Source organism: uncultured Collinsella sp., from assembly GCF_959026545.1.
Taxonomy (GTDB): domain Bacteria; phylum Actinomycetota; class Coriobacteriia; order Coriobacteriales; family Coriobacteriaceae; genus Collinsella.
Genome location: NZ_CAUFLV010000007.1, coordinates 1 through 108,527, shown reverse-complemented (window position 1 = coordinate 108,527; position 108,527 = coordinate 1). Strand labels below are relative to the sequence as shown.

Genomic DNA, 108,527 nt, shown 5'->3' with positions numbered 1-108,527 from the left:
GGCCTGATCCTCTCGTAGATTTGTTCAAGAAGGTGTTGCCACATCAGCCACATCACGAGTACGTCCAGTTGGCCCTCGAGGGCCGCGAGCACGAGGCGGTGCAGTAGGTTGAGGTTCCTGGTACTCGGCGCCTCCGGCATGGCGGGGCACCTCATCTCCCTCCACCTCGAGGAGCGGGGGCACGACGTGACCGGCTTCTCCCGGCGCGGCGTGCCGTTCCTGGACAGCCAGGTCCTCGGCGATGCGCGGGACGAGGCGCTCCTGTCCGAGACGGTCGCCTCGGGGGGCTACGACGTCGTCATCAACTGCGTGGGGGTCCTGAACAGGGCCGCCGAGACCAACCCCGACGCCGCGTGGCTCAACGGCGAGCTGCCGCACGCGCTCGCGCGCATGACCGAGGACGTCCCGACCCGCGTGTTCCACATGAGCACCGACTGCGTATTCGCCGGGAACACCGGCCCCTACACCGAGGTCAGCGTCCCCGACGGGACGAGCGCCTACGACCGCACCAAGGCCGCGGGCGAGCTGAACGACGGCAAGGACCTCACCTTCCGCAACTCCATCGTGGGCCCGGACATGAGCCCGAGGGGCATCGGCCTTCTGAACTGGTTCATGCAGCAGCCCGGCCCCGTCAAGGGCTACACCGGGGCGATCTGGACGGGCCTCACGACGCTGGAGCTCGCCAAGGCCATGGAGCACGAGGCGGGCGAGGACGCGGCGGGCCTCGTGAACATGGTCCCCGAGGGCTCCATCAGCAAATACGACCTGCTAGGGCTGTTCAACCGCGAGCTGCGCGGCGGCTCCGTGGAGATAGTGCCCGACGCGGGCCTTCAACTGGACAAGACGCTCGTGCGCACCAACTTCGAGCCGACCTATCGTCCCAAGCCCTATCCGGAGCAGGTCCGTGAGATGGCCGAGTGGGTCCGCTCCCACCGGGACCTGTACCCCCACTACGAGGTGATGTAGATGAGCAAGCTCAAACTCATGGTCGTCATGGGCACGCGCCCGGAGATCATCAAGCTCTCGGAGGTGGTCCGCAAGGCCGACGGGTACTTCGACCTCTCCATCGTCCACACCGGCCAGAACTACGACTACGAGCTCAACAGGGTCTTCTTCGACGACCTGGGCATCCGCGAGCCGGACCGCTACCTGGGCGTGGTGGGGGACGACCTGGGGCAGACGATGGGGAACGTGGTCTCCAAGTCCTACGCGCTCTTCGCCGCCGAGCGGCCCGACGCGGTGCTCGTGCTGGGTGACACGAACTCGTGCCTGTGCGTCATCTCCGCGAAGCGCCTCAAGATCCCCGTCTTCCATATGGAGGCGGGCAACCGCTGCAAGGACGAGAACCTTCCCGAGGAGGTCATCCGCCGCATCGTCGACGTGACGAGCGACGTGAACCTGTGCTACTCGGAGCACGCGCGCCGCTACATCCTGGACAGCGGCGTGAGGCCCGAGAACACCTACGTGGTGGGCAGCCCCATGGCCGAGGTGCTCGACCGCGTCATGCCGAGCATCGAGGAATCGACCGTCCTGTCCGACCTCGGCCTGGAGGCCGGTCGCTACATCCTGCTCTCCGCCCACCGCGAGGAGAACATCGACATCGAGGCGAACTTCATGAGTCTCATGAACGCCGTGAACGCGATGGCGGAGGCCTACGGCGTGCCGGTGCTCTACAGCTGCCACCCGCGCAGCGCGAAGATGATCGAGCGGAGGGGCTTCGAGTTCGACCCGCGCGTGATCCGGCACAAGCCCCTGGGCTTCTTCGACTACAACCAGCTGCAGCGCAACGCCCTGTGCGTCGTCTCGGATTCGGGGACCCTCCCCGAGGAGGCCTCGTACCTCAAGTTCCCCGCGGTCTCGGTGCGCACCTCGACCGAGCGCCCCGAGGCCATGGACGCCGGCGTGTTCTGCGTGGGCTCCATCACGACCGAGCAGGTGCTCCAGGCCGTGGACCTTGCCGTCGCCATGCACGCCAACGGCGACGACGGGATCGAGGTGCCCGCCTACGCGGACCGCAACGTTTCCGCGAAGGTCATCAAGCTCATCCAGAGCTACACCGGCATCGTGAACAAGATGGTGTGGAGGAAAGCTTAGCTTGAAATACGTCCAGATAAACGCGTATTCGGGCGGCTGGGCCGACTCGATCATTTTTAAGAAGCACCGCGAGCTTGTCGCTGCCGGCAACGAGTCGTGGGTTTTCTGGGCTCGCGGAAAGCACGAGCAGGACGACCATCTGCAACGCATCGCCAGCTACCCCGAGGTGTGCTTGGACGCGGCCTTGACTCGCTTGGACGGTAGGCCCGGATTCCACTCCAAGGCGATTACCCGTAGGATGCTGAAGAAGCTCGACGAGATAGATCCGGACGTCGTGCATTTGCACTTGCTTTTGGGTTACTACATAAACGCCGAGATGCTGTTTGAGTGGCTTGCAGCGCATCGCTGCAAGGTTGTATGGACGTTGCATGATTGCTGGGCGTTTACGGGACACTGCATCTACTTCACATACGCGAAGTGCGCGCAGTGGCGTTCCGGGTGCGCTGCATCTACTTCATGCCCGCAGAAGCGGACCTACCCTGAGACCCTTGCGGGCGATTCATCCGTTCGTTGGTCATATGAGCGAAAAAAACGCCTGTTCACCATGCTGCCTGCGGAGCGCGTACAGCTGATTACGCCCTCGCAATGGCTCGCCGACCTGGTAAAGCAGAGCTTCCTCGGTAAGTACGACGTGAAGGTCGTCCACGATACCGTGAATACAGATGTGTTCAAGCCGACGCCGAGTGACTTCCGCGAGCGCCAGGGTCTGGAAGGTCGCTTCTTGGTTTTGGGCGTTGCTGCTTCGTGGAGCGAGCGCAAGGGTCTTCCTGTGTTCGTTCAGCTGGCGAAGGAGCTTGACCCTGCGCGGTTCGCTGTCGTGGTCGTGGGGCTCTCGAAAAAACAAATTAAGCAGGTCAAGGCGGAGGCGCCCCCTATTATCGCGCTGCCCAGGACCAACTCCATGAGGGAGCTCGCCGAGATTTACACGGCTTGTGACGTGTTACTGAATCCTAGCGCCGAGGAGACTTTCGGTATGAATGTGGCCGAAGCCGTCGCTTGCGGTACGGGTGCGATTGTGGTGGAAGGCTCCGCTTGCGCCGAGGTGGCTGATCCTGAAAAGACGGCAATGGTGCCCGCGGGTCTTGAGGGGCTTCGTGAGGTTGTTGAGGACTTGAATCTGGAGTGCAGAGGTGGAAGGATAGAATGCGCGCAGTAGACAAGGTGAAAAGTACCGTTCTAAATGCTTCCGCTTCTAGTGTCGGAACGATGCTAACTCTGATTGCGTTTTCCCTGATTATGCTGGTTGTGGGCGCTCCAACGAATGACTATCAGGTGTGCAACCAGCTTGTAATTATCGCTGCCATATGCTCTTATGCGGGCATGCTTTACCATGCCTTTAAGCTCACCGATAGCATCAGTTTCTATCTTCTTGTCCTGCTTGTGTCGTTTCCATTTTATTTCGGTAAGCAATTACTTGTCGCTTTTGGACTCAAGCCTGCCCGTATATATATATCGTCTGCTGCGCTAACCGTTTCATCCACTTGGGAATCCAGTTTTTTCATCCTTCTGTCACTCTCGATTTTGCAGCTAGGTTATTGTTTGTTTGCCAAGCGGCGTTCTCCAGACTTGAGGGCGCAGGCGGAGCAAGCGAGATGTTCAAAGTCGTATTATGCGCTTCGCAAGGCAAGTGTGTTTCTTATAATCGTTCTTGCGATACCCACACTTTTCTATCTATTTGAAAACATTCAACTTACCAACTCGGTTGGTTATGGTGCTCGTGTTTCTGACGCTGCATATCGACGGTCTGGAATAGCCAATGCCTTCGGTATCCTTGCGACGATAATGCCTTATGCGCTTCTAGCTGCATTCTTGACGAGGGAGAAGGGTGAAAAGTGGCAGATACTTGCCACGTGCCTTTATTCGGGGCTTTATATGATGCAGGGTAGTAGAACTGACGTTTTCGTTCTGGCTCTAGCCTTTGCCTACGTCTGGTTTCTCTGCTATTCGAACAAAAGGGCGGTAGAATCGCTACTTCAAATGGCTGCAGCCTTGGCCTTGCTTGCCGCACTCTTTTCTTTTGGTTCATTTGCGCGTGCTGGCTTCTCAGATACCGGTACGGTCTCCAATGCAGATGATAGTAATATTCTTGTTGAAGCGGTTGGAGAGGCGGCATCTACCTATTCCGTTACCGCAAAGGTAATTGAGATGGTGCCCGAAAAGATCAAGACCGTTGACGGTGAAACCTACCTCGCCGGCCTTCTTTACGTCCTTCCAAATGGACTCACGGGCAATGCGTATCTTCAGTCTAAGTCTGTCGATGAAGTCTTCTCTCCTTATCTTACCTATTACGGTGGGGTGGGATCGTCTTTTATAGCGGAAGCCTACTTTAATTTCGGGCCATACTCTGTTGTCCTGTTTTTTCTATACGGGGTGTGTATTGCAATGCTCCAGAACGCAGTCGAAAGAAGTTACGAGAAAGGTTCCTACGGTACGCTATTCGCCTGCTGTGCCTCGTTCATGCTCATGTCCTTCTATATACGCAGCGACGTTAGGACATTTCCGCGATACTTTATCTGGAATGCACTCCCCATCATTATCGTTCAACAGGTGATATTGCCTAGGATTAAGGCTCATAAAGACGTGAGAAAGCACCCCGCTATTGATTTGTCAGATAGTCAGCTTTGGTTTGGGGGGTCAAGATGAAAGTTTTGGTTGCCCATCCGCAACAGCAACATTCTTATATGCTGGCACGGGCGCTATTGGCAGGGGGACATGACGTCACGTATATGACGACCGTCTACGGCGGCCCGGGTAGCCTCACTAGAATTGCGACACATTTTCTGGGTGGAAACGACCGAAGCAAGGCTGAGGGGCGCTACATGGCTGGCTTCCCGGATGCGCGCGTGCTTCAGCGATATGAGGTGCTGGGGCTTTTGAGTCTTCTTTTGCTTCGCGTGGACAAGAGCAAGAGGTTTTATAGCGCGCTCAATCGCTGGATCGACAGACATTTCGGAATGAAGGTCGCGAAGAATGCCAAGCGGGGCGGCTTTGAGGCTGTTGTTTGCTACAACGAGCATGCCCTCGCCGCCTTCGAAGAGCTCGGCCGCACAGCGCCGGAGATTGCACGCGTCTTGGACGTGTCTGCCTCTATGAAGCCGTACCACGCCAAGTTGTTCCTTGAAGATATCGAGGCAAATCCCCGGCTCCCCGCCACGCGTAAGCGCGAGTTTATCGATTACTTCAAGGACGGACTGGGAGAGGCCTTCGACGAAGTCGCCGCATCGGATTGGTTTTTGTCGCCTTCAGCGCATGTCGACAAGTCGCTTCAATTCTGCGGTGCGATTGACGACGCTATCATTCGCTGTCCCTACGGTTCTAACTTCGAGGCCGATAAGGATAACTCAGCTACGCATTCACCCGTGCGCTTCGTCTATTGCGGTCGTGCTTCCATGTCAAAGGGCATCCATCATCTACTGCGTGCCACTGATACTCTTGAACCTGGGAGCTTCGAACTTACGATTATCGGAGCTTATGACAACGCCGACGGTTTTCTCACGCCTTACCTGAACAAATACGAGTTTACTGGCAACGTATTGAAGTCTCGGGTCAAGGAAATCATGTCCGAGCAGGACGTAATGGTGTTTCCGAGCTTGACGGATGGTATGTCGCTTGCCTGCCTGGAGGCGCTCGCCTGTGGCTTGCCCTTATTGACGACTTCTGCCAATGGTGCCTCGGATTATGTCGTAGAAGGGTCTAACGGCTTTGTGCTGGAGCCTGGAGACGAGATTGCCATGGCCGAACGTATGCGCTGGTGCATCAATCACCCCCGCGAGCTGGCCGCGATGAAGATCGCGGCGGTCAAGAGCGCTCGTGAGATAACGTGGGACGCTTACAACGAGCGCGTTGCTGCCGCGTTCGTGCGAATTGGCGGTGGGCGACCTCTTGAGCGCTAGGCTTTCTAAAACCAAGGCGAATTTCGCCTTGGCTCTGGGTGCCCAGCTCATCGTGCTTGGCACCGGAATTGTTAAATCCCTGCTGTTGCCGCACGTGATGAGTGTCGAGAGCTTTGCGTACTGGCAGCAATACGTGCTCTACTCCGGCTTCGTTGGAATTTTTGCGCTGGGATTCAATGATGGCGTCTACCTCCTCTACGGTGGCAGCTCCTATGACGAACTTCCGTTCAAGAGGCTGAGGGCAGCATTCAGGTTCTACTGCGGCATGCTGCTCCTCTTCGCGGGGGCGATCGCCCTTTACGCGCTTTCACAGGATGCAGAGCGCGGATTTGGGTTCTTCTTCGTCGCTCTCGATACTTTCGTTCTGTGCGTTTCAGGGCTTATGACCTACGTGCTACAGATTACGGATCAGTTTAAGTGGTATGCGCTGTGCACTGTCATCGACAAGTTTGTATTCCTAGCCGCTGCTGCATTCATGTCGCTTCTGGGCTTCACAGACCATAGGCTGTTCGTTGTCGCTGATTTTTTCTCGAAGGTTCTTGCCTTTTCTGTTTTCATATGGCGCTGCAGTCGCTTAGCGTTCGGACCCGTGTCCAGCGTGAGGGAGGGCTGGCAGGAGTTCTCTCGCGACATCAAAATCGGCATCAATCTCATGTTCGCGAACTTCGCAGGCATGCTTGTTGCCAATTTGGGGCGATTTATTGTTGAGTGGTTTGGTGGACTGGATGGTTATGCATACTATTCGTTCGGAACCAGCGTTACGAATCTTGTGCTTACTCTTGTAACTGCCGTATCATCGGTGCTCTATCCAGCACTCAAGCGGCTGCCCGATGATGCTTACAGGTCATACTACGAGCGTATCGATCGCGTTGTGTTCTTGCTCGCATGTGTGGGTCTTGCCGTGTATTTTCCTGCTTACCTCGGAGTCGAGGCCTTTTACGCCAAGTACACTCCGATGCTCGCGTACTTGAACCTGCTTTTTGTTGCCGCTGTTTACCAGTCGAAGATGTCCGTTCTTGTTAATACTTTCTATAACGCGCTTCGTAAGGAGCGAAGGCTTTTGATAGTGAATCTGCAGAGTGTCGTAGGATTCTGTGTCATCGCATTTGTCTCCTATTCGCTTACGCGAGACATTTGGTGGATTGCCGCTTCCACCGCGATAGTTGGAGCTGGGCGTTGTTTGATGTCTGAGTTTGAGCTGAGACGTGAGCTGGGAATTGAGGGAATGCTGGGGGCGATTGCCCCCTTTGTGCTCACGATCGTTTTCTTCCTTTCCACACAGCTCTGTGATTTTGCTATTTCCGCCGTTGTCTACGCTATTGCTGTTGTCATTGCGGCCGGAGCCTGCACGGTTGTTACTGAAAGAAAGAAAGTAAGGGGTGCCCGATGAGAGTTGTTTTCGTTGTGGATGCCTACTTTCCGCGCTATGCGGCTGTTGAGAAATGTGCCAAAAACCTTGTTGATGTCCTGCTTCGCGAAGGGCATGAGGTTACCGTTATAGCAAAGCGGTATTGGGATTCTCCCGCGAATCATACAGACGAGTTGCCCGAGGACGCGATCTTCGTCTCAACCAAGCTTTCGACAGTGAGAGCGCGTGTTGACGGTCACCTTGCTGAGGTTCCCGGAGCCTTTGGTTGGCGTTTGGCAGACAGGGCGTGCGCCTTGGTGAACTATGCGGGAACGCTTACGGGCCGCAGCTGTGCGCACTGGGATCTGGTCGATGCTTACAGAGAGGCTATAGAAGGACTGGGATTTGTGCCGGATCAGCTTGTGCCATGTTCCTCGCCTTTCGAAGGGGTTATCGCGTGTGCTGAGTATGCAAAGCAGCACCCCAATGTTAAGCTTACGCCTGTCATCTTCGACCAGTTTGCAGACTCGGGCACGCTTTGCAAGACCTGTTTCACGCGCGAGCTCAAGCGAAAGGCAAACATCGCCGTTGAACGTGAGGTGCTCGAGGCTTCCGAGCTCGTGCTCAACGTCACCTGGGAAGAGCACGTCCGCAAGTACCACCCGAATTGTTTGGACAAGCTCGTGCATATCGAGCACCCATTGCTTGTGAGGCCAAAAGAGAATACATGCCCTCCCAGTAGGGAGGAGAGGAGCCGCTCCCGTGTCATCTTTGCCGGTTCGCTCAGCGCTGGTGTCCGAGACCCGGAGTTCGCGCTTAATCTTTTCTGCCGGCTTGGGGATGTGGCTCACTTGGACATGTACGTCATGGGATCGGGTCGTGATTTGGTGCAACCGACGTCTTTGGAGAATCCCGATGCGGTGAGCTTGCTTGACGCTGTGCCTGCCAGCGAGATGGCGTCACTGCTTGCAAAGGCGGACTGCTTGCTATCGATCGGCAATACAACAAACGACCAGAAGCCAAGCAAAGTAGTCGAGTACATGGCGATGGGCAAGCCCATACTGCACATCTGTTCCATCGCTGGCGACCCCGTGCGCGGCGATGTGGCGGCATACCCGCTTGGTTGCGTAATCGAGGCTGGCGAGGATAGTGTGCGTGCATGCGAGACGGTGCGGGCGTTTTTGGAGCGGACTCGCGGTGAAGAAATGACGTTCGATGAAGTTGAAGATCTGTTCCGCGACGAGAACCCCGAGGCTGCCGCTGAAAGGCTTCTGAGATGTGGAGGAGGGAATCTCATCATAGCCGGGACCTTCTCCAAGACGGTGCCCCCAACGTATCTAATCAGCGTGCTCAAAGAAGCGCGCGGTTCGATTAGGGCGGACGTTTACACGTCTACTGCATGGGTGCGCCGGTTGGCCAACGATCCCGTATTTACCAAAGATGGGAGCACTGTGACGAGTTGGGTGCCGGCGGACAGGCTGCCAGCGCTTTACGAAGACCATGACTGCTTGTTCTCGATTGGTGAGCTACCGGGCAAGCAGCTTTCGAGCAAGATCTTCGGTTACATGGCGAGCGGCAAGCCTATTGTTCACATCTTTCATACGGACGAGGACGCGAATCTTCCGCATCTTGCTAAGTATCCGTTGGTGCTGGCCATAAAGGACGACATGGTCAAACTTCCCGAGAACACGGCGAGGCTTTGTCGTTTTCTAATGTGGTCGAGAGGCAAGAAGCTCGATTTCGAAGCTGTAAGCACGGCAATGCGCGAATGCACGCCCGAGGCGGTCTGTCAAGAGTTGGTACGGTAGCTTTTTATATCGTCGTCGGTGTGGTCCTGGTCGGTTTTCTCATGAGGAGTTGATTCATGTCTAAGAGGCTATACGGACTCGACCTTTTGAAGACCATCGCGATGGTCTTCATTATTGGCTTGCACTTCAATTACCGGACTGGTGCGCTTTCAGATTTCGCTTTCACTGACGGTCGGTTCTATCCTGTGGGTATCTCCGAGGCAATCTTCTACGTCTCTGTAGACTGCTTTGTTTTGATTACTGGGTATTTTGGTATCGCGAAAGGAGAAGCGAGCATCAAGCGACTTGTGTCTTTGGTGCTTGTGGTGTGGTTCTACTCTTGGATGGGACTTGCGATTGGGCTTGCGGGAGGAGCCAGACCGACCCTCAGCCAAGTCATCATGTGCGTTCTGCCGTTCACTGCGGAACACTACTGGTTCATTGATGTCTATTTGATTCTCAGCCTGCTAATACCTTTCATTAACAAAGTTATCGCTGGTATTGATCGAAAGCACTATCGCGATATCTTGCTAGTCTGCCTCATCGGGTTTTCGGTGTTGCCATCGTTTGCACCGTTCGCCTCGGAGATTTTCTCGCTTGGCGGTGGGGCGAATATCGTCTGGTTCATTGTGCTCTACCTAATCGGAGGGTACCTGCGACTCTACAGTCCCTTTGAAAGGGTGTCAAACCATAGGCTCAGCGTTTGTTTCATTGGGTTATCACTTTTTACATTTTTCGTTAAGCTTGCTGCACAGATTGCTGTTGCCTTCGCGTTTCCTGGAAAGCACATCGGGGGGGGGGGCAACTGTATCACCACAATTCCATTACTGTTATCGCTGCGGCGTTGCTGCTCTTTACCATGATGCAACGGCTTAATATTGGCGATAAAGCCGGGAGAAAGATCAGTGCCACCGCTGCCTGCACATTCGGCATATACCTAGGTCATGAACACGAGTTGTTCAGGACGACTTTCTGGCAAGGTTTGGTTTCCTATCTTCCCACGTCGCCAGTTCTTTGGGTTATTGCGATGATCGGAGTAATAATCTGCGTATTCTGGTTTTTTCTCGCCATTGAAGCGGTCAGAAAAAAGCTATTTTCGGTTTTGAAAATCGGCGGGATGGAAAATAAGATAGCCGACTTTATTGAAAGGCGTGGACTGATGGTTTAGGTGGGCTTGCAGATAGTCTTGCCCCATGAGCTAGAAGACGTTCATGTCTAATGAGGATCTTCGATGGGGACGTTGCCGAAAAAGCTGGCGTAGATCTTCTTTCGGGATGGCTCATCGTTCGATTCTGTCTGCACGATAGAGGAATCCGCTTACTTCCTGTGTCGGCAAGTCTCACCTGGCCGCTTGAGTCCATTAGGCTGATGCTGGCCGATACTTCATTCTGATAGCTAAGGTGCACGTGGGGAATGTGATGCCGATCGCCCCCCGCTGTTCATTGCGTCATCCGCACCTCCACCGAGCGCCCCGAGGCGCTCGACAAGGCGTGCTTCACGCTCGCCGGCATCGACGAGCGCTGCCTGGTGAACGCCGTGCGCACCGCCGTGGCGCTGGACGCGGAGGGGTCGCTTCCCCAGGCGCCCGTGCCCGACTACTCCGACGAGAACGTGTCCACCAAGGTCGTGAAGATCATCCAGTCCTACACGGGCATCGTGGACAAGATGGTGTGGAGGAAGCGCTAGCAATTTCGGTAACTGCATGCTGCGTGCGACCGCCTTCGGACGGCTTGCCTTTGGTTGGGGATGACTGGAGGCGGGCCATCCGAAGGCGGTTCGTGTTTTGGTGGGGGTATGCGAGCGATACCTGCTTTGGGCAAGCTTTATTGGATGGGCACGCTGTGTTGCCAATACAAACCAGGTGCAGCGCTCACTCTCTTTCTATCATGGGTATCAAGCAGCCGTTCTCCACCTCATCGATCGTTTTGTATGCCGCATTCTTCTTGTCAAATTGATTAGTCCATCGTAGGGCGGCAACCGCGTCAATGAGCTCATCGATGCGGTTCTCGTCATCGACCATGCTCTGATAATCGCCAGGTTTGATGCAGTGGCGAAAAATTCCCACAAAGCAGTCCTTAATTCCTTTTGACCCTTTCACCTCTTTCGTGAAAACGGAATAGTCGCCTTTGTTTATGAGTCGATCGTAGGCAGCTGGATCGGACACTTGTATCCCGGCCACAACGGTGTCCATGAAGCTGACCCGAAAGACAGCCCCGTTCGTGCTCCGCGCATCGTCGAGGCGCTCCAATTTCGGCTTACATATGTCGATGAGGCGATTCGTTTCTCGTAGCGACATTTCGTGTGCCTCAACAATTGATTTGATGACCAAGCTTGATTGGAAGGTCGGATTCATATCCATATGTGTCAGATAGTCGTCCATATCTACCGTGCGGATTGGGAGCGTAATGTCGTAGAACTTGGATAGATAACGACTGCCGTTAAAGCCCGCCCCATATTGTCCTTCGATTACATGTGCAAGCTGTTTAGTGTTGAGAGAATACAGTACAACCACGTTATCCAGATCGAACAAGGCCTTGAGCTCCTCCAAGAGCCTGCAAGCGAATTTTGGCTCGCATCTGTCGAGCTCGTCGACGATGAGGAGCAACTTGCCTGCCCGTTCTTTGAGTACGAGATTTACGGCTTTGGCCACTGCGTCTCGTAAGCTTGATCGCTTTTTGAATGCGTCGAGTAGGTCCTCTGCTTTCATGGTCTGCGCTGCTTTATCAATCGCGGAGCCGAGTCCGGAGAAGCAATGATTGAATACTAACTCTATAAGTGCCTCAAGCGCCGTCTTTATCACTTTACGGTCCGACGGCTCGCACTCGAGGCGAACCTCGTCGGCTTCCGCTGCGAGCGTGCATGCAATTGACGCTAAGGGATCGTCCCAGTAGTCATAGCTCCAAGCGTTGTAGTAAACAGGCAGATAGTCACAATGCCACGAGGTATCGCCTTTGAATGCATTATCGGCAATCATATCAATCCCGGCTGGCAGTACGTCTGGGTAGGTATTTAGGGTATCTATGACGACCTTGAGAGATCTGACGAAGTATGTTTTCCCTGAACCCCAATCCCCATCGAGAAAGATTGAGAGCCCCTTGTCTATGTTCATCAGCAGGCGCAACATGTCCGTTATGTCCTGATTGCGTTTAAGCGAGTTACTCGATATGAGTCCAAGAAGTTCATCGTCGCCGGGATTGTAATTGGTTCGTTGCAACATTTTGGCCTCCTATTTATTTGGACGTTGTTGACTCATTTCTTCCCAGGAACAGAGGGTGTTAATCAAAAACAATGGTTGATATTCTCGTCTTGCATGCGATCACGCCTGAGTTTCTGATGTTGTCTTCAGTCGGGGACAATCGCACTTCCGATTTTCAAGCTCGTTGAGCTGATTCATGGATGAAGCTCTCGGACCTCTTGCCTCTTCGTTAGTGCGGCGTGCAAGCGGGTTCGGAAGTCATTGTGCGACCTGCACTCGCAACGCGAAATGAACAGGCATTCGGCCGCTTTGATTAATCTCCGTTGCTGAGCAGGCGCATGGGTAAAGGGGTATTATTGAAAGCCATCTCAGTGGCATCGGGCTGTCCGATCCCCCCATTCGTTCGTTTCCAAGGTAGTGATCGCATGGAAATAAAAACTCCCAAACCTTGGTTAACTGCCGAACAGCAGGTTGCGCATCTCGAGGCGGAAGGGGTTCGGTTCGAGATGGCCGATCGTTTCGAAGCGGAATCATATCTGAAGACAAACAACAACTTCTTTCGTATCAACCAATTCAAAAAGGGCTTTCCCCGGTATTGTGGGGGATTGCACAATGGGGAGTATATTCATCTTGATTTTGCGATGCTCAAGAACCTTGCAATCATCGACTATGAGTTTCGTCAAGTGCTCCTCTTGACAACGATGGATGTCGAGCATTTTGCAAAGATCAAGCTACTTAGTTATCTGGAGAAAAAGGGAGAAGACGGATATTCAATAGTTGCAGATTTTTTAGCTTCCAGGGATCGTGTTGGAAAAGATGGGGCAACTGTCATCAACCCCGTAAAGGTGGAAATAGATCGAGCAAAAGAAGGGTGCTACACAGGCGCGTTTGTTGACGGCTATCCAGGCTACGAATTTCCGGTCTGGGTGTTTGTTGAACTAATCCCCTTTGGCGTGTTTAATCAGTTTCTTCTCTTCGTGGCAAATAAGCATGATGACAAGAAATTGCGCAGCGCATTCTATCGGCTTCAGAGTGTCAAGTCGCTTCGTAACGCATGCGGACACAATAATTGCGTTCTAGATGATTTGAAAAGCGGTGAGCCGAAGTATCAGGTGGGCCATGAAGTTAAGAACGCGCTGCGCGCTGTTGGTTTTTCCGACCCAACGTTAAGAACGAAGATGAGTAACGATAGATTGCAGCAGATATCAACAGCGTTATATATGCATCATCGCATGGCGTCTTCTGGCGTGATTGCTGCAAAGGGGGAGCAGCTTCGTCATATCACGGATCGAATGTATAGGAATATTGATTACTACGAGAAAAACGATGTTGTTAGAAGCTCGTTCCAGTACTTTAAGAAGCTAGTTGACGCGTGGTATCCAGACGCATCGTGAAATGTGCGCTTTACGGCTCATGGTGATTTTCAAACTTGAGGCATGCGTTCAAGGGACGATGTTTTCGTGAAGGATATGAGGCGTAGTTTACTCCCCCTTTTAAGGTGGCATAGACTACGCAGTACTATACAAAAGCTCTTCGGGAGCTTTAAGGGTGATGCTTTCTCCGAGAGTGTTGCCCTTTTTTATGGTAGGAGATTCAGCGGCTCATTCGACGGTGGCGGAAATGGTTGATGGCCATCTATTTCACGCTCGGAACGTCGAGTTCGCCGTCATCGGGTGGCGGGATCTCATGCGTGCGGTTGGCTCGGTTCTACGTCTTGATCGGCATCGCCCCAAAATGGCGTCAGTGTGTATAGAACAGCCTCGATTCGCCTCTGCGCACATCGATATCCACTCGGATGCTGTCGGTCAGGTCGTTCCAGCGCTCAAGGAGATGCTGCTGATTGTCTTTCTCCCAGTGGCAAGCAGTTCTGGGCCGCTTTTTTGGGCGATTATTTCGCGTCGCGGGTACAGATCGTTTCGCGGTTTTCGTATCGGTGCGAGCGGTGCTTCCGTAGCGCTTGCCCCGGTCGCCGCGGTCGCTGGAGTTGAGCGGAAAGAGCGTCCTATCCGCGCCGCTGGCCCCAGGGGGTGCGGCCCTCATTGCGATTTCTACTCAATTATCAGTGACCATGATGCCCAAGAGGCGGTGACCATTTGGACCAGTAGGCCGATCCTTCATCCTTCAGAACGAGGGCAAGTGTAAGGTGCCGACTGATTCGTCGCTGCTGCTCGCAATAGGAGCGATGCCTTGGCCCGATGACGTTCGAGGTATACAGAGGGTCACTCGGTGAGGCAGTCCGAAGTGGCGGATGACTGAATATCGCCTTCGAGTTTCACCCCCCCTGTGTTCTATCCGATTCCTGTCTATGGTTCAGTCGTCATTTGCTGATGTCGCCGTTTCGCCACTCAAGAATTCTGGGCGTCTCGACAAACAGTCCGCGATTTCTGCATCGAATATTTCTCGTGCCCATTCGTATGCGGGCAGGCTGACAGAGCGAATGAGCTCAAGGGCATCTTGATAACGACCCTTGACGTTAACAAGTCTCAGATTATCCCGGTGGCATACCCTGTTTCGCAAAGACCTCATTCTCGAGAGTCTCAAGCCGATGTATGCGCGTGGGGATAGTTTTCAGCGTTCCTTTTTGGTCTTCGTATATTGGGGAACGCTTGGTACAAGACGTTCTTCCAGAGTCTCGCGCATTGGGCATCGCGTTTCCGAGCAGCTTCCCATGACTCCCGTTTTTCTGATTCTATGGGGGGCTGGGGGCTGAGTCCCGCAGGATTGCCAACCATATTTTTCCATGTTCCCAAGGTTGCATGGGAAATCATGTCATCGTGAGAAGCGACTTCCTGCCCTTCGTGGAGATACTGCTTGGCCCTCTTCTCCCATTCGGTGCGATGGACAAACGGAGCGAGCACGGGGGCACTTGAATATATATCGGAGCACGTAGTCCATGTATTCTCAAGGTCCTGGGCCATCCACCACTGGTTAATTGCGTTGCCCATGGAGTTGCGAACGATGATTTCCGCCAAACCGATAGGCTTTAATAATGCCTGCCCTAAATCGAGCTCCCATGCGCAAGCTTCCAGAGTCTCTCCAGCGTTATCGGCGGCATTGAGGACGATGGCGACACGAGCGCTTCCGAACAGGGGCTGTGCGTCTTTTGGCGAATAGGCGTCTGTGCGTTTGTCTTTCCGATAGCGTAAAGTTAGAATGCAGGCAAGACGGTCTTTAGACCGCGTTTCTTATACCGCACCCAGTGTTTACACTGGGTGCGGTTGGTTTATCAAAATATATGTCATACCTAATCTATTGGATACTCAAACCCGACTTTTGTTTAGGATGCCTTCGGCAAGAACGATCCGGTATATGTCCGTCTCCCTATGCAACATCGGGAACAGAGGCATAATTTCGAGAGAGCTTTAGATATGAGGATCGAGGGCTTCGGGGGACACAATGGAACGCTACCGTCTCGTCAAGGGCTTTGGTCGCCGGGAGTACAGAGAGGAATTCCTCAACGGCAGGCTCTACATGAACTCCCTGGGGTATTTTTGGAGTAATGGGAACGAAGCCCAGAGGGACGCCGCCGAAGGTTTGAGCCTCGAGATCGATCCGATGACTCTTGACGCATTGCCCATAGAGTTCAGAAGGGTGCAGATGCATTGCGCCCAAGTGTGCCCATCTGGTTTTGCCTCGTGCAATATCCTCTGCTTTGCCATGGATACCGTCAAGAACATCAATGGACTGCCGTGTATCGAGACCCTAGGGAACCCCCGCGAGCTCGGCGAGTATTTCATCGCAATCGATGATATCGATCAGTTTCTCAAACGGGTGATGTACGCGGCGGTTGCCCAAGGGGCGGAATACGCTTTCTCACCTGTGGCCTATGGGCCTCCCGCCCTGGCTGCCGGTCGGGATCTGGGCAATCATGTTCTGCTTGAAATGGAGGAAGCTCCGGGGGACGCCTTCTTTCCCGATGGGCTCCCGGGGACTTGTTTCGGGCCGTTCAAAAAGGCGGTGCAATACGCGTCGCAAAGAGAGTGGAGAATTGCGCTTTATCGTGAGTCAGCGGTTGCGGCCCCCTACGTTTTGGATATCGGGGACATAAGGGACATTGCTCACGAACTGCCATACGATGGCCTGTACATAGACGCCGAGATCGCCGCGCATAGCACGGCAGCGTGGGCATTTGCCCAAACCGGCGGAAACATTTCAAAGGAAGAGCTGACCCGGCGCTTTTACGAGTTGGGGAACCGGAAGGTTAAGATGTTCTGTACCGTGGGGTGAGGCACATGGGGCCGCTGCCGTGCCCCATGTGCATGAAGCCTGGTTCCAGGTCGATAATCATGTCCGCACGGCGTGCGAGAATTCTCACAACATGAATTGCTTGCAGGTACAGTTTGGGATCTGACTGAATGAGGGGTGTAAAATGGCTATATCGCAAATATCTAGAAAGGGGGCAAGAAGGCCCGGATTTGGCAAACGATTTATCTTTTCAATTCATGACCAATAACGCTTATCTCTATTCCATTGGTCCGTCTATTGCGCATGTGCTTGAGCAAGATTACCAGCAGCTTCTTCTGTGTAAGTTGGCAGAGTTGCAGGATTTAGCCCTTGAAGCGAAATTTGTATTCAAGGGCGACTTGGGTAAATCGTTGTCGTCGTTTATCGATAGCTATCACTCCCTTTTGTTTTCCATGTATCAGTACCAGATTGCATTAAAGCTGGAAAGCCCTTCGACAAGATTGAGCCGCTCGTGTAGGAGGTAGCATGTACATCATCGACGGCATCGCATATGCTGGGGAGCCCGTTGAGGGCATCGAGGTCTCCCATGCGCGGTATGTCGGCGAGCGCATCCTGCTCGTCACGTTCTCGACGGGGGAGACACGCCTGTTCGATGCCAGCTGCCTTTTATCCATGCCCGCCTTCGAGCCGCTTGAGGACGAGGACGTCCTCAAGGATTTCCGGCTCGAGCACGGCATCATGACATGGTGTGATGGCGACATAGACATTGCCCCCGAGGCGCTTTACGAGCGGAGTTTTGAATATCAGCAGGTCGCCTGACCGTTGCCATGTTTTATGTTCGCAAAGGGCAGCCGGCCTTCGATAATGGCGTCGCCCGCGTGCGCGCACCCTTCGCTCAGCGCTCTTCTTGCTCCAACGGCATCGTCATATGCCAATGCGTCTTACTCAGCCCGAGCCGCTCATAGAGCCGATGCGCATCGGTGCGGGACCTGTTTGAGCTCAATTCGAGCACTTCGCACCCGGCTTCGCGCGCGATGCGGAGGGCGCGCTGGACGAGTTTCGTGTCTATGCCGCCTCCGCGTGCCCGAGCGTCGACGACTAGTTCGCAGATCTCGGCAGTCGGGCACTCGTGGTGCAGATGCGCTTCGATTTTTAAGTTGATCACACCGGCGGGCAATCCCCCGGATTCGGCTATCAAGCAGGTATAGTTTGGATTATGGAGTTGTCTAGAGAAGCGTTGGAGGAACGAGGGGTAATCGAATTCCATCGCTTCGAGCTGGCACATCATGTTGTGGACAAACGCGGCGTCCGCTTCGGTTGCGGGGCGAATGATCACGTTGCCGCAGGCGGAGCCCGATTGCAGACGTTCCAAATTGTTCTGTGGTTTCAACCCATCTTCCATTGGCCCTCCAAATAGACGTACACTAAAGTAGTACATGCCGAGCATATGTGACGCGCTCTTGCGTATGCCGCCGAATGCGCTACGCGAGCCCCTTCTCGCGTCTGAACAGCTCCATCACGCGTTCGCCGACCTCCTCGACCAAGATCGAACGCGCGCCCACGGCTTCCGCCCCGCATCAAGGCACGCGGAGACTCGCCCCCACTTAATCCTCGCTTAATGTAGCCGCATGCCGATTGATGCGGGGCTGCATTGGTCATAATGGATGCAGGAATGTAATCATGGTCGCGCGCGATCATGCCACCTCGGGCGAGAGCGAGTGGCTATGTGGAACGACAAGCAGGCATCGAGGCGAGGGGGCCATTTGCCCGTGAACCCCATGACGGGTGCTCCGAATACGCGGACAGCCAACGTGGCGGACGCCGCCGCATCGCTTGACGCGACTCCAACGGGTTCTTCCGCTCCATCTCCCAAAGACGGAGCCAGAGTGGATGGATGCGGCTTTGGCACACCAGCCGCCAGCGCGCCACTCGCATCTGGCACCCGTGATCCGGCTTCCTCGCTTGCGGGGGACCGCACGTTCACCACGTCGAACGACTCCATGGACGAGCTCCTTGCCAAGATGCGCAACATTCTCGATAGCCGCCTGCTCTCCATCGTGGTACTCGTGCTGATATCGTTCTCGGTGGTGGCGGGCGAGAACTTCCCCGCCTTCCTTATCGTGGTCGTGGTGGGGTACATGCTCATCGACCGCTTTATCACGGCCCGCCGCGCAGTTACGCTCGGCGGCCTTGCGTGGTTCCTTGTCCTGTTCTTGGGCCGCCTGTTCACGATGGGCGCCGGCAGGCTTTTCATTGACCTCGACTACCTGTTCATGTTCTGTGGCTTCTTGCTCGCGCTCGCGGTGTGCGGCGTCTTTTTCGCCGGGCGCGCGATGTATTACATGGGGTACGACCGCGGCCAGGCGTTGGCAGATCGCGCGATCGCCGCGCATCTGGTCGACCGTCTCATTGAGCACCCCGAGAACGTGGCGAATCTTGACGGTACGTTTCTCGAGGTGGAGGGCGCTATCAACCGCGTGCGTAACCGCGAACGTCAGGTGGCGGATGCCCTGCGCGACGAGGCCCGCCGCAAAGACGACCTCGTTACCTATCTCGCGCACGACCTCAAAACGCCGCTGGCGAGCGTGGTGGGCTATCTCTCGCTTCTCGAGGAAGCACCCGACCTGCCCGTTGAGCAGCGCGCTCGCTTTACGGGCATCGCGCTCGACAAGGCGCACCGCCTGGATGCACTCATCGAGGAATTCTTCGACATCACGCGCTTCGACTTCCACGACATCGTGCTTACCCGCGGCTATGTTGACTTGGCGCTGCTGCTCGCGCAGGTCGCCGACGAATTCTATCCCATCCTCACCGAGCAAGGAAAATCAGTTGAGGTGGAGGCAACCGCGAGTCTCATCGTACTCATCGATGGCGACAAGATGGCGCGCGTGTTCAACAACGTGATGAAGAACGCGATTGCGTACAGCTACGAGGGGTCGACCATTCGGATCTTTGCCGAGCAGACGCCCGACAGCGTGGTCGTGCGCTTCGAAAACCAGGGTGACCCGATTCCCGCTCCCAAGCTCGGCATGATCTTCGAGAAGTTCTACCGGCTGGATGCCGCGCGCGCGACCAACCGCGGCGGCGCGGGGCTTGGCCTGGCGATCGCCAAGGAGATCGTCGCCGCGCATGGGGGCACCATTTCCTGCGCTTCCACGCCCGAGGCGACGGTTTTCACCATCGAGCTGCCTAACGAGTCGCGTGGTTAGCGTAGGTTAGATGAGCTTTTTCGTACAGAAATTGGATTTTGCGAAGTAGACAGATGCGGCACGCTGCGGCGAACTGCGGTTTTGTTGCCGCATCGCGCCCGTTGAGGCTGCTCTACTTTGCAAAATCGAAAAACAATACGAAAAAGCTCAAGAAGCTCCCGATCACAACTTCAATGCGGCGCCCGTTTCCAGATTGAGGTCCCCAGATTGAGGTTCAGAACCTTCCGATCGCGGCTCCTGCGGGTTCTTAACATCCACGCGTATCGCGAGGATGTTCCTTACAGGCTCCTTACATATGCCTTTCCGGCCTTTGAGGTGGACTCCGTATCATTCTGTGCGCTATGACGCTCATGTTGAGGAGGACCCAGGTGGATCGAACGTCTGAGGAAAGCGCCCTTGCCATGGCCCGCGCGGCCGAGGCGGCGGCATTGCGCGAGGTCGGCGCGCCCAAGATCGACCTGGGCGCTACCGTGCCCGTCCACCACGCCACGCGCCTTTCCGTGAGCCACGTCGACTTGTTTTACGGCGACCATCATGCGCTCAAGGACGTGTCCATCGATATTCCTGAGCGCGAGATCACCTCGTTTATCGGCCCGTCCGGCTGCGGAAAGTCCACGCTCCTGCGCTGCTTCAATCGCATGAACGACTACGTCAAGGATTGCCGCGTTGAGGGCTCCATCAAGCTCGATGGGCAAGACATCTACGACGGCTTCGACACCACCTTGTTGCGTCAGCGCGTGGGTATGGTCTTCCAGCATCCCAATCCGTTCCCCATGAGCATCTACGATAACGTGGCGTATGGTCCGCGCGGCATGGGTGTCAAGAGCCGTTCGGAGCTGGATGGCATAGTCGAGGAGTCCCTGCGTCGCGCCGCGCTGTGGGATGAGGTCAAGGACAAGCTGAAGTCGTCGGGCCTTGGTCTGTCTGGTGGACAGCAGCAGCGTCTGTGCATCGCGCGCGCGATCGCGGTCAAGCCGCAGGTTCTGCTTATGGACGAGCCCACGAGCGCACTCGACCCCATTTCCACGGTGCAGGTTGAGCAGCTGGCGATGGAACTTAAGCAGGATTACACCTTGGTAGTGGTGACGCACAACATGCAGCAGGCATCGCGCATCTCCGACTCTGTGGCGTTCTTCCTGTTGGGTGAGCTGGTTGAGCATGGCACCACCGCGCAGATCTTTAAAGCTCCGCGCGATCAACGCACGGCGGACTACCTCACCGGCCGATTTGGGTAAAATCCACCAATAGGCGAGAGGAGCCGTTCCTATGATTTACTACGTCGAGGACGATGACAATATTCGGGGGCTCACCCTCTATGCGCTGCGCCAGCAGGGGATAGAGGCTGAGGGGTTCGCATCGGACAGCGAGTTCAAGGCTGCCGTTGCGCGTCGCGTCCCCGATGCGGTTCTGCTCGACATCATGCTGCCCGACACCGATGGCCTCGAGATCATGCGGCGCCTGCGCGCCGACCAGGCCACCGCGACGGTTCCCATCATGATGCTCACCGCCAAAGATTCCGAACTCGACAAGGTCGTGGCGCTCGATGGCGGCGCGGATGACTACCTCACCAAACCGTTCTCCCTCATGGAGCTCACGAGCCGCTGCCGCGCCCTGTTGCGCCGCGGCGGCATGTCCAATCGTCCCGCGCCCGAGACGCTCTCCGTGGGCGGCATCGAGCTTTCCCCCAGCCATCGCGTGGTGCGCGTTGAGGGACAGGAACTCAAGCTCACGTTGCGCGAGTTCGACCTGCTCGAGTACCTTATGCGCAAGCCCGGCGTGGTCTTTACGCGCGAGTCTCTTTTGCGCAGCGTGTGGGGCTGGGACTTTGACGGCGGCTCGCGCACGGTCGACGTGCATGTGCAGACGCTCCGTCAAAAGCTGGGCGATTACGCCGATCGCATCGAGACGGTGCGCGGCGTGGGCTATCGTTTGGCAGACCTGTAAATGATGCCTCGATGTGGTCGCGTGAGTTCGCGCGTGACCAAACGTTCGCTTTCCAAGCGCGTGTTCGCCACGATGCTCACCATGTCCCTCATCACGATCGCGGTGTTTGCCCTGGCGCTCACCTTGTTCATGCAAAAGCGCCTGGTTGATTCGACATCCGAGGAGCTGGCCAGCGAGGCGCGCGTTGTGGCGGCCTCCCTCAACAGCTCTCCAAGCTATGTCGGCATGCTTAGGCGTCTGCAGCAGGACGATACGCGCATCACGCTCGTGGGGCGGGACGGCGACGTGCTGTACGACACCGATATCGACGAGAGCAAGATGGGGGATCACGGGGATCGCCCCGAGATCGAGGCGGCGTTTGAGACCGGCAGCGGTTCGGCCGACCGTTCCAGCTCGACTTTGGGCGAGGTCATGCTGTATGAGGCGGTTCGTTTGGCGGACGGCAGCGTGGTGCGCTTGGCAAAGGGCGAGGCGGGCTACCTGTCTGTTCTCTGGTCGCTTGCCGGACCCGTGGCGATTTTGACCGCCGTCGGCATCGTAGTCTCCGTCGCCGTGGCGCGCCGTGAATCCAGGCGCATCATCGATCCGCTGCTCGAGGTGGACCTCGATCACCCCCAACGCAATGCACAAAACGCCTACGCCGAAATGGAGCCCATGTTGGAGCGTATTGAGACCCAGCGCCAAGAGCTCAAGCGCCAGGTGCGTGTGCTCGCCAACAATGATCGCATGCGCCGCGAGTTCACGGCGAACATCACTCACGAACTCAAGACGCCCCTCACCACGGTTTCTGGCTACGCGGAACTTATCGCCAACGGCATGGTGACCGATGAGGCGGATCTGCTCGACTTTGGACGTCGTATTTACAACGAGGCGGGAAGGCTCACTTCCCTTGTGAATGACATCCTCACCTTGTCCAACCTGGACGAGGCGGAGCGCTCCGAGGACGGTGCCGCGTCGGCGACGCTGGGCACGCGCGAGCCCATCGACGTGCCGCGCACGCTTGACGGCATCGCCCAGCGCTTGGAGCAAGTCGCCCAGCGCGCGGACGTGCGGATTGAGCTGGCGTGCGAGCCTGCCATGGTGGTGGGTGTTCCGCGGCTCATCGACGAGCTTGCGTACAATTTGGCGAGCAATGCCATACGCTACAACCGTCCCGGCGGCGTTGTGACGCTCTCGTGCGGCGTTGAGCAAGTCGGCGGATCGGATGCAGATGAGGCCTCGGGGCTCTTTGCGCCGTACATCTGCGTTGCCGACACGGGTATTGGTATCGCCGCTGAGGAGCAGGGCAAGATCTTTGAACGGTTCTACCGCGTGGACAAAAGCCGTTCCAAGGCTCGCGGCGGCACGGGATTGGGTCTCGCCATTGTCAAGCACGCCGCGGCGTATCACGGCGCGCGCATCGAATTGGATAGCGAGCTTGGCCGCGGCACCAGCATATCCGTGCACTTTCCGGTGCAGGAGCTGCCGGAGCTGTAAAGCAACCGCCCGTGCGGGAGCCCGCTGGCGGGCCGGCTATGTAAATTCTCGACCGCTTGTCGATGCCAAAACGCTTTAGCCTCAAAACGCTTGCGACGCAGCTTTTATACTGTGCTTTGTGTCGCACGATGCCGCGAGAAGGGTTTGAGATGAAGTTCTTTATCGACACGGCAGATCTCGAGGAAATCGCCGAGGCCAAAAGTTGGGGCTGCTTGGCGGGCGTGACCACCAACCCCAGTCTCTATGCCAAAACGGGTGGTAAGCTCGAGGACTTCGAGCCGCACATGCTCAAGATCGCCGAGCTGTGTGAGGGCTTGCCCGTCTCGGCAGAGGCGACGGCGAACACTGCGGAGGGCATGGTCGAGCAGGGCCGCCGCCTTTCTGCGCTCGCACCGAACATCGTGGTCAAGCTCCCCATTTGCGAAGCGGGCCTGGCTGCATGCCGTACCCTTGCGGACGAGGGCGTGCGCGTGAACATGACGCTCATCTTCTCCGCGACGCAGGCGCTTTTGGCTGCCAACGCCGGCGCCCGCTACGTGTCGCCGTTCGTTGGCCGTTACGACGACATCGCGCTCGACGGCCTTGCTCAGCTCGGGGACATCGTGACGTGCATCAAGAATTACGATTGGTCGGGCAAGAATCCGGACAGTCGAGTTGAGATCATCACCGCTTCCGTGCGCACGCCCAACCACGTGACGCAGGCGGCGCTCATGGGAGCGGATATTGCCACCGTGCCCATGAAAGCCCTCAAAAAATGCCTGCATCACCCGCTTACCGACGCCGGGCTTGCCGCTTTTGAAGCGGATTGGGAGCGGGTTGCATCTGCTCGCTAGGTCCTTTCGCTTGATTCTCAAAACGTCTTGTGGTCAAGCGTTTTATCGCAGGTAGATGTCTCAATTTCACATTGTAAGGTTTTGAATTTACCGTTTGCTTTCGACCCTCCGCCACGTCCTGCCGCTATGATTACCCTGGTAACGCGCCACCGCTCACATGCAAGGAGGCATTGTCCATGAGCGATGAGGAACTCATCCAGATTGCCAATGAAGTTAGAAAGGGGGTCGTGGTCGGAACGCATGCCGCCAAGTCCGGCCATCCCGGCGGCTCCCTCGGCTCAGCCGATATCATCACGTATCTGTATTTTGAGGAGATGAACATCGACCCGAGCGACCCGCGCCGCGCGGATCGCGACCGGTTCGTCCTCTCCAAGGGTCACTGCGCCCCTGCCCTGTATTCCGTGCTCGCCGAGCGCGGGTTCTTCCCCAAAGATGATCTTGAGACCCTGCGCCATGTTGGTAGCCACTTGCAGGGCCATCCCAACATGAACGACACTCCCGGCGTCGACATGTCCACTGGCTCGCTGGGTCAGGGCATCTCCGCCGCGGTGGGCATGGCGCTCGCCGCCAAGCACTGGGGCGATGCGTATCGTACGTTCTGCCTGCTGGGCGATGGCGAGATCGAGGAAGGCCAGGTGTGGGAGGCTGCGATGTTCGCCGGCAACCACCATCTCGACAACCTCGTGCTCATCGTCGACCACAACGGCCTGCAGATCGACGGCAGCATCGAGGAGGTCAACTCCGCGATGCCCATTGCCAACAAGTTCGAGGCCTTTGGCTTCCACGTCATCGAACTCGCCGACGGCAACGACATGGCGCAGGTGCGCGCTGCGTTCCAGGCTGCTCGCGAGGTGAGCGGCAAACCCGTGTGCATCGTCGCCGAGACGGTCAAGGGCAAGGGCGTCTCCTTCATGGAGGGCCAGGTGGGCTGGCATGGCAAGGCCCCCAACGACGAGCAGTTCGAGCAGGCAATGGCCGAGCTTGATGCCCGCGCGGCCGAGCTCGCGAAGGAGGCGTAAGGCAATGGCAGACGTTAAGAGGATCGCCACGCGTATGAGCTACGGCGAGGCGCTGGTCGAGCTCGGTGCGGAGCACGATGACTTCGTGGTGTTTGACGCCGACCTTGCCGCGGCGACGCAGACGGGCAAGTTCAAGGCCGCCTACCCCGACCGTTTCTACAATGCCGGCATCGCCGAGGGCAACATGATGGGCCTCGCCGCGGGTGTTGCCACCACGGGCCGCGTTGCGTTCGCGAGCTCGTTTGCGATGTTCGCCGCAGGCCGTGCGTTCGAGCAGATTCGCAACTCGATCGGCTATCCGCATCTCAACGTGAAGATCGGCGCCACGCATGCCGGCATCTCGGTGGGCGAGGACGGAGCCACGCACCAGTGCAACGAGGACATCGCCCTCATGCGCACCATTCCCGGCATGACGGTCGTGGTTCCCGCCGACGACGTGGAGGCCCGTGCCGCCACGCGTTGCGCCTATGCGACGGACGGCCCCTTCTACCTGCGCTTTGGCCGTCTTGCTGCGCCGGTGATCAACGACCCTGATACCTACGAGTTCGAGCTCGGCCGTGCCGTCGTCATGCACGAGGGCACCGATGTGTCCATCGTCGCCTGCGGCCTCATGGTGTCCGCCGCGCTTGAGGCCGCAGAGGCCCTTGCGGCGGAGGGAATCTCCGCCGAGGTCGTCAACATGCACACCATCAAGCCGCTCGACTCGGAGGCACTCGTCGCTTCCGCTTCCAAGACCGGCCACGTGGTGACGGTTGAGGAGCACTCCATTATGGGTGGCCTTGGTGAGGCGTGCGCGGCCGTTTTGGGCGAGCAGTGCCCGGTGCCCATGCGCCGTGTTGGCGTTCGCGACACGTTCGGCGAGTCCGGCCCGGCGCTGGAGCTTTTGGACAAGTACGGCCTCAACGCCGAGGGTGTTGCCGCCACTGTGCGCGAGGTGCTTGCGTAGAGGGTCCGCTCCCGCCTTCACGCCGACATGCGATGAAACGCGGTGCCGCTTGACGCGGTGCCGCGTTTTTCATTGGTGCGAAATCGCATGCTCGATTGGCTGGGATTCTCATGCTCGATCGGTGGGGCTCGCATCTTCGATTGGCGCGGCGCCGCACTTTCGACAGCAAAGCTCGCGGTGCCGCGCATCCGCGACCCCCGTCAGAATTCGTTGCCTCCATATCTGGTTACGGTCGGCATGAGCTGCATTCGCAAAATCTTTTGGAGCGTATGGAATCCGCTGGTGCGAATGCGCTTGCGAGAGCCCAGGGCGCGGAACAGATCGTCGGTGAACTGCTGGAATAGGTGCTCATCGACAAGATCCTCGTACCACACGTTCAAGATGGTGAATCCGGAGCCGACGATTTTGTTTTGTCGCCGCGCATCCCGCCCTGCCGCCTCTATGGAGTGGAACTCCTTTCCTTGGTATTCAAGGCCGACGCGCTGCCGGGTGAACCCGATGTCGACGCGCCGCCTCCCGACGGGCGTCGCGACGGGATGGTTCATCGAGATGGGACCGAGACCTAGACCGCCCATCGTGGTGGGCAGCGAGACAAGCATGGCCAGGACGGTCTCCATAGGGGAGTTTGACAGGCCGTTCACGTATTTGAGCAAATTACGCGCCCGCTTGATGCCGGTGACCCTGTGGATGGAGTCGGTGAGCCTGCCGATTTTCTCGGTTGATGTAAGCGGTTTCTCGGTGCACGTGAGGCCGTCCCACGAATCATCGAGAACATAGGTGCCGCAAAGCTCATATCCCAAGCTGATGATATCGAAGTTGCTCCAGGTGTTGTCGCCCGCAATCTGGATGAAGGAGAGTTCGGGACTCACCGTCCAGAACGATCGGTCGATTTTTATGAGCGACCGAGGAGGAAGAGGGCGGTAGCATGCCGTGACTTGGGTATCTTGACGTTGGTTGTATCCGCGGTTTCCATCGACGAGAACGTGATATGGCTTGCTCACGATGCCGTGGACGGTCATGTCATCAGCCAGGAGCTGCCGCGGCGGAACTGACAGGCCGGTGACCTGGCCGGTCCTCGGCTTGTCGAGCAGCGTCGGGATGAGGCGTTTGCTCGATCGGTAGAGTTCGAGTGCGGAGGCGCCGCACGCGCAGACAACTTTCTCCATGCATAGACGATACGCTCTTTTCTGCATTTCGGCGCATTTTTGCCAAAGTGGTCAAAAAACTACTTCATACAGTATTTCTTGTCTCTTTTTGTCGTTGGCTGGGCGTCGAGTGCATCACGGTTGATGCATGGGCGGCACACTGCTGTGCATTTCTTCATAAGTGACGGGTTTTACGGCCATTTCGATTTAGAGACGCGATGCAACGTAATTACAAATACTGTATGAATATAAATCGTGACCGCAATTGGCCGCAGCGAGCATCGAACGGTGAGGCCTGCTCTCCACGGGGTGCCAATAGCCCGCAGGTGACGGGCTGAGACTTCAGGATGCCAATTGTGTCATCTGAATCTAAGTGGTAAACGCTTAGGTTTTATGAGTTCAATTGTGGGTACCATGGAGGCGTTCAGTAGATGTGCGCCGCTTGCCGGCGCACAAGCCGGCGAAAGCCGGCTAGACGACAGCAGAAAGGGCGTTGCGCGTATGCAGCAATTTAAAACCGAGAGCAAGAAGCTCCTCGACCTCATGATCAACTCGATCTATACCAACAAGGAGATCTTCCTGCGTGAGCTTATCTCCAACGCGTCGGATGCGGTGGACAAGCTCAACTTCAAGAGTCTCTCCGACTCGAGTATTCAGCTCGGCAACGATGACCTTGCCATCCGCGTCTCGTTTGACAAGGACGCGCGCACGCTTACCGTCTCCGACAACGGCATCGGCATGACCGCTGAGGACCTCGAGGAGAACCTCGGCACCATCGCCCATTCCGGCAGCCAGGAGTTCAAGCGGGAAAACGCCGAGCACCAGGGCGGGGATGTCGACATCATCGGTCAGTTTGGCGTGGGCTTCTACTCTGCGTTCATGGTTGCCTCCAAGGTCCGTGTGGTCAGCCGCGCCTTCGGCGAGGACACGGCGCACGTATGGGAGTCCGACGGCCTTGAGGGCTACACCATCGAGCCCGGCGAGCGCGCCGAGCACGGCACCGACGTCATCCTCACCATCCGCGAGAACGTCGCCGGCGAGAATGGCGAGCCCGGCGAGAACTACGACACGTATCTGTCCGAGTGGGGGCTCAAGGACCTCATCAAGCGCTACAGCAACTACGTGCGCTATCCCGTCCAGATGATGGTCACCAAGAGCCGCGAGAAGGAGCGCCCCGCCGACGCCGGCGACGACTACAAGCCGGAGTACGAGGACTGCGAGGAGCTCGAGACCATCAACTCGATGACTCCCATCTGGAAGAAACGCAGCTCGGACGTGTCGGAGGAGGACTACAACGAGTTTTATAAGAGCACGTTCCACGATTTTGAGGACCCGGCGCGTACGGTGAGCTTCCACGCCGAGGGCACCCTCGAGTACGACGCGCTGCTCTATATCCCGAGCCGCGCACCGTTCGACCTTTACAGCAAGGATTACGAGAAGGGCTTAGCGCTCTATAGCTCCAATGTGCTGATTATGGAGAAGTGCGCCGACCTGCTGCCGGATTACTACAACTTCGTGCGCGGCGTGGTGGACTCCCAGGACATCTCGCTCAACATCTCGCGTGAGACCCTGCAGCACGACCGCCAGCTCAAAGCCATCGCCAAGCGCGTGGAGAAGCGCGTGACGAGCGAGCTCGAGAAGATGCGCGACGACGACCGTGAGACGTACGAGAAGTTCTTTGAGAACTTCGGCCGTGGGCTCAAGTTTGGCATTTACTCCAGCTATGGGATGAAGGCCGATGAACTTGCCGACCTGCTGCTGTTCTGGAGCGCGCGCGAGAACAAGATGGTGACGCTTGCCGAGTACGCCGCCGCCATGCCCGAGGGCCAGAAGGCGATCTACTACGCGGCGGGCGATGATCGCGAGCGCCTGGCCAAGATGCCCGTGGTAAAGGGCGTGCTTGACCGCGGCTATGACGTGCTGCTGCTCACGGCCGATGTCGACGAGTTCACCTTCCAGGCCATGCGCGGCTACACCGCCAAGCACATGCCCAAGGTTTACGAGGACGACGCCGCGCGCGAGGCGGCCGCAAAGGCCGTCGCCGACGGCGCGGAGCCCGAGACCGAGGACCGCTTCCTCGATCTCAAGAACGTGGCGACCGGCGATCTCGACCTCGCGACCGAGGACGAGAAGAAGGATGCCGAGGAGGCTACGAAGGAGCACGGCGACCTGTTCGAGGCCATGAAGGAGGCCCTCGGCGATAAGGTGGAGAAGGTTGCGGTCTCCGCGCGTCTGACCGATGCCCCCGCCTGTATCACCACCGAGGGTCCGCTGTCGCTCGAGATGGAGAAGGTGCTTGCGCGCGGCCCCGAGGCCGATCGCGGCGAGATGCCCAAGAGCCAGCGCGTGCTTGAGCTCAACGCCAAGCATCCGGTGTTCGACAAGCTCGTGGCTGCTCAGGAGGCGGGCGACCAGGATAAGCTCTCCCTGTATGCCGGTCTGCTCTACGACCAGGCGCTGCTCGTCGAGGGCATCCTGCCCGCCGACCCGGTGGCGTTTGCCCAGAGCGTCTGCGAGCTCATGTAGATTGCTCGCTCGCACATTTACCGGGAATTCATAGCTAAGCAATAGACCGGGGCGCCCTGTAGAGCGCCCCGGTCTATTGCTCGGAGGGGGGATGATGCGCCGCAAATACGCAAATGTTGGGTTAAAAGTGGGGGTATGCGAGTAAAGGCGAGATTGACCGCAATATAACCGCAGGTCAAGCCTTTGTTGCACAAATGGCTACACGGCGGATGCGGACTTTATCTCAACATTTGCGTATTTGCACGTTCCGCACGCTGGAGAAGAGGCTCTTTTCGCCCTTTCATGTGCACAGGTGTGTCGCCCTATTGCGAGTATTCTGCAGAAAGTATTGATAGTTACCAGTACACGTGTTGTTTTTCTCACGACCGTAGTATAGTTCTGCTCCAACAAAGGCAATAGTAAGGTCAAAGGGTGGTTCGAGCGTGAAGAAGGCCTTCCAGATCTTTAAACGAGACCTCAAGCGGTTACTGCACAATCCTGTGGCGATGGTCATCACCATTGGTGTGTGCATCATTCCGTCATTGTATGCTTGGTACAACATCGAGGCGAACTGGGATCCGTACAGTAACACCTCCGGTGTGAAAATCGCCGTCGCCAACGAGGACGAGGGCGTTGAAAGTGAGTTGACGGGGTCGCTCAACGCCGGTGAGCAGACGGTCGAGCAGCTCAAGGAAAACGACGACCTGGGCTGGGTCTTCACCGATGCGGAAAGCGCGAAAGAGAGCGTGTACAGCGGTGAGTACTACGCCGCGATCGTCATTCCTAAGGACTTCAGCGAAAAGCTCACGAGCATGCTCACGGGCGACTTTGAGCAGCCCGAGCTCACGTACTACGTGAATGAGAAGAAGAACGCCATTGCCCCCAAGGTGACCGATACGGGTGCCGAGACCATCGAGGAGCAGCTGAACGAGACCTTTGTCGCAACGGTCAGCAGCACGCTTGTCGAGCAGGCGCAAAAGCTCGGGGTCGACGTGGACGCGGCGGGGGAGCGCGCGGAGCAGGGCGTGCTCGCGAATGTCTCCGATTCCGTCGACGCCCTGAAGCGTGTGCGCGAGGGCCTTGGCGGCATGGCGACTACCATCGACGACGCCAAGGTTGCCGCAACGAGTGCCAAGAGCTCGCTGGCCGGCATGAACGCCGAGACGCCTGCGCTTGTCGATGCGCTCGACAAGGGACACCAGCTCCTGGGCACAACACGTTCGGCCGCGGGCGAGTTCCACACCGCGCTGTCGACCGCCCTCGCCAACGGAGCGACCCAGCTGGGCACGGCTTCGTCGAAGGCGGACGCCGCCGTTGGTTCAATGGCGGGCGCCGTCTCGGCTGCTAAGACCAAGATCGACATATCGCTCTCCAACTTCCAAGCCGTGATCGATTCCAATTCGCGCGCCCTCGAGGCCCTGCGCAACCTCAACAACTCGGCTTTGGGCTCAAACGGCGATATCGAGGCCTTCATCCACGACCTTGAGAACCAAAATGCCGGTCTGCAGTCTGCCAAAGACGCGCTGCAGACGCAGAGCGATGCACTCGGCCAAGACGTCGATGCCGCGACCACCGCGACGGACGCTATCAACACCGCCGTGCAGGGCAGCGTCGAGAACCTGGGCAAGACCCAGCAGACCCTCAACTCCAGCGTCATTCCCCAACTGAGCGCGGGCCTCGATGCGTTCTCGAACGTCTCGGGCGACCTGTCGGGCGTCGTGACGAGCCTCACCCCCACCATCGCGCAGTCCATGGGCCTACTTGACCAGCTGAACGCCATGCTCGACCAGACCAAGAGCGCGTTGGCGAGCAGCGATGAAACGCTGGCCGACCTGCAGGCTACGCTTGAGACGGTCAAGACCGACATCGTCGCGCTGCGCAGCTCCGAGGCAACACGCGAGCTCGCGAACCTGCTCGATATGGACCCCGCTAACATCGCGGATTTCATGTCCGCCCCGGTGACCCTCACCACTAAGGCCGTGTATCCGGTCGAGAACTACGGTTCGGGCGTCACGCCGTTCTACACGAACCTGGCTCTGTGGGTGGGTGGCTTTGTGCTCATCGCCATCTTCAAGCTTGAGGTTGACACCGAGGGTGTGGGCCAAATCACGGCCAACCAAGGGTATTTTGGCCGCTGGATGCTCATGGTCCTGCTCGGCTTCGTGCAGTCGATCATCGTGTGCGTGGGCGACTTGGTGCTAGGGATCCAGTGCAGCCATCCCGTGTTGTTCGTGATTGCGGGCGTGTTCACCTCGTTCGTCTACGTGAACATCATTTACGCGCTGTCGATCGCGTTCAAGCATATCGGCAAAGCCATCGGCGTCATCCTCGTCATTGTGCAGATCCCGGGTTCCTCAGGCATGTACCCCATCGAGATGATGCCCGACTTCTTCCAGGCTCTGCACCCGCTGTTGCCCTTCACCTACGGCATTAACACGATGCGCGAGACCATCGGCGGCATGTACGGCATGAACTACCTGTTCAACCTGGGCATCCTTGCGGTGTTTTTGGCCGTGGCGCTCGTGGTGGGCGTATGGCTGAGGCCTAAGCTCCTCAACCTCAACCTGCTGTTCGACCGCCAGCTCTCCGGCACGGGCGTGATGATCTGCGAGCGCGACGACATGCCGCGCGAGCGGTTCTCCGTGCGCAACGCCGTGCGGGCGCTGTTTGACACGGAGGCGTATCGTCGCGAGATCCTCGAGCGCGGCGCGCGCTTCGAGCACCGGTACCCGCGGCTTATCAAAGCGGGCTTCTGCCTGGTGCTTGGTCTGCCCGTGCTGCTGTTCGTGCTCACGGCAACGCTTGACCTCGACATCGACGGCAAACTCGTGATGCTCGTGCTGTGGATCGTTGCCATCATCGTGGCGGATGCCTACATGATCTTTATCGAGTACCTGCGCGAAAGCCTGAATTCACAGGCGCGTATGACCTCGCTGCCCGATGACGAGCTGCGCGAGGAGCTGGGCCGCAGCATCGCGCGCGGGGTGCCGGCGCGCGCCGCAGGGGCGAGCCCGGATCGCGGCCTCACCGGCAGAACTCCTGCACACATCACCAACGGAGACGCCCCGAAGGGAGGCGAGGAGTAGATGAAGAAGATCATTGCCCTGCTCAAGCAGGATCTCTCGAGGGTGCGCGGCAGCGTGGTCGCATGCATCGTCGCAGTGGGTCTCGTGATTGTGCCTACCCTTTACGCCTGGTTTAACATTGCGGGCAGCTGGGATCCTTACGGAAACACGGGCAATCTCAAAGTCGCGGTGGCGAACTCGGACGAGGGCTACCTGAGCGATCTTATCCCCGTGCGCGTGAACATCGGCGACACGGTCGTCTCGTCGCTACGTGAGAACGACAACATCGACTGGGTCTTCGTCAAGGAGGACGAGGCGGTCGAGGGCGTGCGTTCGGGTGAGTACTACGCTGCCGTCGTAATTCCCGAGGATTTCAGCTCCCGCATGATGACGGTCTTTTCGAGCGATGCCGAGCACGCCGAGATCGTGTACTACGAGAACCAAAAGGCCAACGCCATCGCGCCCCGCGTGACCGACAAGGCCGCGAGCACGGTGCGCAAGCAGATCGACGAGACGTTCGCCGAGACTATCAGCGAGGTGGGACTGGCCACCACGTCGAGCCTGCTCGATTACCTGGACGGCGATCAAATCGCCAACTACGCGGCGAACCTGGGCAGCACTCTTACGGCGGGCATCGAGACGTTGCGCGATGCGTCCAAGACGGCGACCGAGTTCACGGGGGTCCTGGGCTCCTCCACAGGCCTTTTGGATTCTGCGGGCGACCTGTTGTCTCAGACGGGCGAGGCCAGTTCGAGCGCCGAGGCACTGGTGAGCGATGCCAAGACGGGCCTTGCCAACATGGATGCCGCTCTCGATGGCGCGGTTGACGCCATCAACGGGGCGCTGGCCGACAGCGCGGGTGACTACGAAGCCGCCGCCACGGCCATAGGGAACGCGTTCGCCACCGTGGATGAACACGTGTCGACTACCTGTACGCAGCTGCGTAGCGCCTCGTCGAAGATAGCGGGACAGGCGGCAGATGCCCGTGCCGTGCAGAAGAAGATCGCCGCCCTTGAGGACAAGGTCGACAGTCTGCCGATATCAGATGCGGCAAAGGCCGAGCTCATTCAGCAAATCGACATCGTGGCCAACACGGTGGGCAACGTCGCTAACCAGCAGGAACTGCTCGCGCAGCACCTCTCGGATGCCGCCGATTCCCTCGAGGCGGGTGCCACCGATGCTCGCGAGCAGGCAGAAGCCGTCAAGGAAAACCTCGCTTCTGCCAAAAACGACATCTCATCGATCAAGGATTCCTACAAGGAGACGCTCGAGCAGGAGATCGCGTCGCTCGCCGATGCGGTGGGGAGCGTCGCCAAGAGCAGCGAGGACATGGCGAGCAGTCTGAGCACGACCGCCTCCGATCTCTCGACGGCATCCAAGGACCTTTCGAGCGACCTTTCCGATGCGCAAGGCGTGCTTGCCAGCGCCGCAACCGACCTGAGTACCTCCGCCGACGGCCTGCAGGAGCTCAAGGACGGTATCGATGCCGCCGTGGCGTCGGGCGACCTGCAGAAGGTACGGGACCTCATTGGATCGGACCCGACATCGCTTGCCGAGGCCCTCGCCGCCCCGGTGGCCCTCGACCGCCAGGCCGTGTACCACATCGAGAACTACGGCAGCGCCATGGCGCCGTTCTACACTACGCTGTCCATCTGGGTCGCGGGCATCGTGCTTGCCGCAATGCTCAAGGCGAACGTGGATGAGCGCGATATCCAAGCACTCGCGCCGATTCACCTGCACGAGCTCTATCTGGGACGCTACGCGTTCTTCGCGTTGCTCGCCTTTGCGCAGGCGACGCTCGTGTGTGCCGGCGACCTGATGTTCTTTGGGATCCAGTGTGCCCATCCGCTGCAGTTCCTCCTCGTGGGCTGGGTTGCCGGGTTCGTGTTCAGCAACATCATCTACACCCTTACGGTGAGCTTTGGCGATATTGGTAAGGCGATCGCCGTTGTGCTGTTGGTCATGCAGGTGGCCGGCTCGGGCGGCACATTCCCCATCGAGATGACGGCCGACTTTTTCCAAGGTGTCTATCCGTTCCTACCGTTCACGCATGCCATCAACGCGATGCACGCCGCCATGGCCGGAGCCTATGGGATGGAGTATTGGCGTGAACTCGGTATCTTGGCGTGCTACCTGCTTCCGTCGCTCGCGCTCGGTCTGGTATTCCGCCGTCCCGTGATTCGCGCGAACCAGTGGATCATCGAGAAGCTCGAGGAGACCAAGCTCATGTAGGAGCCTGCGGCGAGCGCACGGCGGCGCGGTCTCAGCCGTTGATTGCCGCGAATCGGGCGTTTTTGTAACGAGTTTCCAGAGGGGTCGAGTAGACAGGTGTTTTGGGCTATCGCCAACTGGGGCTTTGATGCCCAAACCGACCGTCTACTCGGGGCGTCTCGATCTTCGTTACAAAAACGCCCGATTCGCGGCATTGCACCTTCTGCCCATGCCCTCATTTCCAAGGTGCTTTTCTGCGGGGGAGTGCCGGAAACTCGGACGAAACATAACTATGAGAACATGGAGACAATCTGGCATCATCGCATGTGAAAGGGCTCGTATATGGACCAGCAGCAGAACATCGATTTCGTCCTGCGCACCGTCGAGGAGCGCGACATCCGCTTCATCCGCCTGTGGTTCACCGACGTGCTCGGCAGGCTCAAGAGCTTCGCTATCAGCCCTGAGGACCTCGAGGTCGCGTTTGAAGAGGGCATTGGTTTCGACGGTTCCGCCATTGAGGGCTTCACCTCTCCCGACGAGGCGGACATGCTGGCCTTCCCGGATGCCTCCACGTTCCAGATCCTGCCCTGGCGCCCCAAGCACGACGGCGCCGCGCGCATCTTCTGCGATGTCTGCACGCCCGACCGCCAGCTGTTCGCTGGCGATTCGCGCGAGTGCCTGCGCCGCATGTTCTATCGTGCGGAGAAGCTCGGCTACATCATGAATGTGGGCGCCGAGCTCGAGTTCTACTATTTCCCCGACGAGCGCACACCCGAGCCCATGGACAAGGTTGGCTACTTTGACCTCACGCCGTCGGATTCCGCGCGCGACCTGCGCCGTTCCACCGTGCTCATGCTCGAGAAGATGAGCATCCCGGTGGAGTACACCTTCCATAGCTCCGGTCGCTCGCAGCACGGCATTTCCATGCGTCACGCCGAGGCGCTCACCATGTCCGATGCCATCATGACGGCCAAGCACGTCATTCGCACCTGCGCCTACGAGTCGGGCATCCACGCCTCTTTCATGCCCAAGCCCATCGCCAAGGGCTCGTCTTCGGCAATGTTGCTTCACCAGTCCCTGTTCGACCGTGAAGGCAACAACGTCTTCTGGGGTGACGACGCCAAGAACCACCTGTCGCCCATTGCCAAGAGCTACATGGCCGGCATCTTGGCGCATGCCTCCGAAATCAGCGCCATCACCAACCCCACGGTGAATTCCTACAAGCGCCTCTCCGCCGGCGTGGGTAACGGCCCGCGGTATGCAACGTGGGGCATGCGCAACCGCTCCGCTATGATCCGCGTGCCCATCTACAAGCCGGGCAAGCAGGTTGCGGCCCGCATTGAGCTTCGCAGCCCCGATCCGATGGCCAATCCGTACTTGGTGAACACCGTCACGCTGGCAGCCGGACTCGACGGCATCAAGCGCGGACTCGAACTGCCCGAGGAGGCGACCTCCGATCTGTTGCGTCTGCCCGAGAGCGAGCTGCGCGCCCGCGGCATCGAGCCGCTGCCGAGAAACCTCGACGAGGCGCTCGACGTCTTTGAAAGCTCCGATTTCATGAAAGACGCCCTCGGCGAGCACATCCATGCATTCTTCCTCAAGAAGAAGCGCGACGAGTGGAATCGCTTCAACGCCACAGTGACCGAGTGGGAGCTCGATCACTATCTCGCCAATTCATAGGGAGTGGGGCCTCGGTCGGTGATCCTTGCCCGAATATCACCGCCATGTACGTGCTCGACCTGCCTATTTGTTATGATGATGCCGTCGGAGGTGTGAATATGTCCGAAAAGTCTGTGCTATTCATGGCGCGTACCACGCGACTTCATGATTTCGTCCGAACACTCGCCTCGTCCTTAGGTGTCGAGGTGCATATTGCGACCCCAGATTCGCCTGCCGTGGCGCATGATTTCGACCTCCTTATTCTCGATGGCGATGGGGTGCGTTCCGATCGCGTCGATGCCATGGCAAAGTGGCTCGAGCAGCGCGGCGGTGTGCCCATGCTTCTCATGATGGATGAGGAGAACCTCTCCGACCTGCATCTTCCCTCTCATGTCCGCTCCGATTTCATTTGCTCGGGTGCAAGTGACGCCGAGCTTGAAGCGCGCGCCCGCCAGCTTTTGGGCGATGGCGAGACCGTCGCGGTCGACGAAGTCCTCACCGTGGACAACCTCATGATCAACCTTGCCACCTACCAGGTATCGCTCGACGGCGAGCCGGTTGACCTCACGCTTATGGAATACTCGTTGCTCAGCTTTCTGGCAACGCATCCCAACCGTGCGTACAGCCGCGAAGTGCTGCTGCATCGCGTGTGGGGCTTCGAGTATTGCGGAGGAACGCGTACGGTCGATGTCCATATCCGTCGAATCCGCAGCAAGGTGGGTCCGCAGATCGCCGGTCACATCTCCACGGTTCGTGGTGTGGGCTACCTGTTTAAGGAATAACGTGTGCGCCGGGGCGCGTGCCGAAGGGCGCGCGCCCCTTTTCATGCGCGTTGCCTTTTCGCGCTGTGGGTTGCGTATAGTGCCTGAGTGCCTTTCGAAAGACTTAATGGTACTTACAACTTGATTAAAGTCCGCGACTCTCGGGGGGTTGAACCTCGTATTTGGGGTACAACGGTTGAGATTGAAAGCGTTGAAAGGAACCTCCATGATTGACGACAAGACCCCGCAGCGCCCGGACGGCCTTGCGGGGGATGAGCCGCATTTCGCTTCGAACTCCGAGCCAACGGTGGAGACCACCGTCATGCCCGCGATGCATACCGAAACGCGTACCGTGGTGAAGACCAAGAGCCGCAAGCTTCCGATCTTCCTTGCATCCCTGCTCGGTCTTGCCGTAGGATCCGTGCTCGTGATCGCGCTCGTGATGTCCGGCGCATTCCGCATTACGGGCACCAATGTGGAGTCTGCTGTCAGTGGTGCCACGCAGACCATCGAGATCGATCCCGAGGACACCACGCTTTCGGAGGCCGTTGCCGCCAAGGCTCTGCCATCTGTGGTGTCGATCACCGCTCAGGGCGAGACCGAGGACTCCGGCGGCATCGGTAGCGGCGTCATCCTCGACACCGATGGCAACATTCTCACGAACTACCACGTAATTGAGGGTGCTTCCGCGTTGGTGGTGCGCACGGACAGCGGCGACAGCTATGAGGCCGAGGTCGTGGGCACGGATGAGTCGAGCGACCTCGCCGTGATCCGCCTCCAGGACGCCGAGGACGCCGATCTCACGCCCATTGACCTCGCCGACTCCGATGATCTCACCGTGGGTGAGTGGGTTATGGCAATCGGTAGCCCCTTTGGCAACGAGCAGTCCGTCTCGACGGGTATCGTCTCCGCTTTGTACCGTTCCACCGCACTTCAGAGTACGAGCGGCACCTCCATTTACGCGAACATGATCCAGACCGACGCCGCCATCAACCCCGGTAACTCCGGTGGCGCTCTCGTGAACGACGAGGGCAAGCTCATCGGCATCAATTCCGTGATTGAGTCGTACTCGGGTTCGAGCTCGGGCGTGGGTTTTGCCATTCCGGTGAATTACGCCATCAATATCGCGGATCAGATCATCGCCGGCGAAACGCCTGTTCATCCGTACCTGGGCGCCTCGCTTATGAGTGTGAACGCCTATAACGCGCGTCAGAACAACCTTGCAGTCGATAGCGGCGCCTATGTTGCCGAGGTCACTGCTGATGGTCCTGCCGCAACTGCGGGGATCGAAGCAGGCGACATCGTGACGGCGGTGGACGGCGAGCCCATCTCTTCCGCCGACGGCCTGATTATCGCCTTGCGTGAGCACGAGGTGGGAGACAAGGTCACTCTCACCGTGATGCATGGTAAGGACGAGAAGGAGATCGAGGTTGAACTCGGATCTGACGAGGCATTGCAGGCCGAGCAGCAGGACGCTTCCGACGGCAACGGTTCGAGCGGCGGCATGACCGAGGAGGAGTTCCTCCGGTATCTCGAGCAGTACATGGGTGGCCGCGGAGGGTTCTAGCGCCTGCCCCCCGGTATGGCCCTCGTGGCGATGCGATACTGTAGTGCCACAATGGCGGGTACGCTCCAACTGGGGGCGCGCCCGCTTTTGCATAGAGGGCGATGGCAGAACGGGGAACGGCAACGGGGGACGCCGACGGCGTTCGCGGCGAGCTGGTTTGGCGCACATCGACGCATCTGCGAATCTGCGTAGGCTGGCCCTCTACGGCTGAGTGCGGAGCGGCACATGGGGGAGCGTGGTATAGTGTCTCCACATGCGGGCGCGATGCCCATTATCAACGAATGACGCGCGGCGGCGGAGTGCGCAGCTGCGTTTGGAGAAGGGACTGCACATGGCGGTGAACGAACAGCTGCTGCTTGAAGTGCTCGAGCAGATTCGACCCAACTTGCAGGCCGATGGCGGTGACATGGCATATGTGGGCGTAACTGAGGACGGCGTGGTGCAGCTCGAGCTGCAGGGCGCCTGCGCGGGTTGCCCCATGAGCTCGCTCACCCTGTCGATGGGCATCGAGCGCATCCTCAAGGAGCACGTGCCCGGTGTGACTCGCGTTGAGCAGGTGGGTGGCGGTGCGGATGCGGCCAACGACCTGTACGACGAGTACGCTCCGTTCTAGGGTTTGCACAAGGGTCCCGAAGGCGCCGCCCGTCGGGACCCTTTCTTTTCCGTTCGCGCGCCGGGCATGCGTCTCGGCGCGTATCTCATAGGAGTGGCCATTCATGCTCAACGAGCTCTATCACAGCCTCGACCCCGTCGCATTTTCTGCGGGACCCTTCACCGTGTATTGGTATGGCCTTGCCTATATGGTGGGTGCGCTGCTGGCGGGCGTGGTGATGTACCGTACGCTCAAGCGCTGGGATATGGCCATTACCATCGACGACGCCATGACGCTTGTGGTCTCGGTGGTCTTTGGCCTGTTGATTGGCGGCAGGCTGTTCTACGTGCTGTTCTACAGCAATGGGTATTACTTTGAGCACCCGCTCGAGATCATCTTTGGGTCGAACGGGCATGGCATCAATGGGATGAGTTTTCACGGCGGGCTTGTGGGCGGCATCATAGGCGGCCTCATTGCCTGTCGCGTATTGCGGCTGTCGCCGCTGACCATCGCCGATGCGGCGTTCGTGGGGGTGCCCTTGGCGCTGTGCTTGGGGCGGTGCGCCAACTTCGTGAACGGCGAACTGTGGGGCAAGCCCACCGATCTTCCCTGGGGCGTGGTGTTCGGCGGGGCTGCCGGCGACATTCCGCGCCATCCGAGTCAGCTCTACGAGGCGTGTCTCGAGGGCATTGTGCTGTTTGCCGTGCTCTACCTGCTGAGCCGTCGAAAAAAGACGCCGCCGCAGGGCTCCATTATGGGGACGTTCGTACTCGGCTACGGTATCGTGCGGTTTTTAATCGAATTCGTACGACTGCCCGATGCGCAGCTTGGGTACCTGTTTGGCGGCTGGCTCACCATGGGCCAGCTCCTGAGTTTGCCGCTCATCGTGGCGGGAGCGGTGTTGCTCGTGTTCGCGTTCCATTTCAAACGACCGCAGCATCTCTAGGTGCCAGCGTCTTTAAAAGAGAGGAGCCAAGGCGGATGCCACGTGAGACGAATGCGGCAAAGCGCGAACGCGCGATCGAGACGTGCCGTCGTTTGAACGAGCGATACGGGCCGGTCGAGTGCTTTTTGGACCATGAGACCCCGTTCAGGCTGGTCATCGCTGTCTTGCTGTCGGCGCAGACGACGGATGCCCAGGTGAACAAAGTCACGCCGGAGCTGTTCCGCCGCTGGCCCACGCCCGAGGCGATGGCGGGTGCGACGTACGAGGAGCTCTCGGAGGTCATCAAGTCCCTCGGCTTCTACAAGACCAAGGCGAAGCACTGCATCGAATGCGCCCAGATGATCGTGGCGGATTACGGCGGCGTGGTCCCGAATGAGATGAAGGAGCTTGTGAAGCTCCCGGGTGTGGGGCGCAAGACGGCCAACATCGTGCTCAACGTAGGGTACGGCATCGTGGACGGCATCGCGGTCGACACGCACGTGAACCGCATCGCGCACCGCCTCAAGCTCTCGCCCAAAACACACGAGAAGGAACCGCTCAAGACGGAGCAGGACCTCTTGAAGATCCTCCCCCGCGAGTACTGGAACGACGTGAACCACCAATGGATCATGCTGGGTCGCGAGATCTGCGATGCCCGCAAGCCTTTGTGTGGGGAGTGCCCTCTGGCTGACATCTGTCCGAGTGCCAAGGTGGGGTAGTACTCGATATGTTGCAGCGCAAGCGCGAATTCTCAGGTGGACGAGCTTCTTAAAGGCACAACCGCAGGAAGAGGCTTTCAGCAATATCGATGAGCGCGAGATGGGCAGCTCGGACTGCAGCAAATCGTTTTTCGACCGGTGGGCATCTTGCGGTAGGATGATTTGAACATACGAATGCGTCGAACTCCCGCCCAAGCTCGCGTTTGGGCGGGTGTTTGGCGTCGGAAAGGTGCCCCCATGCTCATTCACCGTATCGCCGCGCAGCTCTATACCGCCGAGGCGCTTCAGGACATCGACGCGGCGCTCATGGCGGGAGAGGACGCCACGCTCGCGATCTCCCAGTCGGGCCGCACCCTCGCGGTGGCGGCCCAGTTCGCCCGCCGGCCTCGCCCCACGGTGTACATCGTCTCGGGTGAGGACGCGGCCGACCGCGCTGCGCGCTCCATTGCGGCGTATGTGGGTGCGGATCGTGTTGTGCGCTTCCCCGAACGCAAGGATTATCCGTGGAAGAACGCCGAGCCCGATGACGCCGTGGTCGCCGCCCGTTGCGCCGCGCTCGCGAGGATCGCGCGCGGCGACGCCTGCATCATGGTCGCATCCGCCCGCTCGCTCCTGCGATGCGTCCCGCCGCTCGAGAGCCGGTACTGGGCGTCCCGCACGTATTCCGTGGGAGAGGAAGTTGCCTTTGAGGAGGTTCCCGGGCAACTCGTCTCGATGGGCTACACCCGTGCGGACGCGGCGGATGCCCCGGGCCTGTTCCGTGTGCTGGGCGATACCGTTGACATCTGGGCGGCCCAAGCGACCGCGCCGGTGCGCATCGAGTTCTTCGGCGACGAGATCGACCGCATCCGCCTGATGGTGGCATCGACCGGTCAGACGATCGGCGACGAGGATTCGGTCGAGATCAGCCCCGTGCGCGAGCTTGCCCTCACCGATGAGGCGGTGAGGCGGATCTCCGCCGCGCTGTACCTGCCCGCCCAGGACGACACCGAGCTGGCAGCCCTGCTCGAGCTGGTCGAGGCGCGCGTTGTCACGCCCGAGCTCGAGCGCTTTTTGCCCCTGCTTTACGGCGAGACCGTGAGCCCTCTCGCGCACGTGCATCCCGATGCACTGGTCATCTTGTCCGAACCGCGCTCGCTGTTCGATGGCTGCTCGCGCGCGTACGAGGACCTCGAGCATCGCGCGGCCGACGCGAAGATCGCGCGCCTCGACGGGCTCTACGTGCGGCCTCAAGAGCTTGACTTTGGGCGTCAGCAGCGCCTCAACTACGTAAGCCTCATCCGTGCGGGCGGATCGGTGACGGCGGAGCTCAAGATCGAGCAGCCGGCCCTCGCGGGTTCGGACAACCGCTTCATGAGCCGGATCCAGGAGGTTGTCAACAACCGCTTCGCCTGCGTGTTCGCGATTCCCGACCGCGGCGCGCGCGAGTCGATGGAGCTCTCCTTCACCGATGAGAACATCCCGTTCGAGGAGTCCCTCCAGGCGGCGCCCGAGAACGCCGGCGCCGTGGGCGGGGCGCGCGTTCGCGTCGAGCTCCTCAAGCGCGACGTGGATGCGCTCAATGCGCGCGGCATCGATGAGGGCGGGGAGCGCGTCGTCCCCACGTTGACGCGCGGCAGGATGACCTTCGTCGACGCCCCCATCCCGTCCGGAGTCGTGGTCCCCGCGGCGCATCTCGCCGTCTTCAGCCTCGCCGACCTCAACGCGCGCATGGACGGCCACCGCGGGCGCGCGCACCGGCGCGTGGACATCACCGAGGTCACCTTCCCCTTCAAGCCGGGTGACTACGTGGTTCACAGCACGCACGGCGTTGCCCTGTTCTCCGAGATCGTCCGCCAGGAGGTCGCCGGCAAGGAGCGCGACTACTTCCTGCTGGAATACGCGGGGGGCGACAAGCTCTACGTCCCGCTCGAGCAGGTCGACCGCATCACGCGCTACGTCGGCCCCGACGGCGACAACCCTCGCCTCACGCGCCTCAATACGGCCGACTGGAGCCGCGCCACCACCAAGGCGCGCAAGAGCGCCAAGAAGCTCGCCTTCGACCTCGTCGACCTGTACACGCGTCGCAGCTCGATCACGGGCTTCGCCTTCGGACCCGACAGCGCGACCCAGGTCGAGATGGAGGAGAGCTTCCCCTACGACGAGACGCGCGACCAGCTCGACGCCATCGCCGACATCAAGGCGGACATGGAATCGACCAAGCCCATGGACCGCCTGCTCTGCGGCGACGTGGGCTTCGGCAAGACCGAGGTTGCCCTGCGCGCGGCGTTCAAGTGCGTGGACGGCGGCCGCCAGGTCATGGTGCTGTGCCCCACGACCATCTTGGCGCAGCAGCATTACGAGACGTTCTTCGAGCGCTTCGCGTCGTTCGGCGTGGAGGTCGAGGTCCTATCGCGCTTCCGTACCCCCGCGCAGCAGCGCCGCGCGCTCGCGGCCTTCGCCGAGGGGCGCGTCGACGTGCTCATCGGCACCCACCGCCTGCTCTCCGCCGACGTCAACCCGCATGAGCTCGGCCTGGTGATCATCGACGAGGAGCAGCGTTTCGGCGTGCAGCACAAGGAGCAGCTCAAGAACATGCGCGAGCAGATCGACGTGCTCACGCTCTCCGCGACGCCCATCCCGCGCACGATGCAGATGGCCATGAGCGGCGTGCGCGATATGAGCCTCATCACCACGCCGCCCACCGGCCGTCGCCCCGTGGCGGTGCACGTGGGCGAGTACGACCCCGATGTGGTGAGCGCGGCCATTCGTTTGGAGATCGGCCGCGGCGGCCAGGTCTACTACGTGTCCAACCGCGTGAAGACCATCGACGACGCCGTTGAGCGCGTGCTGGAGGCCGCGCCCGAGGCGCGCATCGGCGTGGCGCACGGCAAGATGAGCCCGCGCGAGGTCGAGGACGTGATGGTGCAGTTCGCCACCAAGAAGATCGACGTGCTCATCGCCACCACCATCGTGGAGAGCGGCATCGACAACGCGAGCGCCAACACGCTGATCATCGAGGACTCGCAGCGGTTGGGCCTGGCGCAGCTCTACCAGCTCAAGGGCCGTGTGGGGCGCTCCGCCACGCAGGCGTACGCGTACTTCATGTTCCCCGGCGAGCTGCCGTTGACGGAGGAGGCAACGGCGCGCCTGACCGCGCTCTCCGAATTCCAGGACTTGGGAAGCGGCATGCGCATCGCCATGCGCGACCTCGAGATCCGAGGCGCCGGCTCGCTGGTCGGCGCCGAGCAGCACGGCAACCTGTCGAGCGTGGGCTTCGATCTGTTTACGCAGATGCTGGGGCAGGCGGTCGCGGAGGCACGCGGCGAGGGCGCCGGCGACGTCGAGCAGGCGACCGTGGGCATCAACCTGCCTGCGGACTTCTTCCTGTCCGAGGAATACGTCCCGGCGGTCGACCGTCGCGTTCTGGTGTACCGCAAGCTCGCGGCTGCGGACATGCTCGAGCAGGTCGACGAGCTCCAGGAGGAGTGCGAGGAGACGTTCGGTGCCCTGCCCGAGGCGGCGCAGAACCTGTTCGACCGCACGCGCATCCGCATCCGCGCCGACAGGCTTGGTCTCGAGAGCGTTGCGCTCATCGCGGGGAAGCTCACCTACCAGGGCGTTGACGTGCCCAAGGGCGTGGCGTTCGATCTGCGCACGAAGCTCGGCGCGATCGCCTTTCCCAAGACGCGAAAGTTCACGGTCCCCTACAAGGCGGGGGCGGGCAGCGGCAGCGGCGTCGGTCGCGGCATCAACGCCGATGTGGCCGCCGGCGGCATGGGCCCCGTGCAGGCGGCCTTGGGGATTCTGGCTCAGCTCGGTCCGAGCGGCGACGACGATTAGGTGCCTATGAAAAGAAGAGGCTACGAGCGCGAGTTTGAGCTGCACTCGTAGCCTCTTCATTTCGATAAATATCTGGAGCGCTGGGCGGTATAAAGGTTTAGCTCACTCGATCATTTCCGGCCAAGAAACCGTTGGACCGAAGAGGGGGTTTCCCGGCGTTTTATATTTCGTGATGTAGCGGGAAGAAAGAAGGTCAAACAGGTACGTGATGGCGTACTTCGAGTAAACCCCTAGCTCATCGATGCCGTCTCCTCGCCCGCTCAGGTAGTACGCCTTATCAAAACGCGAAGCGGTGTCTTTGCTGGAAAACGCCGTGATGAGCACCTTCTTCGCCGTTCGTCCCCACATGCGTTCGTCAAGTTCGCGTGCGAACATGCCCGAGACCGAAACCACGATGACCAGGGAATCGTGGTAGGTCTCGACGCGCATCGGCGGCTTACCGTTGTCTTGAGTGTTGAGGCGCACGATCTTTCCTGCAAAGAACATCTCTTGTTGGAAGCGCATGAGATTTCCGCTCACATTGTTGGTGCAGAGCAGCTCGACATTGCGATGTTGGGCTATCTCGTATGCGAGTTCGTCGAGAAGGGCATCGGATATTCTGCTCTCCACTTCCGCATACATCTCCATCATGCGAATATCGAGCTCAGCACGATATTCGTTAAAGCTGAGATTAGGGTCGCGGTGCCTGAAGTCCGAGGGGAAGACCAGTTGAGAAAAAGAGTTCTTGAGTTCGCTCAGGCTCTGGTACCCAAGGCGGTTGCAGAAACGGCGAACAGCCGATCTCGTCACGTGCGCGCGCTCTGTTATGGCGCTCACGTTGATGGCCTCGGAATTGCGGAGGTTGGAAATAAGGTAGCGCGCAATGGCGACATCGTTGCCGTCGCGCTCCTCGTTGATTATTGAACTGATGATGTTTAGCAGGCCAAAGCCGTGATTGCTCAAGATGACCCCTCGCGAACGGTCTCCAAACAGTGGTTCATTTTATGAATCATAGCAGGCAAATTCCTTTTCTATACTTCAAATCAGATGGCGCCATGTTCGAAAAAGGGCGGGAAAACCGCCTGCGTAAAAGGAGGGGAGGATGGTCGCATGAATGTTCAGGGACACGCGAATCTGCAGTTACCGGACTTCTTGTGGGGTTCTGCCACGGCGGCATATCAGTGCGAAGGTGCTTGGGACGAGGATGGCAAGGGGCTTGGCGAGTGGGATTATTTCAACCACACGAGCGCCAAGAACATCAATAACGTCGACGGCGACGTCTCGTGCGATTTCTATCATCGTTACGAGGAGGATATTCGGCTGTTGGCAGAGGGCGGCCAGAACACTTATCGATTCTCTATCGCGTGGAGCCGCATTTTGCCCGATGGGGTCGGTGAGGTCAACGAGGATGGCGTCGCGTTCTACAATCGCGTGATCGATTGTTGCGTCAAGTACGGTGTCGTCCCGAATGCCACGCTGTTCCACTATGACCTTCCCTATGCCCTGGCCTGCAAGGGCGGCTGGCTCAATGCGGATGTCGCCAAGTGGTTTTGCGACTACGCCAAGATCTGCTTTGAGCGCTTTGGCGACCGCGTGAAGGTGTGGGCAACCATCAATGAGCCCCATTTCTATAGCTACTGCGCGAATATGCTGGGCAACTACCCGCCCAACAGATCCCTCGACATGCAGTCCTTTATGCAGTATCAGTACCACCTGATGCTTGCCAGCTCCATGGCCGTACGCGCATATCGGGAGATGGGCGGCGACGGCATCATCGGCGTCGTGCACGACGGCGGTGTGGTCGAGGTCGATCCGGCTGCGGAGCATCCCGAGGAGGTGTTCCGCGGTGCCGACTTCATGGCGAATCGCATGATTCTCGCTCCATGTTTGCAGGGCAGGTTTCCCGAGGAAATGGACGAGATGCTCCAAAAGCTCGACGTCTTGCTGTATCGCGTGCCGGGCGACGAGGAGATCTTTGCCCAAGGCGTTGGCGACTACATCGGCTTGAACGTCTATTGCCGCGAGTACGCAACGGACTGGCGCGGTGGAGCGACCCAGGTTTCCGCCAACAACAAGGGCGGAGCGAGCAAGAAGCTCGAGGGGAAGGTGATCGCACCGCTGTATCAGACCACGTGCGATCCGAATGTTCCCCGCAACAAGTGGGGACGCGAGATTCTTCCGCGTGTCATGTACAGCACGATCATGGACATCGCGGAGCGCTACGGCAACCCGCTGATGTTCATCACGGAAAACGGCCACGGTGCCTACGAGGATCCCGACGCCGAGGGCATGGTTCACGACGACGAGCGCATCGAGGTACTGGATCAGTTTATCGAGCACATGATGCGCGCTCGCGCGGAGGGTGCAAACGTCCACGGGTATTACGTATGGTCAACGATGGATTTGTACAGCTGGATCAACGGTTACCAGAAGCGCTACGGATTGGTTCGAGTCGATTTCGACAATGATCTGAAGCGTGTTCCCAAAAAGAGCTGGTATTGGTATCGCGATCTGATCAACGGCTATCTAAATCAAAGCGAATAGGAGGCGTGAAATGAAATACGAGAAGATGTCGCACTCTATTCTTGCCGCGATTGGCGGTGTGGAGAACATCTCGTCCGTCACGCATTGCGCGACCCGCTTGAGGATTGATGTAAAGAAGCTCGATGCAATCGACCTCGATGCGGTCAAGAAGGCGGAATATGCGCTTGGAGCCGTGGTGAGCGGCGGCCAGCTGCAGGTCATCATCGGTCCGAACGTGACTGAGGCATACAACGATTTCCTCGAGGTCGCGGGCATCGATTTCGGTGCAGGTGTCGTCGCAGACGATGAGGGCACGATCGCCGACATGGCCGCCTCGGTGAAGAGCAACGGTGCGGTCGGCATTGTCGAGAAATTCGGCAACATCACCGCCCAGATCTTCATGCCCATCGTCCCGGCGCTTATCGTCGGCGGTCTGATCCTTGCCATTAAGAACCTCCTGGTCAATTACTGCGGGTTTAGCACCGATAGCGGCACGGCGCAGGTGCTGCTGGCGATCTTCGACGCGGCCTTCACGTTCCTACCCGTCTGGATTGGCTATCAGCTTGCCTCCATTCTCAAGATGCAGCCGATCATGGGCGCGCTTCTCGGCGCGATCATGGTGAGCCCGTCGATCAGCGGCGTTGAGGGCCTCGATTTTCTCGGGATGCCTATTCCGGCGATCGGCTACGGTGGAACTGTCGTGCCCATCGTGCTCGGCGTCGTGTTCATGTTCGCGGTTGACCGCTTGCTGCAGAAGGTCATCCCCGATGTTGTGAAGTTGTTCGTCAAGCCGCTGCTCACCATGTTCATCATTGTCCCCGTGACGCTTCTGGCTCTCGGTCCTGTCGGTTCCATGATGGGTTACGCGCTGAGCGACGCCGTTACGTGGCTTATGGGGCATGTCGCGGTGATCGCCACTCCGATATTTGCCGCGATCAACCCGTACCTCGTCATGCTTGGTCTCGATAAGGCCTTTATCGCAATCGAAGTGAATAGCCTTGCCCAGCTTGGATACGCGCCTATTATCTTCGGCTTCATTTCGAACCTGTGCATCGGAGCTACCTGCCTGGCGCTTGCGAGCACCATCAAGGGAGATTCTGCTCGTAAGGGCATGGTGACCACCTTTGGCATCACCGCGCTGTGCGGCGTTACCGAGCCGGGATTCTACGGCGCGCTCATCGAGCGTCCCCGTCTGCTTCTTGGCACTGCTATCGGCGCCCTGTCTGGTGGTCTCATCGCCGGCATTTTCGGGCTCGTTGAGTACGTTGCCGGCGCCTGTCCCGGTCTGCTCTCGGCGTTGATCTTCATCGCCCCGGACGGCGGTATGGATAATTTCTTCCTCGCCTGTGTGGTCGCCGCGGTGAGCATCACGGTGTCTTTCATCGCGACGCGGGTGATCATAGCCAAGTTTGAGAAGTAACTTACCTGAGGAACAGTTCGCTTGGGTTCCCGTTTGGCTGGTTGATCGGCCGGCCCGCTCACGTGGCGTGACCGTTTGATTTTGTTGATGGCGGTCCGCTTGAGAGAGCTCTGCCTGCACTTCGCCGGCTGAAGATCGGGGCATATGCTCCGTCCTCGATGCGTGCGTCGAGGACGGAGCTTTTATATGGCGAAGCCTCTGCATGCGAACCATGGAGGTTGTGGATGCAAGTTCGTTTTGGATATTTTCTTGTCCTGCTTGGCGCCCTGCTGTGGGGGAGTGTAGGCGTCTTTTCGCGTGCGCTGGGTCAAATGGGCTTGACTGCGATGGAGGTCGCGGCGCTCAGAATGTTCGTCGCCAGCATATTTCTCGTCCCGATTCTCTTGGCGATGGGGGCGGGCAAGGATTTCGAGAAGGCAGGAAGACGGGGGCTCCTCCGGTTTTTCCTGATCTCACCTCGAGGGCTGTTTTGGAGCGCGCTTGTTGGTGTTTTTGGCCTCGCCCTGTCCAGCGCAACCTACTATATATCTATAGAGCATATTGGCATGTCAACCTCTTCGGTGCTCATGTGCACGTCTCCTATGTTTGGCATCGTGCTCGGTCGCATACTATACGGCGAGGGGATAACCAATCAAAAAATCGTCTCACTTGTTTTCAACGTCGCGGGTTGCACACTTGCCGTCACGGGCGGCGCGCTCGAGATCGAGTCGATATCCCCAATTGGAGTTGGAACGGGCGTTTGCTCTGGCTTGATGGGATGCCTGCTCACAATGTTCAGCAAGGCGGCAACACGTTACGCCCAGCCGCTCACTGTCGTATTTTATGGCTTTGTGGCCGGTGGCGCCCTTTTGTCCGCCTTCGCGAACCCGTTTGCGAAGATAGCTGGGGGCATGCCATCCGGGTTCTACTGGGTCGCAGCCGCTTTCGGCTTGTTCCCAACGGTCCTCGCGTACTTTTTTTATATGACTGGGCTCTCAAAGGGGCTTGAGGCATCCAAGGTCCCCGTGGTCGCCACGTTCGAAACGGTGACGGCCGTGATACTCGGCGTTGCCATATTCAGAGAGCCGTTTGGCATGGGAAAGCTGATCGGCGTCTGTTTGGTCCTGGCTTCCATCGGTATAATGAGCATCGATGTGGCGGCTCAGCGCAGAAAGCTTCTGGAAAGGGTCCGTTCCGTGTAGTGCGCCGTAGGTGCGAGGGAAGGGTTCGGTTGCGATCGGTTTCGCTTCTGAGCTGCGAGATGATCGGTTAAAGCCAAGGCCCGACCCCTTGCGGGGTCGGGCCTTGGTCATGCGAGGCGATGATGACAGGCCTGTACTAGTCTTCGGCGATCTCAGTGATGGCACCGGCGGGGCAGGCGTCCTGGCAGGCGCCGCAGGCGACGCAGGAATCCTCGTCGGCGACGGTGGCGACGTCGTTCAGCTCGAGAACGCCGGCAGGGCAAGCGTCAACGCAGACGCCGCAGGCGATGCACTCGTCAGCATCAATAATCGGATGAGCCATGATAAACCTCCTCTGTTGCGCCCGGTGCCACAGGCGAAGAGGCAACGGGTCTTTCTCAAAAGAAAGATACCACGCGGCTCCTTCAATGCAAGTCTTCGCAAGGTCCAATCGCGACCGTTCACCGAGTCAGCCAAGGCTGACTGTTGTGGATGCTGCATGGGTTGCACGCGGAAAGTATTGATCATTTACCACTCCCGCATTTCACTCGCCCTTCCCACGCTGCCGACCGAACTTCCGCGCACGTGCCTCCTGATTTTCCTCAGTGTGTGTCCGATAATACGCAAATGCGGGGATAAAATTCGAATCGGGGAGTATCGTTCCGTTTTGGTTTATAAAACCTGCAGGTACAGGCTTTGGTCGTTATATCGCTACTTGCCCATGCCGAATATTAACCCCGCATTTGCGTATTTTTATCTTTCCCACTGCCGTTGGTGGCCTTTTTTCGCTTGGTGAAGTGCCCCGGTTTGCGTCGGGCCTTGTTGTCGAGCCTACGTTTCTTGAGTTCTTGTGCGGTCGGCTCCCTTGTGAGGCCGAGCCAGTCACCAAAAATGTCTGCACGTAGGTTGTTCTCGGCAATGAGTTGCCTTGAGGTCTTGTTTGGCCATACGATCCCGAGTTTCTCTGACAGCAACATGAGCAAAACTGCGAACTTATGCTGGTCACGAAGCTGGTCGCTCGTGATCAGGGTCACCCCGTGCCCCATTGCTTGCAGGGCAGTAGCCCGAAGCGCATCTTTCGTGCCCGCGCCGACTCTGTCGTGGACAATCTTGCCCTGGCATTCGAGCATCCACTCCCTTGTGTCGGCTGGAGACACCACGCGTAGGTCAATCTCGGCGCCAGGTTTTCCCGTGAGGATTCCTGCGCCATGTGAGTATTTGACCAGATAGTTGTTCTCGAAGTGCTGATAACCTTGCCCTCCAAGCGCAGGATCCATCCATAGCAACATGGAAATCTGAGCCTCTAGCGGGGAGGCGGTCATGCCGCTCACGCAATCGAGGGCTCGCTCGAACAGCTTGTGTCCTCGAACCCCCTTGATTCTTGCGGCAAAATCTCGAAGAGTTGACAGGTTTGTCAAGGGTGGCCGCGTCCACAGCTTCGAAGGCTTACCGTCTTCCGATGAAACGCACGACCAGCCGTCATGCACGTCGGTTGCGTGGCGAATGAACAGTTCGTTTGAGAGCGCCTCGCTTGGCTCGTACAGGGTGAATCTCCCACACATTTCGTACATTGCCATAACAAGCTGATTGAAGGTCAAGGTTCGTGAGAGCGTGAAGAGCGTGAGCTCGGGCGATGCGACGTGGAAGCCGTGCAAGGTTTCTCTAATGCAACCGCGGAGAAGTTCACGGTCGATCACATGGAACCGAAGCGTCACACCATGCGAGCGTTTCTGCGCGCTGTCCGTAATCACATGTAGGGGTGTGCCTAGGACTTCCGTTACGAGAGGCTCTTTGCGCAGGGTATAGTAGCGTGGATCGCGGCTATATAAATGCAGTGGGGGACACGCCTCGAGGAAGCGGGGCGGTGTGCGGTAGTACTTATAGGCGGTCTTATCGCAAATGATGCTTTCCTCGGTAAAGATGTCGATTGCCATGAGGGCCTCCCAGGGACCTGAGCGGAATGAGGACGTGTATTGGAGCTGAGGCGACCTGATGTGCTTGATTGATGTGCTTGCGAGATGCTTAAAATACGCAAATGCGGGGTTAGTTTCGGCAACGCTAGATACGCGAGAAAAATGACATGCTATCTACCTGCGGATACGCTGAATAGTAGAACCTTTATACCCGCAGGGCCTCGAAAACATCCCCGCATTTGCATATTTAGCGATTGAGGTGGGGGCGGACGCACCCGAATTAGACGAAAACTCTCCATGAGCGCACGGGACTCGGAGCTCATGCTGTGCTTGCGGGCACGCTTCCCGCGCGATGCATTGCCTTATGCCTTGGGTTGAGTTGTGGAGGATAAGAAATCTTATATGAATTGACTTAGATTTTGTATAACTCGGTGCATAAGGGGATACACTATGCCATGAGCAAAACGCAGAAGCGCCGTGAGCATCCGCAAATGTGCGCCACGCAACCCAAGGAAGGGAAGTAACTATGAGCAAGATTCTCGGTATCGACCTGGGCACCACCAACTCCGCCATGGCCGTTCTCGAGGGTGGCAGCCCCACCACGATCGTGAATGCCGAGGGCGACCGCACCACCCCGTCCGTCGTTGGTTTCCGCGCCGAGGGCGACCGCATCGTGGGCAAGGCTGCTAAGAACCAGGCCGTCACTAACCCCAAGAACACCGTCTTCTCCATCAAACGCTTCATGGGCCGCAAGTTCTCCGAGGTCCAGGACGAGCTCAAGACCGTGCCCTACGAGGTCAAGGAGGGCAGTAACGGCCGTTGTGTCGTCATAATCGACGGCGAGGAGTTCACGCCCGAGCAGATCAGCGCTATGACGCTCGCCAAGATGAAGGCCGACGCCGAGAAGTATCTTGGCGAGCCCATCACCGAGGCCGTCATCACCGTCCCCGCGTACTTCAACGACGCCCAGCGTCAGGCCACCAAGGACGCCGGCCGCATCGCCGGCCTCGACGTCAAGCGAATCGTCAACGAGCCCACGGCCTCCGCGCTCGCCTACGGCCTCGACAAGCAGGACAAGGAGCAGAAGGTCCTCGTCTTCGACCTCGGTGGCGGCACCTTCGACGTTTCCCTGCTCGATCTTGCCGACGGCGTGTTCGAGGTCCTCGCCACCAACGGCGACAACCACCTGGGCGGCGACGACTGGGATCAGCGCGTCATCGACTGGATGGCCGACAAGTTCCAGTCCGAGAACGGCGTCGACCTGCGCAAGGATCCCATGGCATTGCAGCGCCTGAAGGAGGCCGCCGAGAACGCCAAGAAGGAGCTCTCCGCCGCCCAGCAGGCCGTCATCAACCTGCCCTTCATCACCATGAACCAGTCCGGCCCGCTGCACCTCAACTACACGCTCACCCGTGCCGAGTTTGAGAAGATCACTCGTGACCTGCTCGAGCGCTGCAAGGCGCCGGTCACCAAGGCGCTGAACGACGCCGGCGTCTCCCTCTCCGAGGTCGACGAGGTCATCCTCGTTGGCGGCTCCACCCGTATGCCCGCCGTGCAGGAGCTCGTCAAGAACATGACCGGTAAGCAGCCGAACATGTCCGTGAACCCCGATGAGGTCGTCGCCAACGGCGCGGCTGTCCAGGGCGGTGTGCTCACCGGCGACGTCGAGGGCATCCTGCTGCTCGACGTGACCCCGCTGTCCCTCGGTGTCGAGACCATGGGCGGCATCATGACCAAGATGATCGACCGCAACACCACGATCCCGACCTCCAAGACCGAGATCTACTCCACTGCTGCCGACAACCAGACCTCCGTCGAGATTAACGTGCTCCAGGGCGAGCGCGAGCTTGCCCGCGACAACAAGTCCCTCGGCAAGTTCCAGCTCTCCGGCATCCCGGCGGCTCGCCGCGGCGTCCCGCAGATCGAGGTCACCTTCGACATCGACGCCAACGGCATCGTGAAGGTCTCCGCCAAGGACAAGGGCACCGGCAAGGAACAGTCCATCACGATCTCCGGCTCCACGGCGCTTTCCGATGAGGAAGTCGATCGCATGGTGAAGGACGCCGAGTCCCACGCCGAGGAGGACAAGAAGCAGAAAGAGGAGGTCGAGGCCCGCAACCAGACCGACTCCCTGTGCTACTCCACCGAGCAGACCCTGAATGAGCTGGGCGACAAGGTTTCCGGCGATCTCAAGTCCAAGGCCGAGTCCGCCATCGCCGACGCCAAGAAGGCGCTCGAGGGCTCTGACATCGAGGCCATCAAGGCGTCCGGCGAGGCTCTGCAATCCGTCGCCTACGAGCTCGCTCAGATGGTGTACGCCGATGCCCAGGCCGCTGGCGCGGGCACTGACGGCGCCGCCGCCTCCGACGACGTGGTCGATGCCGACTACGAGGTCGTTGACGACGAGGAGTAAGCTCCCCGCCCGCGGGTCCAAAACCCGCGGCGAATATGGATGAAAGGGGCGGCCGGCCTGCCAGCTGGCGAGTCGGCCGCCTAGGCTGTAAGGAGACGGACGTGAAGATACCCGTGAAGGATGCCGTGGAGGCGTCCGATCAGGCACCTGAGCCCGCCGAACTGGTTGTTGAGAAGGAGGAGGCCGATATGGCCGAGGAACCTGCTGAGATGACCGAGGAAGAGATGGTCGAAGCCGCTATTCGCGCTGGCGAGGAGGCTGCTGACAACGACTTCAAGCTCAAGTACGAGAAGGTCGAGGCAGAGCTTGCCGAGCTCCGCGAGCAGCTTGCCGCTGCCGAGGATTCCAAGACGGCAGCCGAGGCCAAGGCCGCCGACGCCGTGAGCCGTCACGCGCGCCTGCAGGCCGATTGGGAGAACTACCGTCGTCGCACCGCGCAGGAGCGCTTGGACGAGCGCGCCCGTGCAACCGAGAAGCTGGTCGAGGCCCTGCTTCCGGTCGTTGATGATATGGAGCGTGCGCTCGATCACGCGCGTAGCCAGGAGATGGCCGAGGACTTCAAGCAGTTCGTCGACGGCGTCGATGCCGTGCGCGCCAAGCTGCTCGGCGTGTTCGACCGCGAGGGCGTTGAGCCCATCGATCCCAAGGGCGAGGCCTTCGACTGCAATATCCACCAGGCAGTCGGTCGCGTTGAGGACGCGTCTCAGTACGATGAGACCGTGAACGACGTGTATCAGAAGGGCTATCGGATGGGCGGCAAAGTGCTGCGTCCCGCTATGGTCACCGTGACCTACGGCGGCGACAAGCGCCCCGCGCCGGCGCCCGAGGCCGACGCTGCGGAAGGCCAGGCCGAGGAATCGGCCGAGTAAGTAGCGTTTCGACCTGCGCGTGTTCGATGGGCCCTCAGTACGGGTCCACGCGGCACGCGTTTTCGATTGATCAGGCGGGGCCCTGGGACGATAGCCCGGGGCCCTTTTTAAGAAGGGAGGGTTCACATGCCTTCATCTAAGAGCTTCTACGATGTCTTGGGCGTATCGAAGAACGCCTCCGATAAGGACATCAAGTCGGCTTTTCGCAAGCTCGCGCAGAAGTACCATCCCGATCGTGGCGGCGATGAGGCCAAGTTCAAGGAGATCTCCGAGGCGTACGAGACGCTCTCGAACCCCGAGAAGCGCAAAGAGTACGACATGATGCTGCAGTTCGGCGGCATTCCCGGGCAGGGCGGCTACGCATATTCGGGCGGAGCGGGCGGTCCCTCGATGGCGGACATCTTTGGCAGCATGTTCCGAGGCGAAGGGGTGAGTGGCGCGTACGGCTCCGACCCCACCGGGTTCGACTTTGGCGACATGTTCGGTGGGGGCTCGCGCCGGGCGCGCAAGGGTAGCGACCTCAAGGCCGTTATCGATGTGACTTTCGACGAGGCGCTGCACGGCGCCCGCAGGAGCGTGACGCACCGTATTCCGTCGACGGGCGAGAGCGACACCATCGAGGTGACGATTCCCGCTGGCTGCTATGACGGCATGAAGGTCCGCTACAAGAACCATGGCGAGTACGGCGTGAACGGCGGCCCGCGCGGCAACATGCTCATTGAATTCCATGTTGCCGAGCATCCGGTTTTCAAGCGCCGCGGCAAGACCGCCGATGTATCGGTCGAGGTGCCCATCTCGATGTACGAGGCCGCGCTCGGCTGCTCGGTTGACATCCCCACGCCCGAGGGTAAGAAACTGCGCCTCAAGGTGCCCGCGGGCACGCAAACGGGCAAGAGCTTCCGTTTTAAGGAGATGGGCATGCCCGACGCCAAGCGCCGTGGTCACATGGGCGCCCTGTTAGCGAACGTGACCGTGCAGATCCCGACGAGCTTGACCGACAAAGAGCGCACCGCTTTGGAAAAGCTACGCGATTCCGATGAGCGCGACTATCGCACCAAACTCTAACGTGTAATGTGGTGGCGGGTGCGTCTTTGCGCGCGGCGCGTACAATAAAACGCAAAACTTGGACCTAATGGGGGAAGCATGACCGAGGAGAGCCGCAACAAACCGCTGTATATGATTTCCGTGGCCGCGGAGCTCACGGGCATGCACCCCCAGACGCTGCGCGTGTACGAGTCCAAGGGCTTGGTGAACCCCAAGCGCTCGGGTGGTAACACACGTCTGTATTCACAAGCCGACATCGAACGCCTCGAGCTCATCAACCAGCTCACGGACGAGGGCATCAACCTCGCTGGCGTGGTGCGCATCCTCGACATGAAGGAGCGCGCCCAGGAGCGCGAGCGCGAGGCGGAACAGCTCCGTGCGCGCGTGCGCCAGCTCGAGGACGAGCTGCACGAGCTCAAGATGCAGAAGCGCATCACTGCGCTCGCCCCGCGCGACGGGTCCGCGGATCCCGAGAAGGTCCTGCGCGGCCTTCTCGGCGGCGGTGATTTGTAGGTTGGCGCGGGAGGCCGCCCGTTAGGAGGGGCTCTGCATGCCCAGCACGGAGTCGTACAAGTTCTTCAACCACTCCACCTGCGAGTTCTATCCCTGTCACGACATGTCGGCGGCGGACCTCAACTGCCTGTTCTGTTTTTGTCCGCTGTACCGGCTAGGCGATGCCTGCGGCGGGAATTTCGCCTACATCGATGGGGCAAACGGTGAGCGCATCAAGGATTGCAGCGCCTGCACGCTGCCGCATCGCCGCGAGAACTACGACTACATTATGGGGCGCCTGGCGGAGTGACCCCATTGAACGCGGGACGTCCTTCGGTCATGTAAGCTAAAACTTGCTAAAAGAAACTAAAAGAATTTGAAGCCACACTTCAAGCAAGTCGGTTGGGTCTTGGCGGTAAACCGCCCTTGCCAGCGCGTCCATGTGGTCGGCGAACTGCGCAATATCCATTTCGTGATACCTAACTTAGAAAATCTTATATATGGAGACTTAGATTTGTGTATAGAACGAGGCTCCATCGGCAACAATACACCTCGATAGAACAACGCGCCGCCCCGTAGGGCGGCCACGTGCGACCCAAGGACCCGTCTCGGTTTGACAGTCCCCATTGATGCCAACTCTCAATTCGGTGCCTGTCCCCAAATTGAGGCGCGGTGGTCCGGGGGTCGTGAGAGAGGGTGATTCCATGAGAATCGATAAGCTTGCCATGACCTCGCGCGAGGCGCTGCAAAACGCTATCGGCATCGCGTCCGACGCGCAGGCAGCATCGGTGGAGCCCATCCACCTGCTCGCCGCGTTGCTCACCAGCGGAGAGCGAAACATATCCGTCATCATCGAGCGCATCGGCGCCGACCCAAAGCAGCTCGCAAGCGCGACTCAGCAGGCTATCGACCGCGCCCCTAAGGTCGAAGGAGCTCAGCAGCAGCTTGGTAGCGATCTCACCCGCGTGCTTGAGCGCGCTGAGAAAAAGGCCTCCAAGATGGACGACAACTTCGTGGTGACCGAGCATCTGCTCATGGCGCTGGCGGAGGACAAGGGCGAGGCGGGCCGGATCTTGGCGAACGCCGGCGTGACGCGTGAGCGCATCGAGGAGGTCTACACCGAGCTCCGTGGAGACGACCGCGTGACCTCTGCCGACTCCAAGACCGAGTTCGAGGCCCTCGAGCAGTACGGTCGCAATATCTGCGACTTGGCGCGCGCGGGCAAGCTCGACCCGGTCATCGGCCGTACCGAGGAGATCCGCCGCACCATCCAGGTCCTTTCCCGCCGCACCAAGAACAACCCTGTGCTCATCGGTGAGCCCGGCGTGGGCAAGACCGCCATCGTCGAGGGCATCGCCCAGCGCATCGTCGCGGGCGACGTGCCCTCAACCCTGCGCGACCGTGACCTCATCGAGCTTGACATGAGCGCGCTCGTGGCGGGCGCCAAGTACCGTGGCGAGTTCGAGGACCGCTTGAAGGCGGTGCTCAAGGAGGTCGAGAAGGCCGAAGGCCGCGTCATTCTGTTCATCGACGAGCTCCACACCATCGTGGGTGCGGGTGCTACGGAAGGCTCTATGGACGCGGGCAACATCTTGAAGCCGGCGCTCGCCCGCGGCGACCTGCATGCGATTGGCGCGACCACGCTCGACGAGTACCGCAAGTACATCGAGAAGGACGCGGCACTCGCACGTCGTTTCCAGCAGGTGTTCGTGGGTGAGCCGAGCGTGGAGGACACGGTGTCGATCTTGCGCGGCCTCAAGGAGAAGTACGAAATCTTCCATGGCGTGCGCATCACCGACGGCGCCCTTGTGGCAGCCGCCGACCTATCGAGCCGCTACATCGCCGACCGGTTCCTGCCCGACAAAGCCATCGACCTGGTGGATGAGGCGGCGAGCCGCTTGCGCATGGAGCTCGATTCCATGCCGGTTGAGATCGACGCCATCACGCGCCAGCTCACTCAGATGCAGATCGAGGAGCAAGCCCTCATGAAGGAGACGGATGCCGCCTCCGCCGAGCGCCTGGAAGCGCTACGCCAGGACATCGCCGAGACGCAGGAGCGACTCAATGTGGCTAAGGCCGGCTGGCTCAACCAGAAGAACGCCATCGACCGCGTCCAGGAGCTCAAAAGCCAACTGGACGAGGCCCGTGGTGAGGAGGCTCGCGCGACGCGCGACGGCGACCTCGCCCGCGCGTCCGAGTTGCGCTTTAGCGTAATCCCGGGCTTGGAGGCACAGGTTCGCGAAGGCGAAGAGCAGCTCGCCGCGCAAAAAGAAGACGAGAGCGCCCTCAAGGAGGAAGTCACGTCCGACGAGATCGCTGAGGTCGTGAGCTCGTGGACGGGTGTGCCGGTGGCCAAGATGATGCAAGGTGAGCTCGAGAAGCTGCAGGGGCTCGAAGACCAGCTGCATGAGCGCGTCATCGGCCAGGACGAGGCCGTGCGCGCCGTCGCCGCAGCCGTGCGTCGCAGCCGTGCCGGCCTTTCCGACCCCGACCGCCCCATCGGCAGCTTCTTCTTCCTCGGACCCACCGGCGTGGGCAAGACCGAGCTCGCCAAGGCGCTCGCCGAGTGCCTGTTTGACGATGAGCGCGCGCTCGTGCGCATCGACATGTCCGAGTACATGGAGAAGTTCAGCGTCCAGCGCCTCATCGGCGCTCCTCCCGGATACGTTGGCTACGACGAGGGAGGCCAACTCACCGAGGCGGTGCGTCGGCGCCCCTACTCCGTCATCCTGCTCGACGAGATGGAGAAGGCACACCCCGACGTGTTCAACGTGCTGCTCCAGGTGCTCGACGACGGTCGTCTTACCGATGGCCAGGGTCGTCAGGTGAGCTTCAAGAACACGATCATCATCATGACGAGCAATGTGGGTTCGAGCGCCATCGCCGAGTACGCGGGACGTGACGAGGCGGAGATGCGCCGTCTGGTGGACGAGGCCATGAGCCACACGTTCAGGCCCGAGTTCCTGAACCGCATCGATGACATCGTGGTGTTCCACCCGCTCGGTATGGAGCAGATCGAGAAGATTGTGGATATCCAGCTCGCCGACGTCCGTGCACGCCTGGCAAAGGAGCGCATGACGCTCGAGATCACGCCGGAGGCGAAGCAGATGCTCGCGGTGGGCGGCCTCGACCCCGTGTTCGGCGCCCGTCCGCTCAAGCGCCTTATCCAGCGCGAGGTGGTCGACGCAATCGCGCGCGCCATCATCGACGGCCGCGTGCACGAGGGCGACACAGTCACGGTGGGTGTCGACGGAGACGAGTTCGTCGTCGCGTAGCCGTTGCGTGAGCGGCGAATTGCGCGTGCGCACGCGGAGGCCGCGTTTCGCCATGGCGTTGTGCAACGTATACTAAGGAGCCGGGTGCCCGTTGGCGCCCGGCTTCTTTATGAAAGGGGATGGCATGGTGGACGGCAAACGCGACGAGGTCGAACTGCGGGACGAGGAGACGCTCGACCCTTGTGTCCGCGCGGAGAACGAGGACGATGACGGTTACGACCCGTACTCCGATCGCCGCCCCGACCCCGAGCCGCTCTTCGAGCGCGATCCGTGGGCGTAGCGTTTACCATGGCAGAGCCGGTCGAAGGTGCCCTGGCGGCGCGTAGCGGTAATCGCTGCGGCGCACCGTTTGTCCCGTGTGAGGGTGCCGAGTTCGCGCGGGATCCGACCCCCGCGCCTGCCGCAGATGCCGTGCTTGCTGCGCGCCCTGTGTATGATGAGCCCTTCGCACCCGTGGTGGGCCGCTTTGCTCCATCACCCACAGGACGGATGCACCTGGGCAATATTATGGCTTCGCTGCTGGCATGGCTGTCTGTGCGCAGCCAGGGCGGCAAGCTCATCTTACGCATCGAGGACTTGGATGACCGCGCGCGCAGCGGTCCGTGGGCGGACCTGCTCATGGATGATCTGCGCTGGTTGGGCCTCCATTGGGACGAGGGGCCGTATTACCAGACCGGGCGCCTTGACCTGTACGAGGCCGCGTTGACCCAGCTGGAAGACTTGGGGTTGCTGTACCCCTGTTTTTGCACGCGCGCCGAGCTGCACGCCGCGAGCGCTCCTCATGCGAGCGACGGTACCCCCATATATGTAGGTACGTGTAGGGGATTGACGCCCGAAGAGGTTGCCGAGCGCTCCAAGTTGCGTCCGCCTGCCTTGAGGCTGCGCGTGCCTGCCGTGCGCACCGCGCCCCGTTCCGCCGCCAACATTCGCGAGAGTTTACTCTCGCAGGCGAAATTGCCCGATTCTGCCGATTTTTTGCCGCGAGAGTTAACTCTCGCGGGGTATGGCACGCCTCCTGTGCGGAACGATGCGGGGCCAATCCGCTTCGAAGATCGTACCTATGGTCCACAGCAGGAGGTCCTCGCGCAGGAGTGCGGCGACTTCCTCGTGCGCCGAAGTGACGGCGTTTTTGCGTACCAGCTTGCGGTGGTGGTGGACGATGCCGCGATGGGCGTCACGGAGGTTGTGCGCGGATGTGACTTGCTGGGATCGACCGCTCGCCAGTTGTACCTGCAAGACTTGCTCGGCTATAAGCATCCGGAGTACGCGCATGTGCCGCTGCTGGTTGCGCCCGACGGCCGCCGCCTGTCCAAGCGCGACCGCGACCTCGACATGGGGGAGCTGCGAGCCCGGTTTGATACGCCGGAAGCGTTGCTGGGTAAGCTCGCATGTGCCGTGGGGTTGCGCTGTGATGCTGCGCCATGCTCGGCCGAGCGACTCGTTGATGGCTTTACATGGGATTGGGTGCGCGAGCATCCGGGCGACATCGTGGTCGCCCCTGGCTTCTTGGGCTAAAGCGCTGCGGGGTTTTGAGATCTATGGCGGCGTCCGGACGGGGTTTCTGGGCGAGTTTTGAATTATTGCCCCGTACTCTGTTCAAGCCCGGGGAAGTGCGATATCATCGACTAGCTGTTCCGGAGAGCTGACCGAGAGGCCGAAGGTGCTCGCCTGCTAAGCGAGTATGGGCCACAAGCCCATCTGGGGTTCGAATCCCCAGCTCTCCGCCAGTGTGAATGATGCGTCCCCTGAGTTATCGCAGCTCAGGGGACGTTTTCTTTTTCCTGTATCTTCCTGCCGCATGCCCGAATGGCAACTATTTGGCAATCGCCCCGCGCATGGAAAAGAGAGTCGGAAGTCTTTGGAGAACCGTACGCTATATAAACCGAAAAGACAATTACGAAGAATGAAATATCACTATGTAAAATTGAATACAACGTAAGGAGGCAAGATGGGCATACCCGAGAACATTGATGCCTTGCTGGTAAAGTTCGATCTGAAACCCGAAAGCCTCGCAACGGCTCGGTGGCGGCGGTCTCCATCGACGGCGCGGACTACGTGATGCGCCGCCTGTGCAACACGGGGCGCATCATCGTGCTGTCCCCGGACTCGTGGGACGACTCGTACGAGGACATAGTCATAACGGGGGAGGGGGAGCGCACGGTCGAGTACGTCGGCACCGTGGTCTGGTTCCAGCCCGCCGAGGAGATGGAGTAGGGAAATGGTCGGAGAGAGGAGTTTGAAATGCCGCCGAAGGAGATAAGCGGGAAGATAACTGCGCTCGGGGTTGATATATCGGTCTCATCAACAGGAGATCGAGACGACTATATCTCGCTGACGGATATCGCAAGATATCGCAGCGATGAACCCGGTGATGTCGTGAAGAACTGGATGCGGAGCAGGGAGACCATTGAATTTCTCGGCGTCTGGGAACGTCTTCACAACCCCGATTTTAAAGAGGTCGAATTCGACCTCTTTAGGTTGGAGTCTGGCCGCAACGCCTTCACCATGTCCCCGACCAAGTGGATACGATCGACTGGAGCTATCGGGATAAAGAGCAAAAGGGGCAGGTACGGCAGCGGAACGTTCGCTCACGTCGACATTGCCTTCGAATTCGCGTCGTGGGTGTCCCCGGAGTTCAAGCTCTATGTGATCCAGGACTATCAACGTCTGAAAAGTGATGAGAACAGCCGTTTGTCGCTCGACTGGAATGAGAAGAGGCTGTTCACGAAGATCAACTATCGCATTCATACCGATGCGGTGAAGGAGCACCTGGAGCCGATTGCCCGGGGCAAGGCGAAGCAGTTCGTCTATGCCAATGAGGCCGATGTGCTGAACGTCGCCTTGTTCGGAATGACGGCAAGACAGTGGCGCGATGCCAATCCTGCTGAAAAGGGGAACGTCAGGGATGGCGCGACGCTGCATCAGCTCATTGTGCTCGCAAACCTTGAGAGCATGAATGCACAGCTCATCAAGGAGGGGCATTCCAGAGAGGAGAGGGTTGTCTACCTGAGGGAAATGGCTTCCCAACAGCTTGACGCACTGAGAGAGAATCCGACTATCAGGGCACTTGACGGAGCCGTCCTTCCTCCCGCTGCGGAGGAATAGGCCTCACCGTGGAAGCCAGCCTGCCCTCCTTGAGTTCACGGAGCTTCTGGAAATTACCGAAGGGGTTCGCCTCTCCTAGTCGGGCGCATTTGACGGAAAACCGGATTTGTCCGTCAGAAATATCGAAATTTGACGGACAAACCCTGTTGTCCGTCAGAAGTGACTGATGTTTCAGATCCGGTCTGAAGACGGAATAGACAGGCACGCTATCTTGTTCGGGCAGAACAATACGCTCGGGCCTGGAGGTGCCGCATGTTCGGGAGGTTCGTTGTGGAACGCAGGGAAGTCGTTTATAGACTTGGAGGCGTCGACCCGGATGAAGGGGTCGATGTTTACGATTTAGTCAAATACCTTAATAAGTTCGACGACCTCGTGCGCCTGACTGTCCGAGAGGCAGGATACGACGGTGAGCTCAAGATCAGGGTGCGCCCATTCAAAGAGGGCTCCTTTATCACCGAGTTCATTGTCGAAAGCGGCATCGTAGATTTGCTGACGAGCCAGAACGTCGACGCCGTGCTCAACGCGATCGAGATACTCGGTTTCTGCTATGGCGGAGCGAAAGGCATTCCGTGGATTGTCCGGAAGGTGCGAGGGGCGATCGACCGATTCGTGGACAATGGCGACGGGTCCTACACTTACGGAAAAGGCGACAATGCCGTGACGGTTGATGAGGCCACACATCGGGCGGTGCAGAATCCTACGATTGCTGAGCTATACAGGGATGTGGCGGTCGGTCCTGTCGCGGAGTTTAACGGCACGGTCCAACAGGTGAATATCTACATGCGCAATCCCAAGGAGGAGGACGATGGCCTTGCTGAAGGCTCCTCTTTTTCAAGGGATGACGCAAGCGACCTCAACGCGTATGCTAGGACCGCCTCGTCGGCGGATGAGCTCGAGGTCAGCGAGACGTCGTACATAAATAGGGGGATATGGTTGAGGCCGCTCGCCGGCTCATATGGCGGAGCCGAGAAGGGATATACCTTTCAATTTGGATCGGGCAGCGACGTCCTTACGTACAAAAGCGTGCGCATCGAAGACAAGAGTTTTTTGGATGATCTTGCAGACGGCACCGTTCGCTTCAACGCTGGAGATCTGATTCAGGTTGACCTTGAGGTAACCGAGAGGCGAACTAGGAGCGGGAAGATGAAGAATCCCCAATACAGGATTCTGAGCGTTGCTGATTACAGGCCATTGAGAGTTTCAAAGCAGGAGACGTTTGCCGACTTTCTCGACAAGAGCGAAGAGGTCAGGTCTTCGAAGGAATCGGAGGAGTGACGAAATAGGTCCCGCGCATATGGGCGGCAACCCTGCGCGAGGCCGTGTGTAGCACCAACCGAATACATCGGAAGGCAAGGTAAGTGCGAATCACGCGCTGGAATGCGAAAAAATGCGAGTGGAGCCCGCCCTCCCGCGGCATGGAAAAGCCGCGTCGGAAGAGGGGCTTAACGCCTATCGATAACCTTCACTTCGAAGCTCATATCGGTTATGAGCGGGAAGAGGGCTTGTTTTCAGCCCCCGATATGAAGGAGGTTCATGATGGGCACCATATACGGTTACGCGCGCGTGAGCACTCGCGAGCAGAATCTCGATCGCCAGTTGAGGGCGCTTGAGGAGTTTGGTGTTCGGCGGGAGCATATCTTCGCCGACAAGGCGAGTGGCAAGAATTTCGACCGGCCGGAGTGGACACGTCTCGTGAACGTGTTGCGTGAGGGCGACGTATTGGTGGTAAAGAGCATCGACCGACTCGGCAGGAACTACGAGGAGATCATAGACCAATGGCGCGCCCTTATAAAAAACCTGCGCGCGGATGTCGTTGTGTTGGATATGCCTCTGCTCGACTCCCGGAACGAGTGCGATGGCGTGACGGGCATGCTGATCTCCGATATCGTGCTACAGCTGCTGTCCTACGTTGCCCAAGTTGAGCGGGAGAGCATTCGGCAGCGCCAACGTGAGGGCATAGTCGCCGCCAAGGCTCGGGGTGTGCGCTTTGGCAGGCCCAAAAAACAACGCCCGGCAGCGTATGGGGTCACGAAAGAAGGGTATCTGGACGGGCGCGTCACTCGCGCCGAGGCAGCGCGACGTCTCGAGATATCGGTTTCGACTTTTGATAAATGGCTGAGGGAAGATGGGGTCAAAAAAGACAACGGGCTGAGGTGTGAATAAGTGCACCTTTTCAAAGCCTTTTAAAACGTACCCATTTTACCAATGATTCCGAAATAAAACCCAGCAATCGACAACTTCATATCTTGTCATCGAGTTGAGTAACCCCTCTCTAAAAAGGTGCACTTTTGCGCGTCGCGTGCGTGCGGGGCTGCACCATCGGGGAGGGCCATGCGAGCCGCTTCGCCACAACTGAGCTTGACACCTGCGGGTTTGCCCGCGGGGCGTCGCGTGCCGCGTGGGAATATGCGTTGGTACCTGGTCCATACGCCCATGAGTATGGAGCATGCCACAGCTGACAAGCTGCTCAAGCTCATCCCGAAAAACCTGCTCGCGGATGCCTTCACGCTTTCAAAGGAGCGCTGGGAAAAGCGCAACGGAGTGTGGTCAATCCGTCGTGTGCAGATGTACCCCGAGTACCTATTTGTCGTATCCAGCGATGCTCACGGCCTGAATAGCGCGCTGCAAAAGCTGAGTTTCCACGTGGACTTGGTGGGGGCCACAGAGCGCTCGATCATGCCGCTTTCGGAAGATGCACGTGCCTTTTTTGAGAGGGTTGCGGGCAGTGAGCGCGTGATCCGCAGCAGCACCGCGGTGATCCTCCATGGCGAGCTGAGCGTCACGGACGGTCCTTTGGTTGGTTGCGAAGCCCTCATTACCAAGGTCGACCGGCACAAGCGCCGCTGCTGGGTGCGCGTGGGAGAGCCCGGACGGGGCTTTTTGGAGACGCTTCCGCTGGACATCCCAATCAAGACATAGGAGCACCCAAAGAGTAAGTCATCACAGCAAAGACGCACGTACATGAGGGGAGGAACCTCCCCGGCAATGAAAAAAGTCCGGGGGGGGGGCGTTCAAAAGTGACCAATGAGACGCAGAAGACATGGCGGGGGCATGCGGAGGACGAGGGCGTGTCGATAAAGCCCGCCGCAACTTTGGGCAACGTTGCTGTCCCCGCCGATGTGAAGGTTCCCGTTGTTGACACCCGTGAGTCTGTCCAAGAGGGCGAATGCTCCGTGCGTTTGTTATCGCTCATGCGCAACGCCGAGGCCTTCGACCGCGAGCGCCTGGGGTACCGCTTCGTGAAGAGGGGCTTCGACATCGTCTTCTCCGCGCTCGTGATCGCCGTCGGCCTCGTGCCGTCCGCGGTGTTGTGCGCCGCGATCGCCGTCGAGAGCCCGGGATGCCCGCTGTACCGCCAGAGGCGCGTGGGGCGCATCGGCGCGGACGGCAGGCCCCGCGAGTTCACCATGTGGAAGTTCCGCTCCATGGTGAAGGGCGCCGACAAGATGAAGGACGCCCTGCTGGCCGAGAACGAGGTCGAGGGCCCCATGTTCAAGATGAGGGACGACCCGCGCGTCACGCGCATCGGCCGCTTCATCCGCAGGCACTCCATCGACGAGTTCCCGCAGTTCCTCAACGTGTTCATGGGCGACATGTCCGTGGTGGGCCCGCGCCCGCCGCTTCCGCGCGAGGTCGCGCAGTACGACGAGTGGGCCATGCAGCGCCTGGCCGTGAAGCCGGGCCTCACCGGCCCCTGGCAGGTGGGCGGCCGCTCGGACGTGGACTTCGACGACATGGTGCGGCTGGACCTGGGCTACATCGCGCGCCGCGGCGTGATGACGGATCTGAAACTCATCCTCCAGACGATCGCGGTCGTCTTCACCGGGAAGGGGGCGGCGTAGATGCACGACCCGTCCGACCCGCGGCTCGCCCGCACGCCGATCATCGACGTCCCCATCACCGCCACGAACATGAGCGACGCGCTGGCCTTCATCGCAGAGCGACTGCCGGAGATCAAGGGGGAGTACATCTGCGTGTCGAACGCGCACACGACCGTGATGGCCCACGACGATCCGGCGTACTACCGCGTCCAGTCCGAGTCCCTCATGTCGGTCCCCGATGGTAAGCCGCTCTCCGTTGTGGGAAGAAAGGCGGTCCCCACGATGGGCCGCGTCACCGGCCCGGACCTCATGCGGGAGGTTTTTACGGTTTCGGCGGAGCGCGGATACCGGCACTACCTCTACGGCAACCGGCGGGAGAACCTCGACGCCCTCGTGGAGGCGCTCGAGCGCGACTACCCCGGCATTGAGATCTGCGGCTGCGAGCCCTCAGTGTTCAGAGACATGACTTCTTTGGAGGAGGCTGAGCTGGCGGAGCGCATCAACCGCACCGAGCCGGACTTCGTCTGGGTCGCGCTGGGCGCACCGCGTCAGGAGTGCTTCTGCCATAGGATGCGCGGTCGTATCGATGGCCTCATGGTCGGAGTCGGCGGAGCGTTCAACATCCTGGCCGGCATCACGCCCGAGGCACCCGTGTGGATGCAAAACCTCAGCCTGGAGTGGCTCTACCGCCTTATCCAGGAGCCAAAGCGCCTGTTCAAGCGCTATTTCGTCACCAATTCGAAATTCATGTTCTACCAGGTCACCGGTAGCAAGAGGAAGAAGGAGAACAAATAGATGGCTTCGTTCGCAGGCAAGACCCTCATGATCACGGGCGGCACGGGCAGCTTCGGCAACACCGTGCTCAAGCACTTCGTCGACACGGACCTCGAGGAGATCCGCATCTTCTCCCGCGACGAGAAGAAGCAGGACGACATGCGCCACCGGCTGCAGGAGCGGAGCCCCGAGCTCGCCTCCAAGGTGCGCTTCTTCATCGGCGACGTGCGCGACGCCCAGTCGGTGCGCGACGCGATGCGCGGCGTGGACCACGTCTTCCACGCCGCGGCTCTGAAGCAGGTGCCCTCCTGCGAGTTCTTCCCCATGGAGGCCGTGCGCACCAACGTCATCGGCACCGACAACGTGCTGCACGCCGCCATCGCCGAGGGCGTGGAGAAGGTCGTGTGCCTGTCCACCGACAAGGCCGCCTACCCCATCAACGCCATGGGAAAGTCCAAGGCCATGATGGAGTCGATCATCTACGCCAACGCCCGCAACGGCGCCGGGCGCACCACCATCTGCTGCACGCGCTACGGCAACGTCATGTGCTCGCGCGGCAGCGTCATCCCGCTGTTCATCGACCGCATCCGCAAGGGCGAGCCGCTCACCGTGACCGACCCCGGCATGACCCGCTTCCTCATGAACCTCGACGAGGCGGTCGACCTCGTGCAGTTCGCCTTCGAGCACGCCGACCCCGGCGACCTGTTCGTCCAGAAGGCCCCGGCCTCCACGATCGGAGACCTGGCCGAGGCGGTCCAGGAGGTGTTCGGGCACGTGGGCACCAAGGTGATCGGCACCCGCCACGGCGAGAAGCTCTACGAGACCCTCATGACCCGCGAGGAGCGCCTGAGGGCCGAGGACATGGGCGGCTACTACCGCGTCGCCTGCGACTCCCGCGACCTCAACTACGACAGCTTCTTCGTCGACGGCGACGTCAAGACCCAGGCGGACGAGGCCTACACCTCCCACAACACCGAGAGGCTGGACGTCGCCGGCACGGTGGAGAAGATCAAGACCGCCGAGTACGTCCAGCTGGCCCTCGAGGGCCGTGAGCACGAGGCGGTGCAGTAGGATGCGCGTCCTGGTCACCGGCGCGAAGGGGTTCGTCGGCCGCAACCTCTGCGAGGCCCTGAAGGCCATCCGCGACGGCAAGGACCGTCGCGAGCGCTTCCGGGCGCTCCTGCCGCTCGAGGTCATGGAGTGCGACCTCGGGACCACGGCGGAGGAGCTGGACGCGATGTGCGCCCGTGCCGACTTCGTGTTCAACCTCGCGGGCGTAAACCGCCCCGAGGACCCGGCGGAGTTCATGGCGGGCAACTTCGGGTTCGCCTCCGACCTGCTCGCGGCGCTCGAGCGCCATGGCAACGCGTGCCCCGTGATGCTCGCGAGCTCCGTCCAGGCGAGCCTGGTCGGGCGCTACGCGGGATCGGCGTACGGCGAGTCCAAGCTGGCGGGGGAGGAGCTGTTCCGCTCGTATTCAGATCGCACGGGCGCGCCGGTGCTCATCTACCGGTTCCCCAACCTCTACGGCAAGTGGTGCTACCCCAACTACAACTCCGCCGTCGCGACCTTCTGCGATGCTATAGCAAATGACCGCGAATACACGGTCAACGACCCTTCGGTCGAGCTGGAGCTCCTCTACATCGACGACCTGGTCGCCGAGATGCTCTCCGCCCTGCTGGGGGAGGAGCGCCACTGCGGCTACGACGGGCTTGCGGAGATCGAGGGCGACGACTTCTGCGCGTGCCGTCCCACCGACCGCGCCACGCTGGGCGAGATCGTCGACCTGCTCGAGTCGTTCAGGGCGAGCCGCGCCGACCTCTCGGTGCCCGACCTCGCGGATGGCTCGTTCTCCAAGAAGCTGTGGAGCACGTTCGAGAGCTACTACGACGAGGGCTCGCGGGCCTACGCGCTCAAGGCCAACCGCGACGAGCGCGGCTCCTTCACCGAGTTCCTGCGCACCCCGGAGCGCGGCCAGGTCTCCGTCAACGTCTCCGGGCCAGGCGTCACGAAGGGCAACCACTGGCACCACTCCAAGTGGGAGCGCTTCCTGGTGGTCTCCGGCGAGGCGTCCATCCGCCTGCGCCGCGTCGGCCTGGACGCCGACGGCCGCCCGCTCCCCGTGGACGAGTACCGCGTCTCCGGCGACGACCCCGTGGCGGTCGAGATGGCGCCCGGCACCACGCACTGCATCGAGAACCTTTCTGATACCAAGGATCTCGTAACCGTAATGTGGGCCAACGAGCCCTTCGACCCCGAGAACCCCGACACGTATTACGAGGAGGTCTAGCCCTATGGCAGCCGACTACTCCAACGTCTCTTTTGCCAATGACGGTCGTCTTCGACTCCTTGTCATCGTTGGCACGCGCCCCGAGGTTATCCGCCTGTCCGAGGTCATCAAGAAGTGCCGCCGGCACTTCGACTGCCTTCTGGCGCACACCGGGCAGAACTACGACTACACTCTCAACGGCATCTTCTTCCGCGACCTCGAGCTGGCGGACCCGGACATCTACCTGGACGCCGTGGGCGACGGGCTGGGGGAGACCATGGGCAACATCATCGCCCGCTCCTACGACCTGATGCGGGAGGTGGAGCCCGAGGCCCTGCTCGTGCTCGGCGACACCAACTCCTGCCTCTCGGCCATCGCGGCCAAGCGCCTGCACATCCCGATCTTCCACATGGAAGCCGGCAACCGCTGCAAGGACGAGTGCCTGCCCGAGGAGACCAACCGCCGGATCGTCGACGTGATCTCCGATGTGAACCTCGCCTACTCCGAGCACGCGCGCCGCTACCTCAAGGAGACGGGGTGCGCGCCGGAGCGCACCTACGTCACGGGCTCGCCCATGGCCGAGGTGCTGCGCGCCAACCTCCCCAAGATCGAGGCGTCCGACATCCACGCGCGCCTGGGGCTCGAGCCGAGGGGGTACATGCTGCTCTCCGCGCACCGCGAGGAGAACATCGACACCGAGGCGAACTTCCTGTCGCTTTTCGGCGCCATCAACAGGCTCGCCGAGGAGTACCAGATGCCCATCCAGTACTCCTGCCACCCGCGCAGCCGCAAGCGCCTGGAGGAGACCGGCTTCGAGCTGCACCCGCTGGTGCGCATGCACGAGCCCATGGGCTTCCACGACTATAACCGCCTGCAGATGGACGCGTTCTGCGTGGTCTCCGACTCCGGCACGCTGCCCGAGGAGAGCTCGTTCTTCGCGAGCATCGGAAAGCCGTTCCCCGCTGTGTGCATCCGAACCTCCACCGAGCGCCCCGAGGCGCTCGACAAGGCCTGCTTCATCCTCGCCGGCGTCGACGAGCGCGGCCTGCTGAACGCGGTCCGCACCGCCGTGGCACTGGACGCGGAGGGGTCGCTCCCCCAGGCCCCCGTGCCAGACTACGCCGACGAGAACGTGTCCACCAAGGTGGTCAAGATCATCCAATCCTACACCGGTGTCGTAGACAAGATGGTGTGGAGGAAGAGTCTGTAATGGCCTCGAGTGATGTCAAAACGGTCGAAGCGCTTGTCGACGATGCGCTGGTGTTGGGGGAGGGGCTCAATAGGCCGCTACGTTACGTCCAGCTCAATAGCTTCTACAATGGGTCGACCGGCTCCATTATGCGTGGCTTACACGCACAGCTGTCGAATTGCGGTGTTGACTCTTATTGCTTCTGGGGCAGGCGTCATGCGACCATCGATGGCCACATGCAATGCTGTGCAACCAAGCCCGAGGTGTATCTGCATGGTGCCATGACGCGCCTTCGCGATCGCATGGGCTTCTATTCCAAGCGCGACACCGTGCGGCTGCTCAAGCGGCTTGACGAGATCGACCCGGACGTCGTCCACCTGCACAACATCCACGGCTACTACGTGAACATCGAGATGCTTTTCGCTTGGCTGGCCGCTCATCGCTGCCAGGTGAGGTGGACTCTGCATGATTGCTGGGCACTCACGGGCCATTGCGCACACTTCACATATGTGAAGTGTGCGCAATGGATGACTCATTGCGCGTATTCGGAGAGCTGCCCGCAGCCGGACGCCTATCCCAAGACGATCTGCAAGTCGAACTGCGCGAGGAATTTCGAGGACAAGAGGCGCATCTTCACCAGCGTCCCGCCGGAGCGCATGACGCTCATCTGCCCGTCGCAGTGGCTCGCCGACTTGGTGGCGAAGAGCTTCCTTAAGGGTTATCCCGTCGAGGTGCGCCACAACACTATCGATAAGGCCGTGTTCAAGCCCACTCCGAGTGATTTCCGCGAGCGGTATGGCATCGGTGACCGTTTCATGATCTTGGGCGTTGCGAGCCCCTGGACTGAGCGCAAGGGCCTGGGAGACTTCGTGCGGTTGGCCGGGGAGCTGGATTCCGATAGATATGCCATCGTGCTCGTGGGTCTCTCCGCAAAGCAGATGAAATCGCTCCCGGTGGGGATCATCGGTCTCACGAGGACGGATTCCCCGCAGGAGCTCGCCGGGATCTACACGACCGCGGACGTCTTCTTCAACCCGACAGTCGAGGACAACTACCCGACGGTGAATTTGGAGGCTGAGGCCTGCGGAACCCCGGTCATCACGTATGACACAGGCGGCTGCAGGGAGACGATCGCTGACGTGCGCTCGCACGTGGTAGAGGGATATTCACAGGCAGTGGAACTGCTTAAGGGAAAGGAAAACCATGCAGCAAGCTGATCTTGCCGCTATTGGCTCTCAGGGGTATAAACGCTTCGCAAAGATGCCGATTAAGCTCCTACTTGTGGCACTCAACAAGCTGTCAAACAAGACATACAAGCGGCTATATCCACGTTATTTGGCGTGGTTGGGAGTCAATATCTCGAAGCAATTCTCTGAGTATGGCGACCCATGGATAAGTCCCGAATGTCGTTTTGATGCCGCCGGTTACAACTTGATAACCCTTGGGGACGGCGTGACCATATCCTATGGCACCTCGATTCTCGTCCATGATTATAGCATCGACAAAGCGCTGTTTTCCCGTCGTAGCGAGCACGGCAAGTTCCTTAAGCCCGTTTCAATTGGCAAGAATTGCTTTATTGGGGCTAATTCCATGATTCTACCAGGAACCACCATTGGGAACGATTGCATTATCGGGGGGGGGGTCGATCGTCAAGGGAGATTTCCCGGACGGTTCGATTATCTGTGGGAATCCGGCGCGCGTTGTGGGGGATATAGATGAATTCCTCGCAAGGCACGAGCAAAAAGAGGATATCGTTTATGAGCGTTCCTAGCGGAAAAGTCCTCCTCATCGGCCGACTCGACGGGACAAGGGGGCCTCTTGGTGTTGCGAGGGCGGTGCATACCCGTCTTGCAAAAAAGCATAATTGCCAAATTGAGGAGGTTTCCACCTTTGTGGACGTTCTCAGACTGGTTGCGAAGATACCTTTTGCTTATAAGGGGTATTCGATTTGCGTTCATCAAAACGGGTTCAGGATTCCCCTGATCTTATGCCTGCTGTCCAAGATCGATCATCGCAACACATATTATCTCGTCGTACATGGGATTGCTGCCGAAGAGCAGAAATACCGCCCTGTTTTGGATCGAGATTTACGGATCGAGCCGAAACTAATTAGGGAGTATCCAAATCTCATATGCGTCTCCGAGTTCGAGAAGAAGGTGCTCGGAAGGCTTTATGGGCGCAAAAAGAACATGACCGTCATCGGCAATGGCGTTGATGTGGATCGAGAGATTGATTCGAAGAGCCTGCTTTCGAAAAAGCGCTCCTCGTATCCCCCGGTCGTTATAACGACCGGGGGATACGAGGAGCGCAAGGCCTGTGACCTTGCGCTCCTCGTTCTCTCCCAGTATGCCGAAAGGACAGGGACTAGACCTAAGCTCATTGTCTGCGGACGTGATACCGATGCCGTTGGCTCCAATCGCGCTCTTTGCGAGCAGATTGCGAGGAATGGCAATGTTGAGCTCGAATATCGAGGGGAGATCACCGATAAGCATGAGCTGGTGAATCTCTACCAGAACGCAGATTTCTATGCCGGGCTCAGCAGATTTGACACCTTCAATGTGTCCGTTCTAGAGGGAGCAGCCTCCTTCTGCGTGCCCATTGTCTCTGGGTCTTGTGGCGCGGCAGCGCTGTTCGACGATTCAAGCGCCATACGATGCGAGATCGATAGCGATTGTTGGGTGGATAAGGCCGTTGCGCGTCTTATTGAACTCTGTGACGACGGCAATCTTTATCGGGATGTCGCTAAGCGGTCATACAGAATCGCTTCTTTATACACCTGGGATGACGTTGCAGAGAAGTACTGGAAGGTTCTTGCACATGGTGAATAGTTCTTGTGTTGAACAGACTAAGGGACGTTCGCCGATGGATATGAGCAGTGTGCTCTTCTGGCTGGGATTCTGGTCTCTATTCGTTAAGTTCTTCTTAGAGTCCATTATTCTTTTTGAATCGTTTGAGGCGCTTCTTAAGGTCTTTCAGCTGTTCGGCTGCGCCTTCCTTTTGCTCAGAACCGTTGTACTCGTGATAAAGGGCTCGTCGAGCGGATTGGGCTTGGTGGGCGTTTGTCTGGGAATTCTATCTTATCTATTGTCCGGTGAGTCTGTGCTGCTGACGACTTCGCTTATTCTGTCAGCCGCTTACGAGATCGATTTTCAGGCGATTATCCGATCTTGGGCGCGAGCCGTAACGGTCATTCTCGTTTCAATGCTGTGCATATATGTGGTTGCTGGGGTGCTGGGCGAATCCGTTGGAAAAACCTGGCTCAACATTGGTGGAATCTCTTCCAGCCGTGGAGCGCTCCTCTTTGTTCACCCAAACTATTGTGCTGCCGTCTTTTTTGTCTGGGCTATGGCAATGTGGTGCCGATTTGATGTTGGACTTGAGGTCAAGATACTTGTTGGCGGCATTGCCACTTCGGTTATTTTCTATATCGCCGGCTCCCGTACCTCGGCCGTGTCCTTGCTGCTTTTTTTCATGTTTGTTTTCATCTTAAAAGTGTGGAAAAGACGTTCGTGTAGGAGCTTCTCCAAATGGGCTCCTAGGTTTACTCTTGGAATTCCTCTAATGCTCTTTTTATTGACTTACTGGATTAGCGCAATTTGGTTTACTGGTCCAGCCTTTAGTCAAACGGCAAGTGATTTCCTAACTGGTAGGCCAGCTTTGTGGTGGGCTCAATGGAATTATTCTGGGTTGAGCATCTTTGGTCACCATGCGTTTGAGGGCATCGTGCTTATCAGGGGGACGATACACGACATTCATACCGTAGACGGCATGTATGCCTCGTTTCTATTCAATATCGGAATTGCGGGCTTCGCATGGATTCTTGTTCTTGTCAAACGATTCTTCGCTTGGGGCGGAGTTCGTGAGCCAATTTATGTCGCGGCGTTACTGACCACCTTCATCTTCGGTTTCACTGAGTGGCATGCAATGAACGCGGTAGTCTGCGTTCCTCTCATCCTTCTTGCCGAAGGCTTGAGAAATGCAGAGAAGGGAGTGGTAGATGAACTCTAGCAAACCGATTGCTCGAATCGCGCAGATGACCTGGTATCAGTCTCAGAACTACGGCAGTGTGCTTCAGGCGTATGCATTGCAGCGTACGCTACGGAACATGGGCGCGGATGCGAGGCTCGTGAACTACGATCCTGCACCCTGGCAGCAGCGTAATCAATCTTCGCTACGCAAAAGCAAGCCCTTTAGGGCGGCCCGTGTATGCCAGCAGCGCCTAATGGGTGCTGCTCCATATGTATCTGATGAGAAGGATGCTGCCTTTCATGCGTTTGCATCCAAATATATACGCGAGACTGAGCCCGTCTCCTTGTTTGAGGATTTCTCAATTCTGAACTCCCATTTCGATGCGTTTGTATGCGGGAGTGATCAGGTGTGGTCACCTCGATGCTACGATCCCCGCTATTTTCTCGACTTCGTTGCCGATGACAGGCTCAGGATTGCCTATGCGCCGAGTTTTGGTTGCGACAAGCTGCCCGCTGAGGCTTCTGCTGCAATGGCGCCGCTTGTTCGCAAGTTTGATGCGTTGAGCGCTCGTGAAGCTGAGGGCGCAAGAATGGTGGAGGAGCTTTGCGACGGGGAGTGCCAAGTGGTGTGCGATCCGGTTGTTTTGCTCGAGGCCGACGACTGGCGTTCCATTTCTCGCAGAGATGGGCATCTCGTCTCGGATGAGTATTGCCTTTGTTATTTTCTCGGTCGTTCCGAGGAGAATTGGGAGCGTGCTCGCGGGATTGCGAAGACTTTGGGGCTCAAGCTCGTAATGGTTCCAGTTTTCAACGGAGATGTCCGTAGGGATGGATTGGCGCTTTCTGGCGTTGGACCGCTTGAGTTCCTCAGCCTTATCGACCGGGCATCCTATGTGTGTACGGATTCCTTCCACGGGCTTGTGTTCTCGTCTATTTTCGAGCGAGACTTTTCAGTTTTCGAACGTTTCAAGGCGGGAAGCTCCGCTTCTCAGAATGTCCGAATCGAGAACTTCCTTCGCATGGCCGGTCTTGAGCATCGACTCCTGCGGCGGGGTGTCTCGGATGCGGACGACATTGCCTGCAGCATCGATTACGCCGCTTCCTCGAAGCGTGTCGCAGCTCTTCGGGAACAGTCCTTGCGGTATTTGCGGGGTGCCCTCGCGTCGTTACTTGGCGAAGAAAGGGAGTAGGACATGGGATTATCGCCAAGGATATTCGCCCTTGATTCCTTCCATACCTACGGAAGCAAACGAACGAGCCTTTCGCTTCTGGCAAAGGACCTTGGATACCGCTATGTTTTCTACCTGCGTCAATGTCAAGCGGGAGGCATAAGAAAACTGCTGTTCGCAATACCTCGCAAACATCTATCTAACCATTGCGGTATCGAGATTGGTCCCTGTGTCAAATGCGGTGGGGGGCTGTATCTTGGGCATCCGTGGGCCATAACCGTCAACGGGAACGCGACGCTCGGCACGAACGTTAACCTTTCGAAAGGCTGCACCATTGGCGCAGAAAACCGCGGGCAGCGCAAAGGGGTGCCGACATTGGGCAATTGTGTCTTTGTTGGCGTGAATGCCACGGTTGTCGGTGGTGTGAGCATTGGGGACGATGTGCTCATTGCTCCTGGGGCTTACGTGAACCAAGATGTTCCGGCGCACTCCATTGCTGTTGGCAACCCCTGTCGGATCATTCCCCGCGAAAACGCAACTGAGGGCTACATAGTTAGACGAGTTAGCGGTTACTAATGACCTCGAAGCATTTCTGAACAACTAAGGGAAAGGAGCCCAGTATGGGTGCGAAGTATACAGAAGAGAAGAATGCCCAGATGCTCATGAGCCTCATGAAGCAGCATGGGGTGCGAAAAGTCGTCGCCTCACCTGGGGCCACGAATATATCGTTCGTGGTCAGCCTTCAAAGAGATCCGTTCTTCCAGGTCTATTCATCTGTTGACGAACGTTCGGCAGCCTATATTGCATGCGGATTGGCCGAGGAGACAGGCGAGCCAGTCGCACTCAGCTGCACGCAGGCGACGGCCTCAAGAAACTATTTTCCTGGACTTACCGAGGCGTACTATCGTAAGCTTCCCGTGCTCGCCGTAACATCGACCCAACACGCTGTTCGTATTGGGCAGAACATCCAACAAGCTATCGACCGGACCGTCCAGCCTGTCGATACCGTTAAATTGAGCGTACAGGTGCCCATCATACAGAGTGCCGAAGATGCTGCATATTCGAACATAGCCATTAACAGGGCACTTCTAGAGCTTCGTCGCGATGGCGGCGGTCCCGTTCACATCAATCTAACTACCACTTATACCAAGGTTTACGATACAGACGAGCTTCAACAGAGCCGTGCCATTCTCCGCTATACGCCGGATGATGATTTCCCAGTAATTCCGCGCGGTTCGCGCGTTGCCGTGTACGTGGGCGCTCACAGCCGTTGGGATAGCGAGCTCACTGCAAGTGTCGACGCGTTTTGTGAGACATATGGTGCATGCGTGCTTTGCGATCAGACGAGCAACTACTGGGGAAAGTATCGAGTTAATCCGTCCCTCCTCTTCTCCCAAGGAAAGGCTATTGCCTCTGCTGAGAATATCGACATCCTCATCCATATCGGTCATACCTCCGGAGGCTCTGTGCCCAGGCGAATAAAGGAGACATGGCGCGTCAATCTCGACGGTGAGGTGCGTGACACGTTTGGGTGCCTGAAGAATGTCTTTGAAATGTCCGAGCAGCGGTTCTTCGAAACATATGCCGGTATGGGTGGCGAGAGGGTGTCGAACTTCCGCGATGAGTGCATGCGTGAAGTCGATGCGATCATGGAGAAGATTCCCGACCTCCCATTTTCCAACGCATGGATGGCGCAGCAAACCATGCCGCTTTTCCCCGAAGAGTCCATCGTGCATATGGGTATCTACAATTCGCTTCGCACTTGGAGCCTTTTTGAGGGCAATAGCATCCGTGGCTACTGCAACACCGGTGGTTTTGGCATCGATGGTGGCGTATCGAGCCTTTTGGGTGCTTCGCTTGGCACCGACGCCCCTTGCTTTGGGGTGTTTGGCGACCTCGCGTTTTTCTATGACATGAATGCGCTTGGAAACCGCCATGTGGGGAACAACCTGCGTATTCTCATTGTCAATAATGGTTGTGGCGTTGAATTTAAGAACCATATCAACCGTGCATATCCCCTTGGCGAAGAGGCGGACGCTTATGTGAGTGCGCGCGGACACTATGGGCATCAATCTCGTGATCTTGTTCGGCACTTCGCCGAGGATCTTGGCTTTGAGTATCGGGGGGTTGAGAACAAAGAAGAGTACCTTTCGGTGATTGACATGCTGACTTCGCCCGAGCCGCGCGTGCGACCTGTGTTGGTCGAAGCCTTCGTTCGGCCCGAAGATGATACCGAGGCGCTCAGGCTTCTTTATGGCATCGAAGAAAGTGCGATGGGCAATGCAAAGGCTGCCATCAAATCCGCTCTTGGCGAGAAAGGCGTCCGTGCGTTGAAGGGGCTTATCCGATGAGGGCATTGCTGCTTGGCGGTACGGGTGCCATGGGCGGCTACCTCCAAAAGGGGCTTGTCTCGCTGGGCTGGGAGGTCTTCGTTACTTCTCGCAGCGCCAGAAGGTCAGAGGGGGCTATAACTTACCTTCAGGGCAACGCCAAAGACCCAAGCTTTCTGGACGTCGTGCTCAAGGACAGTTCTTATGACGCCATCGTGGACTTTATGACGTGGACGCCCGATGCCTTTCGCAGAATATTGCCTTCTCTGCTTGGCTCGACGGGGCGCTACGTATTCCTTTCTTCTTATCGCGTCTTTGCTGATTTCCCTGTTATCAACGAGAGCAGTCCTCGGCTTCTCGAGTCTTGTCCCGACAAGAAGTACCGCTCCGGGGGCGAATACGCAATCATCAAGGCGTTGGAAGAGGATGTCCTGCGTGGTTCGCCAACTAATAACTGGACCATCATTCGGCCTGCAATCACGTTTTCCGGCGGTGGTGTGGGCAGATTTCAGTTGGGTACGTATGAATGCGGCCTCTGGCTCTGGCGTGCCATGAGGGGGCTTCCTGTTCCGGTCGTTCCCGAGATGATGAAAAAGCAGTGCGCTCTTACTTGGGCGAAGGATGTAGCGTGGATGATTGCGCTGTTGATTCAAAATCCCGATGCCGCGGGTGAAGACTTCAACGCTGCGACATCCCAGCATCAAGCTTGGGCCGATGTCCTTGACTTGTACCGTTTGGTACTTCCCGTTGAAACTCGCGAGGTGACATTGGAGTTATACGAGTCTCACTGTGGGCCCGCTCTTAAGGAATATGGCTATATTCCACAGGTGCGTTATGACCGCATGGTCGATAGGGTTCTCGACAACGCAAAGGTGCTCGCATATACCGGACTCTGCGATGGCGACCTTGCTGATGTTCGCGATGCCCTGCCTCGGGAGTTGTCCAGTTTTCTCGCTCGAAACCCTCGTTTATCCACAGCTCCTGCTGTGCAGGGCCGCCTCGATCGCATCGCACGCTCCTCTTTGCGGACTCGCGATGCTCTTAATGAGTTTGGAATAGTGGGTTCGGCAAAGTACTTTGCAGGCAAGTTTGGGTTGGTGTAATCAAATTTGAGTTTTGATGTTAAAAATGGGGCGACTACGGAGCAAGAGCCACAGTCACATGCGAAGAATCTGCTGAAAAACACCGGTATCTTCGCCATAGGCACGTTCGGATCGAAGATTCTGACGTTGCTGATCATCCCGCTCTGCACGCATTACATCGCCACGGGCGACATGGGCGTGTACGATATGGTATATACCGTTGTGGCGCTCTTACAGCCGATTGCAGTCCTCGCGATTCCAGAATCATTATTCCGCTGGATTATCGATGATCATGCCGATAAGAAAAGCATCTACTCAACGTGGCTTGGCTTGTTTGTGGGCTTAACAGCGTCTTTCTCTGCAATTTATTGGCTTTGTTGGGTCGTTTTCAGATTCTCCGATGCGCCCTTGATGTATGCCCTCGTTGTATTGGGATGTCTCTTCCAGAGCTTCCAGTATGGAACACGTGGTCTCCATAACAACAAACTGTTTGCTATCTCTGGCGTCATTTATTCGCTTGTTTACTGCTTGGGATGCTATCTTCTTGTCGCTAGGCTTCAGGTGGGATACCAAGGTCTGCTCTATGCGATGCTGGCCGCAACATGCGTCGCCTCCCTTTTTCTCGTTATCCCGCAAAGGGAGCTTAGAACCTTCGCTTTTTCTGGTGTCGATGTACGCGCTGCATGGGAAATGCTCCGCTATTCGCTTTTTCTGTTGCCAAATCAGTTGAGCTGGTGGGCGATGACCATGCTTGGCAGACTAATCATCGTTGGCTTTATGGGTTACTCGGCAAATGGTGTTTTCTCTGTCGCGATGAAATTCCCATCTGCGTTATCGATGGTGTCAAATGTCTTTACTCCTGCGTGGCAAGAGCAAGCCGTCATGCTGTTTAGCAGGAAGGATAAGGACGCTTATTTTTCCAAGGTTTTCAATCAATATGCCTTGCTGCTTGTCACTCTTCTTATTCCTGGAGTGCCGTTGACAAAGCTGTTTGTGCAGATTGCCATGGATTCTGCATACCATTCTTGCTTTGATGTCGTCGCCCTTCTCTATCTTGGGGCTGTTCTTAACGCGCTTTCGGCCTTTGCCGGCGTTCTCTATATGTGTGCGAGGGATACCAAGGGCGCTGCAACTACAACATTGGCGGGGGCTCTCGTCAATATCGTCTTGTCGCTTGTCCTTGTTCCGACAAGTGGCCTTATGGGTGCCGCATTGGGCAACCTTATCGGAAATGCGACCATCCTCGTCATTCGTCTGAGGCAAACTGACAAGTACTGTTCCCTACGCGTCGACTGGTGGAAGCTCACTGCCTGTGCCGTCGCTGTCATTATTTCTTCGTTGGCGGCATCGGCTGCTTCTTCGCTTGTAGAGATTAGCCTGCTTTCGCTTGTTTGCCTTGCCTTCTTTTGCATTGCAAACCGCAAGTCGCTCTCTTTGTTGAAAGGGTTTCTAAAAAGATAGGATCTAGGGGGAGACTGCATCCTCATTGCCAACGCGCATTCAAAGATCGTGCCGCATGAGGAGCATCAGCTCTGCATTGTGTATTGGTGGCTATGAGGTGTTATATATTGTAAGTGTGAGGGAAGGGGGCGTTAGGTGCGATGATTTGGCGGCCGCAAGGGACAGAATATACGCCGCCTATCTATATTTCAACAGTATTGCAGATCGGCCTACTATCAAGACGATGCCGCCCTGATTGATAGGCATCAGATTGCGGCTTGCCTAACCTATGCAGTGCTTGTGGCTGAGCCCCTCATGGTTGATTCGGCCTTGGCAACCGAGAAGTCCTATTATGCAAATGAGCGGCTTGCCTTCACGCTCGCTTGTTCAACCATGGTTTCTTTTCTTGTTCAGTACCATTCAGACAGAATACATGCGGGGATTGCGGACCACGACGAGTATCAAAAAATCGGGGCTGCACGGAACAAGCTGCTGCAAGAGGGCATCGCAGTGCCAAAGACCGTTCCTAATGAAGATTCATATCCCATGACCCTTTATCGATGCTTTCGTTTTACGGCTGCGGAAGGGTCGTTCAATCTGTTGAGCCTCGCGTCTCTGTATTACCTTTTGGAGAACGCTACGGTTGGAAAGCAGCTGTATGGAGAGATGCGCTCCTATTATTCGTTCGTGGCCGAAGAGGTGTGATTCAGATGCTGTGGATCATGATAGCAACCTTTATTCTCACAGTGGTGGCGAGCACCGCTATTGCTCTCGAGTATGCGAGAATCGACTCCATTGCCGTCGATTACAAGGTTGAAGAGTTCGAGCATGCCGTGGGCAGTTCCGTGCCCATCGAAGCCGTGCGGACGAACTCGACTGTGCGCGGGGAAGGGGCTGAGGAGAGTTGCTAGCAGCCCTGATTCCCGTCCAGTTCCAATCAAAAGTTTGGCTATCGACCCCATAGAACTCTATATCGGAATCTATATCTGAAAATAGCGGGATATATCTGAACTCAGATATAATTTCAGATATAGATTCAGATATAAGGAGGGCTGAGTATGGGCATTCCGGAACGCGAGACCTTGTCAATCGAGTTTAAAAGTGACCGCAAGACAATCGCGGAGGGCGTCATTGTCGACGAGGTGGTTGCCCTTTCCAACACTGATGGAGGCGAGCTATACATAGGCGTCGAGGACGATGGCGTTCCCACTGGCGCCCAGCCTCAGCATCGAGACCCTCTGCAGATGAACGCTATGATCGCAAACAAAACGGTACCATCCGTTTCCGTGCGGACAACCATCTTGACGGAGAGCGGAAAGCCCGTCGTTCGCATCGAGGTCCCGCGATCGGCAAGCGTTATCGCCTCGGCTCAGGGGCGCATCTTGCGCCGCCGCCTCAAGGCGAATGGGGAGCCAGAGAGCATTCCCATGTATCCATATGAGATTTCAACGCGGTTGTCTGATTTGGGCCGTCTTGATTATTCCGCCCAGCCCGTCCCCGATACCGCTCGTGAGGATTTTGATCCCGTGGCACGGGAGAACCTGCGAAATATAGTTGGGAAATACAACAACAGCGACAAAACGCTCTTGGAACTCAATGATGAGGAGCTCGAGAAGGCGCTGGGGTTCACCACGACCGTTGCAGGTCGAATCATGCCGACGTTGACGGGCCTGCTCATGATCGGTCGCGAGGATGTTCTCGCAAAGGCGGTTCCAACTTCGGAGGCGGCTCTTCAGGTCCTTGTGGGCACGGATGTCAAGGTCAACCTCACGTACAAGGGCTCTCTGCTGCGTGCTATCGAAGACATCGCCCATGCAATTAAGCCATGGAATCCCGTCACAGAAGTTTCTCTTGGGTTGTTTACTAGCCCAGTTGAGACGTTTAACGGCCGTGCCATACGCGAGGCGCTGGTAAATGCGTTTGGTCACAGGGACTACTCGATGCTCGGAAGGGTCCGCGTCTTGATTGACGATATGGGCCTCACGATCTCCAATCCCGGTGGGTTTATCGAGGGCATATCAATCGACAACCTCCTGACCGCCGATCCCCATGGCAGGAATCCGTGCCTTATGGACGCGCTCAAGCGCGTGGGCCTTGCCGAGAGAACGGGACGCGGGATCGATCGAATCTATGAGGGGTCTTTGCTGGTGGGGAAACCGCTTCCAGACTATTCTGAATCGGGGCCGACGTCTGTAAATCTTTTTATCGCCCGAAGTGAGCCCGACCAAGAATTCATCAGGCTCATCGCGGAAGAGTCAGAAAAGAGAGCCGCTCCGCTCCCGCTCCAGACGTTGCTCGTGCTCGATGCGCTCAAGCGCATGCGCCGCGCAACCATTGAGATGCTGTCGAGAACCGTCGACGTGAGGAAGAGCCAGCTTGTTCAGGTGGTTGAGCTGCTGGTCGAGTCGGGTCTGGTTGAGGCAGTCGGGTCGGCTGCCCACAGGGAATACCGTCTGAGCTCGAAGGTCTATAAGCGCTCGGGACAAATCAAGGAGTATGTCCGACAGGCGGACATCGATTCGATACGCTATCCGGAGCTCATCATGAGGCTTGCCCGAAAGCAGGGGCAGGTATCCAAGAGGGATGTAGCTGAGTTGTTGCACGTCGGCCCCGATACTGCATACTACGAGATTAGAAAGCTCGTTAAGAGCGGCGATCTTCTGGCTGCAAAGCGCGGGCCCGATGCCTATTACGTGCCATGTGTCTGATAGATATCGAACGCCTCTATTTGACCTAGATGGCAGTAGAGCAAGATAGGCGGTTCCGCCGTCCGGTTAAACGGTTACAGTAGATGTCGAGCAGATGGACGTTCCGGAGCTGTTCTAGTCTTTCCTAGATGCCTGCCATATCAATGAGAGATCGGAAGTCGAACGGCCGCTGGGGGCGTGAGATGAAGGCTTAAGAGGTGGGAGGATGTTAAAGAGTCACGTATTGATTGCGAGGCACCTGGCCCTTCTCGACCGCACCTAGTGCGTGCACAGTTTAAGCCCCGAATTTTACCCTTATGCGAAAGGGGCGCCCCATTCTTTCCAATGAGACGCCTCGGAGCTTAGCAAGTTTTCCGGTCGACCTTACAGCGGCAACGCAGTCATCTGCGTGTACACGCGGGCCTGGTACTCGCGGTCCAAGTCGTACAGGCCCTTGGGATCGCTGCCGAACAGCTTCATCTTGGTGACCATGTCGCGAGCGTTGGCCTCTTCCTCGCCTTGCTCTTTAACAAAAAAGTCGAGCATGCGCAGCGCGCGAATGTCGTGCGCCTCGTGTGCCACCTCATAGCAGTGATGGATGAGGCTCGTCACGTACTCCTCGTGGGCCAGTCCGGCAACGAGCGGGTCCAGGTCGTTCTCGAAGTGCATGCTGGGCTGCTCAATGGCGAACATTGTGGGCTTGTAGTCGTTGTCAAGCAGGTAGCGGCGCATTGCCATGGCGTGGTCGACTTCCTCCTTGACCTGGATTTCGTACCAGTTTGCGAAGCCCTTGAGGCCACGGTCCTCGTAATAGTCGGCAAACGTGAGGTACAGGTATGCGGAGTAGAACTCCTTGTTAATCTGCTCCTCAAGCACCTTCGCGACGTTCTCGTTCATAGCCATATGCACTCCTTCGGTCGATCTGGCGCGTGCGCGCAACCTGAGTATACCGCCGCATGGCACGGCAAATTGACTATGGCTGCCAGGTAATTGCCGGCCTGTTACGGGCTGGCTGCGCCCACGTGGAAATGCAAGGCCACGATAGATTAAACGAGTTTTGAACTGCTTTCCGTGCCAGCTTTGGCAGAGCTCCCGTTCCGGCGCATGCCGTTTGCGGGGTCGCGGGGCACCGCGAGGCAGAACCGAATCCCGCACGGGTACAATGGGCGCACGTATACATAGAGAAAGGTGCGTCCCATGCTCGCACGCCCGCATTCCTCATCTCCTGTCCGCGTCATCTGTCAGCGCCGCGCCTCATGCTCGCTGCGCCTTTTCGCCACGTTCTGCGGCCTCGTCCTCGCGCTCGTCTTCGCGCTTGTTGCCCCGGCGACTGCCCATGCGGACACGTACTCGCTTCCACGCGTGAACATTCAGGCGCAGGTTATGGAGAACGGCGACCTCAATGTCACCGAGGAGCGCACCTTTGCCTTTGAGGACACGGTTAACGGCGTGTACTGGAGCATCCCCTTTGCGCAAAACGAGCAGGGCCAGACCTCATCCGTAACGGTCTCCAGCGTGTATGAGTACGACGGTTCGGTCGGTGAGGGGGCAGAGGCGGACGCTCGTCGTGCCTCCCAGCCCATGCAGGAAGTCGCCTCCGCGGAGCCGGGTGACCAGCACGTTTACACGGTTTCGGACGAGGGCGACGCCCTTGAACTCAAGGTCTTCGTCCCCCGCGAAGATGGTGATGAGGTGACCTTGTGGGTTTCGTACACGATCACGGGTGCCGTGATGGCGTGGCCCGACACCGCCGAGCTCTATTGGCAATTCATCGGTCCCGAGTGGGAGGAGGATGCCGAGGACGTCGAGTTGAACGTGATGTTCGCGGGGGCTTCTGAGGGCACGCCGGCGACCACTGGCACCGATGATGCCAATTTCCGCTCATGGGGCCACGGTCCGCTTGATGGAAGCGTGGTGCTCGATGATGGGGATGTCGCCAACCCCGTGGTGACCCTAACTGCCCCGCGTGTCCATGCGGGCCAATTTGCCGAGGTTCGCGTTGCGTTCCCGACGGATTGGGTGCCCGGCTTGGCGGCGATGGGTGATGCGCGCCTGGACACCATACTTTCCGAGGAGGCCGCGTGGGCGGACGAGGCGAACGCCCAGCGCGAACGCGCCCGCACGACCGCCACGGTCGGTACGGGCATCTTGACAATCGGCCCGGCGGCACTCTTGGCGATAGTGGTGTACCTGCGCAAAACCAAGTACACCAGCCCTAAGCCCGTCTTCGACGAGACCTATTTCCGAGACCTCCCGTCCGATGACCATCCCGCCGTGCTCTCCGCGCTCGTGTACGGCGGCTCGGTTCAGGATTGCGCCTTCGTGGCGACCCTCATGAAGCTCACTGATGACCGCGTGATCGCGATCGACCACGAGTCCCGCACCGAGAGCCGGTTCCTCGGCCTGGGCGAGAAAACCGTCGAGGAGTACTCGCTCAAACTCGTCGCGCGCGAGCGCGTGGACGACCCCATCGATCTGACCGCGATCAACCTGTATTTCGGGCCGAGCGCGAAAAACGGCGACGAGGCTAGTTTCGATGCGCTCAAAGACGGCGAAGACGCAGGCGATCTCATGCAGGAGTTTAAGGACCAGGTGAGCGGGGAGCTCGAGCGCCGGAACCTCGTCAACCTCGTTCCCGCCGGGTTCAAATTCGGTATGGGGGGCATCGGAATCATCCTGATAATCGTTGCCGTCCTCTTCATTCTCTACACGGACGCAGCGAATCTGCCGTTCGTGCTGTTGGGTATCGGCATGTCCGTCACGGCGGCGATCATCGGCGCGACTGCGAAGATGTACTCATCCGAAGCTGTCGAGCTGCTCGATCGTTGCCAGGCGCTCGAGCGCTGGCTCGAGGACTTCACCAATCTGGACGAGGCGGTGCCCGATGACCTCATCCTGTGGAACAAGATGCTCGTACTCGCCGTGGCGTTCGGCGTAAGCGACGAGGTTCTGCGTCAGCTTGCCGACGCCGTGCCGAACGAGCTGCGCGAGGACGAGAACGGCATGTATTACTATCCCAGCTACTGGTGGTACTACGGTCACGGTGGCCTGCATTCGCCCATGAGCGAGATGCACGATGCGTACCAGGCCACGGTCGCGGAACTTTCCTCGAGCTCCAGCAGCTCGGGCGGTGGTTTTGGTGGCGGCTTCTCCGGTGGAGGCGGCGGGGGCGTTGGCGGCGGAGGCGGCGGCAGCTTCTAACGCGCATTCTGGTGGCGACAAGCCGTATCTTTCGCTTGTTGGGCGCCTCTCGCGCCCCACAAGCTCAAGTGCATGCCGCAAATCGGGCGATTTTGTAACGAAAATCAGAACGGCTCGAGTAGACGCCATCATCGAACAGTTGTGACCTGCGGAAATGCCGACCGGATTTCCCTGCTACTCGCCTCGTCCGAGAACTCGTTACAAAAACGCCCGATTCGCGGCATGCAGGGGATGTTTTGTGCGATGAATCGGCTTTGCGCGGCGCGAAGTCCGAGGGATCCCGTGATGCATGCGAGGGCTACAGGACAGCGGCGTCGATTCTAAGCGGAGAGGTCCAGTCCGTACACGTACATCTCGCGGGGGAGCAGGCGACGCTCTTCGCGCGTGCTGCGATACGTGCCGGCGCGTTTGAAACCGTGGTGCTCATAGAACTGCCAGGTGCAGTCGGTGTCCGTGTAGAGGAACGCCTGGCGCGCGCCCTCTTCGGTTAGGTACGTGGTCGCCGCATCGATAAGCACGCTGCCAATGCCCATACCGCGTGCCGATTCGCCAACCGCGAGCAGGGTGATCTCCGTCGACCCGGCAAAACCGCTGTCGCTCAGCAGCTTGTCATTCTTAGACTCGGTGAGCTGGACGCCCTTCCAGTAATTGGCGGCAGCCTCGGGTTCAAGTTCGCGCATGCGGCGGAAGTAATCTTTGGACATGATGAACCAGCGCTTGTGGGCACGGATGCGTGTTGCGCTCGGACAGGCGAGAACGATGCCGCACGGCTTGTCGTCGATAAGCGCCACCTGTGAGAACGAGGAAATGGAGAGCGAATATGAGAGGTCGTTGCAAGCCTCGAGAAACCCGTACTCAGGTGAGGGAACCTCGGTATGCCACGCCTCCTGGATGATGGCGGCAATGTCTTCGAAGTCGCCTTCATCAAAAGGCCTATACGTTACGCGCGAGACCATGGACCCTCCTGTCGTCCCCTCGTTTCTACCACCGCAACGCGCACGTGTTGTGGTGCGTTCGTGGAACCCGTCGCTCACCTCATATTTTTCGCGCAAACGCCATGGTTTCTCGGCAAGTTCTTCAAATCGCGCGCGTTGAGCGATGTGAGCGTTTGCCGCCTGCGGTACAGTAAGTGCATGTTGGATAGCGATGCGCACGCTGCTTGCGGCGCGTCACCCCTGCGAAGGAGGGCACATGGCAGACCTTGGAAAGGTTTCGCGCGCGTTGATTTCGGTTACGGACAAGACCGGCGTGGTTGAGTTCGCGAAGGCGCTGGCGGAGGAGTTTGGTGTTGAGATCATCTCCACCGGCGGCACCGCCAAGGTTCTCGTCGAGGCCGGCGTTCCCGTCGTCCCGATTGAGGAGTACACCGGCTTCCCCGAGATGATGGAGGGCCGCGTCAAGACGCTGCACCCCAAGGTCCACGGCGGCCTGCTCGCCCGTCGCGACTCCGAGCAGCATATGGCCGAGGCTGCCGAGCACGGCATCGGCATGATCGACCTCGTCTGCGTGAACCTCTACGAGTTCGAGAAGACCGTCGCCAACCCCGACGTCACCTTCGCCGACGCCATCGAGCACATCGACATCGGTGGCCCCTCCATGCTGCGTTCCGCTGCCAAGAATGCCGCCGCCGTGACTGTGGTCTCCGATCCGGCCGACTATGACGCCGTCCTCGCCGAGATGCGCGCAAACGACGGAGCCACCACGCCCGAGACGCGCCGCCGCCTGCAGGTCAAGGTCTACACCACCACTGCCGCGTACGACACCGCCATCTCCACTTGGCTTGCCGCCCAGGTCGAGGGTGCCGCCACCGCGCCGCTCACCGCCGAGGGCGAGTTTGCTGCCCCGGCATCCATGGGCATGAAGCTCGAGAAGGCCCAGGACCTGCGGTATGGCGAGAATCCGCAGCAGGCCGCTGCGGTCTACCGCTTCGACGCCGCCAATGCCCCGCTGTTCTCCTCCGATGCCCCCCTTGTGGGTGCCGAGCAGCTGCAGGGCAAGCCGCTCTCCTACAACAACTTCCTCGATGCCGAGGCTGCTTGGAACGCCGTTCGCGAGTTCGACGAGCCCGGCGTGATCATCCTCAAGCATCAGAACCCCTGCGGCTCCGCCGTGGCGGGCGACGTGACCGAGGCCTACGACCGCGCCTTCGCGTGCGATCCCAAGAGCGCCTTCGGCGGCATCGTTGCCGTCAACCGCGAGGTGCCGCTGTCGCTCGTCGAGCACTTTGCCGACCGCGACAAGCTGTTCGTAGAGGTTCTCATCGCCCCGAGCTTCACGCCTGAGGCCCTCGAGCGTCTTGCCAAGCGCCCCAACCTGCGCGTCCTCGCCACGGGTGCGGCCTCCGGCCATGCCAAGCTCGAGATGCGCACCGTCGACGGCGGCATGCTCGTCCAGCGCGTCGACACGGTCGACGAGGACCCGGCCACCTTCACGTTCCCCACGGAGCGCAAGCCCACGGATGCCGAGATGCGCGACCTCATGTTCGCCTGGAAGGTCTGCAAGACCGTCAAGTCCAACGCCATCCTCATCGCGAAGGACGAGATGGGTATCGGCATGGGCCCCGGTCAGCCCAATCGCGTGGACTCTGCGCTGCTGGCCTGCCAGCGCGCCGACGAGGTCTGCGAGCGCCTGGGACAGGAGACCGGTGGCTACGCCTGCGCGTCCGACGCCTTCTTCCCGTTCCGCGACAACGTCGACACGCTCGCGGCGCACGGCGTGACCGCCATCATCCAGCCCGGTGGCTCCGTGCGCGACGAGGAGTCCATCGACGCCTGCAACGAGCATGGCATCGCGATGGTCTTCACCGGTACCCGTCACTTCCGTCACTAAGTAGCAACGGGTTGCTGCGGGCTTCCCAGACACCGCACCTTGGGGTTCAATCGTCGGGCGCCGTACGTTAGGCGTGCGCCCTCCTCTTTCACCCCAATCTGCGGCACCTGGAAAGCCCTCGCCGGTTTGGAGGGTTTTTAGGGAACCTGGAAAGACCTCGCCGACCTGGATTGAGCTGGGTGGTGTGCCTCGACTTTCCTTTGCCCGAGGGTGTTGTATGTGATTTGAACGTGCCGGGGAATTGTTTTCCCGGTACGTTTTTGCTTAGGAGGATTCGCCGTGAGCGACATCGAACCGTTCTTCAATTCGGCTGAGGAATGCGCCGCGTACGAGATGTTTTGCGCCGAGCAGGAGCGCGGTCTTGAGAAGTTCGAGCTGGCCGACCCCGCCTTGGTGTGCCGTTGGCGCATGAACCGCCGACAGGTTCCGCTCATCAACCGCCACATTCGAGCGTTGTCGCAGCGCGTGGTCAACGGTGCGCCCCTCACCACGAACATGCTTTCATGGGCCAAACAGCACGTTGAATGGTCGCTTGCGGCAGGGGAGTATGAGGATCCGAACGGCGTGCTCATGCTGGTGATCGATGTGAACGGCGATGCCCTTATGAGCGTTGGGCCGTATGAGCCGCTGGCGGATACGTCGCGTGCCGCGCTTGTGTCCCGTGCCTCCATCGCGCGTGCGGAGGCGGCGGGCACCGGGGTGGCGCCCGAACTTCTTGGCGTGCTTACCGCCGATGGTCGTGTGTTGCTCGCCGCTGCGCCCGGCGAGGCTCTTTGCGGTGCCGCTACGCTGGTAGAGCAGCTTGCTGCTGTTCGCGGTCATGCGGTTGAACGTTCACTCGTGGACGGCGTGACGGCTGAGCAGGTTGCGGGCGCTGCGGGTGAGGGCGATGCCGTGTTCCTCATCTCCGACGAGCACGGCGTGGTGGTCGAGCGCGGAGCGACCAGCGGTGACGCGGCGCAGCTCTCGGCTGGCGTCCGCAAGCTCTTTGTCTGATGTGCTACGCGCAACCGTGCCCTTACCCGCGCCGCCGGTCTCCCTCAGCCGCATTCCTGCCGCGAAAGTTAACTCTCGCAGCCCGTTTTGCCGCGAGTCGTGTGTATCGTTCCGCGAAAGTTAACTCTCGCGGAAGAAGTTGTTCCTCATGCGGAGGCAATCGCCCTCCCGCGCGCCTGTGCCGGCTCCTTACATTGATGAAAGCTCTTCGCTTGCCGCTCTCGTTGCGAGGCTAGGCGGGGCATAATGAAAGGACGACAAAACGTCAATCGGCTGCATGCGCGCGGCGAACACGCCCTCGCGCGCGAGGCGGTGGAAGGGAAGTGGTGGCATGGCGCGCATATTCGTGGTCGAGGATGACGCCCCCATTCGCAACGAGGTCATCGAAGTGCTCGAGCGCCAGGGCTACGAGGCGTCGTACTGCCTTACCTTCGACCACGTGGTTGAGGATATCCTGACCGCCCGCCCCGACCTCGTGCTGCTCGACCTCACGCTTCCGGGTACGGACGGCCAGCTCATCTGCCGCGAACTGCGCCAGCAGTCCGACATTCCCGTCATCGTGCTTACGTCGCGCGTGACCGAGGTCGACGAGGTCATGAGCATGACCATGGGCGCGGACGACTTCATACCCAAGCCCTACAGCGCGCGTGTGCTCGTCGCGCGCGTGCAGGCGCTGCTGCGTCGCGTCAAGGGCGCATCGGATTCCAGCCGCGCGCTCGAGCACAATGGCGTGGCTCTCGACTTGTCGCGCTCCACGGCAACCGCAACGCAGACCGGCCGCTCCATCGAGCTCACCAAAAACGAGATGCGCATCCTCTCGCTGCTTATCGCCCATGCGGGAACGATCGTGAGCCGAGAGGCGATCATGCGCGACCTATGGGACTCCGACGCCTTTGTGGACGACAACACGCTCACCGTGAACATCAACCGTTTGCGCACTACGCTGGAAAAAATCGGGATCACGGGGTATCTCACCACGCATCGCGGTCGCGGCTACTCGGTGTAGGGGTGCACGATGAAGTTATCCGAGTTCCTTGCTTCGTCATGGCCTCACATGGCGCTTGTCTGCATCGCGGCGGCGCTTTGCGCGTTCATTTCCGCGGTGGGCGGCGCGGGGTTTGCAGTGAGTGCGCTGATGGCCTTGCTGATCGTGGGATCGGCACTGGTGGTGCTCGTTGTCGATTACCGCCGAAAGCGCTCATTTTACGCCGACTTGGTTGCATGCATCGATGATGTCGAGCATCCCCTGTGGATCACCGAGATGATGGATAGACCCGAGTTTTTGGAAGGGCGCCTGGCGTACGAGGCACTTTGCCGCGTTTCCAAAGCGGCCAATGATGACGTGGCGGAGTATCGTCGTCAGACTCAGGATTATCGCGAGTACGTCGAAACGTGGGTACATGAGGCCAAGTCGCCCTTGGCCGCCTCCCACTTGATGTTGGAAAACCTTATGGAGGCGGCGCCCGCCGACGAGACGGGAGAGAAGCTCCTTGTTAAGACCGAGGCGCTCGGCGAGGAGCTCGATCGCGTTGAGGGCTACATCGAACAGGCTCTGTTCTTTGCGCGCTCCGAGTCTCTTGATCGCGATTACCTCATTCGCGCCTATGACCTCCAGAAGCTCGTGGGCGACGCAGTTCGCGCGAACGCGCGCGTGCTCATCGGCGCCCACGTGTCGCCGTTTCGTAGAGGGCTTGACCACACGGTGTTTACCGACGAGAAGTGGATGACGTTCATCCTGGGCCAACTTATCCAGAACAGCGCGAAGTACGCCCAAGGAGAGGGTGCCGAAATCGTGTTTACGAGCAGACTGGTGGATGAAGGGCGCGCGACGGAGCGCGTAGAGCTCGAGGTCCGTGACAACGGCTGCGGGGTTGAGCAAGCGGAGCTGCCGCGCGTCTTTGATCGTGGGTTCACGGGTGACAATGGACGCACGGGCAAACGCGCCACGGGCATTGGCCTGTACTTGGTCAAGCGCCTATGCGGCAAAATGGGGCTTTCCGTGCGGGCGGACGCGCGCCCGGGGGAGTTTTTCGCCGTGACTATCGGGTTTCCCACCAACAAGATGCATTACTTCGAACAGGCGTGCGCGGAGCCTGAATCCATGTGGTCCCGATGACGATCTGGGGATTTCGCAAAAGGTATCAGGATGTATCAATCACGTTGTGTAGTTCGTAAAACGGCATAGAAAAGAAGTATCAGCATCTGCCCGGGGCATTGTGGCGCGTCCTTGCGCTCGGCATACTGGGGCCATGGTTCGTCGAGCGCTTGCTGCATGGGGCAGCGGGCCCGGCGCGCGAGAAGGGGTGCAAGATGGGTTTTCGTGACGACTTCCTGTGGGGTGGAGCCACCGCTGCCAATCAGTGCGAGGGCGCGTACAACGTTGACGGCCGTGGCTTGGCCAACGTCGATGTGATGCCGCACGGCAAGGATCGCTTCGCGGTGGGTATGGGCGTCCGCAAGATGCTCGATTTCGAGGACGGGTACTTCTATCCGGCGCAGACCGGCATCGACTTCTACCACCACTACAAGGAGGACATCGCGCTGTTCGCGGAGATGGGCTTCAAGACCTTCCGCATGAGCCTCGCTTGGACCCGTATCTTCCCCAACGGAGACGAGACGGAGCCCAATGAGGCCGGCCTCGCCTTCTACGAGGACGTGTTCCGCGAGTGCCAAAAGCACGGCATAGAGCCGCTCGTCACCATCACGCACTTCGACTGTCCCATCCATCTCATCAAGGAGTACGGTGGCTGGCGCAACCGCAAGCTCATCGACTTCTACAAGAACCTCGCGACCACGATCTTCACCCGCTACAAGGGCCTGGTGAAGTACTGGCTCACCTTCAACGAGATCAACATGATCCTGCACCTGCCGTTCATGGGCGCCGGCCTGGTGTTCGAGGAGGGCGAGGACAAGGAGGCCGTCGAGTACCTGGCCGCCCATAACGAGCTCGTCGCCAGCGCCTGGGCAACCAAGATCGCGCATGAGATCGACCCCGACGTGAAGATCGGCTGCATGCTCGCCGCGGGCAGCTACTACCCCTACAGCTGCCGCCCCGAGGACGTGCGCGCCGCCCAGCTCGCCAACCAGGACAACTACTTCTTTGTCGACGTCCAGAGCCGCGGGTACTATCCGTCCTACGCGCTCAAGAAGCTCGAGCACGAGGGCATCGATGTGGGCATGACCGACGAGGATAAGCAGATCCTGGCTGAGAACACGGTCGACTTCATCTCCTTTAGCTACTACTCCACGCGCTGCTCCGCGGGTGAGGGCTCCGACGCCCCCAAGACCGAGGGCAACGCCTTCGCGGGCACCAAGAATCCCTACCTCAAGGAGAGCCAGTGGGGCTGGGCCATCGACCCGCTCGGGTTCCGCATCACCCTCAACGACCTCTACGACCGCTATCAGAAGCCGCTGTTCGTGGTGGAGAACGGCCTGGGTGCCAAGGACGTGGTCGAGGAAGACGGCTCCATCAACGACGATTACCGCATCGACTACCTGAGCCAGCACATCGAGGCCATGCGCGATGCGGTGACTGAGGACGGTGTCGACCTGCTCGGCTACACCACATGGGGCCCCATCGACTTGGTCTCGGCCTCCACGGGCGAGATGTCCAAGCGCTACGGCTTCATCTACGTCGATCGCGATGACGCGGGCAACGGCACCCTGGCCCGTTCCAAGAAGAAGAGCTTCGACTGGTACAAGAAGGTTATCGCCACCAACGGCGAGGACCTTTCCTAACTCGCCCGGCTTTCCCAGGCACCCCACCTCGGCGCGAACCCAAAGGCTTATGTACGCCAGTACACCGCGCCTTTGCGTTCACGCCGATCTGGGGCACCTGAGAAAGCCGGGACAAAGGAGGATGTAATGTTCCCTAAGAATTTCTATTGGGGTGGCGCCACTGCGGCCAATCAGTTCGAGGGCGCGTGGAACGTCGATGGGCGAGGCCCCTCCGTCGACGACCACTTCACCGGCGGTAGCCACGAGAAGCCGCGTGAGATCACGGTCGACATCAAGCCCGACGTGCTCTATCCCAATCACGACGGCATCGACTTCTACCATCATTACGAGGAGGACATCGCGCTGTTCGCTGAGATGGGCTTCAACATGTTCCGCATGTCCATCTCCTGGAGCCGCGTCTTCCCCAACGGCGACGACGCCGAGCCCAACGAGGCCGGCCTCGCGTTCTACGACCGCGTCTTCGACTGCTGCCGCGAGCACGGCATCGAGCCGCTCGTGACCCTCTCGCACTACGAGATGCCCTACCACCTGGTCGAGAAATACAACGGTTGGGCCTCCCGTGAGCTCATCGGCTTCTTTGAGAACTACTGCGCCACTGTGTTCGAGCGCTACCAGGACAAGGTGAAGTTCTGGCTCACTTTCAACGAGATCAACTGCGGCACCATGGACATGGGTGCCATGATGGAGACCGGCCTCATCCAGGGCTTTGAGGGTCCGGCGTCCGCCATCAAGACCACGCCGCAGCAGCGCTACCAGGCCCTGCACCATCAGTTCGTGGCGCATGGCCGCGTGGTCAAGCTCGCTCACGAGAAGTACCCGCAGTTCAAGATGGGCAATATGGACTGCTTCATCCTGAGCTACCCTGGTACGTGCGATCCCGCCGACGTGCTCGCCAACGAGCTCGAGATGAACCGTATGAACTGGTACTGCTCCGACGTCCAGGTGCGCGGTGCCTACCCGTTCTACGCCAAGCGTTTCTGGGCCGAAAACGACATCGAGCTCGCGATGGAGCCCGGTGACCTCGAGGATATCGCCGCCGGCAAGGTGGACTTCTACACCTTCTCCTACTACATGTCCGGCACCGTGAGCACGCATGCCGACCATGAGATGACCGAAGGCAACATGACCTTCGGCGGCAAGAACCCCTACCTCAAGAGTACCGATTGGGGCTGGCAGATCGACCCCGAGGGTCTGCGCATCGCTCTCAACATGATTTACGCCCGCTACGAGATTCCGCTGATGGTGGTCGAGAACGGCATGGGCGCCTACGATACGGTCGAGGAGGACGGTTCGATCCACGACCAGTACCGCATTGACTACCTCAAGAGCCACGTGAAGGCCATGGCCGAGGCCGTCGCCGATGGTGTTGACCTTATCGCCTACACCTGGTGGGGCCCCATCGACCTCGTCTCCGCCGGCACCGGCGAGATGCGCAAGCGCTACGGCTTCATCCATGTGGACAAGTACGACGACGGCACCGGCACCTACGAGCGTCGCCGCAAGGACAGCTTCTTCGCGTATCAGAAGATCATCAAGTCCAACGGCGCCGAGGGGCTCGAGTAATGGCGCAATCCAAGATCGTCTTCCTCGATGTGGACGGCACAATCACCGACTACGAGAACAACGTGCCGCAGTCTGCGAAGGACGCCATCAAGGCGGCCCGCGCCAACGGGCACCGCGTGTACATGTGCACCGGCCGCAGCAAGGCCGAGAACCCGCCCGAGATCTGGGAGATCGGCTTCGACGGCATGATCGGCGGCAACGGCTGCTATGTGGAGTCCGAGGGTGAGGTGGTGATGCATCAGCTCATTACGGCGGAGCAGTGCCGCCACATTGTGGACTGGCTGCATGCGCGCGGGCTCGAGTTCTACCTCGAATCCAACAACGGCCTGTTCGCGAGCGAACGTTTTCGCGAGGAGGCCGGCCCGGTCATGAGGCTCTACGCCAAGGGCAAGGGCGCCAGCGACGAGGATGCCGAGACTTCGGCCCATGCGTTCATGGACGCGCTCATCTACGGTGGCGAGCTGTACCGCGACGACCTCAACAAGGTGAGCTTTATCCTGTCGAGCTACCAGGATCATTTGGACTCCGTCGAGGAGTTCCCCGATCTGGTGGCGCGCACCTGGGGCGGCAAGGGCGAACATGCCCTGTTTGGCGACCTGGGCGTGAAGGGGCTCGACAAGGCGCACGCCATCCGTGTGCTCGTGGAACACTTGGGCGCGAACATGGCAGACACCATCGCCGTGGGCGACGCCAAGGTCGACATCCCCATGTTCGCGTGCTGCGGCGCGAGCGTGTGCATGGGCAGTGGCGGCGACGAGGCCAAGGCCGCTGCCGATTGGGTCACCACGGATGTGGACGACGACGGCATGTGGAACGCCTTTGTGCACTTGGGACTAATCTAAGAAAGCTCCAAAGTAGACCACGCGAATCTATATACATTGCATTGCGGAACGGCTCCGAAGTACGGGGCCGTTCCGTTTTTACGTAAGGCTGTACGACAGGAAACATGCATTTCATCAGGGGTGTACGACAGACAGAACAGGCATAACGGGTTAAGACTTGAAGTGTCTTCGACGGTGTGATGGCTCCATAAGGGGAAGCCGCACGTGGCAAGCGGATGGATGCTAGGATGTCTCGATCTTTTTTTACGCTGTTGCGCCTATGCACAGGGCGGAAGCTGGTTTGGGCGTTTCTCGCCTGTTTCGCGCTGTTGTTCTATGAGCTCGTTCAGCTGATGCTGACTGCGTACGGAAATGCAGGTCAAGTTGAGATCATGGGCATCGATTTGCCACCTCTCGTTCTGGCGGCGGAGGCCTTTGGGCGCTCCGCCGCCCCGTGGCTCATCGTGCCGTTCGTCGTGTGCGCCTATGCCGAAGAGCACTTGGCAAACGGCTACGTTGTGATGATTCAATCGAACGGTGAAGACGCCAAGGTTCTGGCGCTGAAATTCATATTAGTGGCAACTGCCCTCTCGTTATGCACCGCTGTTGCGATGGGCGTATGTATCCTGTTGGTATGCGCGTTGCTCTGTCGCGGTACGCTTGATGCCGCGTACATGACGAGTCTTGCGAGTGCAGGGGTCCGAGTTCTAACAGATTCCATGGCGATCAATTATGCCGGTGCGATCTTGGTCGGCATGCTTCGGGTGGTAGCGATCGGCGCCGCATCCATGGGCTTTGCCTTGATTGCCCGCTGGAAGCACGCCGGGGTGCTCGCTATTCCCATGATATGGCTCACGCTGTCTTATACCCCCGCAATGACGGTTATCGCTGGAGTATTGGGAACTCTAGGTATGCCGCCGGAGAGGCTGGCGAAACCCGTATATAGCCTGATGGCGTATACGGAGACAAGCGCCGCGCTGCATGTGTTTCTTTGCTCCGAGATTTCCTTCTGCCTTGTCGTGCTTGCGGCATCGGTGTTGGTTGCGGTCAAGGCACCGCGTTCTCTCCGAGTGAAAGCCGCAGGTGTGACCCAAAAAAACGATTTGATGAGATGAGGAGGGGTCATGCGCAGTGTCCATAGTGCGTCTTCAGCGTTCCGACGGCTTGTCAGTTTCGAGCTGCGGAGGTTCGTGACACCGTTCCGTATGGTATTGGCGATGGTTTCCCTCGTTGCGATGGTTGTGCTTGCGCGGGGCAACTTGCTGCAGCAGATGGCGATCGCGGCGCCTCAACTCGCCGACGATGGCATGAGCGTTTCGCCGACTGCTTTTGATATGGCATATCTGGCCCTCAACAACCAGTTGATAACGGGGATTATCCTTCCGATTGTGTGCGGCATTCTGTGCTCCGATCTTGTAGCGCGAGATTATTCGGGTGGGATGCGCACTCTGATTGCGTGCGAGACGCGGGGCGCTTCGACGTATGTAGCGGCAAAACTTGTTACCGCGGCAGTTGTGTGTCAGGGCGTCGTACTACTCTTCATTGCCGCATGCATCCTGGTGTCATGCCTCTTGCTCGATCTCCCCATTGCGATTGAACCTTCTGCATGGCTGGCATCGAGTGGGCCGCAGGACAGTATTTGGGCTCAATACGGGCCAATTCCCATGGGCTGGAATTACGCCGCACTCATTGTTGCGCTTGTCTTGGGTTTTGGGGCGCTTGAAACTGTATTGTCGTGGACTGCCATGGCGGTATGCTCTTTTTTGAAATCTCCAAGCGCGGCTCCGTTGGTTGTTGCTCTGTTTTATGTGATTGCCTCGCAGTTCGAGTCACTGGTCACAAGTTTGGGGATGTTGCTGGGGATTACCTCTTGGATCAAAACGATAGGCTGGATTGTCGATCGCCTGTGTCTGGTGAACTACCGATTGGGGGCTTCATTTTTTCAGGAGTTTGCCGGTGGCGCATATCAGGGGTATATCGCGGTCGCTTCGGATGTTGCAGCGGGCACGTATCCGATTAACAACTGGGCGAGTTTGCTGTCGATGCTTGCGGTTCTATCGGCCATTTCGATGGTGCTGCTTCTTGTCCACGAAAGAAGGCTTCACGGGCGAGCGTGACGCCTCGCATACGCGGAATTGTAGATAGATGGTTTTGAACGTATTGGGGCGATAGAGGGATGAGGTGGTAGAGAGATGGGGGCCTCCACGTCTGTCATCGGTGGTGGACCGGCGATTTCCCTGAGAAACGTGAGCGTTTCGTACAGGGATCGAATTGTTTTCTCCAATGCTTCTCTTGAGGCGAAAAGGGGAGACGTTATCGGGTTTATGGGACCCAACGGCGCGGGAAAAAGCACGATGCTGCGCGTGCTGGCAGGTCTTGTTGTTCCCCGCCAGGGAAGCGGGCAGGTGCTCGGTCATGCGCTGGGAGAACATCGTCATGTTCCTTTTGGCATCATGCTGGAAACCCCTCCGTTCATTGAAGAGAAGACGGGGAGGGAGAACCTTGTTCTCCTTGCGAAGCTCAGGGGCGTCGCAAGCGGAGATATTCAAAAGTACTGCGATGCATGCATGAGGACGGTTGGTCTGGATCCCAAGCTCAATGTCCCAGTCAAGTCCTATTCGCAGGGAATGAGAAAGCGCCTCGCTTTGGCTCAGTCATTGCTTTTTGCGCGTTTGACTGCTCGCCCGGCATGTTGCCCCTTTTGTTTTCGCTTCTGTTTGGGCTGAACATGATCGGGGCGGTCTTCTCTGTGTGGGGAGATGAGCCGCGCGCGCTTCGAGTGCTTGCCTGCGTTGAATTGGTGCCTGTGCTTACGCTCGTTGCTTCTGTGGGGGAGCAAATGGCCGGTCTTCTGGTTGACGGAACCTCTGCGCACGGCATGCCAGAAGTTGTTTTGCTTGCAGCATTGGATGGATGTTCCGTCCTCGCTTTGTTCTTGCGTGCTTTCGTCACGCGGGGTCGATATGTGGAAGAATCGCGCGAGGAGAAGTGTGTTTTGGTTTCCCCTGAATCGCTTGCGGAACAATTGGGTCCTTTCAACCTGTCTGAACGCGAGCTGTTCGTGTTGATGGAAAGCCTCCGAGGTAGATCTTTGGCCTCCATAGCCAAGGAACTCGGCGTATCACGATCAACGGCGGGAACGTACCGTTTGCGAGCGTATGCAAAGGCAGGCGTCGAGTCGCTTGATGAGGCGCGCGCCAAGTTCACCACGCCCAAGTCGGTACAGACGGCCGAGGTGATGGGGAGGGGTCCTTGCCCAGTGCGTCGGAGCGTCGCTGCTTTGGGTTTGGTGGCATGGTTCGCGCTGGCTGGGTCACTCTTACTACCGTGGAGCGGGTCACGTGCGTGGTTGTGCGACGAGGTGTGGTCGACATTGCCGTCGCTTCTGCTTATGCTGGCATCTTGCTATCTCATTTTCAGCAATCAAGTAGATTCGAGAAAGATGCGACGCGGTATGCTTCGGTATGCCGCGGTGTGTTCCGCACTGATTGTTCCTGTGTCATGTGCGCTGTCTGGCCGTATAGCTACCACTGGGATTCTCCCAGTTCTTTTCAGCTCGTTGGCGTTGTCCGCGCTCGTGGTGGGTTTTGAAAGCGTGGTTAATCTTGCGCGACGTGCTCATTGCGGGATTGTGGAATGCGCCGCGGTGGCTGCCATGGTTCTTTCCGTTTCATCTGCAACGGCTGTGTGGTATACGGTTGCGATCGCAACGTCCGCGGCAATTCTGTGCACGTTGTTAGCGTGGGTTGTGCGCACTGAGAAGCGAGGCGACGAGACCTCGATGCCTGAGGATGTGCGTACGGGTGACTCGAAGACAATGACTCAGACCGTCGGTTTCTTTCCGCGCAGAGAGCAGGCGTTTTGCATCATTGCGGGCTTTTCAATGGTGGGGTGGGGTTTCTACCAGATTAACGAAGTCGCTGTTTTAAACGTCGATGCCATAGCAAGCTTGCCACCGATCTTCTTTGCGTGTTCGACCCTCCTGTACACGAGTGCGCTCTTCTTCATCTGGAATCGCTATGTGAGGAATCGAGAAGTGCTCCTGGCGAGTTTTATTGCGATCATCTGGTTTGCTTCGGCCATGGTGATTATCGGACTGCAGTATTTGGGCTGTCATAACGATGCCTCTCCGATGGGGCACATGATGATCGGTTTTCCGTGCATGGTGCTCGCTGGCATGTCCGTTGACGCACTCCTGTCCTTCCAGGAACAACATAGCTGCAAATCGTTTAGATTTGCCTATCCGGTGGTGCTTCTCGTTGGGCTGGCGATATGGTGTGGAGGTATCGTTGTTGCGGACGCGGCGAAAGCCTTTGCATCGCAGGAAATATCTACGGTATGCATTGTCGCCGGGGGAGCTATGGGGTTCGTGGGCCTTGTGGACACAGGGCGTACGCTGCATAAACGGACAGCATTGAGCTCTACAAGTTCTGAGGCAGTTATTGATGTCCTGATAGGGGCAGGGCTCACGCCGTCTGAGGCGCGGGTAGCGCTGCTGGTGTGTAGCGGCCTCGCTGCCCGAGAGGCGGCAGGAGTGCTATGCGTCGAGTGTAGTACGGTGCGATCGCATTTGAGGAGTGTGTACGCGAAATTAGCGGTGCATACGAGGGCGGAGCTCGAGGTCGCGGTTGCTGCGCTTGTGCGCGAGCACATTCGATAGTGGTTTTCTATAGTGGGCCTCGGCGCATTCGCAAAACTTATATGGAAACATGCGATGGGTCGTCCTTGCGGTCTTGGCGCAAAGCAAATCAAAGCTGCAAAACAAATCAAGGAAATCAAGCGCGCAAAACAAATCAAGGAATGGGTATAGTGTAGGCGAATGAGCATTGTGATCGGAGGCATCGTGAACAACCCCTTTACACCGAATTTCGGTCAAGCACCTTTGTACATAGCGGGCCGCTCTTTTCTGACCGGTGAAATTGAACGGGCGCTCGATCGCGGGTTGGGCGACCCTGCGCTTGCGTCAATCCTTGTTGGTCCCCGCGGAACAGGCAAGACCGCTCTTCTGTCGCACCTCGGATCGTATGCAGAGGGTCATGGATGGATTGCCGTCAACGTTTCCTGCCTTCCCGGAATGCTGCAGGACATCTTGGAACAGACGAAGCGCCGCACGGTTGAGTTTGTCGAGCCTGCACACGATAAAAAGCTGAGTGCAATTTCTATTGGGCAGCTTGGGGGCATTGAATGGGAGCGTCAGGAACCGCCTACTCAAAATTGGCGGAGTCTCATGACGGACATTTTGGAAGAACTTGCTGCTCATGATGTCGGCCTCTATATCACCGTCGACGAAGTCGATCCAGAATTGGATGAAATGATTGAGCTTGCGGCGGTTTATCAGCTGTTCATTCGTGAGGGGCGAAACGTCGGTCTGCTTATGGCGGGTTTGCCCTACAAAGTTTCTGCCTTGCTGAGAGACAAGTCAGTTTCGTTCCTCAGGCGAGCCAGCCAATACCGGTTGGGCAGAATCGCCGACCCGGAGATCTCCACGGCGTTCAAATCAACGGTCGAGGCGGCCGGGGGAGTTGTGGACGAATGCGCGCTGCTCGCCGCTGTTGATGCGACGAATGGATTCCCCTTTATGATGCAGCTCGTCGGCTTCCGCTCCTGGGAAAATCGCGATGCCTCAAATGCGATGACGCTCGATTCGGTGGAAGAGGGCATTGCGATGGCAAAGGCGGATTTGGAAAACCGCATTCTGCGTCCAACTCTCGATGAGCTCTCCGATATGGATATCGCGTTTCTTGAGGCCATGCTCGAAGATGACGAGTTGAGCACGTCGGAGGACATCGCGAAGCGTTTGGGAAAATCTCCGAGCTATATCGCGACCTATCGAAAGCGTCTTTTGGAACAGGGGATTATAGAGCTCCAAGGCCGTTCCAAGCTCCGTATCGCGCTTCCCGGAGTGCGGGAATATCTGCCTGAGTATTTGTCGTGATGCCGTGAGTCCATATGGACGCAGCAACCGACTGCAGGCCGACGGGCGATTCACGACATCCCGCTCTACGCAATCGAGGCACGCGATGCGTGGCTTCCTCAATAGCAAGGCCGCACTTGCCTTTGAGTACGCTCCAAGGCCTAGGATGACGAGGTAACGTTCAACCGCGAGGAGGAGATGACGATGTCAAAGCTGTACATGATGAGGCACGGACAGACGCTGTTCAACGTGCTCAAACGCAAGCAGGGTTGGTGTGATTCGCCGCTCACCGAGCTTGGGATTGAGCAGGCAAAGCGCGCGGGCGAGGAGCTGCGCGAGCGCGGGATTACGTTCGACCATGCGTATTCGAGCACTTCGGAGCGTGCGTGCGATACCCTCGAGCTCGTGGTGCCGGGCATGCCTTACGAGCGTGTGAAGGGTCTTAAGGAGTGGAACTTCGGCAAGTTTGAGGGCATTACCGAGGACCTGAACCTTACGCCGCCGTTCGGCGACTTTTACGTGCAGTTTGGCGGGGAGGACGAGATGGAGTTCCGTAACCGCCTGTTCACCACCATCACCGAGCTTATGCGTCGCCCCGACCACGAGAGCGTCCTCATGGTGAGCCACGGCGCCGCGTGCGCGCAATTTCCTCGTGCGTTCGGCGTCGAGTTGACGGAAAGGCTCGGTAGGCGGATCGGCAACTGCGGGATATTCATCTACGAGTTCGATGGCGACTCTGGGTTCGAGCTGCTCGACGCGATCAATCCGAACGAGTAGCGGCTCGCAAGGCGGAGATTGACGTCTACCGTTTGCCGCCGAATAGCTACCGTTTGCGACTCGCTGTTAGAATTATGCAGCAGTGACTTATACAATATGAGAACAGCAGCAAGGTTGTTACTCTCCGGGAGGCATCACTTGCGCACTCAAGTCCGGGGGCCTTGTGGTCGCCGTTCGTGCGCAGAGATGGTTCGGGGAGTTTTTTCATGCTTATCCTCAAGAAGATCAACAACAACGTCGCCCTCGCGTCGACCGACGCGGGCGAAGAGGTCGTTGTTTTCGGCAAGGGCGTGGGTTTCCACGAGATGCCCTACGAACTTGAGGACGAGTCCGTTATCCAGCGCGTCTTCCGCGATGTGGACGAGAAGTCAATCGACGGGTTCGAGGGCATCTCCGATGAGGTCCTCCTCGTTGCGTCCGACATCGTCGCATTGGCGGACAAGGCTCTCGACTGCAAACTCGCCGGCAATCTCGTCATAAGTCTCGCGGACCATCTCCAATATGCGGTCGAGCGCGCGGGTGAGGGTGTGGCCATCGAAAATCCCCTGTCCCACGAGGTCGCCTTCGTGTATCCGCGCGAGACCGAGCTTGGCCGTCGCGGCATTGAAGTCGTGCGCGAGCGCTTGGGCGTGGAGCTTCCGGAGAGCGAAGTGACCTCCATCGCCTTGCACCTTGTCAACGCCGAGGTTGACGGCATGGGCAGCGCCCAGGACATGGACCTCGTTATGAAGAGCACCGTCATCCTCGAGCGCGCCACGCAGATCATTGAGGGCCAGCTTGGCCAAACGCTCGACCGCACCTCTTATGCGTACGTGCGCTTTGTGGCGCACCTGCGCTTTCTCATCCGCCGTCTTATGCGGGGTAGCTGCAAGGAGACCGAGAACTCGGGTCTGTTCCGCCAGGCGGCTCGCGATTTCCCCGACGCCTATCGTTGCGCGGCGGGTTTTAACGAATACCTCAAACGTGAATATAACTGGAGCTGCTCCGATGAGGAGATGCTCTACCTCATGATGCACGTCAACCGCCTGCGACAGGGTTGATCACGCACATCCAGTCGTCATATCGCACATGCCAGGGCCCGGCCAGGCGATGGACAAATAGGTTTGATCAGATTCTTTGGAGAGAAAGGACTGAGACATGGCAGGAAAGTACGACGACCTCGCGCGCGCCATTCTTGAGAATGTGGGCGGCAAGGAGAACGTCAACAGCGTCGCGCATTGCATCACCCGCGTGCGCTTCAAGCTCAAGGACGAGGGCAAGGCTAACACCGAGGCCATCGAGAAGCTCGAGGGCGTAATCAAGGTCATGCAGGCCAACGGCCAGTACCAGGTCGTGGTGGGCAATAAGGTTGAGGACGTATACGATGCCGTCGTCGCTGTGGGCGGTCTTGTCGCGGGCGGGGAGATCGACGCCGAGGACGACGCACCCAAGGGAATTGCCGCCAAGGCCATTGACCTCATCTCGGGTATCTTCGCCCCCATGCTCGGCACCTTCGCGGCCGCCGGCATCATGAAGGGCATCCTTGCCGCCATCACTCAGTTCGTCCCTGAGTTCGCCAACGATGGCGCTTACACCATTCTGTACACCATCGCCGACGGCATGTTCTATTTCCTGCCGGTCATTTTGGCGTACACCGCCTCCAAGAAGTTCAGGATGAACGAGTTCACGGGCATGGCAATCGGCCTTGCGCTCGTGTATCCCACGATGGTCGCCCTTACCGGCGGCGAGGTCGTGGGCAGCATCGATCTCGGCTTCGCTGGAACCTTCTCTTGGTACGCCACGTTCCTGGGCATCCCTATCATCATGCCCGCCTCCGGTTATACGAGTTCGGTTATTCCGATCATCCTCATGATCTGGTTCGGCTCCACCGTGGAGCACTGGTGCAAGAAGTGGATGCCCGCGTCCGTCAAGATGTTCTTCACGCCCCTCGTCACCATGACCGCCTCGATTGTGCTCGGCTATTTGGTCATCGGCCCCATCGCCACGCTGATCACCAACCTTCTGTCCCTGATCTTCTCCGCCCTGTTTGGCCTGCCCGTTATCGGCTCCGTGCTCGGCTGCACCATCGTCGGCGCGTTCTGGATGTGTCTCGTGATCTTCGGATTCCACTGGAGCCTCGTGCCCATCGCGCTCGTGAACCTCACCACGCTGGGTTATGACTACATTCTTGGTGCCGTGATCGCCCACTCCTTCTCCTTGGGCGCCGTGCTCTTTGCCATGTATCTCAAGAACAAGGACGAGAACTTCCGCGGCATCTGCCTGCCCGCCATCATTTCCTCCTTCTTCTTCGGCGTGACCGAGCCCGCCATCTACGGCGTCGCCCTTCCCGACAAGAAGGCCTTCGTGGTTGCGAGCATCGGCTCCGCCGTGGGCGGTCTCATCATCGGCCTCACGGGTGCCATGGTGTACATCTCCGGTGGTCTGGGTGTCTTCAACTGGCTGTCCTTCCTCCCGACCGACCCTGCGAGCACCGTGGGCATCATGCACATGGTCTGGGCGATCGTCGCCTCCCTCGCCGGTGCCGCCGTGGGCTTCGTGATCGAGTACGCGACCTATAAGCCGGAGGCCGCCAAGTAGGCGTCCGCTCCCGGCTGTGCGTCTGCACGTACCGTATAGCGAATGGCGAATAACAGCCCGGCGCGTTCGGCTCATCCCGGGCGCGCCGGGCCCATGCGAAAGGAGATCATCATGGCGAACTTCCCGAAAGGCTTCCTCTGGGGTGGCGCTACCGCCGCCAACCAGTGCGAGGGCGGTTACAACGAGGGCGGCAAGGGCCTCGGCGTGCCGGACATCATGACCGGCGGTACGGTGAGCGAGCCGCGCCACATCACCGACGGCATCCTGCCCGGGCGTCATTACCCCAGCCACGAGGCCGTTGACATGTACCATCACTACCTCGATGACATCAAGCTCTTCGGCGAAATGGGCTTCAAGTGCTACCGCATGTCCATCAACTGGAGCCGCATCTTCCCCATGGGCGATGAGGCGGAGCCCAATCAGGCGGGTGTGGAGTTTTACCGTCGGGTATTCGAGGCCTGCCGCGAGCAGGGCATCGAGCCCATGGTGACGCTGTCGCACTACGAGCTGCCCTACGGCCTTTCCAAGAATTATGGCGGGTGGAAGAACCCCGCGCTCATCGAGTTCTACCTCAATTACGCCCGCACCGTCATGACCGAGTACCGCGGCCTGGTGAAGTACTGGCTCACCTTCAACGAGATCAACTGCCTGCTCATGGGCGGATTTGGCGGCGTGATGGGCGGCGGCATGGTGCCCGAGGGGCTCGAGGACGTGCCCATGACCTTCGGCGCATGCGACTGGGACGACCCGCAGGTGCGTTTCGACGCCCTGCACAACCAGTTCCTGGCGAGCGCGAAGTGCGTGGTCATGGCGCATGAGATCGACCCTGAGAACAAGGTGGGCTGCATGATCGCCGGCAACGCCACCTATCCGCGCACCTGCAACCCCGCAGATGTCCTGAAGGCCCAGCGCGAGCAGCGCGAGCACAACTTTTACTGCGGCGACGTCCAGGTGCGCGGCGCGTACCCCTCGTGGGCGCCGTCCCTGTGGAAGCGCGAGGGCGTGAAGATTGAGGTAAGCGATGAGGACGCCGCCACGCTCAAGGCGGGCACCGTGGACTTCTACTCCTTCAGTTATTACATGAGCGCCACCGCCTCCGCCGACCCCAAGGCAAGCGAGGGCGGCAATATCTTCGGCGGCGCCGGCAACCCGTACCTCGAGAAGAGCGACTGGGGCTGGGCGATCGACCCCGAGGGCCTCAAGTATTACCTGGAGGAGGTCTACGACCGCTACCAGATTCCTCTTATGATCGTGGAGAACGGGCTGGGAGCCGTGGACGAGGTCGAGGCGGACGGCTCCATTCACGACCCGTATCGCATCGACTACCTGCGCCGCCACATCGAGCAGATGGACGAGGCCATCGCGGACGGCGTCGATCTCATGGGTTACACCATGTGGGGCTGCATTGACCTTGTGTCCGCCTCGACCGGTGAGATGAAGAAGCGCTACGGCTTCATTTACGTCGACAAGGACAATGACGGCAACGGCACGCTTGCGCGCAGCCGCAAGGACTCGTTCCATTGGTACAAGAAGGTCATCGCCAGCAACGGCGAGGATTTGGCGTAAAATAAGTTACATTGCATGAGCGCTGTCGAGCGCACGCACGGAACAACAAGGAGAATCTCATGGGCCTGTTCGACATATTCAAGAAGAAGGAAGCCCCCGCTGCTCCGGCAGCTCCCGCCGCCATTGAAGCCCAGGCAGGTGCCGACGTGCTTTGCGCGCCGGTTTCCGGCAAGGCCATCAAGATGGTCGATGTGCCCGACCCGGTGTTCTCCGGTGAGGTTCTCGGCAAGGGCTGCGCCGTGTGGCCTGAGGGCGATATCGTCTACGCCCCGGTTTCCGGCAAGGTCACCGTCACCATGGGTCACGCCGTTGGCATCATGTCCGATTCCGGCATCGAGGTCCTCGTGCACGTGGGTGTCGACACCGTCAACCTGCAGGGCAAGGGCTTTACCGGCTACGTTGGCCAGGGCGACCAGGTCGTTGCCGGCCAGCCCGTGCTCAAGATGGACCGTGCCGTCATCGCCGAGGCTGGCTACAAGGACTGTGTGGTGCTCGCCGTTTCCAACAGTGCCGAGTTCGAGGCAGTCGAGATGACCGTCGAGCCCGAGGCGTCCGTCGCCGCCGGTGCCGCCGTGGTCAAGGTCGTTCGCAAGTAAGTTGCCGCACGAGGCGCATGTCCGTGAGGTGCTTGCGTCGCCACATGAAAGAGGGCGCCGGGTGGTGAGCATGTGAACTGCGCCCCGAAACTTGGACGCGATAAATCATAACCGCTAAGCGGCCTC

The 108,527-nt window shown here is 58.9% G+C and carries 89 protein-coding genes and 1 tRNA gene; 82 read left to right on the top strand and 8 right to left on the bottom strand.

Annotated features, from left to right (window positions below; all coding sequences use genetic code 11):
* Positions 1-108: 108 nt before the first annotated feature.
* The 9 genes from Q5Q88_RS05140 to Q5Q88_RS05100 all read left to right on the top strand — a co-directional run bounded on the left by Q5Q88_RS05140 (position 109) and on the right by Q5Q88_RS05100 (position 10,808).
* Positions 109-966, top strand: a complete 858-nt coding sequence (locus Q5Q88_RS05140; protein ID WP_302742128.1) for an NAD-dependent epimerase/dehydratase family protein — start codon at positions 109-111, stop codon at positions 964-966.
* Positions 967-2,094: a UDP-N-acetyl glucosamine 2-epimerase gene (locus Q5Q88_RS05135; RefSeq protein WP_302742127.1), complete on the top strand. Its 1,128-nt coding sequence runs from the start codon at positions 967-969 to the stop codon at positions 2,092-2,094.
* 1 nt (position 2,095) lies between these two features.
* Positions 2,096-3,250, top strand: a complete 1,155-nt coding sequence (locus Q5Q88_RS05130) for a glycosyltransferase (protein WP_302742126.1) — start codon at positions 2,096-2,098, stop codon at positions 3,248-3,250.
* Positions 3,238-4,737, top strand: a complete 1,500-nt coding sequence (wzy, locus tag Q5Q88_RS05125; RefSeq protein WP_302742125.1) for an O-antigen polysaccharide polymerase Wzy — start codon at positions 3,238-3,240, stop codon at positions 4,735-4,737. The genes Q5Q88_RS05130 and wzy overlap by 13 nt, the downstream gene beginning before the upstream one ends.
* The gene (locus Q5Q88_RS05120; RefSeq protein ID WP_302742124.1) at positions 4,734-5,987 is read left to right on the top strand and encodes a glycosyltransferase family 4 protein; all 1,254 of its coding nucleotides are present in this window, start codon (positions 4,734-4,736) and stop codon (positions 5,985-5,987) included. Before wzy ends, Q5Q88_RS05120 begins: the two co-directional genes overlap by 4 nt.
* Positions 5,988-6,015: 28 nt before the next feature.
* Positions 6,016-7,377, top strand: coding sequence for a hypothetical protein (locus tag Q5Q88_RS05115; protein ID WP_302742123.1), 1,362 nt, complete (start codon positions 6,016-6,018; stop codon positions 7,375-7,377).
* Entirely contained in the window at positions 7,374-9,143 is a 1,770-nt protein-coding gene (locus tag Q5Q88_RS05110; RefSeq protein ID WP_302742122.1) for a glycosyltransferase, read from the top strand. The genes Q5Q88_RS05115 and Q5Q88_RS05110 overlap by 4 nt, the downstream gene beginning before the upstream one ends.
* A 56-nt stretch (positions 9,144-9,199) precedes the next feature.
* A complete protein-coding gene (locus Q5Q88_RS05105; RefSeq protein WP_302742121.1) occupies positions 9,200-9,985 on the top strand; it encodes an acyltransferase in 786 nt (261 codons plus the stop codon).
* Between the two features lie 664 nt (positions 9,986-10,649).
* Positions 10,650-10,808 (top strand): hypothetical protein, encoded by a 159-nt coding sequence (locus tag Q5Q88_RS05100; RefSeq protein WP_302742120.1) that lies wholly within the window; start codon positions 10,650-10,652, stop codon positions 10,806-10,808.
* A gap of 184 nt (positions 10,809-10,992) precedes the next feature.
* On the opposite strand, the gene Q5Q88_RS05095 is transcribed toward Q5Q88_RS05100, so the two are convergent.
* Complete coding sequence (locus Q5Q88_RS05095; protein WP_302742119.1) at positions 10,993-12,339, bottom strand: P-loop NTPase fold protein; 1,347 nt, start codon at positions 12,337-12,339, stop codon at positions 10,993-10,995.
* 335 nt (positions 12,340-12,674) lie between these two features.
* On the opposite strand from Q5Q88_RS05095, the gene Q5Q88_RS05090 reads away from it, so the two are divergent.
* From Q5Q88_RS05090 to Q5Q88_RS05075, 4 genes are all read left to right on the top strand, one after another.
* On the top strand, positions 12,675-13,712 hold the full coding sequence (locus Q5Q88_RS05090) for an Abi family protein (RefSeq protein WP_302742118.1): 1,038 nt from the start codon (positions 12,675-12,677) through the stop codon (positions 13,710-13,712).
* 2,002 nt (positions 13,713-15,714) lie between these two features.
* The gene (locus tag Q5Q88_RS05085) at positions 15,715-16,545 is read left to right on the top strand and encodes a hypothetical protein (protein WP_302742117.1); all 831 of its coding nucleotides are present in this window, start codon (positions 15,715-15,717) and stop codon (positions 16,543-16,545) included.
* Positions 16,546-16,733: 188 nt separating this feature from the next.
* Complete coding sequence (locus Q5Q88_RS05080) at positions 16,734-17,027, top strand: hypothetical protein (RefSeq protein ID WP_302742116.1); 294 nt, start codon at positions 16,734-16,736, stop codon at positions 17,025-17,027.
* Between the two features lies 1 nt (position 17,028).
* The gene (locus Q5Q88_RS05075; RefSeq protein WP_302742115.1) at positions 17,029-17,322 is read left to right on the top strand and encodes a DUF2442 domain-containing protein; all 294 of its coding nucleotides are present in this window, start codon (positions 17,029-17,031) and stop codon (positions 17,320-17,322) included.
* 76 nt (positions 17,323-17,398) lie between these two features.
* On the opposite strand, the gene Q5Q88_RS05070 is transcribed toward Q5Q88_RS05075, so the two are convergent.
* Positions 17,399-17,905, bottom strand: coding sequence for a GNAT family N-acetyltransferase (locus tag Q5Q88_RS05070; RefSeq protein ID WP_302742114.1), 507 nt, complete (start codon positions 17,903-17,905; stop codon positions 17,399-17,401).
* A 376-nt stretch (positions 17,906-18,281) separates the two neighbouring features.
* Between Q5Q88_RS05070 and Q5Q88_RS05065 the strand changes: the two genes are divergently transcribed.
* The 7 genes from Q5Q88_RS05065 to Q5Q88_RS05035 all read left to right on the top strand — a co-directional run bounded on the left by Q5Q88_RS05065 (position 18,282) and on the right by Q5Q88_RS05035 (position 25,930).
* Entirely contained in the window at positions 18,282-19,712 is a 1,431-nt protein-coding gene (locus Q5Q88_RS05065) for a sensor histidine kinase (protein WP_368076131.1), read from the top strand.
* Between the two features lie 350 nt (positions 19,713-20,062).
* A complete protein-coding gene (gene pstB / locus Q5Q88_RS05060; RefSeq protein ID WP_302742113.1) occupies positions 20,063-20,947 on the top strand; it encodes a phosphate ABC transporter ATP-binding protein PstB in 885 nt (294 codons plus the stop codon).
* A gap of 31 nt (positions 20,948-20,978) precedes the next feature.
* Positions 20,979-21,656, top strand: a complete 678-nt coding sequence (locus tag Q5Q88_RS05055) for a response regulator transcription factor (protein ID WP_118653413.1) — start codon at positions 20,979-20,981, stop codon at positions 21,654-21,656.
* Positions 21,657-21,689: 33 nt separating this feature from the next.
* Positions 21,690-23,132, top strand: coding sequence for an ATP-binding protein (locus tag Q5Q88_RS05050; RefSeq protein ID WP_302742112.1), 1,443 nt, complete (start codon positions 21,690-21,692; stop codon positions 23,130-23,132).
* A gap of 149 nt (positions 23,133-23,281) precedes the next feature.
* Positions 23,282-23,965 carry a transaldolase family protein gene (locus tag Q5Q88_RS05045; RefSeq protein WP_302742111.1) on the top strand — a complete coding sequence of 228 codons (684 nt, stop codon included), beginning with the start codon at positions 23,282-23,284 and terminating at the stop codon, positions 23,963-23,965.
* Between the two features lie 176 nt (positions 23,966-24,141).
* Positions 24,142-24,984 (top strand): transketolase, encoded by an 843-nt coding sequence (locus Q5Q88_RS05040; protein WP_294158205.1) that lies wholly within the window; start codon positions 24,142-24,144, stop codon positions 24,982-24,984.
* Between the two features lie 4 nt (positions 24,985-24,988).
* On the top strand, positions 24,989-25,930 hold the full coding sequence (locus Q5Q88_RS05035) for a transketolase family protein (RefSeq protein WP_302742110.1): 942 nt from the start codon (positions 24,989-24,991) through the stop codon (positions 25,928-25,930).
* A 200-nt stretch (positions 25,931-26,130) separates the two neighbouring features.
* Here the strand turns inward: Q5Q88_RS05035 and Q5Q88_RS05030 are convergent, their stop codons facing one another.
* Positions 26,131-27,096 carry a hypothetical protein gene (locus Q5Q88_RS05030; protein ID WP_118653421.1) on the bottom strand — a complete coding sequence of 322 codons (966 nt, stop codon included), beginning with the start codon at positions 27,094-27,096 and terminating at the stop codon, positions 26,131-26,133.
* A gap of 480 nt (positions 27,097-27,576) precedes the next feature.
* Here Q5Q88_RS05030 and htpG point away from each other — a divergent pair, with 480 nt between their 5' ends.
* From htpG to mfd, 10 genes are all read left to right on the top strand, one after another.
* Positions 27,577-29,601 (top strand): molecular chaperone HtpG, encoded by a 2,025-nt coding sequence (gene htpG / locus Q5Q88_RS05025; protein WP_294122970.1) that lies wholly within the window; start codon positions 27,577-27,579, stop codon positions 29,599-29,601.
* Positions 29,602-30,023: 422 nt separating this feature from the next.
* On the top strand, positions 30,024-32,666 hold the full coding sequence (locus Q5Q88_RS05020) for a YhgE/Pip domain-containing protein (protein ID WP_302742109.1): 2,643 nt from the start codon (positions 30,024-30,026) through the stop codon (positions 32,664-32,666).
* Positions 32,667-34,877 carry a YhgE/Pip domain-containing protein gene (locus Q5Q88_RS05015; protein ID WP_302742108.1) on the top strand — a complete coding sequence of 737 codons (2,211 nt, stop codon included), beginning with the start codon at positions 32,667-32,669 and terminating at the stop codon, positions 34,875-34,877.
* Positions 34,878-35,198: 321 nt separating this feature from the next.
* Positions 35,199-36,536 carry a glutamine synthetase family protein gene (locus tag Q5Q88_RS05010; protein WP_294122977.1) on the top strand — a complete coding sequence of 446 codons (1,338 nt, stop codon included), beginning with the start codon at positions 35,199-35,201 and terminating at the stop codon, positions 36,534-36,536.
* Between the two features lie 98 nt (positions 36,537-36,634).
* Positions 36,635-37,297, top strand: coding sequence for a response regulator transcription factor (locus Q5Q88_RS05005; protein ID WP_302742107.1), 663 nt, complete (start codon positions 36,635-36,637; stop codon positions 37,295-37,297).
* A 205-nt stretch (positions 37,298-37,502) separates the two neighbouring features.
* Positions 37,503-38,843 carry a S1C family serine protease gene (locus tag Q5Q88_RS05000; protein ID WP_302742106.1) on the top strand — a complete coding sequence of 447 codons (1,341 nt, stop codon included), beginning with the start codon at positions 37,503-37,505 and terminating at the stop codon, positions 38,841-38,843.
* Positions 38,844-39,174: 331 nt separating this feature from the next.
* Complete coding sequence (locus Q5Q88_RS04995; protein ID WP_118653430.1) at positions 39,175-39,456, top strand: NifU family protein; 282 nt, start codon at positions 39,175-39,177, stop codon at positions 39,454-39,456.
* Positions 39,457-39,559: 103 nt separating this feature from the next.
* Positions 39,560-40,381, top strand: a complete 822-nt coding sequence (gene lgt, locus Q5Q88_RS04990; RefSeq protein ID WP_118653431.1) for a prolipoprotein diacylglyceryl transferase — start codon at positions 39,560-39,562, stop codon at positions 40,379-40,381.
* Between the two features lie 35 nt (positions 40,382-40,416).
* The gene (gene nth, locus Q5Q88_RS04985) at positions 40,417-41,079 is read left to right on the top strand and encodes an endonuclease III (RefSeq protein ID WP_118653432.1); all 663 of its coding nucleotides are present in this window, start codon (positions 40,417-40,419) and stop codon (positions 41,077-41,079) included.
* A gap of 237 nt (positions 41,080-41,316) precedes the next feature.
* The gene (gene mfd, locus Q5Q88_RS04980; protein WP_302742105.1) at positions 41,317-44,901 is read left to right on the top strand and encodes a transcription-repair coupling factor; all 3,585 of its coding nucleotides are present in this window, start codon (positions 41,317-41,319) and stop codon (positions 44,899-44,901) included.
* Between the two features lie 102 nt (positions 44,902-45,003).
* On the opposite strand, the gene Q5Q88_RS04975 is transcribed toward mfd, so the two are convergent.
* The gene (locus tag Q5Q88_RS04975; RefSeq protein WP_302742104.1) at positions 45,004-45,843 is read right to left on the bottom strand and encodes a MurR/RpiR family transcriptional regulator; all 840 of its coding nucleotides are present in this window, start codon (positions 45,841-45,843) and stop codon (positions 45,004-45,006) included.
* Between the two features lie 147 nt (positions 45,844-45,990).
* Between Q5Q88_RS04975 and Q5Q88_RS04970 the strand changes: the two genes are divergently transcribed.
* The 3 genes from Q5Q88_RS04970 (at position 45,991) to Q5Q88_RS04960 (ending at position 50,004) form a co-directional block, all read left to right on the top strand.
* Entirely contained in the window at positions 45,991-47,424 is a 1,434-nt protein-coding gene (locus Q5Q88_RS04970; protein WP_302742103.1) for a glycoside hydrolase family 1 protein, read from the top strand.
* 10 nt (positions 47,425-47,434) lie between these two features.
* Entirely contained in the window at positions 47,435-48,823 is a 1,389-nt protein-coding gene (locus tag Q5Q88_RS04965) for a PTS transporter subunit EIIC (RefSeq protein ID WP_302742102.1), read from the top strand.
* A 224-nt stretch (positions 48,824-49,047) separates the two neighbouring features.
* Entirely contained in the window at positions 49,048-50,004 is a 957-nt protein-coding gene (locus Q5Q88_RS04960) for a DMT family transporter (protein WP_302742101.1), read from the top strand.
* 136 nt (positions 50,005-50,140) lie between these two features.
* Here the strand turns inward: Q5Q88_RS04960 and Q5Q88_RS04955 are convergent, their stop codons facing one another.
* Complete coding sequence (locus tag Q5Q88_RS04955; RefSeq protein WP_039910702.1) at positions 50,141-50,326, bottom strand: DUF362 domain-containing protein; 186 nt, start codon at positions 50,324-50,326, stop codon at positions 50,141-50,143.
* Positions 50,327-50,714: 388 nt separating this feature from the next.
* A complete protein-coding gene (locus Q5Q88_RS04950; RefSeq protein ID WP_302742100.1) occupies positions 50,715-51,917 on the bottom strand; it encodes a hypothetical protein in 1,203 nt (400 codons plus the stop codon).
* A 505-nt stretch (positions 51,918-52,422) separates the two neighbouring features.
* Between Q5Q88_RS04950 and dnaK the strand changes: the two genes are divergently transcribed.
* From dnaK to Q5Q88_RS04795, 31 genes are all read left to right on the top strand, one after another.
* A complete protein-coding gene (dnaK, locus tag Q5Q88_RS04945) occupies positions 52,423-54,309 on the top strand; it encodes a molecular chaperone DnaK (protein WP_302742099.1) in 1,887 nt (628 codons plus the stop codon).
* A gap of 101 nt (positions 54,310-54,410) precedes the next feature.
* Positions 54,411-55,178 (top strand): nucleotide exchange factor GrpE, encoded by a 768-nt coding sequence (locus tag Q5Q88_RS04940; protein WP_118653440.1) that lies wholly within the window; start codon positions 54,411-54,413, stop codon positions 55,176-55,178.
* 126 nt (positions 55,179-55,304) lie between these two features.
* Positions 55,305-56,243 (top strand): DnaJ C-terminal domain-containing protein, encoded by a 939-nt coding sequence (locus Q5Q88_RS04935; protein ID WP_302742098.1) that lies wholly within the window; start codon positions 55,305-55,307, stop codon positions 56,241-56,243.
* A 78-nt stretch (positions 56,244-56,321) separates the two neighbouring features.
* Positions 56,322-56,735, top strand: coding sequence for a heat shock protein transcriptional repressor HspR (locus Q5Q88_RS04930; protein ID WP_294122990.1), 414 nt, complete (start codon positions 56,322-56,324; stop codon positions 56,733-56,735).
* 37 nt (positions 56,736-56,772) lie between these two features.
* Positions 56,773-57,024 carry a cysteine-rich small domain-containing protein gene (locus tag Q5Q88_RS04925; RefSeq protein WP_294122992.1) on the top strand — a complete coding sequence of 84 codons (252 nt, stop codon included), beginning with the start codon at positions 56,773-56,775 and terminating at the stop codon, positions 57,022-57,024.
* A 394-nt stretch (positions 57,025-57,418) separates the two neighbouring features.
* A complete protein-coding gene (gene clpB / locus Q5Q88_RS04920) occupies positions 57,419-59,989 on the top strand; it encodes an ATP-dependent chaperone ClpB (RefSeq protein WP_302742097.1) in 2,571 nt (856 codons plus the stop codon).
* Between the two features lie 124 nt (positions 59,990-60,113).
* Complete coding sequence (locus Q5Q88_RS04915; protein ID WP_302742096.1) at positions 60,114-60,269, top strand: hypothetical protein; 156 nt, start codon at positions 60,114-60,116, stop codon at positions 60,267-60,269.
* 8 nt (positions 60,270-60,277) lie between these two features.
* Positions 60,278-61,504 carry a tRNA glutamyl-Q(34) synthetase GluQRS gene (gluQRS, locus tag Q5Q88_RS04910; protein ID WP_302742095.1) on the top strand — a complete coding sequence of 409 codons (1,227 nt, stop codon included), beginning with the start codon at positions 60,278-60,280 and terminating at the stop codon, positions 61,502-61,504.
* 121 nt (positions 61,505-61,625) lie between these two features.
* Positions 61,626-61,716, top strand: a tRNA-Ser gene (locus Q5Q88_RS04905).
* A 331-nt stretch (positions 61,717-62,047) separates the two neighbouring features.
* Positions 62,048-62,203, top strand: a complete 156-nt coding sequence (locus tag Q5Q88_RS04900) for a hypothetical protein (RefSeq protein ID WP_158574808.1) — start codon at positions 62,048-62,050, stop codon at positions 62,201-62,203.
* Positions 62,204-62,230: 27 nt separating this feature from the next.
* Positions 62,231-63,094, top strand: a complete 864-nt coding sequence (locus Q5Q88_RS04895) for a KilA-N domain-containing protein (RefSeq protein WP_118653454.1) — start codon at positions 62,231-62,233, stop codon at positions 63,092-63,094.
* Between the two features lie 252 nt (positions 63,095-63,346).
* On the top strand, positions 63,347-64,369 hold the full coding sequence (locus tag Q5Q88_RS04890; RefSeq protein ID WP_294123004.1) for a hypothetical protein: 1,023 nt from the start codon (positions 63,347-63,349) through the stop codon (positions 64,367-64,369).
* Positions 64,370-64,630: 261 nt separating this feature from the next.
* Complete coding sequence (locus Q5Q88_RS04885) at positions 64,631-65,257, top strand: recombinase family protein (protein WP_118653513.1); 627 nt, start codon at positions 64,631-64,633, stop codon at positions 65,255-65,257.
* 228 nt (positions 65,258-65,485) lie between these two features.
* Positions 65,486-66,013 carry a transcription termination/antitermination NusG family protein gene (locus Q5Q88_RS04880; protein WP_302742092.1) on the top strand — a complete coding sequence of 176 codons (528 nt, stop codon included), beginning with the start codon at positions 65,486-65,488 and terminating at the stop codon, positions 66,011-66,013.
* A 149-nt stretch (positions 66,014-66,162) separates the two neighbouring features.
* Positions 66,163-66,936 carry a sugar transferase gene (locus Q5Q88_RS04875; protein ID WP_302742091.1) on the top strand — a complete coding sequence of 258 codons (774 nt, stop codon included), beginning with the start codon at positions 66,163-66,165 and terminating at the stop codon, positions 66,934-66,936.
* The gene (locus tag Q5Q88_RS04870; RefSeq protein ID WP_302742089.1) at positions 66,937-67,710 is read left to right on the top strand and encodes a WecB/TagA/CpsF family glycosyltransferase; all 774 of its coding nucleotides are present in this window, start codon (positions 66,937-66,939) and stop codon (positions 67,708-67,710) included.
* Positions 67,711-68,760 carry a polysaccharide biosynthesis protein gene (locus Q5Q88_RS04865; RefSeq protein ID WP_302742087.1) on the top strand — a complete coding sequence of 350 codons (1,050 nt, stop codon included), beginning with the start codon at positions 67,711-67,713 and terminating at the stop codon, positions 68,758-68,760.
* A gap of 1 nt (position 68,761) precedes the next feature.
* Positions 68,762-69,979 (top strand): NAD-dependent epimerase/dehydratase family protein, encoded by a 1,218-nt coding sequence (locus tag Q5Q88_RS04860; RefSeq protein ID WP_302742085.1) that lies wholly within the window; start codon positions 68,762-68,764, stop codon positions 69,977-69,979.
* A 4-nt stretch (positions 69,980-69,983) separates the two neighbouring features.
* Positions 69,984-71,168: a UDP-N-acetyl glucosamine 2-epimerase gene (locus Q5Q88_RS04855; RefSeq protein ID WP_302742083.1), complete on the top strand. Its 1,185-nt coding sequence runs from the start codon at positions 69,984-69,986 to the stop codon at positions 71,166-71,168.
* Positions 71,168-72,364, top strand: coding sequence for a glycosyltransferase (locus Q5Q88_RS04850; protein ID WP_302742081.1), 1,197 nt, complete (start codon positions 71,168-71,170; stop codon positions 72,362-72,364). Before Q5Q88_RS04855 ends, Q5Q88_RS04850 begins: the two co-directional genes overlap by 1 nt.
* Positions 72,351-72,866: an acyltransferase gene (locus Q5Q88_RS04845; RefSeq protein WP_294124044.1), complete on the top strand. Its 516-nt coding sequence runs from the start codon at positions 72,351-72,353 to the stop codon at positions 72,864-72,866. The genes Q5Q88_RS04850 and Q5Q88_RS04845 overlap by 14 nt, the downstream gene beginning before the upstream one ends.
* Positions 72,867-72,904: 38 nt before the next feature.
* The gene (locus Q5Q88_RS04840; RefSeq protein WP_158574809.1) at positions 72,905-73,975 is read left to right on the top strand and encodes a glycosyltransferase family 4 protein; all 1,071 of its coding nucleotides are present in this window, start codon (positions 72,905-72,907) and stop codon (positions 73,973-73,975) included.
* The gene (locus tag Q5Q88_RS04835; protein ID WP_147352836.1) at positions 73,965-75,155 is read left to right on the top strand and encodes a hypothetical protein; all 1,191 of its coding nucleotides are present in this window, start codon (positions 73,965-73,967) and stop codon (positions 75,153-75,155) included. The genes Q5Q88_RS04840 and Q5Q88_RS04835 overlap by 11 nt, the downstream gene beginning before the upstream one ends.
* A complete protein-coding gene (locus Q5Q88_RS04830; protein WP_118653465.1) occupies positions 75,145-76,305 on the top strand; it encodes a polysaccharide pyruvyl transferase family protein in 1,161 nt (386 codons plus the stop codon). Before Q5Q88_RS04835 ends, Q5Q88_RS04830 begins: the two co-directional genes overlap by 11 nt.
* A gap of 3 nt (positions 76,306-76,308) precedes the next feature.
* Positions 76,309-76,860 (top strand): serine acetyltransferase, encoded by a 552-nt coding sequence (locus Q5Q88_RS04825; protein ID WP_118653466.1) that lies wholly within the window; start codon positions 76,309-76,311, stop codon positions 76,858-76,860.
* Between the two features lie 44 nt (positions 76,861-76,904).
* The gene (locus tag Q5Q88_RS04820) at positions 76,905-78,635 is read left to right on the top strand and encodes a thiamine pyrophosphate-binding protein (RefSeq protein WP_302742079.1); all 1,731 of its coding nucleotides are present in this window, start codon (positions 76,905-76,907) and stop codon (positions 78,633-78,635) included.
* Positions 78,632-79,717, top strand: a complete 1,086-nt coding sequence (locus tag Q5Q88_RS04815) for an NAD-dependent epimerase/dehydratase family protein (protein ID WP_118653467.1) — start codon at positions 78,632-78,634, stop codon at positions 79,715-79,717. The genes Q5Q88_RS04820 and Q5Q88_RS04815 overlap by 4 nt, the downstream gene beginning before the upstream one ends.
* A 6-nt stretch (positions 79,718-79,723) precedes the next feature.
* Entirely contained in the window at positions 79,724-81,157 is a 1,434-nt protein-coding gene (locus Q5Q88_RS04810; protein ID WP_118653468.1) for a lipopolysaccharide biosynthesis protein, read from the top strand.
* Between the two features lie 309 nt (positions 81,158-81,466).
* The gene (locus Q5Q88_RS04805; RefSeq protein WP_302742077.1) at positions 81,467-81,841 is read left to right on the top strand and encodes a hypothetical protein; all 375 of its coding nucleotides are present in this window, start codon (positions 81,467-81,469) and stop codon (positions 81,839-81,841) included.
* A 5-nt stretch (positions 81,842-81,846) separates the two neighbouring features.
* Complete coding sequence (locus Q5Q88_RS04800) at positions 81,847-82,047, top strand: hypothetical protein (RefSeq protein ID WP_302742076.1); 201 nt, start codon at positions 81,847-81,849, stop codon at positions 82,045-82,047.
* A gap of 147 nt (positions 82,048-82,194) precedes the next feature.
* The gene (locus Q5Q88_RS04795) at positions 82,195-83,844 is read left to right on the top strand and encodes an RNA-binding domain-containing protein (RefSeq protein ID WP_302742074.1); all 1,650 of its coding nucleotides are present in this window, start codon (positions 82,195-82,197) and stop codon (positions 83,842-83,844) included.
* A gap of 363 nt (positions 83,845-84,207) precedes the next feature.
* Here Q5Q88_RS04795 and Q5Q88_RS04790 read toward each other — a convergent pair whose 3' ends face one another.
* Positions 84,208-84,726: a ferritin gene (locus Q5Q88_RS04790; protein WP_294123772.1), complete on the bottom strand. Its 519-nt coding sequence runs from the start codon at positions 84,724-84,726 to the stop codon at positions 84,208-84,210.
* Positions 84,727-85,020: 294 nt separating this feature from the next.
* Here Q5Q88_RS04790 and Q5Q88_RS04785 point away from each other — a divergent pair, with 294 nt between their 5' ends.
* Positions 85,021-87,024 (top strand): DUF2207 domain-containing protein, encoded by a 2,004-nt coding sequence (locus Q5Q88_RS04785; RefSeq protein ID WP_302742072.1) that lies wholly within the window; start codon positions 85,021-85,023, stop codon positions 87,022-87,024.
* A gap of 320 nt (positions 87,025-87,344) precedes the next feature.
* On the opposite strand, the gene Q5Q88_RS04780 is transcribed toward Q5Q88_RS04785, so the two are convergent.
* Positions 87,345-87,980, bottom strand: a complete 636-nt coding sequence (locus tag Q5Q88_RS04780; RefSeq protein WP_302742070.1) for a GNAT family N-acetyltransferase — start codon at positions 87,978-87,980, stop codon at positions 87,345-87,347.
* A gap of 235 nt (positions 87,981-88,215) precedes the next feature.
* Here Q5Q88_RS04780 and purH point away from each other — a divergent pair, with 235 nt between their 5' ends.
* The 17 genes from purH to Q5Q88_RS04695 all read left to right on the top strand — a co-directional run bounded on the left by purH (position 88,216) and on the right by Q5Q88_RS04695 (position 108,401).
* Positions 88,216-89,853, top strand: a complete 1,638-nt coding sequence (gene purH, locus Q5Q88_RS04775) for a bifunctional phosphoribosylaminoimidazolecarboxamide formyltransferase/IMP cyclohydrolase (RefSeq protein ID WP_302742068.1) — start codon at positions 88,216-88,218, stop codon at positions 89,851-89,853.
* 279 nt (positions 89,854-90,132) lie between these two features.
* The gene (locus tag Q5Q88_RS04770) at positions 90,133-90,849 is read left to right on the top strand and encodes a hypothetical protein (protein WP_302742066.1); all 717 of its coding nucleotides are present in this window, start codon (positions 90,133-90,135) and stop codon (positions 90,847-90,849) included.
* Between the two features lie 331 nt (positions 90,850-91,180).
* Entirely contained in the window at positions 91,181-91,855 is a 675-nt protein-coding gene (locus Q5Q88_RS04765; protein WP_294123779.1) for a response regulator transcription factor, read from the top strand.
* Positions 91,856-91,864: 9 nt separating this feature from the next.
* Positions 91,865-92,965 (top strand): HAMP domain-containing sensor histidine kinase, encoded by a 1,101-nt coding sequence (locus tag Q5Q88_RS04760; protein ID WP_302742063.1) that lies wholly within the window; start codon positions 91,865-91,867, stop codon positions 92,963-92,965.
* 194 nt (positions 92,966-93,159) lie between these two features.
* A complete protein-coding gene (locus Q5Q88_RS04755; RefSeq protein WP_302742061.1) occupies positions 93,160-94,587 on the top strand; it encodes a 6-phospho-beta-glucosidase in 1,428 nt (475 codons plus the stop codon).
* Between the two features lie 126 nt (positions 94,588-94,713).
* Positions 94,714-96,150 (top strand): glycoside hydrolase family 1 protein, encoded by a 1,437-nt coding sequence (locus Q5Q88_RS04750; protein ID WP_302742059.1) that lies wholly within the window; start codon positions 94,714-94,716, stop codon positions 96,148-96,150.
* Complete coding sequence (locus Q5Q88_RS04745) at positions 96,150-96,992, top strand: Cof-type HAD-IIB family hydrolase (protein ID WP_118653481.1); 843 nt, start codon at positions 96,150-96,152, stop codon at positions 96,990-96,992. Before Q5Q88_RS04750 ends, Q5Q88_RS04745 begins: the two co-directional genes overlap by 1 nt.
* Before the next feature lie 227 nt (positions 96,993-97,219).
* Positions 97,220-98,086 carry a hypothetical protein gene (locus Q5Q88_RS04740; protein WP_302742057.1) on the top strand — a complete coding sequence of 289 codons (867 nt, stop codon included), beginning with the start codon at positions 97,220-97,222 and terminating at the stop codon, positions 98,084-98,086.
* Positions 98,087-98,095: 9 nt separating this feature from the next.
* The gene (locus tag Q5Q88_RS04735) at positions 98,096-99,088 is read left to right on the top strand and encodes a hypothetical protein (RefSeq protein WP_118653483.1); all 993 of its coding nucleotides are present in this window, start codon (positions 98,096-98,098) and stop codon (positions 99,086-99,088) included.
* 75 nt (positions 99,089-99,163) lie between these two features.
* Entirely contained in the window at positions 99,164-99,697 is a 534-nt protein-coding gene (locus tag Q5Q88_RS04730; protein ID WP_118653516.1) for an ATP-binding cassette domain-containing protein, read from the top strand.
* 2 nt (positions 99,698-99,699) lie between these two features.
* A complete protein-coding gene (locus Q5Q88_RS04725) occupies positions 99,700-101,631 on the top strand; it encodes a LuxR C-terminal-related transcriptional regulator (protein ID WP_302742054.1) in 1,932 nt (643 codons plus the stop codon).
* Positions 101,632-101,790: 159 nt separating this feature from the next.
* Positions 101,791-102,906, top strand: coding sequence for an AAA family ATPase (locus Q5Q88_RS04720; RefSeq protein ID WP_118653485.1), 1,116 nt, complete (start codon positions 101,791-101,793; stop codon positions 102,904-102,906).
* 183 nt (positions 102,907-103,089) lie between these two features.
* Positions 103,090-103,662, top strand: coding sequence for a histidine phosphatase family protein (locus tag Q5Q88_RS04715; protein WP_118653486.1), 573 nt, complete (start codon positions 103,090-103,092; stop codon positions 103,660-103,662).
* A 206-nt stretch (positions 103,663-103,868) separates the two neighbouring features.
* Positions 103,869-104,702 (top strand): PRD domain-containing protein, encoded by an 834-nt coding sequence (locus Q5Q88_RS04710; RefSeq protein ID WP_118653487.1) that lies wholly within the window; start codon positions 103,869-103,871, stop codon positions 104,700-104,702.
* 97 nt (positions 104,703-104,799) lie between these two features.
* The gene (locus tag Q5Q88_RS04705) at positions 104,800-106,239 is read left to right on the top strand and encodes a PTS transporter subunit EIIC (protein WP_294123450.1); all 1,440 of its coding nucleotides are present in this window, start codon (positions 104,800-104,802) and stop codon (positions 106,237-106,239) included.
* A gap of 111 nt (positions 106,240-106,350) precedes the next feature.
* Positions 106,351-107,805, top strand: a complete 1,455-nt coding sequence (locus Q5Q88_RS04700; RefSeq protein WP_294159199.1) for a glycoside hydrolase family 1 protein — start codon at positions 106,351-106,353, stop codon at positions 107,803-107,805.
* A 59-nt stretch (positions 107,806-107,864) separates the two neighbouring features.
* Positions 107,865-108,401, top strand: coding sequence for a PTS glucose transporter subunit IIA (locus Q5Q88_RS04695; protein WP_302742051.1), 537 nt, complete (start codon positions 107,865-107,867; stop codon positions 108,399-108,401).
* The last annotated feature ends 126 nt before the right edge of the window (positions 108,402-108,527 follow it).

Bases quoted from the DNA above. Each gene is read 5' to 3' on its own strand.
- Q5Q88_RS04965 (WP_302742102.1), top strand. From the start codon at position 47,435: ATGAAATACGAGAAGATGTCGCACTCTATTCTTGCCGCGATTGGCGGT.
- Q5Q88_RS04755 (WP_302742061.1), top strand. From the start codon at position 93,160: ATGGGTTTTCGTGACGACTTCCTGTGGGGTGGAGCCACCGCTGCCAAT.
- Q5Q88_RS04785 (WP_302742072.1), top strand. From the start codon at position 85,021: ATGCTCGCACGCCCGCATTCCTCATCTCCTGTCCGCGTCATCTGTCAG.
- Q5Q88_RS04705 (WP_294123450.1), top strand. From the start codon at position 104,800: ATGGCAGGAAAGTACGACGACCTCGCGCGCGCCATTCTTGAGAATGTG.
- Q5Q88_RS04860 (WP_302742085.1), top strand. From the start codon at position 68,762: ATGCGCGTCCTGGTCACCGGCGCGAAGGGGTTCGTCGGCCGCAACCTC.
- Q5Q88_RS04890 (WP_294123004.1), top strand. From the start codon at position 63,347: ATGTTCGGGAGGTTCGTTGTGGAACGCAGGGAAGTCGTTTATAGACTT.
- Q5Q88_RS04795 (WP_302742074.1), top strand. From the start codon at position 82,195: ATGGGCATTCCGGAACGCGAGACCTTGTCAATCGAGTTTAAAAGTGAC.
- Q5Q88_RS04695 (WP_302742051.1), top strand. From the start codon at position 107,865: ATGGGCCTGTTCGACATATTCAAGAAGAAGGAAGCCCCCGCTGCTCCG.
- Q5Q88_RS04960 (WP_302742101.1), top strand. From the start codon at position 49,048: ATGCAAGTTCGTTTTGGATATTTTCTTGTCCTGCTTGGCGCCCTGCTG.
- Q5Q88_RS04725 (WP_302742054.1), top strand. From the start codon at position 99,700: ATGATCGGGGCGGTCTTCTCTGTGTGGGGAGATGAGCCGCGCGCGCTT.
- clpB (WP_302742097.1), top strand. From the start codon at position 57,419: ATGAGAATCGATAAGCTTGCCATGACCTCGCGCGAGGCGCTGCAAAAC.
- Q5Q88_RS04930 (WP_294122990.1), top strand. From the start codon at position 56,322: ATGACCGAGGAGAGCCGCAACAAACCGCTGTATATGATTTCCGTGGCC.
- Q5Q88_RS05030 (WP_118653421.1), bottom strand. From the start codon at position 27,096: ATGGAGAAAGTTGTCTGCGCGTGCGGCGCCTCCGCACTCGAACTCTAC.
- Q5Q88_RS04700 (WP_294159199.1), top strand. From the start codon at position 106,351: ATGGCGAACTTCCCGAAAGGCTTCCTCTGGGGTGGCGCTACCGCCGCC.
- Q5Q88_RS04735 (WP_118653483.1), top strand. From the start codon at position 98,096: ATGCGCAGTGTCCATAGTGCGTCTTCAGCGTTCCGACGGCTTGTCAGT.
- Q5Q88_RS04765 (WP_294123779.1), top strand. From the start codon at position 91,181: ATGGCGCGCATATTCGTGGTCGAGGATGACGCCCCCATTCGCAACGAG.
- Q5Q88_RS04845 (WP_294124044.1), top strand. From the start codon at position 72,351: ATGCAGCAAGCTGATCTTGCCGCTATTGGCTCTCAGGGGTATAAACGC.
- Q5Q88_RS04850 (WP_302742081.1), top strand. From the start codon at position 71,168: ATGGCCTCGAGTGATGTCAAAACGGTCGAAGCGCTTGTCGACGATGCG.
- Q5Q88_RS05095 (WP_302742119.1), bottom strand. From the start codon at position 12,339: ATGTTGCAACGAACCAATTACAATCCCGGCGACGATGAACTTCTTGGA.
- Q5Q88_RS05040 (WP_294158205.1), top strand. From the start codon at position 24,142: ATGAGCGATGAGGAACTCATCCAGATTGCCAATGAAGTTAGAAAGGGG.
- htpG (WP_294122970.1), top strand. From the start codon at position 27,577: ATGCAGCAATTTAAAACCGAGAGCAAGAAGCTCCTCGACCTCATGATC.
- Q5Q88_RS04840 (WP_158574809.1), top strand. From the start codon at position 72,905: ATGAGCGTTCCTAGCGGAAAAGTCCTCCTCATCGGCCGACTCGACGGG.
- Q5Q88_RS04915 (WP_302742096.1), top strand. From the start codon at position 60,114: ATGGTGGACGGCAAACGCGACGAGGTCGAACTGCGGGACGAGGAGACG.
- Q5Q88_RS05135 (WP_302742127.1), top strand. From the start codon at position 967: ATGAGCAAGCTCAAACTCATGGTCGTCATGGGCACGCGCCCGGAGATC.
- Q5Q88_RS04825 (WP_118653466.1), top strand. From the start codon at position 76,309: ATGGGATTATCGCCAAGGATATTCGCCCTTGATTCCTTCCATACCTAC.
- mfd (WP_302742105.1), top strand. From the start codon at position 41,317: ATGCTCATTCACCGTATCGCCGCGCAGCTCTATACCGCCGAGGCGCTT.
- Q5Q88_RS05055 (WP_118653413.1), top strand. From the start codon at position 20,979: ATGATTTACTACGTCGAGGACGATGACAATATTCGGGGGCTCACCCTC.
- Q5Q88_RS04760 (WP_302742063.1), top strand. From the start codon at position 91,865: ATGAAGTTATCCGAGTTCCTTGCTTCGTCATGGCCTCACATGGCGCTT.
- Q5Q88_RS05005 (WP_302742107.1), top strand. From the start codon at position 36,635: ATGTCCGAAAAGTCTGTGCTATTCATGGCGCGTACCACGCGACTTCAT.
- Q5Q88_RS05120 (WP_302742124.1), top strand. From the start codon at position 4,734: ATGAAAGTTTTGGTTGCCCATCCGCAACAGCAACATTCTTATATGCTG.
- Q5Q88_RS04780 (WP_302742070.1), bottom strand. From the start codon at position 87,980: ATGGTCTCGCGCGTAACGTATAGGCCTTTTGATGAAGGCGACTTCGAA.
- Q5Q88_RS05015 (WP_302742108.1), top strand. From the start codon at position 32,667: ATGAAGAAGATCATTGCCCTGCTCAAGCAGGATCTCTCGAGGGTGCGC.
- Q5Q88_RS04715 (WP_118653486.1), top strand. From the start codon at position 103,090: ATGTCAAAGCTGTACATGATGAGGCACGGACAGACGCTGTTCAACGTG.
- Q5Q88_RS04745 (WP_118653481.1), top strand. From the start codon at position 96,150: ATGGCGCAATCCAAGATCGTCTTCCTCGATGTGGACGGCACAATCACC.
- Q5Q88_RS05075 (WP_302742115.1), top strand. From the start codon at position 17,029: ATGTACATCATCGACGGCATCGCATATGCTGGGGAGCCCGTTGAGGGC.
- Q5Q88_RS05070 (WP_302742114.1), bottom strand. From the start codon at position 17,905: ATGGAAGATGGGTTGAAACCACAGAACAATTTGGAACGTCTGCAATCG.
- Q5Q88_RS04830 (WP_118653465.1), top strand. From the start codon at position 75,145: ATGAACTCTAGCAAACCGATTGCTCGAATCGCGCAGATGACCTGGTAT.
- Q5Q88_RS05105 (WP_302742121.1), top strand. From the start codon at position 9,200: ATGTCTAAGAGGCTATACGGACTCGACCTTTTGAAGACCATCGCGATG.
- Q5Q88_RS04865 (WP_302742087.1), top strand. From the start codon at position 67,711: ATGGCTTCGTTCGCAGGCAAGACCCTCATGATCACGGGCGGCACGGGC.
- purH (WP_302742068.1), top strand. From the start codon at position 88,216: ATGGCAGACCTTGGAAAGGTTTCGCGCGCGTTGATTTCGGTTACGGAC.
- pstB (WP_302742113.1), top strand. From the start codon at position 20,063: ATGTTGAGGAGGACCCAGGTGGATCGAACGTCTGAGGAAAGCGCCCTT.
- Q5Q88_RS04870 (WP_302742089.1), top strand. From the start codon at position 66,937: ATGCACGACCCGTCCGACCCGCGGCTCGCCCGCACGCCGATCATCGAC.
- Q5Q88_RS04790 (WP_294123772.1), bottom strand. From the start codon at position 84,726: ATGGCTATGAACGAGAACGTCGCGAAGGTGCTTGAGGAGCAGATTAAC.
- Q5Q88_RS05110 (WP_302742122.1), top strand. From the start codon at position 7,374: ATGAGAGTTGTTTTCGTTGTGGATGCCTACTTTCCGCGCTATGCGGCT.
- Q5Q88_RS05010 (WP_294122977.1), top strand. From the start codon at position 35,199: ATGGACCAGCAGCAGAACATCGATTTCGTCCTGCGCACCGTCGAGGAG.
- Q5Q88_RS04800 (WP_302742076.1), top strand. From the start codon at position 81,847: ATGCTGTGGATCATGATAGCAACCTTTATTCTCACAGTGGTGGCGAGC.
- Q5Q88_RS04720 (WP_118653485.1), top strand. From the start codon at position 101,791: ATGAGCATTGTGATCGGAGGCATCGTGAACAACCCCTTTACACCGAAT.
- Q5Q88_RS04970 (WP_302742103.1), top strand. From the start codon at position 45,991: ATGAATGTTCAGGGACACGCGAATCTGCAGTTACCGGACTTCTTGTGG.
- Q5Q88_RS05000 (WP_302742106.1), top strand. From the start codon at position 37,503: ATGATTGACGACAAGACCCCGCAGCGCCCGGACGGCCTTGCGGGGGAT.
- Q5Q88_RS05085 (WP_302742117.1), top strand. From the start codon at position 15,715: ATGGAACGCTACCGTCTCGTCAAGGGCTTTGGTCGCCGGGAGTACAGA.
- Q5Q88_RS04935 (WP_302742098.1), top strand. From the start codon at position 55,305: ATGCCTTCATCTAAGAGCTTCTACGATGTCTTGGGCGTATCGAAGAAC.
- Q5Q88_RS04895 (WP_118653454.1), top strand. From the start codon at position 62,231: ATGCCGCCGAAGGAGATAAGCGGGAAGATAACTGCGCTCGGGGTTGAT.
- Q5Q88_RS04900 (WP_158574808.1), top strand. From the start codon at position 62,048: ATGCGCCGCCTGTGCAACACGGGGCGCATCATCGTGCTGTCCCCGGAC.
- Q5Q88_RS04815 (WP_118653467.1), top strand. From the start codon at position 78,632: ATGAGGGCATTGCTGCTTGGCGGTACGGGTGCCATGGGCGGCTACCTC.
- Q5Q88_RS04955 (WP_039910702.1), bottom strand. From the start codon at position 50,326: ATGGCTCATCCGATTATTGATGCTGACGAGTGCATCGCCTGCGGCGTC.
- Q5Q88_RS04740 (WP_302742057.1), top strand. From the start codon at position 97,220: ATGTCTCGATCTTTTTTTACGCTGTTGCGCCTATGCACAGGGCGGAAG.
- Q5Q88_RS05065 (WP_368076131.1), top strand. From the start codon at position 18,282: ATGACGGGTGCTCCGAATACGCGGACAGCCAACGTGGCGGACGCCGCC.
- wzy (WP_302742125.1), top strand. From the start codon at position 3,238: ATGCGCGCAGTAGACAAGGTGAAAAGTACCGTTCTAAATGCTTCCGCT.
- gluQRS (WP_302742095.1), top strand. From the start codon at position 60,278: ATGGCAGAGCCGGTCGAAGGTGCCCTGGCGGCGCGTAGCGGTAATCGC.
- dnaK (WP_302742099.1), top strand. From the start codon at position 52,423: ATGAGCAAGATTCTCGGTATCGACCTGGGCACCACCAACTCCGCCATG.
- Q5Q88_RS04710 (WP_118653487.1), top strand. From the start codon at position 103,869: ATGCTTATCCTCAAGAAGATCAACAACAACGTCGCCCTCGCGTCGACC.
- Q5Q88_RS04730 (WP_118653516.1), top strand. From the start codon at position 99,164: ATGGGGGCCTCCACGTCTGTCATCGGTGGTGGACCGGCGATTTCCCTG.
- nth (WP_118653432.1), top strand. From the start codon at position 40,417: ATGCCACGTGAGACGAATGCGGCAAAGCGCGAACGCGCGATCGAGACG.
- Q5Q88_RS05045 (WP_302742111.1), top strand. From the start codon at position 23,282: ATGAAGTTCTTTATCGACACGGCAGATCTCGAGGAAATCGCCGAGGCC.
- Q5Q88_RS04820 (WP_302742079.1), top strand. From the start codon at position 76,905: ATGGGTGCGAAGTATACAGAAGAGAAGAATGCCCAGATGCTCATGAGC.
- Q5Q88_RS04950 (WP_302742100.1), bottom strand. From the start codon at position 51,917: ATGGCAATCGACATCTTTACCGAGGAAAGCATCATTTGCGATAAGACC.
- Q5Q88_RS04925 (WP_294122992.1), top strand. From the start codon at position 56,773: ATGCCCAGCACGGAGTCGTACAAGTTCTTCAACCACTCCACCTGCGAG.
- Q5Q88_RS04855 (WP_302742083.1), top strand. From the start codon at position 69,984: ATGGCAGCCGACTACTCCAACGTCTCTTTTGCCAATGACGGTCGTCTT.
- Q5Q88_RS05035 (WP_302742110.1), top strand. From the start codon at position 24,989: ATGGCAGACGTTAAGAGGATCGCCACGCGTATGAGCTACGGCGAGGCG.
- Q5Q88_RS04750 (WP_302742059.1), top strand. From the start codon at position 94,714: ATGTTCCCTAAGAATTTCTATTGGGGTGGCGCCACTGCGGCCAATCAG.
- Q5Q88_RS04835 (WP_147352836.1), top strand. From the start codon at position 73,965: ATGGTGAATAGTTCTTGTGTTGAACAGACTAAGGGACGTTCGCCGATG.
- lgt (WP_118653431.1), top strand. From the start codon at position 39,560: ATGCTCAACGAGCTCTATCACAGCCTCGACCCCGTCGCATTTTCTGCG.
- Q5Q88_RS04885 (WP_118653513.1), top strand. From the start codon at position 64,631: ATGGGCACCATATACGGTTACGCGCGCGTGAGCACTCGCGAGCAGAAT.
- Q5Q88_RS04995 (WP_118653430.1), top strand. From the start codon at position 39,175: ATGGCGGTGAACGAACAGCTGCTGCTTGAAGTGCTCGAGCAGATTCGA.